110 protein-coding genes, 1 pseudogene and 1 other annotated feature (2 of these 112 cut by a window edge) are annotated in these 115343 nt (G+C 36.0%); of the genes and pseudogenes, 31 read left to right on the top strand and 80 right to left on the bottom strand.

What is annotated here, in order from left to right; all coding sequences use genetic code 11:
- The 20 genes from alsE to ACVWNY_RS00745 form a co-directional block, all read right to left on the bottom strand.
- Positions 1-374 carry the 5' portion of a D-allulose 6-phosphate 3-epimerase gene (alsE, locus tag ACVWNY_RS00840; protein WP_454071540.1) on the bottom strand. It extends 316 nt beyond the left edge of the window, so 374 of the gene's 690 nt are visible here — the first part of the coding sequence; its start codon is at positions 372-374; its stop codon lies beyond the left edge, outside the window.
- 21 nt (positions 375-395) lie between these two features.
- A complete protein-coding gene (locus ACVWNY_RS00835) occupies positions 396-1496 on the bottom strand; it encodes a PTS fructose transporter subunit IIC (protein WP_218327025.1) in 1101 nt (366 codons plus the stop codon).
- Between the two features lie 22 nt (positions 1497-1518).
- Positions 1519-1833 (bottom strand): PTS fructose transporter subunit IIB, encoded by a 315-nt coding sequence (locus tag ACVWNY_RS00830; RefSeq protein ID WP_218327026.1) that lies wholly within the window; start codon positions 1831-1833, stop codon positions 1519-1521.
- An 18-nt stretch (positions 1834-1851) separates the two neighbouring features.
- Positions 1852-2301 (bottom strand): fructose PTS transporter subunit IIA, encoded by a 450-nt coding sequence (locus ACVWNY_RS00825; protein ID WP_438718996.1) that lies wholly within the window; start codon positions 2299-2301, stop codon positions 1852-1854.
- Between the two features lie 19 nt (positions 2302-2320).
- A complete protein-coding gene (locus ACVWNY_RS00820) occupies positions 2321-2632 on the bottom strand; it encodes a PTS fructose transporter subunit IIB (RefSeq protein ID WP_218327028.1) in 312 nt (103 codons plus the stop codon).
- Positions 2633-2644: 12 nt separating this feature from the next.
- The gene (locus tag ACVWNY_RS00815; protein ID WP_454071539.1) at positions 2645-3067 is read right to left on the bottom strand and encodes a PTS sugar transporter subunit IIA; all 423 of its coding nucleotides are present in this window, start codon (positions 3065-3067) and stop codon (positions 2645-2647) included.
- Positions 3054-4526, bottom strand: coding sequence for a BglG family transcription antiterminator (locus ACVWNY_RS00810; protein WP_454071538.1), 1473 nt, complete (start codon positions 4524-4526; stop codon positions 3054-3056). The genes ACVWNY_RS00815 and ACVWNY_RS00810 overlap by 14 nt, the downstream gene beginning before the upstream one ends.
- A gap of 149 nt (positions 4527-4675) precedes the next feature.
- Positions 4676-5383 carry a purine-nucleoside phosphorylase gene (gene deoD, locus ACVWNY_RS00805; protein WP_218327031.1) on the bottom strand — a complete coding sequence of 236 codons (708 nt, stop codon included), beginning with the start codon at positions 5381-5383 and terminating at the stop codon, positions 4676-4678.
- A 49-nt stretch (positions 5384-5432) separates the two neighbouring features.
- The gene (locus ACVWNY_RS00800; protein ID WP_438718999.1) at positions 5433-6251 is read right to left on the bottom strand and encodes a purine-nucleoside phosphorylase; all 819 of its coding nucleotides are present in this window, start codon (positions 6249-6251) and stop codon (positions 5433-5435) included.
- Positions 6252-6269: 18 nt separating this feature from the next.
- Positions 6270-7442 carry a phosphopentomutase gene (deoB, locus tag ACVWNY_RS00795; protein WP_218327033.1) on the bottom strand — a complete coding sequence of 391 codons (1173 nt, stop codon included), beginning with the start codon at positions 7440-7442 and terminating at the stop codon, positions 6270-6272.
- An 84-nt stretch (positions 7443-7526) separates the two neighbouring features.
- The gene (locus ACVWNY_RS00790; RefSeq protein ID WP_218327034.1) at positions 7527-8480 is read right to left on the bottom strand and encodes an ABC transporter permease; all 954 of its coding nucleotides are present in this window, start codon (positions 8478-8480) and stop codon (positions 7527-7529) included.
- The gene (locus ACVWNY_RS00785; protein WP_218327035.1) at positions 8480-9622 is read right to left on the bottom strand and encodes an ABC transporter permease; all 1143 of its coding nucleotides are present in this window, start codon (positions 9620-9622) and stop codon (positions 8480-8482) included. The genes ACVWNY_RS00790 and ACVWNY_RS00785 overlap by 1 nt, the downstream gene beginning before the upstream one ends.
- Positions 9615-11147: an ABC transporter ATP-binding protein gene (locus tag ACVWNY_RS00780; RefSeq protein ID WP_454071845.1), complete on the bottom strand. Its 1533-nt coding sequence runs from the start codon at positions 11145-11147 to the stop codon at positions 9615-9617. The genes ACVWNY_RS00785 and ACVWNY_RS00780 overlap by 8 nt, the downstream gene beginning before the upstream one ends.
- Positions 11148-11339: 192 nt before the next feature.
- Positions 11340-12440 (bottom strand): BMP family lipoprotein, encoded by a 1101-nt coding sequence (locus tag ACVWNY_RS00775; RefSeq protein ID WP_454071537.1) that lies wholly within the window; start codon positions 12438-12440, stop codon positions 11340-11342.
- Positions 12441-12504: 64 nt separating this feature from the next.
- The gene (locus tag ACVWNY_RS00770) at positions 12505-12900 is read right to left on the bottom strand and encodes a cytidine deaminase (RefSeq protein WP_454071536.1); all 396 of its coding nucleotides are present in this window, start codon (positions 12898-12900) and stop codon (positions 12505-12507) included.
- A 10-nt stretch (positions 12901-12910) separates the two neighbouring features.
- The gene (gene deoC / locus ACVWNY_RS00765; protein WP_218327039.1) at positions 12911-13573 is read right to left on the bottom strand and encodes a deoxyribose-phosphate aldolase; all 663 of its coding nucleotides are present in this window, start codon (positions 13571-13573) and stop codon (positions 12911-12913) included.
- Between the two features lie 12 nt (positions 13574-13585).
- A complete protein-coding gene (locus tag ACVWNY_RS00760; RefSeq protein WP_454071535.1) occupies positions 13586-14887 on the bottom strand; it encodes a pyrimidine-nucleoside phosphorylase in 1302 nt (433 codons plus the stop codon).
- A 139-nt stretch (positions 14888-15026) separates the two neighbouring features.
- Positions 15027-16043, bottom strand: a complete 1017-nt coding sequence (locus tag ACVWNY_RS00755) for a LacI family DNA-binding transcriptional regulator (protein WP_218327041.1) — start codon at positions 16041-16043, stop codon at positions 15027-15029.
- A gap of 95 nt (positions 16044-16138) precedes the next feature.
- The gene (locus ACVWNY_RS00750) at positions 16139-16738 is read right to left on the bottom strand and encodes a class I SAM-dependent methyltransferase (protein WP_218327042.1); all 600 of its coding nucleotides are present in this window, start codon (positions 16736-16738) and stop codon (positions 16139-16141) included.
- A 7-nt stretch (positions 16739-16745) separates the two neighbouring features.
- Positions 16746-17318: an SGNH/GDSL hydrolase family protein gene (locus ACVWNY_RS00745; protein ID WP_454071534.1), complete on the bottom strand. Its 573-nt coding sequence runs from the start codon at positions 17316-17318 to the stop codon at positions 16746-16748.
- A 148-nt stretch (positions 17319-17466) separates the two neighbouring features.
- On the opposite strand from ACVWNY_RS00745, the gene coaA reads away from it, so the two are divergent.
- Positions 17467-18387, top strand: coding sequence for a type I pantothenate kinase (coaA, locus tag ACVWNY_RS00740; RefSeq protein ID WP_454071533.1), 921 nt, complete (start codon positions 17467-17469; stop codon positions 18385-18387).
- 60 nt (positions 18388-18447) lie between these two features.
- Complete coding sequence (guaA, locus tag ACVWNY_RS00735) at positions 18448-20013, top strand: glutamine-hydrolyzing GMP synthase (RefSeq protein ID WP_438719005.1); 1566 nt, start codon at positions 18448-18450, stop codon at positions 20011-20013.
- Positions 20014-20080: 67 nt separating this feature from the next.
- On the opposite strand, the gene ACVWNY_RS00730 is transcribed toward guaA, so the two are convergent.
- The 4 genes from ACVWNY_RS00730 to ACVWNY_RS00715 all read right to left on the bottom strand — a co-directional run bounded on the left by ACVWNY_RS00730 (position 20081) and on the right by ACVWNY_RS00715 (position 22648).
- Positions 20081-21274, bottom strand: coding sequence for a site-specific integrase (locus ACVWNY_RS00730; RefSeq protein ID WP_000237797.1), 1194 nt, complete (start codon positions 21272-21274; stop codon positions 20081-20083).
- Between the two features lie 26 nt (positions 21275-21300).
- Positions 21301-21501: a DUF3173 family protein gene (locus tag ACVWNY_RS00725; protein ID WP_000633907.1), complete on the bottom strand. Its 201-nt coding sequence runs from the start codon at positions 21499-21501 to the stop codon at positions 21301-21303.
- A 497-nt stretch (positions 21502-21998) separates the two neighbouring features.
- Positions 21999-22229: a helix-turn-helix domain-containing protein gene (locus ACVWNY_RS00720; protein WP_002317542.1), complete on the bottom strand. Its 231-nt coding sequence runs from the start codon at positions 22227-22229 to the stop codon at positions 21999-22001.
- Positions 22226-22648, bottom strand: coding sequence for an RNA polymerase sigma factor (locus tag ACVWNY_RS00715; RefSeq protein ID WP_000804879.1), 423 nt, complete (start codon positions 22646-22648; stop codon positions 22226-22228). The genes ACVWNY_RS00720 and ACVWNY_RS00715 overlap by 4 nt, the downstream gene beginning before the upstream one ends.
- A 530-nt stretch (positions 22649-23178) precedes the next feature.
- Between ACVWNY_RS00715 and ACVWNY_RS00710 the strand changes: the two genes are divergently transcribed.
- Positions 23179-23532 (top strand): helix-turn-helix domain-containing protein, encoded by a 354-nt coding sequence (locus ACVWNY_RS00710; RefSeq protein WP_001227350.1) that lies wholly within the window; start codon positions 23179-23181, stop codon positions 23530-23532.
- Between the two features lie 57 nt (positions 23533-23589).
- Here ACVWNY_RS00710 and ACVWNY_RS00705 read toward each other — a convergent pair whose 3' ends face one another.
- The 20 genes and pseudogenes from ACVWNY_RS00705 to ACVWNY_RS00610 all read right to left on the bottom strand — a co-directional run bounded on the left by ACVWNY_RS00705 (position 23590) and on the right by ACVWNY_RS00610 (position 44111).
- Positions 23590-23757 (bottom strand): cysteine-rich KTR domain-containing protein, encoded by a 168-nt coding sequence (locus ACVWNY_RS00705; protein ID WP_001803271.1) that lies wholly within the window; start codon positions 23755-23757, stop codon positions 23590-23592.
- Positions 23758-23875: 118 nt separating this feature from the next.
- Positions 23876-25795: a tetracycline resistance ribosomal protection protein Tet(M) gene (gene tet(M), locus ACVWNY_RS00700; RefSeq protein WP_000691737.1), complete on the bottom strand. Its 1920-nt coding sequence runs from the start codon at positions 25793-25795 to the stop codon at positions 23876-23878.
- Positions 25796-25810: 15 nt separating this feature from the next.
- Positions 25811-25858, bottom strand: a pseudogene (locus ACVWNY_RS00695) (hypothetical protein); the annotation flags it as partial.
- 313 nt (positions 25859-26171) lie between these two features.
- Positions 26172-27101, bottom strand: coding sequence for a conjugal transfer protein (locus tag ACVWNY_RS00690; RefSeq protein ID WP_000584387.1), 930 nt, complete (start codon positions 27099-27101; stop codon positions 26172-26174).
- Positions 27102-27117: 16 nt separating this feature from the next.
- On the bottom strand, positions 27118-28140 hold the full coding sequence (locus ACVWNY_RS00685) for a bifunctional lytic transglycosylase/C40 family peptidase (protein ID WP_000768374.1): 1023 nt from the start codon (positions 28138-28140) through the stop codon (positions 27118-27120).
- Positions 28137-30164 carry a CD3337/EF1877 family mobilome membrane protein gene (locus ACVWNY_RS00680; RefSeq protein ID WP_002317539.1) on the bottom strand — a complete coding sequence of 676 codons (2028 nt, stop codon included), beginning with the start codon at positions 30162-30164 and terminating at the stop codon, positions 28137-28139. The genes ACVWNY_RS00685 and ACVWNY_RS00680 overlap by 4 nt, the downstream gene beginning before the upstream one ends.
- Positions 30161-32614 (bottom strand): conjugal transfer ATPase TcpF, encoded by a 2454-nt coding sequence (gene tcpF, locus ACVWNY_RS00675; protein WP_000331165.1) that lies wholly within the window; start codon positions 32612-32614, stop codon positions 30161-30163. Before tcpF ends, ACVWNY_RS00680 begins: the two co-directional genes overlap by 4 nt.
- Complete coding sequence (locus ACVWNY_RS00670) at positions 32598-32993, bottom strand: conjugal transfer protein (protein ID WP_000723887.1); 396 nt, start codon at positions 32991-32993, stop codon at positions 32598-32600. The genes tcpF and ACVWNY_RS00670 overlap by 17 nt, the downstream gene beginning before the upstream one ends.
- Before the next feature lie 71 nt (positions 32994-33064).
- The gene (locus tag ACVWNY_RS00665; RefSeq protein WP_000248477.1) at positions 33065-33703 is read right to left on the bottom strand and encodes a DUF6037 family protein; all 639 of its coding nucleotides are present in this window, start codon (positions 33701-33703) and stop codon (positions 33065-33067) included.
- Between the two features lie 55 nt (positions 33704-33758).
- On the bottom strand, positions 33759-34253 hold the full coding sequence (locus tag ACVWNY_RS00660) for an antirestriction protein ArdA (protein WP_000870467.1): 495 nt from the start codon (positions 34251-34253) through the stop codon (positions 33759-33761).
- 66 nt (positions 34254-34319) lie between these two features.
- The gene (locus tag ACVWNY_RS00655) at positions 34320-35081 is read right to left on the bottom strand and encodes an abortive infection family protein (RefSeq protein ID WP_001565981.1); all 762 of its coding nucleotides are present in this window, start codon (positions 35079-35081) and stop codon (positions 34320-34322) included.
- A gap of 59 nt (positions 35082-35140) precedes the next feature.
- Positions 35141-35362 carry a hypothetical protein gene (locus ACVWNY_RS00650; protein WP_001009054.1) on the bottom strand — a complete coding sequence of 74 codons (222 nt, stop codon included), beginning with the start codon at positions 35360-35362 and terminating at the stop codon, positions 35141-35143.
- Positions 35359-35649 (bottom strand): hypothetical protein, encoded by a 291-nt coding sequence (locus ACVWNY_RS00645; protein WP_192942779.1) that lies wholly within the window; start codon positions 35647-35649, stop codon positions 35359-35361. The genes ACVWNY_RS00650 and ACVWNY_RS00645 overlap by 4 nt, the downstream gene beginning before the upstream one ends.
- Positions 35646-36830: a MobT family relaxase gene (gene mobT, locus ACVWNY_RS00640; RefSeq protein ID WP_000426689.1), complete on the bottom strand. Its 1185-nt coding sequence runs from the start codon at positions 36828-36830 to the stop codon at positions 35646-35648. Before mobT ends, ACVWNY_RS00645 begins: the two co-directional genes overlap by 4 nt.
- A 181-nt stretch (positions 36831-37011) precedes the next feature.
- Positions 37012-38415: an FtsK/SpoIIIE domain-containing protein gene (locus tag ACVWNY_RS00635; protein ID WP_001130244.1), complete on the bottom strand. Its 1404-nt coding sequence runs from the start codon at positions 38413-38415 to the stop codon at positions 37012-37014.
- A gap of 21 nt (positions 38416-38436) precedes the next feature.
- On the bottom strand, positions 38437-39210 hold the full coding sequence (locus ACVWNY_RS00630) for a Mom family adenine methylcarbamoylation protein (RefSeq protein WP_454071532.1): 774 nt from the start codon (positions 39208-39210) through the stop codon (positions 38437-38439).
- 9 nt (positions 39211-39219) lie between these two features.
- Positions 39220-39597, bottom strand: a complete 378-nt coding sequence (locus tag ACVWNY_RS00625) for a YdcP family protein (RefSeq protein ID WP_001234191.1) — start codon at positions 39595-39597, stop codon at positions 39220-39222.
- Between the two features lie 20 nt (positions 39598-39617).
- Positions 39618-39932 (bottom strand): YdcP family protein, encoded by a 315-nt coding sequence (locus ACVWNY_RS00620; protein WP_000421279.1) that lies wholly within the window; start codon positions 39930-39932, stop codon positions 39618-39620.
- 199 nt (positions 39933-40131) lie between these two features.
- Positions 40132-41925 (bottom strand): ATP-dependent helicase, encoded by a 1794-nt coding sequence (locus ACVWNY_RS00615; protein WP_000181735.1) that lies wholly within the window; start codon positions 41923-41925, stop codon positions 40132-40134.
- The gene (locus ACVWNY_RS00610; protein WP_000470931.1) at positions 41922-44111 is read right to left on the bottom strand and encodes an ATP-dependent nuclease; all 2190 of its coding nucleotides are present in this window, start codon (positions 44109-44111) and stop codon (positions 41922-41924) included. Before ACVWNY_RS00610 ends, ACVWNY_RS00615 begins: the two co-directional genes overlap by 4 nt.
- A gap of 1051 nt (positions 44112-45162) precedes the next feature.
- Between ACVWNY_RS00610 and ACVWNY_RS00605 the strand changes: the two genes are divergently transcribed.
- Together ACVWNY_RS00605 and ACVWNY_RS00600 are read left to right on the top strand one after the other, a co-directional pair.
- Positions 45163-46521 (top strand): DNA cytosine methyltransferase, encoded by a 1359-nt coding sequence (locus ACVWNY_RS00605; protein WP_454071530.1) that lies wholly within the window; start codon positions 45163-45165, stop codon positions 46519-46521.
- 17 nt (positions 46522-46538) lie between these two features.
- Positions 46539-47324 carry an Eco47II family restriction endonuclease gene (locus ACVWNY_RS00600; RefSeq protein WP_454071529.1) on the top strand — a complete coding sequence of 262 codons (786 nt, stop codon included), beginning with the start codon at positions 46539-46541 and terminating at the stop codon, positions 47322-47324.
- 123 nt (positions 47325-47447) lie between these two features.
- Here the strand turns inward: ACVWNY_RS00600 and ACVWNY_RS00595 are convergent, their stop codons facing one another.
- The 6 genes from ACVWNY_RS00595 to ACVWNY_RS00570 all read right to left on the bottom strand — a co-directional run bounded on the left by ACVWNY_RS00595 (position 47448) and on the right by ACVWNY_RS00570 (position 56004).
- Positions 47448-48053 (bottom strand): helix-turn-helix domain-containing protein, encoded by a 606-nt coding sequence (locus tag ACVWNY_RS00595; RefSeq protein ID WP_454071528.1) that lies wholly within the window; start codon positions 48051-48053, stop codon positions 47448-47450.
- 70 nt (positions 48054-48123) lie between these two features.
- On the bottom strand, positions 48124-49407 hold the full coding sequence (locus ACVWNY_RS00590) for a 5-methylcytosine restriction system specificity protein McrC (RefSeq protein WP_454071527.1): 1284 nt from the start codon (positions 49405-49407) through the stop codon (positions 48124-48126).
- Positions 49388-51331 carry an McrB family protein gene (locus ACVWNY_RS00585; RefSeq protein WP_454071526.1) on the bottom strand — a complete coding sequence of 648 codons (1944 nt, stop codon included), beginning with the start codon at positions 51329-51331 and terminating at the stop codon, positions 49388-49390. Before ACVWNY_RS00585 ends, ACVWNY_RS00590 begins: the two co-directional genes overlap by 20 nt.
- Positions 51332-51495: 164 nt before the next feature.
- Positions 51496-52254, bottom strand: a complete 759-nt coding sequence (locus ACVWNY_RS00580; protein ID WP_454071525.1) for an ABC transporter ATP-binding protein — start codon at positions 52252-52254, stop codon at positions 51496-51498.
- 12 nt (positions 52255-52266) lie between these two features.
- Positions 52267-54615, bottom strand: coding sequence for an ABC transporter permease (locus ACVWNY_RS00575; protein ID WP_454071524.1), 2349 nt, complete (start codon positions 54613-54615; stop codon positions 52267-52269).
- A gap of 132 nt (positions 54616-54747) precedes the next feature.
- A complete protein-coding gene (locus tag ACVWNY_RS00570; protein ID WP_454071523.1) occupies positions 54748-56004 on the bottom strand; it encodes an MFS transporter in 1257 nt (418 codons plus the stop codon).
- A gap of 382 nt (positions 56005-56386) precedes the next feature.
- On the opposite strand from ACVWNY_RS00570, the gene ACVWNY_RS00565 reads away from it, so the two are divergent.
- The 3 genes from ACVWNY_RS00565 to ACVWNY_RS00555 all read left to right on the top strand — a co-directional run bounded on the left by ACVWNY_RS00565 (position 56387) and on the right by ACVWNY_RS00555 (position 60218).
- Positions 56387-56905: a GNAT family N-acetyltransferase gene (locus ACVWNY_RS00565; protein WP_454071522.1), complete on the top strand. Its 519-nt coding sequence runs from the start codon at positions 56387-56389 to the stop codon at positions 56903-56905.
- A gap of 313 nt (positions 56906-57218) precedes the next feature.
- Entirely contained in the window at positions 57219-58604 is a 1386-nt protein-coding gene (locus ACVWNY_RS00560) for an APC family permease (protein WP_218327076.1), read from the top strand.
- Positions 58605-58607: 3 nt separating this feature from the next.
- Entirely contained in the window at positions 58608-60218 is a 1611-nt protein-coding gene (locus ACVWNY_RS00555; protein ID WP_454071521.1) for an amidohydrolase, read from the top strand.
- Between the two features lie 178 nt (positions 60219-60396).
- Here the strand turns inward: ACVWNY_RS00555 and ACVWNY_RS00550 are convergent, their stop codons facing one another.
- Both ACVWNY_RS00550 and ACVWNY_RS00545 read right to left on the bottom strand, forming a co-directional pair.
- Positions 60397-60873: a VOC family protein gene (locus ACVWNY_RS00550; RefSeq protein ID WP_454071844.1), complete on the bottom strand. Its 477-nt coding sequence runs from the start codon at positions 60871-60873 to the stop codon at positions 60397-60399.
- 21 nt (positions 60874-60894) lie between these two features.
- Positions 60895-61734 carry an aldo/keto reductase gene (locus ACVWNY_RS00545; protein WP_454071520.1) on the bottom strand — a complete coding sequence of 280 codons (840 nt, stop codon included), beginning with the start codon at positions 61732-61734 and terminating at the stop codon, positions 60895-60897.
- A gap of 127 nt (positions 61735-61861) precedes the next feature.
- Here ACVWNY_RS00545 and ACVWNY_RS00540 point away from each other — a divergent pair, with 127 nt between their 5' ends.
- From ACVWNY_RS00540 to ACVWNY_RS00530, 3 genes are all read left to right on the top strand, one after another.
- Positions 61862-62218, top strand: coding sequence for a winged helix-turn-helix transcriptional regulator (locus ACVWNY_RS00540; protein WP_218327161.1), 357 nt, complete (start codon positions 61862-61864; stop codon positions 62216-62218).
- A 137-nt stretch (positions 62219-62355) separates the two neighbouring features.
- Positions 62356-63375 carry an LLM class flavin-dependent oxidoreductase gene (locus ACVWNY_RS00535; RefSeq protein ID WP_454071519.1) on the top strand — a complete coding sequence of 340 codons (1020 nt, stop codon included), beginning with the start codon at positions 62356-62358 and terminating at the stop codon, positions 63373-63375.
- Positions 63376-63536: 161 nt separating this feature from the next.
- On the top strand, positions 63537-64805 hold the full coding sequence (locus ACVWNY_RS00530; protein ID WP_454071518.1) for a Rid family hydrolase: 1269 nt from the start codon (positions 63537-63539) through the stop codon (positions 64803-64805).
- 70 nt (positions 64806-64875) lie between these two features.
- Here ACVWNY_RS00530 and ACVWNY_RS00525 read toward each other — a convergent pair whose 3' ends face one another.
- Positions 64876-65634 carry a MerR family transcriptional regulator gene (locus tag ACVWNY_RS00525; protein ID WP_454071517.1) on the bottom strand — a complete coding sequence of 253 codons (759 nt, stop codon included), beginning with the start codon at positions 65632-65634 and terminating at the stop codon, positions 64876-64878.
- 68 nt (positions 65635-65702) lie between these two features.
- Here ACVWNY_RS00525 and ACVWNY_RS00520 point away from each other — a divergent pair, with 68 nt between their 5' ends.
- On the top strand, positions 65703-67622 hold the full coding sequence (locus ACVWNY_RS00520) for a HelD family protein (protein ID WP_454071516.1): 1920 nt from the start codon (positions 65703-65705) through the stop codon (positions 67620-67622).
- 72 nt (positions 67623-67694) lie between these two features.
- On the opposite strand, the gene ACVWNY_RS00515 is transcribed toward ACVWNY_RS00520, so the two are convergent.
- The 9 genes from ACVWNY_RS00515 to ACVWNY_RS00475 form a co-directional block, all read right to left on the bottom strand.
- Positions 67695-68363 (bottom strand): bifunctional 4-hydroxy-2-oxoglutarate aldolase/2-dehydro-3-deoxy-phosphogluconate aldolase, encoded by a 669-nt coding sequence (locus ACVWNY_RS00515; RefSeq protein ID WP_454071515.1) that lies wholly within the window; start codon positions 68361-68363, stop codon positions 67695-67697.
- Entirely contained in the window at positions 68360-69457 is a 1098-nt protein-coding gene (locus tag ACVWNY_RS00510) for a PTS fructose transporter subunit IIC (RefSeq protein WP_454071514.1), read from the bottom strand. Before ACVWNY_RS00510 ends, ACVWNY_RS00515 begins: the two co-directional genes overlap by 4 nt.
- A gap of 15 nt (positions 69458-69472) precedes the next feature.
- Positions 69473-69790: a PTS fructose transporter subunit IIB gene (locus tag ACVWNY_RS00505; protein ID WP_454071513.1), complete on the bottom strand. Its 318-nt coding sequence runs from the start codon at positions 69788-69790 to the stop codon at positions 69473-69475.
- A gap of 12 nt (positions 69791-69802) precedes the next feature.
- Complete coding sequence (locus ACVWNY_RS00500) at positions 69803-70252, bottom strand: PTS sugar transporter subunit IIA (protein WP_454071512.1); 450 nt, start codon at positions 70250-70252, stop codon at positions 69803-69805.
- On the bottom strand, positions 70245-72203 hold the full coding sequence (locus ACVWNY_RS00495) for a BglG family transcription antiterminator (RefSeq protein WP_454071511.1): 1959 nt from the start codon (positions 72201-72203) through the stop codon (positions 70245-70247). The genes ACVWNY_RS00500 and ACVWNY_RS00495 overlap by 8 nt, the downstream gene beginning before the upstream one ends.
- Positions 72204-72395: 192 nt before the next feature.
- Entirely contained in the window at positions 72396-72647 is a 252-nt protein-coding gene (locus ACVWNY_RS00490; protein ID WP_454071510.1) for a TfoX/Sxy family DNA transformation protein, read from the bottom strand.
- The gene (locus ACVWNY_RS00485; RefSeq protein ID WP_218327095.1) at positions 72648-73655 is read right to left on the bottom strand and encodes an acyltransferase family protein; all 1008 of its coding nucleotides are present in this window, start codon (positions 73653-73655) and stop codon (positions 72648-72650) included.
- 98 nt (positions 73656-73753) lie between these two features.
- Positions 73754-74611, bottom strand: coding sequence for an arginase family protein (locus ACVWNY_RS00480; RefSeq protein WP_454071509.1), 858 nt, complete (start codon positions 74609-74611; stop codon positions 73754-73756).
- Between the two features lie 13 nt (positions 74612-74624).
- Positions 74625-75854, bottom strand: a complete 1230-nt coding sequence (locus ACVWNY_RS00475) for a PucR family transcriptional regulator (RefSeq protein WP_454071508.1) — start codon at positions 75852-75854, stop codon at positions 74625-74627.
- A gap of 207 nt (positions 75855-76061) precedes the next feature.
- On the opposite strand from ACVWNY_RS00475, the gene ACVWNY_RS00470 reads away from it, so the two are divergent.
- Both ACVWNY_RS00470 and ACVWNY_RS00465 read left to right on the top strand, forming a co-directional pair.
- Positions 76062-76514 (top strand): DUF3237 domain-containing protein, encoded by a 453-nt coding sequence (locus ACVWNY_RS00470; RefSeq protein WP_454071843.1) that lies wholly within the window; start codon positions 76062-76064, stop codon positions 76512-76514.
- Positions 76515-76532: 18 nt separating this feature from the next.
- Complete coding sequence (locus ACVWNY_RS00465; protein ID WP_454071507.1) at positions 76533-78473, top strand: NAD(P)/FAD-dependent oxidoreductase; 1941 nt, start codon at positions 76533-76535, stop codon at positions 78471-78473.
- Between the two features lie 72 nt (positions 78474-78545).
- Here ACVWNY_RS00465 and ACVWNY_RS00460 read toward each other — a convergent pair whose 3' ends face one another.
- On the bottom strand, positions 78546-79190 hold the full coding sequence (locus ACVWNY_RS00460) for a winged helix-turn-helix domain-containing protein (protein ID WP_218327100.1): 645 nt from the start codon (positions 79188-79190) through the stop codon (positions 78546-78548).
- A 536-nt stretch (positions 79191-79726) separates the two neighbouring features.
- Between ACVWNY_RS00460 and ACVWNY_RS00455 the strand changes: the two genes are divergently transcribed.
- Together ACVWNY_RS00455 and ACVWNY_RS00450 are read left to right on the top strand one after the other, a co-directional pair.
- Positions 79727-81424: an adhesive domain-containing protein gene (locus ACVWNY_RS00455; protein WP_218327101.1), complete on the top strand. Its 1698-nt coding sequence runs from the start codon at positions 79727-79729 to the stop codon at positions 81422-81424.
- A 548-nt stretch (positions 81425-81972) separates the two neighbouring features.
- Entirely contained in the window at positions 81973-82671 is a 699-nt protein-coding gene (locus ACVWNY_RS00450; RefSeq protein ID WP_218327102.1) for a helix-turn-helix domain-containing protein, read from the top strand.
- Between the two features lie 65 nt (positions 82672-82736).
- Here ACVWNY_RS00450 and tsaA read toward each other — a convergent pair whose 3' ends face one another.
- Positions 82737-83213 carry a tRNA (N6-threonylcarbamoyladenosine(37)-N6)-methyltransferase TrmO gene (gene tsaA / locus ACVWNY_RS00445; RefSeq protein ID WP_454071506.1) on the bottom strand — a complete coding sequence of 159 codons (477 nt, stop codon included), beginning with the start codon at positions 83211-83213 and terminating at the stop codon, positions 82737-82739.
- Between the two features lie 74 nt (positions 83214-83287).
- Entirely contained in the window at positions 83288-84118 is an 831-nt protein-coding gene (locus tag ACVWNY_RS00440) for a MerR family transcriptional regulator (RefSeq protein WP_454071505.1), read from the bottom strand.
- A gap of 126 nt (positions 84119-84244) precedes the next feature.
- Here ACVWNY_RS00440 and ACVWNY_RS00435 point away from each other — a divergent pair, with 126 nt between their 5' ends.
- Entirely contained in the window at positions 84245-84916 is a 672-nt protein-coding gene (locus tag ACVWNY_RS00435) for a CPBP family intramembrane glutamic endopeptidase (RefSeq protein WP_454071504.1), read from the top strand.
- Positions 84917-84981: 65 nt separating this feature from the next.
- On the opposite strand, the gene ACVWNY_RS00430 is transcribed toward ACVWNY_RS00435, so the two are convergent.
- The gene (locus tag ACVWNY_RS00430; protein ID WP_454071503.1) at positions 84982-85737 is read right to left on the bottom strand and encodes a DeoR/GlpR family DNA-binding transcription regulator; all 756 of its coding nucleotides are present in this window, start codon (positions 85735-85737) and stop codon (positions 84982-84984) included.
- Between the two features lie 153 nt (positions 85738-85890).
- On the opposite strand from ACVWNY_RS00430, the gene ACVWNY_RS00425 reads away from it, so the two are divergent.
- The 3 genes from ACVWNY_RS00425 to hxlA are packed head-to-tail and all read left to right on the top strand — an operon-like array spanning position 85891 to position 88050.
- Positions 85891-86847, top strand: a complete 957-nt coding sequence (locus ACVWNY_RS00425) for a class I mannose-6-phosphate isomerase (protein WP_454071502.1) — start codon at positions 85891-85893, stop codon at positions 86845-86847.
- Between the two features lie 3 nt (positions 86848-86850).
- Positions 86851-87414, top strand: coding sequence for a 6-phospho-3-hexuloisomerase (gene hxlB, locus ACVWNY_RS00420; protein WP_454071501.1), 564 nt, complete (start codon positions 86851-86853; stop codon positions 87412-87414).
- A gap of 9 nt (positions 87415-87423) precedes the next feature.
- Positions 87424-88050, top strand: a complete 627-nt coding sequence (gene hxlA, locus ACVWNY_RS00415; RefSeq protein WP_454071500.1) for a 3-hexulose-6-phosphate synthase — start codon at positions 87424-87426, stop codon at positions 88048-88050.
- A 45-nt stretch (positions 88051-88095) separates the two neighbouring features.
- On the opposite strand, the gene ACVWNY_RS00410 is transcribed toward hxlA, so the two are convergent.
- Genes ACVWNY_RS00410 through ACVWNY_RS00400 form a run of 3 tightly spaced genes read right to left on the bottom strand, consistent with a single transcriptional unit; the run spans position 88096 to position 90701 of the window.
- Positions 88096-88989, bottom strand: a complete 894-nt coding sequence (locus tag ACVWNY_RS00410; protein ID WP_454071499.1) for an SDR family oxidoreductase — start codon at positions 88987-88989, stop codon at positions 88096-88098.
- The gene (locus tag ACVWNY_RS00405) at positions 88982-89851 is read right to left on the bottom strand and encodes a glycosyltransferase family 8 protein (RefSeq protein ID WP_454071498.1); all 870 of its coding nucleotides are present in this window, start codon (positions 89849-89851) and stop codon (positions 88982-88984) included. Before ACVWNY_RS00405 ends, ACVWNY_RS00410 begins: the two co-directional genes overlap by 8 nt.
- A complete protein-coding gene (locus ACVWNY_RS00400; RefSeq protein WP_454071497.1) occupies positions 89844-90701 on the bottom strand; it encodes a glycosyltransferase family 8 protein in 858 nt (285 codons plus the stop codon). The genes ACVWNY_RS00405 and ACVWNY_RS00400 overlap by 8 nt, the downstream gene beginning before the upstream one ends.
- A gap of 282 nt (positions 90702-90983) precedes the next feature.
- On the opposite strand from ACVWNY_RS00400, the gene ACVWNY_RS00395 reads away from it, so the two are divergent.
- Both ACVWNY_RS00395 and ACVWNY_RS00390 read left to right on the top strand, forming a co-directional pair.
- Positions 90984-92165 carry a DUF3114 domain-containing protein gene (locus tag ACVWNY_RS00395; RefSeq protein WP_454071496.1) on the top strand — a complete coding sequence of 394 codons (1182 nt, stop codon included), beginning with the start codon at positions 90984-90986 and terminating at the stop codon, positions 92163-92165.
- Positions 92166-92169: 4 nt separating this feature from the next.
- Entirely contained in the window at positions 92170-92547 is a 378-nt protein-coding gene (locus tag ACVWNY_RS00390) for a GNAT family N-acetyltransferase (RefSeq protein WP_454071495.1), read from the top strand.
- Here the strand turns inward: ACVWNY_RS00390 and ACVWNY_RS00385 are convergent.
- From ACVWNY_RS00385 to ACVWNY_RS00370, 4 genes are all read right to left on the bottom strand, one after another.
- On the bottom strand, positions 92536-93738 hold the full coding sequence (locus tag ACVWNY_RS00385) for a glycosyltransferase family 4 protein (protein ID WP_454071494.1): 1203 nt from the start codon (positions 93736-93738) through the stop codon (positions 92536-92538). The two genes, ACVWNY_RS00390 and ACVWNY_RS00385, sit on opposite strands and share 12 nt — an antisense overlap.
- On the bottom strand, positions 93739-94686 hold the full coding sequence (locus tag ACVWNY_RS00380) for an ABC transporter ATP-binding protein (protein WP_454071493.1): 948 nt from the start codon (positions 94684-94686) through the stop codon (positions 93739-93741).
- Positions 94658-96301, bottom strand: coding sequence for an ABC transporter permease (locus ACVWNY_RS00375; protein WP_454071492.1), 1644 nt, complete (start codon positions 96299-96301; stop codon positions 94658-94660). The genes ACVWNY_RS00380 and ACVWNY_RS00375 overlap by 29 nt, the downstream gene beginning before the upstream one ends.
- 71 nt (positions 96302-96372) lie before the next feature.
- Entirely contained in the window at positions 96373-97434 is a 1062-nt protein-coding gene (locus ACVWNY_RS00370; protein ID WP_454071491.1) for an ABC transporter substrate-binding protein, read from the bottom strand.
- A 205-nt stretch (positions 97435-97639) separates the two neighbouring features.
- Here ACVWNY_RS00370 and ACVWNY_RS00365 point away from each other — a divergent pair, with 205 nt between their 5' ends.
- The 4 genes from ACVWNY_RS00365 (at position 97640) to ACVWNY_RS00350 (ending at position 99868) form a co-directional block, all read left to right on the top strand.
- Entirely contained in the window at positions 97640-98194 is a 555-nt protein-coding gene (locus ACVWNY_RS00365) for an NADPH-dependent FMN reductase (RefSeq protein WP_218327118.1), read from the top strand.
- Positions 98195-98350: 156 nt separating this feature from the next.
- Positions 98351-99058 carry an AzlC family ABC transporter permease gene (locus ACVWNY_RS00360; RefSeq protein ID WP_218327119.1) on the top strand — a complete coding sequence of 236 codons (708 nt, stop codon included), beginning with the start codon at positions 98351-98353 and terminating at the stop codon, positions 99056-99058.
- On the top strand, positions 99045-99374 hold the full coding sequence (locus tag ACVWNY_RS00355; RefSeq protein ID WP_454071490.1) for an AzlD domain-containing protein: 330 nt from the start codon (positions 99045-99047) through the stop codon (positions 99372-99374). The genes ACVWNY_RS00360 and ACVWNY_RS00355 overlap by 14 nt, the downstream gene beginning before the upstream one ends.
- A gap of 2 nt (positions 99375-99376) precedes the next feature.
- The gene (locus ACVWNY_RS00350) at positions 99377-99868 is read left to right on the top strand and encodes a GNAT family N-acetyltransferase (protein WP_454071489.1); all 492 of its coding nucleotides are present in this window, start codon (positions 99377-99379) and stop codon (positions 99866-99868) included.
- A gap of 31 nt (positions 99869-99899) precedes the next feature.
- Here the strand turns inward: ACVWNY_RS00350 and ACVWNY_RS00345 are convergent, their stop codons facing one another.
- From ACVWNY_RS00345 to ACVWNY_RS00330, 4 genes are all read right to left on the bottom strand, one after another.
- The gene (locus tag ACVWNY_RS00345) at positions 99900-100247 is read right to left on the bottom strand and encodes a hypothetical protein (RefSeq protein ID WP_218327122.1); all 348 of its coding nucleotides are present in this window, start codon (positions 100245-100247) and stop codon (positions 99900-99902) included.
- Between the two features lie 74 nt (positions 100248-100321).
- Entirely contained in the window at positions 100322-103969 is a 3648-nt protein-coding gene (gene rpoC / locus ACVWNY_RS00340) for a DNA-directed RNA polymerase subunit beta' (RefSeq protein ID WP_281419043.1), read from the bottom strand.
- A gap of 105 nt (positions 103970-104074) precedes the next feature.
- Positions 104075-107689 carry a DNA-directed RNA polymerase subunit beta gene (gene rpoB, locus ACVWNY_RS00335; RefSeq protein WP_218327124.1) on the bottom strand — a complete coding sequence of 1205 codons (3615 nt, stop codon included), beginning with the start codon at positions 107687-107689 and terminating at the stop codon, positions 104075-104077.
- Between the two features lie 308 nt (positions 107690-107997).
- Positions 107998-108351 carry a hypothetical protein gene (locus ACVWNY_RS00330; protein WP_218327125.1) on the bottom strand — a complete coding sequence of 118 codons (354 nt, stop codon included), beginning with the start codon at positions 108349-108351 and terminating at the stop codon, positions 107998-108000.
- Between the two features lie 117 nt (positions 108352-108468).
- On the opposite strand from ACVWNY_RS00330, the gene ACVWNY_RS00325 reads away from it, so the two are divergent.
- From ACVWNY_RS00325 to gloA2, 4 genes are all read left to right on the top strand, one after another.
- Entirely contained in the window at positions 108469-109197 is a 729-nt protein-coding gene (locus ACVWNY_RS00325; RefSeq protein WP_218327126.1) for a glycosyltransferase family 2 protein, read from the top strand.
- A 150-nt stretch (positions 109198-109347) separates the two neighbouring features.
- A complete protein-coding gene (locus tag ACVWNY_RS00320; RefSeq protein ID WP_218327127.1) occupies positions 109348-110712 on the top strand; it encodes an MFS transporter in 1365 nt (454 codons plus the stop codon).
- A 76-nt stretch (positions 110713-110788) separates the two neighbouring features.
- Positions 110789-111193, top strand: a complete 405-nt coding sequence (locus ACVWNY_RS00315; protein WP_218327128.1) for a pyridoxamine 5'-phosphate oxidase family protein — start codon at positions 110789-110791, stop codon at positions 111191-111193.
- Positions 111194-111265: 72 nt separating this feature from the next.
- A complete protein-coding gene (gene gloA2, locus ACVWNY_RS00310; protein WP_218327129.1) occupies positions 111266-111652 on the top strand; it encodes an SMU1112c/YaeR family gloxylase I-like metalloprotein in 387 nt (128 codons plus the stop codon).
- Between the two features lie 141 nt (positions 111653-111793).
- On the opposite strand, the gene ACVWNY_RS00305 is transcribed toward gloA2, so the two are convergent.
- The gene (locus tag ACVWNY_RS00305; protein ID WP_218327130.1) at positions 111794-112183 is read right to left on the bottom strand and encodes a hypothetical protein; all 390 of its coding nucleotides are present in this window, start codon (positions 112181-112183) and stop codon (positions 111794-111796) included.
- A 322-nt stretch (positions 112184-112505) separates the two neighbouring features.
- Positions 112506-112726 (top strand) — a binding site (T-box leader).
- Between the two features lie 54 nt (positions 112727-112780).
- Between ACVWNY_RS00305 and ACVWNY_RS00300 the strand changes: the two genes are divergently transcribed.
- On the top strand, positions 112781-113911 hold the full coding sequence (locus ACVWNY_RS00300) for a 5-methyltetrahydropteroyltriglutamate--homocysteine S-methyltransferase (RefSeq protein WP_218327131.1): 1131 nt from the start codon (positions 112781-112783) through the stop codon (positions 113909-113911).
- 37 nt (positions 113912-113948) lie between these two features.
- On the opposite strand, the gene ACVWNY_RS00295 is transcribed toward ACVWNY_RS00300, so the two are convergent.
- Positions 113949-114749, bottom strand: coding sequence for a TraX family protein (locus tag ACVWNY_RS00295; RefSeq protein WP_218327132.1), 801 nt, complete (start codon positions 114747-114749; stop codon positions 113949-113951).
- A 129-nt stretch (positions 114750-114878) separates the two neighbouring features.
- Positions 114879-115343, bottom strand: partial view of an HAD-IC family P-type ATPase gene (locus ACVWNY_RS00290; protein WP_218327133.1) — the 3' portion only. Its footprint extends 2184 nt past the window's final position; only the last 465 of its 2649 coding nucleotides appear in the window; the start codon falls outside the window, past its right edge — the gene reads right to left on this strand; the stop codon is at positions 114879-114881.

Below are 115343 nucleotides of genomic sequence, written 5' to 3'. Positions count from 1 at the left end.
ATTGTTTCAATCGGTGTTTCTGGATTTAAAACAATTCCTGCTTTTAAACCTGCATCATGAATTTGATCGATTAAACGAAATGCCATGCCATCTAAAACTTCAGCATGCATACAAATCCATTCACATTTTTGAGCAACTAATTGATCTACCCAAAAACTTGGATTTGTCACCATCAAGTGTGCTGACATTGGTAAACTACTGATTTTGCGTACTTCATCAATAAACCACGGTGATAAAGTAATATTTGGCACATAATGACCGTCCATAATATCAATGTGATAAGAATCTACCTTATCATTTAGAAAAGTAATTTGTTCTTTAAATTTATCTAAGTCCATCGTCATTAATGATGGTGAAAATTCTACTTTGTTCATACTTAACCTCGCTTCATTTTTTTAGAAAATTTGAATATCGTCTAAACTAATTTCATCTTCTTCCACTTCTACCGCTGTATCTAATTCTTCTAACGGTACATTTTTCTTAATCACCGCTAATGCTACAGCGGTCACTACAATATTTACTAAGAGCGCCATCACGCCAGCCATTGGACGCGACATGGTTGGAATCATCAAGACACCACCAAATGGAACTGTTGCATCGGCACCTAAGACCATTGATACGGCACCACCTGCTGCACCACCGATTGCAGTTGCGACAACACTACGAACAATATCATTCATTACTAAAGGAATAACACCTTCGACAATATTGATTACACCCATCGGTACGGCAGATTTTAAAGTTTCAACTTCCACTGAAGAATAAATATTTTTTCTAAATAATTTCGCAATAAAATAAGCTAAACCGAAACCGATTGGTGTGGCAGTATTGACTAGTTGTAATGCAGTAATTGGTCCATTCAACCCTTCTGCTTGCATCGTTAATACAAAAGCGAAAACTGTTTTGTTGATTGGTCCACCGTAATCGACACCACTTAAAATCCCGACAACTGCACCAAAAATTAATAATGACGAAGAACCTAAACCATTTAATAAGTCCGTTAATAAATTAGTAAATGCGGCAATTGGAATCCCGATAATGTATACCATGATTAATCCGCCGACAATTGATGTTAAAAATGGTACTACTAAAGTTGGCATCAAACCTTTTGCCCAGTTTGGTAATTTTACATATTTTAAGACGGCCAATACTAACCAACCCGCCATGTAACCACCAATGATACCGCCGATAAATCCAGCGCTGATTGCGTTTGCTGTCAAACCGATGATAAAACCTGGTGCAATCCCTGGTTTCGCTGCAATCGAATAAGAAATTCCGGTAGCAATCACGACTGGTAATAATCCTAAACCAGCTGCTCCCATCGTTGCTAAAGCATCCCAGATTGAAAATTCTCCTTGTACTAAAGCTGATTGGTTACTTCCGCCAAAAGCCATCCCAATGGCAATTAGAAAACCTGCGCCACAGACAATCGGGATTAAATAAGAGATCGCCGTCAGCAAGTGTCCTTTTAAATTTAACCGTTTGATAAGTTCCATTTTTGTTTCCCCCTAGAGTATATTATGCTTGTGCCACCACTTCGGCCGCCTTTTCAATAAGTTTGTTAGGTGATTTCACGGCAATTTCTGTTGGAACTTGGATAATGCGTTTGCCCTCGAAACGTTCCCGACCAGAAATTTTTACATCTACCGCTAAAATAACCACGTCTGCTTCATTGATTTGTTCTGGTGATAATTCATTTTCCACACCAATTGTTCCTTGCGTTTCCACTTGAATCTCATAACCGGCTTTTTTTCCGGCATTTTCTAATTTTTCTTGCGCAATATAAGTATGGGCAATTCCCACTGTACATGCTGCTACTCCGACAATTTTCATCAATGATTCCTCCAATTTTTAGACAAAGGCCGTAACGATTGCGTCTTGATCTTTGGCTTGTAATAAGTTTGCTACGACTTCATCATTACCTAATTTGCGGGCAAACATTGCTAATAATTTTAAGTGATCTTTAGCGGCTTCAACGTCATCTCCAACAGCAAATAAAATAATTCCTTTAACGCCTTTGCCATCTAAAGTTTCCCATGGAATTTCTTCGTTGTTAATACCGATTGCAACACCAACGTCTTTTACAAAAGCACTTTTTCCATGAGGAATTGCGACATAATTTCCGATTCCTGTTTGGCCTTCTGCTTCTCGTGCGTAAATATCTTTGATAAAACCTTCGATGTCGGTAATGTTGCCATTGGCCAACAATAGTTCTGCTAATTCATGTAAAACTTCATCTTTAGATTTTGCATTCATATTAGTTTTCATCAAATTTTTGTTTAATATTTCGGTCATTTCCATTTTGTTCTCCTCCTAATAATTATCCCGCAACAACTTCAGCGGCTTTCTCAATTAATTTATTTGGTGATTTTACTGCTACTTCAGTTGGTACTTGGATGATGCGTTTGCCTTCAAAACGTTCGCGACCAGAAATTTTTACATCCACTGCTAAAATCACGACGTCTGCTTCTTTAATTTGTTCATCTGACAATTCGTTTTCCACACCGATGGTTCCTTGTGTTTCTACTTGAATATCATATCCGGCTTTTTTACCAGCGTTTTCTAATTTTTCTTGTGCGATATATGTATGGGCAATTCCCACCGTACATGCTGCTACTCCGACGATTTTCATAAATGATTCCTCCTAAATTTCTCCAACTATTTCAGTTATTTGTTTGATAGTATTGGCTGCCAACAAATTTTCGACAAATTCATCATCAGCTAATTTTCGAATAAATAAGGCAATTCTTTTTTTGATTTCCACCGCTTCATTTTCTTTTAGCAAGATGGCAATCACAAATGCTACGTCTCCTTGTTTCTCCCAGTCAAAAGTTCGCTGCAACTTCACTAATAAAACTTGGCTCGTTAAAATATCAGGACTTTCAATATGAGGCAAGGCAACTTTTTCCGCTACCATAATACTGCCTAAATCCACCCGCTCTTTTAACTGCTGGCTGACTTTTTCAGGCGCATTGCTAACGGCTTTCTGACTTAAAAACTGATAGATTTCTTGAACATTGCTAAACGTATCAACAATTTCGACATGATATAATTTATTTTCGCTCATGATAAATCTCCTCAATTTTATTTTTAAGCCGTTCTTCATCTTCTTTTGAAAACATCGCACTAACTAATAAATTATTGATGGACACTTGCTGGTTCAAATCAATCGTGGATAAAATCAATTCCACCCCTGCATAATCTTGCGAACTTTGATCATAATCTCTCGTGGCCAAAACATCGACAATTTCCAACTCAGGAAACTTCTTAGCAATTTTGACTCGTAATAATTCCGAAGTTCCAATCCCAGTAGTACACATAATCAAAGTTGGAATCGGTCGCCGATCAGTTTCTAACACTCGAGCAAAGTACAACGTGATAAAACCATTTTCATCATCATTAATGGTTGCCAGTTGAAATTTCTGACTCGCCAACGCTGAGACTTCTGTGACTTGCTGAAAGATATTGTCGTAGACACTTTTAATTTGGTCTAACAAACCATTTTTCACTCGGATTTGATTTTCTAAACGATTCAACATCGGTTTAATATGGTTAGCAAAATCATTGAAAAATATTTCATTCACCATCGCAATTCCTAACCGTTTGGTCATCTCTTCCAAATAGAAGTAAGTCACGTCGTTCACTTTGTCAGAAAAATGATTGTTTTTCTTATTATTCCCTTCAATTCTCGAAGAAACCAAGTATTGATAGAGATGATAAATTTCATTTTCCGGTAACGGCTCATTTATATATTTGCTGATGTTATCAATCACCGTTTCAGCAATTTTCTTTAACTCAGGATCTTTTACCATCTCTTGTTCTTCTTCAGCCGTCACTTCTCGTTTAACAATTTGCGAAGATTTACGAGAACGACTGACTAAAATATACAAGTGAGAAAAAATATTCACGTTATAAGGATAAGGAATTTGCAGTTTCATCTTGCGCAGTTGATCCAAGATATACAAAACATCATAACTATTGAAGTTTAAACTTTGATTGTTGCGCAATTCTTCAATATCAACAATGTTCATGTTTTGAATCACATCGCCAATCGCTTTGCGGATATTTTTCTCTTCTCCGACGATCGCCAACTGCCGATTTTTTCGCTCCAAAACTAAATCATACTGCGCCAACTCATTCGTCAAAATCTGTTCATCACTGGCCACCACTGAATCACCGACATAATACTCATCGAATAACTCATAAATTTTTTTCGGATGCGGTGCCGCTAATAACAAAGCTTCTAGCACGCGTTCTCTCCGTTGTTTCGGCGTGAAGTCTATTTGCTTTTCACTTTTTGCCACTGGATTGCCTAAATATTTTTCATAGTTTAGTTTAAATCCGCGACCTTTCTCAGAAAAAATCATGATGTCATCAGTGACTTCATCATTAATTTTTTTGACTAAGCGATAGACCGTTTTAGGTGAAATATTAAAATGTTTGGCAATCTCTTCCCCCGTCACAAAATCTGACTTGTTAGAAAGATACAATAATAGCTGCTTTTCGCGATTTCCTTTTTTACTCATAACTATTACTCCTTCGATGTCTTTATAATAAAGCACTTTCAAGAAAGCGTTTCACTTATAAATGTCCAATGCACTGGACATTTTTTTAGCGGACAAAAAAATACTAAGAGTAATAGGTTTGTCCCCTACTACTCTTAGTATAGTTTTTTTTATTCACCAATCAATGTTTCTAAACCAACATGCATCATATCTTTAAAGGTATTCTGGCGTTCTTCTGAAGTAGTTTCCTCACCAGTCAGCATATGATCACTAACCGTCATGATGGCTAAGGCTTGTACATCAAACTTAGCAGCTAAGTAATATAAAATTGCTGCTTCCATTTCCACACCTTTGATACCGTAATTCGCTAAATCAAAAGTTGGTTTCAAATCATCTTTGTAGAAAGTATCTTCTGATAAAACATTTCCCACATGAGTTGTAAAACCTTGCTCTTTAGCAATATTATAAGCTCTTACCATCAAATCAAAATCAGCAATCGGGGTAAAATGGAAACCTGGAAAATGCTTAGCTACCATTGATGAACTCGTTACCGCGCCTTCAGCAATAATCAAGTCTCGCACATGAACATCTTTTGATAAAGCACCACAAGTACCTACGCGAATTAATTTTTTCACGCCATAAGATTCAATTAGTTCCTGTGCATAAATTCCTGCAGAAGGCATCCCCATACCTGTTCCTTGAACAGAAACTCGTTCGCCTTTATAGGTACCAGTATAACCTAACATCCCTCGCACATTATTATAAATTTTTGCATCTTCTAAAAAGTTCTCTGCAATAAATTTTGCTCGTAATGGATCTCCCGGCAATAAAATTTTATCTGCTACTTCTCCAGCTTTCGCCTCAATATGAACGCTCATCGTATTCCTCCTAAAACTATTTTTAATCATGATTTAGCTACATGATTTTTTAAAGTTCCTGCAATGTTTCTTTCACTAAGAATTTGAAATCTTCTTTTACTCTTTCAGTTGTTTCGACAACTTCTGCATGATTTAAATTAGCTTGCATTCCTGCAGCCAAGTTCGTAATACAAGAAATCCCCAAAACTTTCAAACCACTGTGAACTGCAACAATCACTTCAGCCACGGTAGACATACCCACAGCATCAGCACCCATCGTGCGAGCCATATGAATTTCAGCTGGTGTTTCATAAGTTGGCCCACTAAAACCCATATAAACCCCTTCACGTAAATTTAAGCCCACTTTTTTGGCAGCTGCTCTAGCTACGTCTTGGTATTCTACTGTGTAAGCATGGCTCATATCAGGGAAACGAGGACCCATTTCATTATCGTTGGGACCAATTAAAGGATTGGTTCCGGTGAAATTAATATGATCATTAATCAACATTAAATTCCCTGGCTCAAAGTTTTTATTTACCCCGCCAGCTGCATTGGTTACGATTAATGAGTGAATTCCTAACGCTGCCATCACTCGCACAGGATAAGTCACACTTTCCATTGGATAACCTTCATAAAAATGGAAACGTCCTTGCATCGCTAAAACTTTTCTGCCTGCTAAGGTTCCATAAACCAACTGCCCTGCATGTCCTTCAACCGTTGAAATTGGGAAATACGGAATATCGCTATAGGCAATCTTCACCGCATCTTCAATTTCATCAGCTAATTCCCCTAAGCCAGAACCTAAAATTAAACCAAATTCAATTTCATTAACGCCTTTTTCTTGGATATAACTGGCTGTTTGCTGCAGTTTTTCTTGTAAACTTGTCATATAAGTCAGTCTCCTTTTTTATTTTAATAGTTTTAAGAAGCTTTCGCCATTTTCAGTTGCCGGTACATCAAAGTTTTCAGCAATTGTTGCTGCAATATCAGAATAATAACCTTGTGGTAATTGGCCCTTTTCTTGCATTTTTTTGCTGTAAACTAACAATGGTACATATTCACGAGTATGATCTGTTCCGGGGAAGGTTGGATCATTCCCATGGTCAGCTGTAATTAATAATAAATCATCCTCTTCTAGTGCATCCAAAATTTCTGGAATTCTTAAATCAAAATCTTCAATCGCATGTGCATAGCCGACAACATCCCGACGATGACCATATAGAGCATCAAAATCTACTAAGTTGGTAAAACTTAAGCCTGTAAAATCTTCCTTCATGACCTTCAATAATTGATCTACTCCGTCCATATTACTTTTCGTACGGACAGAATCCGTGATTCCTTGACCATTGAAGATATCATTAATTTTTCCTACAGCAATTACATCTTTACCATTGTCTTTCAATGAATCTAAAACTGTTTTACCAAATGGATCTAAAGCATAATCATGACGATTACTTGTTCGAGTAAAATTACCAGGTTCACCTAAGTAAGGACGGGCAATAATCCGACCGATCATATAAGGATCATCCTTTGTGATATCTCTAGTATATTGGCAAATCCGATACAGTTCTTCTAACGGAATAATTTCTTCATGAGCAGCTATTTGCAACACTGGATCAGCAGAAGTATAAATAATTAAATCCCCAGTTTTCATTTGTTCTTCACCATAATCAGCAATTACTTCTGTTCCACTATAAGGCTTATTAGCGCCCATAATAATGCCTCGACCGGAAAACTCAGAAATCTTGTCTAATAATTCTTGCGGAAAACCTTCAGGAAATACGCGGAATGGTGTTTGAATATTTAAACCCGCAATTTCCCAGTGACCAGTCATGGTATCTTTACCAACCGAAACTTCTTCTAATTTAGTCGCATAACCGTCGTGATCAGTAATATTTTTTACGCCATCTAATGGTCGGATTGAACCTAATCCAAGTTGTTCTAAATGAGGAATGTTTAGCCCCGCTTCTTTGGCAATATGACCTAAAGTATCACTACCAACATCATTAAATTTATCAGCATCTGGTGCTTCACCAATTCCAACAGAATCCATAACTACTAAGTGCATACGCTTAAACATATTCTTCCTTCTTTCTCATTTTTATTTACAAAAAGGGCGACACTAAGCAACGCTGTCCCTTAGTCCCACCCTTAAAAACAAAACTTATTTTGATTTGATATAGTTCACACCGTCTGCTTTTGGTGCAGCGGCTTTACCTAAGAATAATACTAAAACGATAATCGTCAAAACATAAGGGGCTGATTGTAAATACACATCTGGAATTTGTGAAATCACTGGTAAATTTGATCCAGCAATACTCAAGTTTTGGGCAAAGCCGAAGAAAACAGCGGCTCCCATCGCACCTAACGGATTCCATTTACCGAAGATCATCGCAGCTAGTGAAATGAATCCTTGGCCGGCGATCGTTGTTGCGGCAAAACGTCCAGCGATTGATTGAGCGAAAACAGCACCACCCATACCACCTAAGAAACCAGAAATTAACACACCTGAATAACGCAAGGCGTAAACATTCATCCCTAAAGTATCTGCTGCTTGTGGATTTTCACCAACTGAACGTAAGCGTAAACCAAAACGTGTCTTGAAGATGACAAACCAAGCTAAAACAGAAATAGCAATTGCAAAGTAAGCCGGTAAACTAGTTGAAGCAAAGAATAAATCTCCGATTACTGGAATCTTACTTAACACAGGAATATTTGTATATCCAAATTGATGTGAAATTGTATCAGTTTGACCTTTATTATAAAGTACTTTAATAAAGAATATTGTTAAAGGTGGCGCCAATAGATTCATTACTGTCCCACTAATGATGTGATCTGCTCGGAATGAGACGGTTGCTACTGCATGTAGTAGCGAGAATAACATCCCTGCCAAACCGCCGACTAATACTCCTAGCCAAGGGGTCCAGGCTCCAAACTGACCAGCAAAACTTAAGTTAAAGACAATCGAACTAAAGGCACCAAAAACCATAATCCCCTCTAGACCAACGTTAACGATCCCGCTCCGTTCAGAGAAAACACCACCGAGGGCTGTTAAAATTAACGGTGCAGAATAAACCAATGTTTGCGTAATTAATGAACTAAGCATTTGTAAATTCATTATAATTCGCCCCCTTCTTTATTCTCATGTTCTTTCGCGGTCTCGTCCTCATTTAGAATTTCCTTAACAACGGCTTCTTCTTTTTTACCGCCAGAAACTCTAGCTAAACCTACTTGAACGATATATTTAATTGCAACGAAGAAGATAATAATTGGAATAACACTATTTGCTAATTCACTTGGTACACCAGCGAACTGCATTCCTTGACCACCCAGTTTTAAGACACTGAATAGTAAAGCTGATAACAAGATTCCGATGGAGCTACCGTTACCCAACAGCGATACGGCCATCCCGTCAAAACCAATACTAATCGAAGAACCTTGGACAAAGTAATTCATAAAGGTTCCTAACCCTTGAACCACGCCACCTAAACCAGCTAAAGTACCAGAGATAACCATCGAAATAACGATTGTCCGTTTGCTACTCATACCAGCATACTCAGAAGCAAATGGGTTCAAACCAACGGAACGAATTTCAAAACCTAAAGTTGTTCGTTTCATCAAGAACCAAACCAATACTAAGAATACTAAAGCTAAAATGAAACCTGTATTTACCCGTGAACCACCAAAAATATTTGTTAACCACTGTGCTCGAAGCGAGCCGTTGGCACCGATAATTTTGGTTACCCCTTTATTAGAAATAATATCAGGATTCATGACATTATTAACAATGTGATTGGCTACATATAAAATCACATAGTTCATCATGATGGTAACGATAACTTCACTCGTGCCAAAGAAAGCACGTAAAACACCAGGAATTGCTGCAGCTAGCGCACCCGCTAAAGCACCAGCAATAATTGCTAATGGTAATACAATAGCTTTTGAGGTATCTGGCATGCTTAAAGCGACCCAGATACTAGCAACCCAGCCACACAATGCTTGACCTGATAGCCCGACGTTAAAGAATCCCGCTGAATTCGCTACTGAGAAGCCTAACGCTGTAAAAATCAAGGGACCTGCGCCAACAAGAATTTCCCCAATGGACATCTTGCTCTGGAAAGCAGAGTTAAACATTGCTTGATAACCCGTTACCGGATTAAAGCCAAAGATTAACATCAATACTGCACCTAAAGCAAAACCTAAAATAACTGAAATGACTGGTACTAAAATATTTCTAATTCGCTCTTGGCGATCATTCATTTGACTCACCCGCCTTTAATTCTTTCCGTGCTTCTTCTAAACTATAACCAGCCATTAATAAACCAAGTTCGTTTTCAGAAGTCTCTTTCGGATCAACAATCCCGACAATTTCACCGGCATGAATTACAGCGATACGGTCAGATACGTTTAAAATTTCATCTAGTTCAAAACTGACTAACAGCACACCTTTATTTTTATCCCGTTGTTCGACTAATCGATTATGAATATATTCAATCGCTCCGACATCTAATCCACGAGTTGGCTGTGCCACAATTAATAAATCTGGGTCACGATCAACTTCTCGAGCGATAATCGCTTTTTGCTGATTCCCACCTGATAATGAACCGGCAGGCGCTTTTTCACTTGTTGTACGGACGTCGTATTCTTCGATTAACCGTTTTGCATATTTGTCAATTTCACCGTGATTTAAAACACCCATTTTACTAAATGGTGCATGATAATATGATTGCAATGTAAGATTTTCAGATAATGGCAATGGTAAAATTAATCCGTATTTGTGTCGATCTTCTGGCACGTGTCCTACACCTGTTTCGGTGATTTTACGAGGACGTTTATTAGTAATGTCTTCGCTACCTAAAGTAACTGTGCCGCTTTCTACTTTTCTCAATCCTGTGATTGCTTGAATCAGTTCGCTTTGACCATTTCCATCGATACCAGCGATTCCGACCACTTCACCACGACGAACATCTAAGCTTAGGTTTTTTACCGCTTCTAAACCACGACTTTCTTTCACTGATAAATTCTTAATCGAAAGAATAACGTCACCTGGTGTTGCAGGTATTTTATCTGTTTTAAAGGAAACTGAACGACCAACCATCATATCAGCCAGTTGTTGTGAAGAAACATCTTTCACATCTACCGTCCCGATTGATTGCCCACGACGGATAACAGAACAGCGATCTGCCACTTTTTTGATTTCATCTAACTTATGGGTAATCAAGATAATTGATTTGCCTTCTTTTACTAGGCTACCCATAATCTCGATTAATTCATCAATTTCTTGCGGTGTTAATACAGCTGTCGGTTCATCAAAAATCAAGACATTGGCTCCCCGATATAAAGTTTTCAAAATCTCAACCCGTTGCTGCATCCCAACTGAAATATCACGAATATAAGCATCAGGGTCTACTTGTAAACCATACTCTTCAGATAAACGTAAAATCTCCTGACGGGCTTTTTTCTTATCTAAAATGCCCAAATGCGTCAGTTCACTACCTAAAATAATATTTTCTGTTACTGTAAAAGCTTCTACTAACATGAAATGTTGGTGAACCATTCCAATTCCTAACTGGTTCGCCTTGGTTGGACTAGAGATATCAACTTTTTGTCCATCCATCAAAATCTCACCTGAAGTTGGTTGCAATAAGCCTGACAATACGTTCATTAAGGTTGATTTCCCGGCACCATTTTCTCCTAACAGTGCATGAATTTCGCCTTTGCGAACTTTTAGATTGATATTGTCATTGGCTTTAAACGTGCCAAATTGCTTGGTGATATTGCGCATTTCAATGACATACTGTTCTTCTGTCACTATTTTTCACATCCTATCACTTTTTAGACCTGAGCAAACAGATTTACCTAAAGGGATTCTTCCCTTAGTCAAACAGTAATTACTTTACTGCTTGACTAAATAAAGAATAAGGAAAGGAGACAAAAACTGGTAAAGCTTTTGTCTCTTTTTCCAAAAGTACATAAATTATTTTCCTGGTGTTTCTGGTACTTTTACTTCACCATCAGAAACTCGTTTTTCAGCTGCGTCAACTGCAGTTTTAACATCGTCAGTTAAGAAACCATCAGTAAGTGATACCCCACCGTCTTTTAGACCATAGTTTAAGTGTTCGCCGCCAGGGAATTTATCGTTTAATGCGCGAGTAGAAATATCTTGTACTGAAGTACCTACACCTTTAAGTGTTGAAGTTAAAGTGAAGTTACTTTCTGTACCTTCTGAATCTGTGTATTTACCATCATCTTGTTGGTCACTATCAACACCGATAACCCAAACTTTTTCAGCTTCTGGCACTTTTTCGTTACGTGCTTTTGCTTCTGAGAAGACACCCGCACCAGTACCACCTGAAGCATGATAAATAATGTCAGCGCCATTGTCGTACATGTTAGCAGCTAGAGCTTTACCTTTTGAAGGATCTCCAAATGATGCTGCGTATTGTACATCAACAGAAATATCTTTACCTAATTCTTTAGCTGCATCAGCAACACCTTTTTCAAAACCAGCTTGGAAACGGTCGATTACTTGACCTTCTTCACCACCGACAAAACCTAGTTTATCAGTTTTAGTTGTATATGCTGCTGCAACACCCGCTAAGTAAGCTGCTTCGTTGTCTTTAAATGTTACAGAAACAACGTTGTCTTTGTCTTCGATAACTGAATCGATAATCGCAAAGTTTGTGTTTGGATTAGCGTCAGCTGCTTGAGTGATTGGATCTGCTAATAGATAACCTACACCAAAGATTGTATGGAAGCCGTTTGAAACAGCTGAATCAATATTTGTTGTATATTGAGAAGCATCATTTGATTGGATATAGTCATATCCGCCAGTACCGCGACTAATGTCATGTTCTTTACCCCAAGCTTGTAGACCTTCCCACGCGCTTTGGTTAAATGATTTGTCATCTACACCACCGATATCAGTAACAATTGCCACACTGTGTTCTGCATCTGCACTGCCTGAACCGCCACCTGATGAATCAGTTCCACTGTCGTTACCTCCACCACAAGCTCCTAGTACCAATAAAGATGCTAGTGCCACAGCGCCTAGACCAAATAATTTTGCTTTTTTCATTCCTGTAAAGCCTCCTAAATAAATTATGGTTTTTTCAACAGTCAAAAGACTGAATGAACAATGTTTATAAATCCTTTTCAGTAAACATGTATGGTAAAAGTTGTTCTACGGTCATTTCTTTTTTTACCCCCTGATCACCGATTAAAGTTACGGGCATCTCTGGTGCACAAAATTCTGCCATCACTTGTCGACAGGCACCACAAGGAGAAATCGCTTCTGGTGTATGTCCTGCTACTACTAAATGTGAAAACTCTCTTTCGCCTTCAGAAACAGCTTTGAAAAAAGCGGTTCTTTCAGCACAATTACTCAATCCATATGAAGCATTTTCGATATTTAGCCCTTGATATATTTTGCCATCTTTTGTTACTAAACATGCGCCTACCGGAAAATGCGAATAAGGTACATAAGCTTTATCCAGTGCTTCAACGGCTACGTCAATCCATTCTTGTTTCGCTGTCATCTTTTATCTCCTAATAACCTGAACCAGATAATCCGTTCATGATCGCAACTCCGGAGCTAGCACCTAAGCGTGTTGCACCAGCTTCGATCATTGCCAAAGCTTCTTCTGCATTATGGATACCACCAGAAGCTTTCACACCCATTTCAGGGCCAACAGTCGCTCTCATTAATTTTACATCATCAATTGTTGCACCACCAGTTGAGAAGCCTGTTGAAGTCTTAACAAAGTCAGCACCAGCTACTTTAGCTAATTGACTTGCTTTGATTTTTTCTTCATGATTTAACAAACTAGTTTCAATAATAACTTTTACTAAAGCTTTATCTTTAGCTACCGCCACCACCGCTTCAATATCTTTTTGAACTTTATCATAATCTTGATCTTTTAAAGCACCGATATTGATTACCATGTCAACTTCATCTGCGCCATTTTCAATGGCATCGTTGGCTTCAAACGCTTTTGTTGCAGTTGTGTTGGCACCTAAAGGAAAGCCGATTACTGTACATACAGCCACTGGTTCACCTTTTAATTCTTTGGCTGCTAGTTCAACCCATGTTGGATTTAAACAAACAGAATAAAAACGGTATTTCTTTGCTTCTTCGATAATTTTTAACACTTCAGCTTTGGTTGCATCTGCCTTTAACAACGTGTGGTCAATCATGCGATTTAATTCCATAAAAACGATCCCCTATTCTGTAATAATTGCATGAATCAATGTTGGCTCAGTGAACTGGTCGCTAATTTTAATGTTGTCATATAGCAATTCTTTCACGTTCTCGACATTTTCTTCATTTGCATAAATTGTCAGCAAGCTTTCTCCTGCTGCAACTTTGTCACCAATTTTTTTGTGAAGCTTAATACCCACAGCATGATCAATCGCATCTTCTTTGGTTTTACGACCAGCACCCAGTAACATAGCTGCGATCCCAATTTCATTTGCGACTAACTCTTCTACATAGCCAGACATTTTTGCTGGCAAGGCAATTTCATATTTTGCTGTTAATAGTTTTTCTGGTTGATCGATTACAGTTACGTCTCCACCTTGATCTATCACCATTTCACGGAATTTTTCTAAAGCTTTACCTGACGCTAAAGCTTCTTCCAACATTTTTCTAGCATCTTCTAAGCTGCTTGCTTGCTTGGCCAGTACGACCATCTGACTGCCTAAGACGTAGCACATCTCAGTTAAATCTTCTGGACCTTGACCTTTCAAAGTATCGATTGCTTCAACAATCTCAAGACTATTTCCAATCGCTTCACCCAAAGGCTCTGACATATCAGAAATTACCGCCATTGTTTGACGGCCAGCTAGATGACCAATTCTTACCATGGTTTTGGCTAAGCGTTTGGCATCATCAATGTTTTTCATAAAGGCACCTTCACCAGTTGTCACATCTAAGACAATTGCATCCGCACCCGCCGCAATTTTTTTACTCATGATTGAGCTGGCAATAAGTGGAATTGAATCCACAGTCGCAGTCACATCTCTTAAAGCATATAATTTTTTGTCTGCCGGTGCGAGATTCCCAGACTGACCAATGACTGCTACCTTACTTTTATTTACAATATCAATAAATTCTTGTTCAGATAATTCAATCTTGAATCCTGGAATCGATTCAAACTTATCTAAAGTTCCTCCGGTAAAACCTAACCCACGACCTGACATCTTAGCAACTGGGACACCGACACTAGCAACGAGTGGCGCTAAAACTAAAGTCGTCGTATCGCCTACACCACCTGTTGAATGTTTATCTACTTTGATTCCTTCAATTGAGGACAAGTCAATAATTTCTCCAGAATTTGCCATTGCCATTGTTAATGAAGTAATCTCTTCATCAGTCATATCTTGATAAAATATTGCCATCAACAAGGCACTCATTTGATAATCAGGAATTGATTCCTCGGTATAACCCGAAATAATAAAATCAATTTCTTCTTTGGTTAAGGTCTGTCCGTCACGTTTTTTTTCGATCAAGTCAACCATTCTCATTTTATAAATCCTCCAAACTTAGTGACATTATACAACAAAAACGCAAAAGGTAAACCACTTTAGTAAAACAGTTTACTAAAGAACAAAGCGCTTTCGGAAAACGCTAACAACGTTATTGTATAGAGGGCTAGGTGATTTGTCAAGCCTCATCTAATTTTTTTACACTCTCACGAATAATTAATTTAGTTCGAAAGATTTTATTCGGAATTCGCTGTGAAGGAAAATTAATTGCGTCTACTAAAAACTTTGCAGCTGAAAAACCAATTTCGAAACTTGGTTGAAAAACCGTTGTCAAAGGTGGAACCATATATTCACTAATTTCTAATCCATCGAAACCAACCACTGAAATATCTTCAGGAATTTTCAAACCAGCTTCATAAATTGCTTGATAAGCACCAATCGCCATTTCATCATTGCCGCAAAAAATAGCAGTAATTTCTTTATTTTTTAAAACTTCTCTGGCAGCGTGATAACCACCTTCAATAGTTAAATTGCCTGTCGCAACATAACTTTTCTTGAAGGGTAATTGATTTTCAAAAATTACTTGCTTATATGCATTTTCTCGTTCAGAAAGCTGGTAATAGCCTTCATTTTCTTTTAGCATACCGATATGGCGATGTCCTTGTTTAACTAACATACGAACCACTTCTTGTGCTCCGGCATATTCTTCCACCAACAGTTGTCCCCAATCACGGTCATTAAAACCACGGTCAATTAAAACCACTGGATGATTACGATAAAATTCACTATCTAAAGCTTGCTCCGGTGACAATTTATGCGGCGTTGCAATTAAAATACCGTCCACCGAACGATGAGATAATTCGTTCAATAACAATCTTTCTTGTTCACGATCATGACGGGAATTGCACAAAATGATCATGTAGCCTAAAGGATTTAAATAACTTTCCACCCCTTCAATCACTTTCGAGAAAAAAAAGTCAGTCACATCTGGAACAATCATGCCAATTGTCTTAGAATGACGGTTAATTAAATTAGCCGCAAAAAAATCGGGTTTGTAATCATATTCTTCAACGATATCCAAAACTTTCCGGCGTGTCTTCTCGCTAAAGCGATTACCTTTATTATTTAAAATTTGCGAAACAGTGGTGACAGAGACGCCTGCCAATTCAGCAATTTTTTTAATTGTGATTTTCATAGGGGACCTCCTTTGCTTTTCGTCATCAGTTTAGCAAAGCTATCTACGATTTGAAAGCCTTTTTTTACACAAAAATAAGGGCAGCTAAGCTACCCTCATTCCTTGATACTTTTTAAAATAAAATAACCCTTATCTTTAGCAATTGTTTCGACATTTCCAAATACTTCAGCCATTTTATTTTTGGCGCTAGGCGCCCCTTGTTTTTTTTGAATCACAATAGTCAAGCTGCCTTGCGGTTTTAATAAATCAAAGGCCCCGCTTAAAATTTCGTGGACTACTTTTTTTCCGGCACGAATTGGTGGATTGCTAATAATTGCAGCATATTCTTTTTGGTGTAAATCGGCATAGATATTGGATTGATGAATATCTGCAGTCAGTTGATTTTTTTCAGCATTTTGTTTTGCTAGTTCGATTGCTCGATTATTTACATCAATCATTTCTACCGGAAGTTTTGTATCATAGACCAAAGCTAAACCGATTGGACCATAACCGCAACCAACATCTAAAATAGTACCTGCTGGTAATTCGTTAGCATCAAAAGATTCAATCAATAAACGTGAACCAAAATCGACAGTTTCGCGGGAAAAAACACCACTATCCGTTACAAATTGAAATTCTTTTCCTAATAATGGAAATGACCAATACTTTAATTGATGCTCTGTTTCGGGATTTTCTGAATAATAATGATTTGTCATAAAATTTTTATCCTAATAATTTATTTTTTATATCACGGGCAATTAAGGCACCGATAAAATCATAGCCTTCTTCTGATGGATGCAAGCCATCACTCCCTAAAAATTCAGTTGGCACCGGATAAACGGTCATATGATGATATAAATCAATCATATTCACACCCATTTCTCCAGCAGCCTCTTTAAGCGCAGCAACATATTCTTGTTGTCGCTGATTATTGCCATCGGCACAAACTTGCTCATCGACATAACTTGGTGAAAGTACAATAACTTTTTCTGCTGGAAATTTCCCAATAATTTGTTTCATCGTCTTAGCATATTCTTCAGGCGTGGCACTTTGATTTAATGAATCATTTGAACCCAACATGATAGCAACAAAATCTGGGTTTTCTGCCACTGCTTGATCTACTCGATTCAAACCTTCTGCTGAAGTTTCTCCTGGAACACCTAAATTAACGATTTGATAGCCAGGAAAGCCCATGCCAGTTAATTCTTTAATAGTAATTTCGTCTAGCATACTGGTACTGGCACCTTCATAATAGCCTGCTGCCAAACTGTCACCGAATAACACAATCTTTTTCATCGTTACGCCTCCTAGAAATTTACTTTAATGATACCATGAAATGAAAAAAATCAAAGCGTCGACTCTCTCAGTATTTTTTCTGAATCAGTCGGCAAAGTTCGGCGTTTTATGATAAAATAAGCCCAGTATTCGAAGTTAGGAGAAGCAAATGAATGGAAAAGGTAATTACTATCAAATTCCCCGTGAAAAATGGCAAGATTTTTATTCTGGCGACACGCCTTTAACACAAGAAGAACTAGATAGTATCAAAAGTTTAAATGACCGGATTTCTATGCAAGATGTAGCGGATGTGTACATTCCTTTATGTCATCTGATTCATCTATACATGAAAGATTTTGAGTCGTTGACTTTAAGTAAAGGTTTATTTTTACATCGTTACGTAAAAGTTCCACCATTTATTATTGGGATTGCCGGTAGTGTGGCAGTCGGAAAAAGTACAACAGCACGCTTGCTGCAAACTTTGTTAGACCGACTCTTTCCCCACAGTTCTGTCCAGTTGATTACAACGGACGGCTTCTTGTATCCTAATGCAGAGCTGGAAAAAAAAGGCATCATGGATCGTAAAGGATTTCCTGAAAGTTATGATATGGAAAAACTAATCGATTTCTTGAATGCAGTAAAATCTGGCGAAAAGAATATCGAAATTCCGAAATATTCCCATAACGTCTATGACATTATTGAAGACGAAGTGGAAATCATTGACCAACCGGATATTTTAATTGTTGAAGGGATCAATACTTTACAATTGCCAGCTAACCAACAAATCTATGTTAGTGACTTTTTTGATTTTTCAATTTTTGTAGACGCAAAACCTTCATTAATTGAAAAATGGTATTTGGAACGCTTTGAATCATTGTTGGATACAGCTTTTCAAGACCCTACCAATTACTATTATGACTATGCGATTGGTGACCGCAAAGAAGCCTTAGCTATGGCTGAAAATGTTTGGCAAAATGTCAATTTGAAAAATCTGATGGAATACATCCTACCGACACGTGGTCGAGCAGACGTGATTCTCCATAAGACGATTCATCATAATATTGATGAGATTTTTATTCGGAAGTACTAAACTTTGCAAAAGAGCATCTGCTTTTTTAGATAAAATAATGAAAGAATAGAGGTAATAACTGTGACGAACGTTTCCGCAGAAATGACAGACGTTGAAAAAATTATTGTACTAGATTACGGTAGCCAATATAACCAATTGATTACGCGCCGCATCCGTGAATTTGGCGTTTTTTCTGAACTACTAAGCCATCGGATTACTGCAGCTGAAGTCAAAGCTATGAATCCTAAAGGTATCATCTTATCTGGTGGTCCTAATAGTGTTTATGACGAAGGAGCTTTTTCAATTGATCCAGAAATCTTTGAACTAGGCATTCCTGTTTTAGGTATTTGTTACGGCATGCAACTGATTACTTATCAATTAGGTGGAAAAGTTGAACCCGCTAAAAACCGTGAATACGGAAAAGCAACTTTAGAAGTATTAGACCAAGAAGCTATTTTGTTTGCCGGCACACCAAAAGAACAAACTGTTTGGATGAGCCACGGTGATTTAGTCACAGAAGTCCCAACTGGATTTGAGACAGTCGCAACTTCTATTGATTGCCCAATCGCTTCAATTCAAGATACTAAACGCAACTTTTATGGTATCCAATACCACGCTGAAGTTCGTCATTCAGAATATGGAAATGAATTATTACGCCATTTTGCTTTTGACGTTTGTCACTGTAAAGGCGACTGGAGTATGGATAACTTTATCGACATGCAAATCGCAAAAATCCGTGAACAAGTCGGCGATAAAAAAGTCTTATTAGGCTTATCTGGCGGCGTTGATTCAAGTGTTGTCGGTGTTCTTTTACAAAAAGCCATTGGTGATCAATTAACTTCTATTTTCGTTGACCATGGTTTATTACGTAAAAATGAAGGCGACCAAGTAATGGAAAGTCTAGGCGGAAAATTCGGCTTAAACATCATTAAAGTCGACGCGAAAAAACGCTTTATGGACAAACTTGCTGGCGTTTCTGATCCAGAAACTAAACGCAAAATTATCGGTAACGAATTTGTTTATGTCTTTGATGATGAAGCAACAAAATTAGCTAAAGATGGCGTTGGCTTCTTAGCACAAGGAACTCTTTATACCGATGTCATTGAATCTGGGACTGAAACTGCCCAAACCATTAAATCTCACCATAACGTTGGTGGATTACCAGAAGATATGCAATTTGAATTAATCGAACCTTTAAATACTTTGTTCAAAGATGAAGTCCGCGAGCTAGGAACACAACTTGGCATGCCTGACGAAATCGTTTGGCGCCAACCTTTCCCCGGCCCTGGCTTAGGTATTCGAGTAATCGGTGATCTAACTGAAGAAAAACTAGAAATCGTTCGTGAATCAGATTGGATTTTACGAGAAGAAATTGCTAAAGCTGGACTTGACCGTGACATCTGGCAGTACTTTACTGTCTTACCAGGCATTCGTTCTGTAGGTGTTATGGGCGATGGCCGAACTTATGATTATACAATCGGTATCCGCGCAGTCACTTCAATCGATGGGATGACAGCTGACTTTGCAAGAATCCCTTGGGACGTCTTACAAAAAATTTCCGTACGCATCGTTAATGAAGTCGATCATGTGAATCGGATTGTGTATGATATTACGAGTAAGCCACCAGCTACTGTGGAGTGGGAGTAGTTGTAGGAGAGCTAGAAATCCTCTTATACCAAGGGTTTCTGGCTCTTCTTATCTTTTTACTGCACTTTTATTGCACTTTTTTCATTTCTTTGTTTCGCAAGTAGTCTACAGTAAATTGATTCTTTGGTGAAGTATCATAATTTTGTTTTGCTTCTTTAAAGGAAATGGCTCCATTTAATTTGTTAGCTACCTCGAAATTACTGTTAGGATAAAGATGTCCATACGTTCCTAAAGTCGTCTCAATATCTTCGTGTCCTAGACGATCTTTAATGATAAGTGGATTTTCTCCCATACTGATTAACAAGGAAGCATGAGAATGCCGTAACCCATGGATTCTGATTCGATGGATACCAGCCAGCTTAGCATAGCGTTCAATAGCATATGATAGTGTATGTTTTTGGGTAGGAATACCGTTATAGCTCATTACAAAGTCTGTCTGAATTAGATTTTGTTGTACTTCCTTCCATTCGGATAAATAAGTTAATGTGCATTTATCTAATACAATATGACGAACGCTCGCCTTTGTTTTTGGTTCAACAAATCTATAATTCGATTGATTCTTGTAATAGAGTGTTTTGTTGATGGTTAGTACTCCTGAGTCAAAATCAATATCTTCCCATTGAATGGCAGTAGCTTCACCAATTCGCATTCCAGTCATAAATAAAAACCACAGAGAGATAAATAAAAAGTGTTGATAGTAATCTTCTTTGTAAATTAGAGAGATTACTTTTTCAAATTCTTCTTTTGTCCAAAATTCAATTTTAGACTTTTGCTTTTTCACATTGCCAATAATCTTAGATGGATTTGTGGTGGTTATCCCAAGGACAATTGCTCGATCCATAGCAACTGAAAATAGTCCTTGAACAGCTCTTACATAAGAAGACTTACACTTCTTTGATAATTTTAGTTGCCAATTTTGCACATCAATAGGCTCAATATCGGAAACAGCCATTTTATCAAAATAAGAGAAATGCTTCTTAATAGTTGGTAAGCGATTTTCATATGTTCTGAGCTTTACCTGTGTCTTATACCATGGAAGGAAAATTTCAAAGATATAATGTTTAAACGTCATTTTATCCTTATTCTCACTTAATTCTTCTGGTTTCATCAATAGCAGTTTCGAATATTCTTCTCTTGCTTCTTTTTTAGTAGTGAATCCACTACGATATTTTTGAATTTTTTTCCCTTTAGAATCATAACCTAGATTTGCACGAAAATAATAGGTTCCATTCTTTGCTTTTTTTATTGGGTCTTTAACCATAGTTTTTACTCCTTACTGTGCAAAAACTACTCAGACCTGTTTTCATTTGAAAACCGAATTCCTAGAATTTCTTCAACAGCTTCACGAGGGACTCTATCTAGCTTTCGAGATTGATAGTAGATATGCCCTTTTGTAATCATCAATTCTTTTGCTTTTTTTATGATGTCTGCTGAAAAAGAAGTTCCATATCCTAGCTCAACTAAATCCTTTTTTGTGACCGTTATCATTATTACTCCTTTCCCAATTATAGGCTAGGAAAACTCCAATATTCACCTATAATTATATCAAATAGTTTTATAATAATACACTGACAAGAGAAGAATATCTTAGCAATCGAACAGCTCTAGCAAAGCTCACAGGAATTTCACTTCTGCATGGTTCTCATGTAGCCGTACCCATTGCCTGTGACGCTTCTAACGCTCGGACTATGGCTATACGGGAGTATCATTATCACGATAAGAAAGTCATGGCAGCAATCCTGCTAAAGATTACTTTCGAATTACTAACATGAATCGCTCACTAATTTTGTAGGTCATGGCGTGTTAGTTCATCAGCTCTTTTCTTACCGAAACGTATTCGATTGCCTTTATTTGGTTGTCAAAGAACGTTTGGCTTGTTAGCCTATCAAAACCTACTGAACACACAATATGCTTTGATGGAATAACAAACCTCCCAAATTGGGAAGCGTGGATACGATTCGACACGCTTCCACGAAAAAATGGGACTATTTAATTTCGAACGATAAAATCTTAGAGATGAGTTTCGTTTCCATTCTGCCACGTAGGGTTTCATCAATAACCATATGAGAATTTCCATATTCGTCTGTCATGCGACGTAATGAACGTTTTGAGGTATACCCTCGATAATGTTTAACAATCTGATTAATTGCTTCCACGTCGCCATCTGTCGCCTTTACAATGAGGGGGAAGGGAACCCTTGGATAGGTTGTTTTCATTCTTTACACTCCTTCATGAATTCTTTAATCATGGCTAGTCCACTTATTCGATGACGATAAACAGTCGAACGATTCAAATTTAGTAACTCCGCAATCTCCACATCACTCATATCCATAAAGTAATGAAGTAAAATAATGTTCCGTTTTTTCTCTGAAAGATGACGCAGGGCTTCACTTAATAAATCACTTTCAACATTGATTCTTAATCCAAATAATTTAAATAGTTGGAAATCAGTGACGTACGTATCAACAGTAGAAAAAGAGTTGACAAGGTAGTTATCTATATCAGAAAACGAGACTTCTTTTGCTGATAGTCTGTCTAGATGTTTGAAGTAATCTTTTCGTTCATCTTCAATAACTTGTTTGCAGATATAGTCAAACTGATTTTCTATGGTTTCTTGAAAAGAAGATGGTTTCATGCTTTTCACCCCCTTTCTGTCGTGAAAGGGAGTGGCATGTGCTTCTTTATCTCCCTTCATACTAAGCCCCGACACGAAAGGGGGATTTGTTGCATAAATGAAGAGAAATCCTAAAAGATATTTATTAAGTGACCAAAAAAGCACATAAACAGATTGTTTTCTCTGTTCATATGCTTTGATTTTTCTATCTATGTAATCTGCAAAACCACATTGATGGTCATATCTATCCAGTACAGGTGGATAAGTTTTTTTGATAAGAACTTAATTAAGAGAACTAGATGACAGATTATCTTTCTCATGGCGACTTTTCCCTCCATTAAGTCGCCAATTTTATCTACTTTCTAGGAGTATGACTAAATTTTATAAAGTTGTATAGGTAAATAAAATCAGCGACCTTTCTATTTGAAATTGGATTCATCGCATTAATAAATTCCACAGTGTTCTATAGGAACTCATAAACTATATAACATGTTTTTCTATACCTGTTTATGGTTATATAGGAACAGTAAAATGTATAGAGGTGATTTAGTATGCGTAAAAAAGAAGATAAATACGATTTTAGAGCCGTTGGTTTAGCGATTAAAGAGGCTCGAATGAAACGGGGTCTCACTCGTGAACAAGTGGGAACAATGATTGAAATTGACCCACGTTATTTAACAAATATAGAAAACAAAGGACAACACCCAAGTACACAAGTGCTGTATGATCTTGTATCATTACTCCATGTATCTATTGATGAATTTTTCTTACCTACAGATAATTTGATTAAAAGCACTCGAAGGTTACAGGTAGAAAAATACATGGATAGCTTTACAGACAAAGAACTATCCTTAATGGAAGCACTAGCAAAAGGTATCAATGAAGCAAGAAATATTGAAGGCTAGTCAGTAAAATTCAGATAAACAAAAAGAGCCGATAAGATGAGAGTTTCATTTCTCAAATTATCGGCTCTGCGTCTTGGCGTCTGGCTCTTTGATTGTTATTATATTCATTTTTTGAACATTAATTAAAGTTTCGTTCTTACATTTGGGGCAGTATAAAGGGAAATTTTTAAGTATAGTATCCACTCGTATTCGTAGTCTTGTTTTATTTCCACAAATAGGACACAATATCCACTTGTAGTTTATAATAACAATCTCCTCCTTTCCACTTTAATTCAAATCTATATTAAAGAATATTTCATCTTATTTAATAAGAAACCATATTTATATAACAACATAAAACGCACTAAGTTATTTTATTGAACATATATCTTACTTTATCTATCCGACTATTTAGACGACGGGTCTGGCAAACAGGTTCGCCAGTGGTAACCTGATATCCTTTTAGCTCTGCTAAACAAACACTAAGCCCATTTGTAAAAAAAGTTAAATCATTGCGATAATCTTGAATACATCGAGCAGGAATTTCTCCAATAATAATGACCTCATTATTTTTCAGTTGAGTATTTACGATATTTGCACAATATTTGGGAGCATCGTTATATGCCCGTGAAAGATATTCCTGTGGTGCATAAACTTTAAAACTAAGATATGGCTCTAACAATTCTGTTCCAGCTTTTCTAAAGGCTTGCTCCAGTACAATAGGAGTAAGCATCCGAAAATCTGCTGGAGTACTAACAGGGCTATAGTATAAACCGTACTTAAAACAGATTTTACAATCCGTCACATTCCAACCATATAATCCTTGTTCGCAACCATAGCGTATCCCTTCCATAACTGCATTTTGAAATGATTGATTTAAGTATCCAAGAGAAACCGAGCTCTCATACTGCATTCCACTTCCCAACGGAAGCGGTGATACAGATAAACCAATGGAAGCCCAGAAAGGATTTGGCGGCACTTCGATGTGAATGGTATATTCTGCATTTTTTAACGGTCTCTCCATATAAATGACTGTAGGCTCTTTTAGTTCTATCTCCACATGATACTTTTCTTGCAACAGTGCACTAATCACTTCCATTTGTACTTTCCCTAAGAAAGAAAGTATAATTTCATGTGTCGTAGAATCCACGTAATATCGTAGAAGCGGATCACTATCTGAGATTTCCAAAAGGGCATCAAGCAACATTTCTCTCTGTTCAGGTTTACTCGGTTCAACAGTTGTTTGTAGTAGAGGGTGCGGATTTTCAATCTTTTTTCTCTGTGGCAATAGTTTTGTATCTCCAAGAACACTATTTAACTTCAAAAACTCATTTTGCAAAATAACAATTTCTCCAGAATAAGCTCTATCAATCTTACATAATTCACCATTTATTGAAGTATACATTTCTGTAACTTTTATTTTTTCTTTTTCTGATACTCTAACCGAATCTCGTAAATGTAGTACTCCACTATAAAGGCGTATATATGCAAGACGTTGTCTTTTTTTTGTATATTCAATTTTGAAAACATTTCCGCAAAGTTCAGACGGACCTCGATGTGTTGATGAATAAAATTTATTAGTAATAACTTCTATAAGGTTATCAATCCCTATATTACTTTTTGCACTTCCATGATAAAGAGGGAACAGAGAACAATTCTGAAATCTTATGCTTTCCTCTTGTTCGAGTTCCAATGCTTCTAATGATTTACCGGACATATATTTCTCTAAAAGGTCATCGTTTCCCTCTATTACCGTATCCCATTGTTCAGATTCGGTAAAGTTCGTCACACACATATTAGGATACAGTTCTACCTTCTGTTTGATTACAATTTCGGCAGAAAGTTTCTCTTTAATATCCTGATAAACCGTTGATAAATCAATTCCATTTTGGTCAATCTTATTGATAAAAAAGATTGTGGGAATCCCCATTTTCCTAAGTGCATGAAATAATATACGAGTTTGTGCTTGTACGCCATCTTTTGCAGAAATCAGTAGAATTGCCCCATCTAAAACTGATAATGAACGATATACTTCTGCTAAGAAATCCATATGTCCTGGCGTGTCTATGATGTTCACCTTCGTATTTTCCCACTGAAAAGAGGTTATTCCTGTCTGAATTGTAATTCCTCTCTGACGTTCTAAAAGCGTATTATCCGTCCTCGTTGTACCTTTGTCCACGCTTCCTAATTCTGTAATCGCTCCACTGTTATATAATAAGCTTTCTGTTAAGGTAGTTTTTCCTGCATCAACATGAGCTAAAACTCCAATATTAATAATTTTCATGTGATTTTCCTCCATTCAAAAACCCAAAAGGGCATAAAAATCCCAGTGATAAATACTTTTATCACTGGGATTTTTATGCATAACCATAGGTATACAAAGCATACAGATATTCTCTGGATACTTTAGAATCACATGATAAAGGTATTCTTAAACTGGGTACAAAAAACTAAGCCCTCCTAAAAAAGGACATCTAATTATTTGTTCCCGCTATCAAATTGACAGTTTATTTAAGAATACCTTGCCGCATATTTATTAACTCCTTTTAAATAGTCACTTAAATAATAGCACGTAAGAGCATATTTGTAAAGGAATCTCCAATTTTTTATCAAAAAGAGTACATGATTACAAAGTATCTGTAATCATGTACCAATATTTGTTATTTTACAATCTTCCAATTATCTTGTTTTTCTAATATCAACTCAAATTGCGAGATTTGGGTTGCCTTTGTTTCTTGATCTAAATATTTCACAGCGACATTCACGATTACTTGGTTATCTTTTCTGGTAAAGATAGGATTCACCAATTCCTCGAAAACATATTCCTTGTTAATCATAGGTAACACATGATTACTTACATAGTAAGTCAATTCTTTTTCTGTGGCGGTAGGATAGAGCTGGAAGAACGTTTCTAAAAAGCTAGTGATTTCGTCCATCGTTTCTGTATCTACTGTATGGTCACTTTCTAGCTGTTTGGGTTGGTAGTCCGATTTTTGAGGTTTCTTACTCATTGTCGGATTTTTGATAATAACCATATTATCTGATTCATCTATATGGACAACCACATGAAAGCTAGACGATATAGTTTCCTTGTCTTTGTCTTCGGTAATAACTTGTTCAACAGAAAACAGTACCTCAAAGGTGTTCTCATTCACTTGAGAAACCTGCCACACCTGTATATCGTTCACACTAGAACTAGTAGGAATATCCTTACGAATCATTTCTTCATTTAATACCTGCAATTCTTCCGTCAAATAATGGGTCAATTTTTCATTTCGTTTATCAATGGCTTCTTGGGATTGTTGCCACGAAAAGTAGTCTTTCGCAAAGGATTTCACAAAACTTTCTACTTGGTTGGTATCGACAATCTGCTGTTTAATGATTTCTGTTTCACGGACAGTATGAGTGTCAATGGCAGTAAAATTTTTATAGATTCCAAATCCGACACTACCAATCAATAAAACCCATAAAACAAAGGTTAATTTCTTATGCGTGCCAACTTTAATCATCGGAACTTTTCTTTGCTTGCTCGGTTTTTTAGATTTCTTTGGTTTCTCCTTCTTTTCTTTTCGCTCGATTTTTATAATCATTTGATTCATTCCTTTCTTAGTTATGAATAACACGTCTAGCCCCAATCAGATGGTCTTGCCAATAACGACTGCTTAAGTCGCCATAACCGATTGGGTCGCCTGCATGATAAAAGCGATTTCCCTCTAAATATATCGCCACATGAGTCACATATGTGCCTGCATTATAGGTTGAATGAAAGAAGATAAGGTCGCCTGCTTGGGCTTCTTCCATAGAGATTTCTTGCGTAGCGTCATACTGATCTTGGGCGACACGAGGGAGAGAAATGCCAGCTTTGTCATACACCCATTGTATTAAGCCACTACAATCAAAAGAGGTGGTAGGCGACGCCCCTCCAAAGACATAGGGAAACCCTTCGTATTTCAAGGCTTCGTCCATAATGACTTGCACGGTTTCATCATCAAATTCTGTTGGGGAAGTGTCGGTTAGGTATTGTGAAACCAACTGAACATAAAACTGATTTCCATAGTTATATCGCCAACCACCATTCACAGGTATGGCTATGGGATTGGGATAGTCTGCTTTTTGACCACCCGACTTCTCTTTAGAAAACTGTTCGGCTAATTCATAGGTATATTTTTTCCCATGACTCCTCACATAATTTAAAAAGCCACCGCCATAATTATAAGATTGGATAACAGAATCTATATCCACTCCTTGTTGTTCTGCACTGGTTAATAATTCACTGAAATATTTAACCCCTTGTTTGATGGACTCTTCGGTACTCAAACTGTTGGGCGGTAAACCCAAAGATTCGGAACTTTGCATAACATCTTCTGCTGTACCGCCCGATTCCACTTGCATAATGGCTAAGATATAAGAAACATAGTCTTCAATCCCATATTCCTTACCATATTTTTCAATCAACGGACGGTGTGCCAACACTTCTGGTGAAACGGTCACACCGCCTTGTGAAATAGAAGAATCCTTGTTGTTTTCGCCACTGTCCGTATCATCTGCAAAGAAAATGACTAGGAATAATAAGAGAAAAAAGAAGAGAGAGAAGACCACACTACAAATCACTGTTATTTTTAGCTTCATGTTTGTTGTCCTCGCTTATCCGTTCTTTTATTTAGCTTCCTCTGATTGAATTGCTTCGGTGGTGTCTTTTGTTTTTGCTCTTTTTTCAATGGTCGCTGATGATTTTCACGTTTAGTGTTTTGTGACAAAACAGGCGTGACGGTTTGCTGACGCTTGCGAACATGCTGCTGGTTATTCTGAACAGGAGATGATGGGTTTTCTTTTCGTCTTTTTTCTTTTGCTTTATCCAGCTCCAAACGCTTTTGAGCAATGTTCTTTCGTTTTTGCTCCTGCTGGTTCATACGCTGTTGTTTGCGTTGAGCTTTGGTATCTGCCATAGATTGTTTAAAGTCTGTTACATTATGAGTGACATTCTCTTTTCCTTGATGAAGGGCATATTTGACATGGGTTGGTGTCGCCTGTATCTGTTGTTTAGCCTGCTTTCTTTTATTGACTAGACGATTTTTCGTGTCCAATACATGGGCTGTCTTTTCACCTAATCGTTGCCCGATACCGCCTTGTTGCTTTTTCACATTGGAAAGTGCTGTTTCTTTCTTTGGTGTAGTCCGTTCATTTTGACGAGTATGGTTAGCTTTATTGGTTTGATTCTGCTTTGTTGTCATTGTCTTTTGCTTCGTTGACCCTGCTTTTCCACGAAAAATCTTACTCATACTGCGTTGAAATCTTCTGGTTTGTCGATTCATCATTTGACGAGGTCTGCGAAACACTTGTCTGCCCATGTTTTGAGAGTCGTTGCTTTGTAAAGAGAATAGGCTCATTAAATCGCCCAGTTTAAAATAAATCCCTGCAAAGGTCACAATTTGTAAAAACATAATCATGAAAAAGGGAGAACTTGCTGACAGCGAATAAAGCATAGTGGAAATACTAAAGGCAACGGTAATAATCAAGGTAATACCAGCCCTTGTCATAATCACATTAAATAACTTGGTAATGGCATGCCTGCCCATGCCATCAAAACTCGGCAACATACTTAATAGGAAACTGATTGGCAAAAACATAGCGAAAATAATAAATAGCACTTGCGAAAAAATCATGATTCCTGTTAGAAGGAAAACAAAAATCGAGATACCAATATTGAATACAAACAAAAAGAAGACTGTTCCTAATCTGGAAATCGTCTTCGGTAGGGTTAAATAGGTATTGTCATGATCTTCAATTTCTTCAATCACTACATTTTCTCTATCTTCACCATTGTTTGTATCTGGACTGGTAGACAATAAACTTTCCACACGTTCTTCCCCTAACGCTTCTACATCAGTGGAGCCATATTGAAGCAATAGCCATGGTTGCTTTACTTGAACAGAGAATAAGCTGTCACGTATCATGTCCACACTGTCTTTCCCTTGACTATCCGTGTTAGGAAGAACAATTTTTGTCCCAATATTCAGACTGGCGGTACTGACATCTTTGGAAAAATCATTGATTTTCGCAATATAATCGGGTGCATACGCAATAAAGGAAGCCGATAGAATAAACACCACGACAAAGTTTAAAACAGCTCGTATCACTTTCGTCGTTTCTCGCTTAACCAATCCTGTATAGGCAACATAGATTCCAACAATGAGAATAAAAAGAAGGAGGAAACCGACATAAAACCCTGAACTGGAAAAGCCATTCGGTGTAATGCCTGCAATCGTCTGCATGTTTTCGCCAATTGCTTGGGATGTTTGACTAATGAAATCTAAGGTATAGGCTTCTTTCACCAAATAACCTGTGGCGTTCGATAGATAAAGAGAAATTGTCCAAATAAAATTAGTAATGGCATACAATCCATACATCACCGATTGTCCTATGCCATCACTCCAATTCCATGGAAGCCAGCCCCAGCTATTGTCCACATAATAATCAAGCTGATATTGATTCAAACCATACTTGGAGTATTCATTGCTTGTATCAATGGTTTCATCAACTAAGCCTGTCGCTTGTACTGCATTGCCCAGCGTGCCTAATAAAAGTAAAATAACGCCCACACAAAGGAGCGTTATCCAACTATAGTGAAGAAATTTCTTTTGTTTTTGTGTCATTCTTCCACCTCATTTCGCACAGGCGGTCTGGTATCAAAGGCATGAAGCAACTCTTCAAAAATCGGGTGAAACTGCATAACCCCTACACGACCATAGATGTCTGAAACTAAACATTGTCCATTTTCTAATTCACGTAAGCGTTTCTGATTGTTTTCATCTTCCTTGTCCACACCAAAAAATTCTAAGGTCTTTTTGATTTCCACTAGGTCAGTGGAACGAAAGGCAAATTTCAAGCCAATATTATTCTTCATCTTTTCATCTAGTAAATCGTCCGCGTTTTGAGTAACGAAATAGACCCCTGCATTCATGGCACGTCCTGCTCGAACCAATCGCATAGATAGAGCTTTTCCTTGTGCCACTTGTAAAAAACTCCAAGCCTCATCAAGGTCAACAATTTTAAAAATGGAACGGTCAGAGTGGATAAAGTCTAAAGCAAAGGTACTAATGACAATCAGCATTGCCACACTTAATAATTCCATGGTAGTGTATTCTTCAAAAGAGCTATTGGAATCGGGTAAGACCAAATCTGCCACTTGAATAATATTGAGTTGTTTTTCCAAGCTAATGGATTGGGTGACACTGCCATCACTGAATAACAGATGGGCAAAATCATAATCGACAAAGCTTTCGATATGGTCAGCAATACTATTGCTGATGGGCGTATCTTCTTTTCGCAATTCATCAATCACCAATAACAACCCTCGTTGTTTGCTTTGAGTTACACTCCGAATAGCTTTACGCAGGACAGGAAACTTCTCGCTATCTCGGCTGGAAATACCTGTTAAGAACGTGAGAATATCAATGGCAAGGCTTTCTGAATCTTTCGGGAGTTTTAAAATCACATAAGGGTCAAGTAACCCTTTATTGTCGTTCTCACTCGTGAGATTAACAATATTGATTTCATGGGCAATATCAGGTAAGGTTTCTTTCCATTCACCACGTTCAGCTTTTGGGTCAACAATGGTTGCCTGTCCGCCAAAGAGTACTGAATAATAGACCAGCATATTGTTAGAGAATGATTTTCCGCCACCTAATGAACCAATAAAAGCGGACGCTAATGCATTTGTTACAGAGCCTTTAATTCCTTGACTTGCAAGGCTAGGTTGGAGATAAATATTTCTGCCTGTATCGAGATTGTAACCGACGTAAATACCAGAATTTTCACCAATCATTTGTGTAGCACCGAAACCAAGACCAGCCAAAAAATCCGACGTGACATATTGAATATAGTCATTGATATATCGCTTGCTTGAGGGAATAAATTCATTATGCAAGCCTAGCATATCGCCAAAAGGTCGTACTAATTTGATAGACAGATCATCATAAAAATCTTTTACTTCATCACAACGTTGTTTCAGCTCGTCCAAATTCTTTGCCGATACCCGTACCACATAGCTTAGTTTGTACATAGATTCTTTGGTTTGGTCTAAATTACTTTCTAATTCATCGACAGATTCTAAAGCGTCCACCACATTAGTACTGGTTTCGTTGTCGCTTTCCCATGCGTGGCTATCTAAATCTTTCAGTTCTTTCTTTTTATTGCGAACGGTAGATAAGGCTTTTTTATTGGCGACAATTTCAACATTCATACTGGTATCAACGGGGAAAGTAAACTGCTGTTGCTGGTAATAAAAAATTTCACTATTAGGGAAATCCAATTCACCAACAATACTATTAATTGTAAAATACGCCACATAAGTAGTGGTATCTTCCTGTTCAATCCGTAAATAGCGTTGATTTTCTTCGATTAAACAGCGAGTGGGTTTGAGAATATCGTATTTCTTTACCAACACTTTTTTATCTTCGTATCGTTTCGGTAAATGGTAGTCGTAGTCATCAAAAGGGACACCTGTTTGCCCGTAAAGATGTTCAATAATATAACCAAAATCATCTTTCTCCAATTTACGAATCTGAAAGCGTCTGGATAATTTACTTTCTAACAACTGTTCCATCTTAGAAAAGCGTTCGATTTCCGCCATAGGCATAGAAACAAAATCGCCCATTAATTTGTGATTCACACCATGAAAGAATTCCGCAAATGCTTTTTGAATTTCTTTCCCAACATTTTTTACGGATACTTCCTGTTCATTGAGGTAGAGTTTAAAACCAATAAAAAAGCGATAGTCTACTTGATTGTCACCAATCATAGAAATTAACGCTTCGGTCTGTTCATCTATTTTTTCGTAAGCTATCTCTTTTAATCGTCCAGTGATTTCTTTTTTCGATTGTTCCTGTGTGGCTCGAATACTTGATTCGGTTGCTAGTTGCAGAGCATGAATCTTGCCATCACGATTTTGGGCAATCAATTGACAGAAATTATCATGAACTTGAATTTTTTCATCGGAACTTAAAAAACTGTAATTATAGGGAATTAATTCATAATAAGCGAATACTTCGCCATCATGATTAAATACGAGATTATCTTCCATATATTTAATCGGATATGCCATCTAGTTGTTCACTCCTTACAATCGTAATCGATTCATTCATTGTTTCTTTTTTTAATCGTATTTGTTTGCCAGCGTAGGTTACTTTAGGGCGTAGAGCATAGGTAATGATAGACTTTAGAAATCCATAGGGTTTCTTTCCGTCAAAGGTCTTTTGGCACATGAACCCAGTGAGAACAATGGGAATCCCTAAGTATTTGAGTAGTGCTCCGTCAATCAGAGAAAGTGGTGGTAAACTGCCAAAGAGTATGACGACAAACAAAGAAACAATAAACCATGTCATTTGCGTAAAGGTAATTGGGAAAGGGAGTTGTAAATCATTAATCGCATAAATCACTTTTTCTACTGACCAAATACTGGTGTAACTTCTTATTTTTTTCATGTCTTCACGTCCTTTCCGTAAAAATAGAAAAAGAACAATCAAAATAGGTGATTGCTCTTTCAATGCTTTAACTATTCAATTTTATTTTTTGTCCATTTTGCAATAATACCTTCATCAGTTTCTTCATCATCTGGATTCATTGAATATCTGAAACTTAAATTGGTATCTGACCCTAATCGTTCATATAAGCTGGGTCTATACAATCTCGTTTTATTGTCATTAAAAGGACTTCGTTTTCCCAGCTCACCATTTCCCTTTAAAGGATTTCTTCTAACTGAAAAACAATATTTTTTTCTGGGATCTTCTGAATCACTTTGACTTAATGAGAAACACATGGCTTCTTTTTGGTCTTCATTTTTCTTCTCACTAACTTCTGTCGGAATAAATCGAGCAAGAGTTTGGCTAAATTGAAATAAAACATCTCCCAAGTTACTACTGTATTCGATACCAAAATATTCTCTTATTGTTTTCGTGTCTGTATATAATTTTACCGAATTAGCATAGACAGCTAGCATATCTGAAAAATCGTTTTCCTTTAAAAATTCTAGTTTTAACAGAGCATATTCTGGAACTTTTTCCTCTTTTTCAAATAGCTTAACAAGTACAATATAATTTTGCTGTTTGTAACGAAAGTAAAAGGAATCTATCACCCAGCCTTTATCTTTCATGTCTAGTTTTAATAGTTTAAGATTTTCAAATACATTTACCATAATTTATACCTCTCCGTGCTATTTATTAATTTAATTATAACACGGATTGTTAAACTTACTGACAATATTCAAATACCCCATGAGAGGTAACTAGGTAATTACCCTCTATTTCCATATCACGTCCCAAAGATTGGTAGTCAATATAATTTTGTAAATTGGAAGGGACTTCACCAAGCTGTCCTGTTTCTTCCACGTAATAACGGGCGACATCTTCCATCGAATCACAATCACTATAACAATGAATATCCTCTTTGTTTTCCAGTAATTCTTCCAAGCTACTAAACCACATGCCTTGAATTTCTTTGAGTTCATTATAAATAGGTGTACCTTCGATTTCTTGAATGGCTTCACATAGACGGTTGATTTCACTAATCGGCGTGTATTCGTCCACATCAAAAGGAAGCTCAAAATCATGTATTGCATATTCTTCGTAGTCCTCATTTAAACCGATTCTTTCTGCCATTTCTTCCTCATCAATTGGTGGAGTAAACCATGCTCCGACTAATTCACCTTCATTATACCGTCCTAAATTTGCCACATAGACTTTCATTTCCAATTCTTATCACATCCTTTTTATAAAAATAGTCATAAAAAAAGTAGCAATCAGTTAATGACGCTACTTATCAAGGTATCCGCTAATATAATCTGTAACTGTACTTGAAATACCTATTATTAGTTTTGCTTCTCTCTTTCCAATAATATTTGTATTAGGGTGTGCAAGTGAATGCCTATTTCTTGCTTCATTAAGAGAGCTAATCATTCCATTTGATGACCTTATCGTTGTCTTCACTATATCAGCAAGTTCAGTAGGTTGAATTTCTTTTTCAATTAATTGTTGTATCCTACTATATAATTTAGATAGATTTTCGTCTCTAGGAACTGTAATTTCATATTTTTTTAGTATTTCAATTAAATATCCATGAAAAGCAGTGTGAACTCTGTCAAAGGCACGTTGATATTCACCATTACTCATAAAAGACTCAGCGTCTTCAATAGCTTGTGAAACCACATCACTAATTTTCAACTGACTAAAGTTAATTACTTCGTAATTCTCTGGAAGTGGTACTAAAATAGTATCCACTAATACATTATCACCTTGTTTATCATATATGGAGCTTGCTGTCTGGGTAATCAAATCTTTATGACTTTCAAAAAAGTCTAAATCATCAAAAGGAACTCTTATTTTAAGATATGTGCAAAGCGTATTCCAGCCCTTTTTATATCCTTTATAATAAGTAAAATCGTCAGTCTCATCTAAAGTTACCTCTGATATTTTCATTTTAGAAACAATCTCGTTACCTCCTTCATAATAATTTGAAGAGCTCTTTCTTTCTAATGTTTTAATTAAAAGAGATTTAAATTGATCATTTGTAAACATATTCATAAATCCTTTCATAACAAAATATATACTTCCTATTTTATCATGAAAAATATCTGTTAAGCACCAATGATTCGGTTAAATAAGTTTAATAACACATCTTTCACGCCAGCTGCATTGAACACAAGTCCGACGGCGATTAGAGCAATAATCAAGAAGCCAATGAGTTTTGAAAATTCTCGTTTAAAACCTAAAAACAGTCCAATGACAACAATCGCTAACAATACCAATGACTGTGCATTATCCAAGAACCAGTTGTACAAATTCTGCCCAAAATTCATGTGATTGTCCTCCTTTCCTTAAGATATTTTTCTCGATAATAGATATAGCTTTTTACACGCCTTAATAATTGAAAAGGGGTTAAATGCTCTCCATAGACGGTTACTCGATTGGTATAATTATTATAAAATCTCACCTTGTAAAAATCATAGGTATAGATGGTATCACCAGCTTGCCGTTTTCCCTCAATAATGAGAGACGTATATTTCCCTGTATTTTGTATATACGCTTGAAACTCACTGCCACACTGAAACCCTAACTTCTTTAATTCTTTTGTTAAAAGGCTCATGTAATCAAATCCTCCATGGCTAGATGTTGTTGTTCAATTAATTTCTCATGTTTTTCTGTCAGTTTGGCTTCCTGAATCATGGTGGAGATAATGGTTGTACCGTTGAGAACATCTAAAATGCTTGCGATTTTTAATGTAGGGGCGACTTGATGATGTAACCAGTTCAATGTTCGTTCAAAAGAATAAGGCTCTGGCTGTGTGGTTAGGCGTAATGCTCCACGATTTTTACCGATAAACCATTCCCAACGTTCATTAGTTTTCCAATCACTCCGACGTTTAGTGTCGTCTTTATCTGCAAAGCGGATATAGCGATTGATAATTTCAAAGGCTGTTTTTTCCGCCTGTTGATGTGCCAATAAATCTTTCATGGCTTGGGTGGCTCGGTCATTTTTTAACCGAATTTCAAACCGATTCTTTACTTCTGCGTCTTCTAAGGGAACATCATTTTTCACGTATTGCTCATAATCTTTCTCATATATACAGAAATAGACTTCACTTTTTAATGAGCCAATATAAAGTGTGTTTCCCATGTATGGTTTTTCATCACGGTGAACCAATTCACCACTGCGATAATTTTTAAAGCTTCGAAAGACGGAAATGCATTCTTCCTGTTTACATTTCTTTGCCAAATCTGGAATATTCAAAATCCCTGTTTTATCGTTGATAGCTAAATCCAAGCGTTTGAAAATACCTTTATGTTCCATGCAATCTTGAAAGAAATCATACCAGCTCCGATGTTGAGCCAATAGAAAGTTTTCAAATTGCCGACAGCCTTTTCCTTTCAGTTCTAATAAAACACCTTTACTTACATCATGAGAGACTAGGACAACAATATCACCGAAACGATAGTGTTCGGGATAAGAATAATAGCCAAAGTCTTCGTGTAGCATATAATCCATATTCAAACGTAAAACCTCACCGATAATTTGAGCCACATCATTGGTAGGGAATCGAATCCGTACATAGTCGAATAACATCTCCAATGGGTTATCGGGATTGAAGCGTTCCAAAGCGTTCAGTAAATCTTCTTTCACCTGTTGAGTAGGGACTGCCTTGCCTGTTTCAATATCCGATAGGTAAGGTCTGGTAATATGAGAAGCAACCGCCAGTTTATTTTGAGAAACGCCATAAGCCAGTCGCTTTTCTTTCAATTCCTTAATCCAAATTTTTTCGTTTTCCATTCGCAAACCTCCAATCTAAAAAAGATGTAAACTATGACCCTTGAGTTTACACCTTTCATATTTTCCGCAATCCTTTGTACCATCAACATTGGTTGATGAGAATTGCCTGTTTTCAGTTGTATTTGTGCCCCCCTGTTAGATAGAGGGGGCTAAAGGATTGGCGTGGCTAACGCCACACCAATCAAAGCAAGTCTGAACCTGTACCTTTCACTTCGTGCGGTACAGGCTCAGATTGCTTTTTTTGAATGACTTTTCCTATTTCTCCTAAGAAATCGTACCTTTTTGGTACAAGGGGTGTATAAAACTCACTAATCACACTTTTTCCTGTATCCACGTAACCTCTTCCCTTGATGGGTTTTAAGAAAAATTGTTTTTGTGTATCGCTTCCGAACATCATACCAAAGCCCATTTCAGACATACGACCCAAAGCCACACGGAAGTTAAAGTTGTCCCGAATCCCATCACTAAAATATTTTGCGTCTGGACGTTGACAGGCAAGAATTAAAAAGAAGCCTGCTTGTCGTCCTAACATTACAATTTGTTTGAGTTTATGAATAACGGTGGTACTTTCACGACCTAGCATATCCATCATTGCCACATATTCATCAAAAATAAGAAAATTGGCAGACAAACCAAGATAAGCATAATTTTCTCCTGTTTTATAGTTAGGGTGTTGTTTCATGGTTTCACTGCGATCAATCATATCTTCGTAAAATTGATTGATACATGCCAACATATCTTCTTTACGGTAATAGACATTATTCATGACCGCCCCTAAGTCTGCCAAATCAGCATTTTTAGGGTCAAGAATATAAAGCTTTGCATTTGTATGCAGGAGAGATTCAATCAATGTGAGAATAAAATAGGATTTTCCACTACCAGTGCCCCCAGCAATTAACATGTGAGGGAGAGAATCGAACTCCCAATAGACCGATTCCATCAATTTGACACGTCCATCTTGAGCTACCACGTCTTCAATGCCAATTCGATTGCCAATAGTATCATAAAGTAGGACATACTCTACATAAGAATCTTTCAACGTTTTTTCCACTAATTCACAATACAATCCTGTTTCTAGTTTGTTTTCTAGGTGCAAAAGCTGATCTTGATATTTCCCTAAGGTGATTTCTACATGAATATGGATTAGTCCATCTTTCATTCGATAATATATTTTAGGAAAATGGCGGATTCGTTGTTTGGTTTTCTTGCTGGGTAAATCTTTAAAGAATCCCTCTGATTGAGTTTCTTCGGCTTCATACCAATGATTTTCTAAAATCATACGAGCTAACTTTTGACGGTGCTCTAACTGTTTTATAGAATCTATACGATAGTGATAATAAAGCCAGCTGATAAGTCCGCATACAAAAAGAGCAGTGAGAATACTGCTCCAAAAGTATGGCGTATGAAGTTGATAGAAAAATGTATCTAACTGAACTGCTTGCCAGTTCACCGATTGTAACGCTCTCCAATGAAAAGGGAGTAGGACGACTAGAAAAACTACCAGCAATGAAATTAGTACAAAATGATAGACCAAGTGCTTATCGTTGGCTTTGATTCGCTCTCCTCTGTCATGAAGCAATGGCATAAAAATCCTCCTTTCCACCTATCAAAATAATTGTGTATTGTAGATACGAGCCTGTTTATCAAAAGTTGGTTGAGAAATGGCTTCATATTTCTGATAAGCGATTCGCTTTTCAAAGCGTAAATTTTTTTCTTTCGGATAATAATGACGTCGATAGAGAGTGTGTCCTAACAGTTTTTTCGCTTCTTTTGTCAACGGATAGAGATAGCGAAACATGCGTCCATTGATTTTCTCAATCCCTTTGTATTCGCAAAATGCCTGGGAAAGCCAATGCTTTTTCTCTACCTGTTCAAAGCGAGCATTTTCCTCTAATAAAAGGCGAGCACTTCGAGGGTGTATCTTTTCCCATGACTGCTTATCACGATAGACACTTGTCTTGAAATACCCGCAGTAAAAGAAGTTGGACGCTTGATAGACATAGCCACATTTTCCCTCAATTCCATCTGCCAGTGTATATAAAAAATGACAGTCCGCATGTTCTTTCAACCACTTAATTAGAGCTGAAAGAGCTTGACTGCCAAAATAATTGGTTTGATTCATTTCTGGAAGAAAACACATCTTTCCAATTTCTAAATAATCTGTGGTTTGAAGGGAACTGTCGGGAAAGAGTTTGCGTATGGTTTGTAGGGGTTGCGTACCCCAGCCTAATTCCACAACGCCTAATAATTTTTCTTCTGAAAAAATCCCTAGAAAGTATTTACACAATCTAGGGAGTATCTTTGAATAATGGTATTGCCGAATAAAAGAAATGGCTTCATCTTTCGGAATTTCTTTCAAAATCAATGGTGTGTTTGTCATAAGCAACACCTATTTTTCACTTTCGGACGCTTCTTTTTTATATTTCTGATGAGGTTTTGTCTGTCCTTTTAATACAAGATCGTCTGCTTTCACGTACCAATCAACGTCTGCCCCTCGAAAAGTAGCCGTCGCTACGGTATCTGCCACAGGATTGATTAATTCCACTTCTGCGTTGTAGTCAAATTCTTTCAAAGGAACAGAAGCGGGGATACTGACTTGTATCATGCGTCCTTGTCCTTTTGATTTTAAGTCATAGGTACGTTCTTTAATTTCTTCGGAAACCGTACCATCTTCATTCTGGATACGAACCTCACGACGCAAGGCGGAAAATTTCAATGTGCCAAATGTCTGGTCTTTTTCAATCACAATACCTTCTGCTAATCTCATATTTTTTCACCTTTCCTTTCTTATGCTTTCACCATATCGTCTGCGTGCATAATGTAATTGGTAAATCCTCGATTGCCAATTTTATAACCTTCTGCGGTAATATGTGGGTTGATGAGTTTGACTTTTTCGTCGGATTCAAAATGTTTCTCGCCAGCTTCGGAGGGAAGAATGACAACAATATCATCTGCTCGTTGAATCGTTGAGTATAAATTGTAACTACGAGAGAGAATGGTTGGTCTGCCATTTATTCGACGTTGTTCAATGTTCCCTTCACCAGCATATTCTAATTGTCCAAATGTTTTTTCCATATTGGGAATGACATATTTAAGTTCCATATTTTTACCTATCCTTTCTGTTTTTATGTTTGAATGAATCTTATTTGTGTGATGGTTTTAAAGGGGGGAGAGCGACCTTTTGATTCTTGATTTTTTATTTTCATAAGTTCACTTCCTTTCAAAATTGGGTAAAAAAATAGACGCTCCGTACTGAGCGTCCGATTCCTACTATATTTAAAACAACGACTACCTAGGTATTTTAAATATTATAATCAAATTCTATTTTATCTAATAATTGAGTGGGATAAAGCAAGTCTCCTTTACTCGTAAAATAACCCACCTCTGAGAAAAGAAATAAATTATTTTTTGCTCTTGAACAAATTACGTATAGTAGTTTTCTCGCTGAACTAATTCCTTTATCAGAAACATTAAAAATTTCATTCCAATGAGGAATTTTCCCGTTTAGAAGATTAATAGCGATAACAGTATCATACTCATTTCCTTTAACTTTATGTGCTGTAGTAAGTGTGATACCATCTCGAGATTTAAACATCTTCTTAAAACTAGATACACTACTAGATAATGAATTATTTTTTATCCGATCTTCTACTTCGTTAATAAAAAATAGATAGTGCTTAAAAATAGACGGGTAATTTTTCTCGTCAATATTAAGATTAACAAATATATGTTTGGTAACAAATTTGTATAAATCAACACCGTTGTCGTCTCCACTATACATTCTTTTCACACTGTTTATTAGCTGTAATAAATCTAAGTCAATAAAATAATCTTTAACTTCTATTCCAAATTCATTTTTTAATATAATTAAAATATCGTTTGCAATTAGCTTTCTTCTTCGAACCTTTTCACCTGATTCAGTAAAGTACAAAATTGCTAACTTGAAAAATAAACTATGATTATTTACCTTAATTGGTGATATATTTATAGCATCAAAATTGCAATACGGTAATTCTTTCTTTAAATACTCACCCAGTGAAAACAGAGGATAGTGTTGAGGAGCAAGTACACAAATATCTTTTTCATGAATGCCGCTTTCAATCTTTTCCTTTATTATATTTTTTATTATGTTGGGTAAATCCTCCTTAGTAACTTTGCAATCATAACTTATAAAACCACGGTCGTTTTTATTATTCCCTCTGCTTTCAATCTCGTAAGGACAACTCTGAAAATTAGAGTAGAAGTCTACTAATCTCTGATTAGACCTGTAACAGCCATGTAGCGTCTTTGATTGAAAAGTGTGACTAGTTAGCATTTCTAGTTCTTCAACTGATTTAGCTATACCATCTAATGATCCATAAATTGCTTGGTCAATATCTCCAACAAACATTGACTGAATTTGAGGGTTGTTTTGAAGTAATTTAGCTATTACATTGTATTGTAATTCTCTAGTATCTTGAAATTCATCCACATAAATCGCCCTTATATTACTAGCAATATTACGTGCAACGTTACTGTTTACAGTTAAAATTTTATACGCTACTAGTAAAATCATATCAAAATCAATTTCTTTATTTTTTTCCAACATAGTGTGATACATTTCAGAAACTTGAGTATACTGAACTTCATTAATTTTAAAATCATGAGAAAGTGACAAATCAATTTTGTTCAGTTCATACGTTTTGAGATTTAAATTCAGCATATTATTAATTTGGCTGACGTAAGCTCTTTGAGTATAATCATCAATAATTGTAAATCCTTTTGATACTCTTGAGAGATTCATTTTAAAAGGATAAATAATAAATTCAAGACAAAACTGATGTATTGTCCCCACCCAAATATTAATATCATCATCTATACTAAGTAAACTTAGGCGTTCCTTAATTTCTTCAGCAGCTCTATTAGTGTATGTGATAGCAATTATTCTTTTTAGTGATCCATCGTGTTTAATTGCTTGGTAAGCAATTTTCCTTGTAAGTACCCTTGTTTTCCCACTCCCAGGACATGCATTTACATAAAGGTTATCTTCACTTTCTACAACATCTTTTTGTTCTAAATTTAAATCATTTACGATTTTTTCGAAGATATTTGTCATTTTGAAACCTCAGCATAAAGTATTTTTGTGTAATTTTCTATCTGATTGATTAGATACACAACATCCTCATCTTTACCAAAGTACTCTAATAAAGAAATTATTGCTATATTCAAATCAGCTGTATCACTTGTTTTTAAACTAGCTGATAAAGCTGACAATTCTGTAGTTTCCTCGTACAAGTCGATTGTATGGAGTAGAATTTTTTTATAAATTGAGAGATCTACTATTTCCTGACATGCAAAAGCAATAGCATTAAGAATATACTTAGGAATTTTGATTAAAAAGTCAATTTTTTCACCTAACTCAATTGCAAACCACCCCTTACCAACATGATTGGCTAGTTTTAACATCGCTAAATTTCTTTCTAAATATTGTTCACTTTGTATTTCTTCTTTATAAGCAGTTATTGTTTTTTTATCTTTGAATGCGTCATCTATAATTGGACTGACATAAGTTAGAATATTTTCTTTATTCACATCTAAAAACTCAATTTCAAATGTTGTATTAGCATAAAAACAATTAACCCAATTGTTTTCATTAAAAAGGGAGGATAATTTTTCTTTTCTTGCTTGACCTTTCTCTTGTGCAGTGCTTTTATACAATCGATGTTCTGATGGGATTGCCTGTTCATCTAAATCAGTTACAATAGCACACTTTCTCTGTATTCTATCATCGTCAAACAAGCTAGCGATATATTCAAACGAAGTACTACCAACATTAATCAAACCTATTCCAAGTTCGTCTAAGTTTATACCAAATAATTTTTTTACTATTTGAGGAATAAGTATTTCTTCAGCATCTCCTTCAACTAAGATAACACCTTTAGAAAAAAGCAATCCATTTCTTTTAACATCTAAATATCTCTCTACTGCGTTTATTAGATTTAGATTGTTCTTTTTTAACTTTTCTTTAGCAAATGAGTTCAGATTATTTGCTGGATTCATAACGATAGATTTGCCATTAAACGATTTTAATACATTCATCCGAGATATTTCAGACACTTCAGCTAAATGTACAGAATGTGTGGTCATGAGAATCTGAGTATAGTTTTTTTGAAGATTTAATCCTTCGAACAGAGTTTTTTGAATATGATGATGAATATGAGCTTCTGGTTCTTCAATCAACATAATATTAAGTAGTTCTCTTGAACGACACGCTTCAAATTCGACTATTTTCAAAGCTAAATAAATCATATTTAGATGTCCTAACCCTAGTAAGTCTAAGTCGATATTTTGTTCTGGCTTCATTGAAAGAAATTTTGCTAAAGAACCCATATCATCTGACATAGTTGAGGAAAGAAGAAGATTAGGAGAATACACTGAACCAATTATGCTATTTAGTTGCCGATTAATATTTTCGCCAATTTTCCTAATTTCAGGAACACTGGTAATAGTCTCATTTAATTGCTGTATAATTGTTTTTAATGACTCAACATTATCTGATGATATTTTTGATTCAATTGTTTCCATGATTCTTTTGACAGGGTTTCGATTGTTTTTCATTTCTCTAAGAACATCTCGAAGAGCGTCAACATAAACAACCGAAATATGCTTGAAAATATCTGACATGTCAATTCTTGAGCCCAAAAGAGCTTCATCGTCTTCTTCAGGATTACTAGCTATATTGTCATTGAGTCTTCCTACCAATTTATCATAATTTTCATTGATACAGAAATTTAGATTTGATTTAGATGTGTAGTAAAATTCATAGTCGGATAGACGAATAGAATTTCTAAATTCGTTAAATTGATGAGAGTCTAATTCAGTGGAAATATCAAATAATTGCTTTCTAATAGCTTTGTTAGGTCTAATAAATAGAGAAATACTACCTACACCTTTATCTGCATTTGAAATCAATTCTTCTAAGATTGTTTGACTTTCAGAATTTAAAGAAATGGAAGCACAAATCTCATTGTCAAATTCTTCTTCGCTGATTCCTTCAAATGTCGCAGAGATAATAATCCAATGCCCTTGCCACCCATTTTGAATTCCATGAAAAAAATCTGATTCTTTCAGTGTTTTACTACTATAGTAATAACTATCATCTAATAAGATTCTCAATGCAGTAAGAGCATTGGTTTTCCCTGAATCATTCTCACCTATAATAGTATTTGTCTCATTATCGAATCGAAAGATTTCGGATTCATAATTTCTAAAATTTCGAATTTGAAGAGTAGATATAAACATAAGCAGATCTCCTAACTATTTAATTAATATGATTATATAGTAAGTTTATCATAAATTATGTTAGTAAAAGTTCTCATTATAACAATTGGGTTAAAAAGAAAATAGATAGTATTCTACCTCATATTTATTTGAAAGTAATATATAAAAGACGTTCAAATTCGAACGCCTCTCGTTAACCAAATATTGGATTCAGAATCTAGTTTTCATATATAAACAGAGTATGATTAGGTGCAAAAATTGCACTTTTATTTTTATTTATAGTGTTTTACTGTTCTGTATATTGTTTTAACTCCCTTGATAGTATCGCATTCTGTTTTATACACTTTACGTTGAAAACAGAGTGGGAATAAAAGAGTAAGTGAAGTTGACGCCATAACGTTGATTTAACAGCATTTGTATTGTTGTAAAATGGATAAAACAAAGGGAAATAAAGTACGTTCCCCACCAATACAAGAAAGTCGGAATGCTTAGACGTTTCGGCTTTTTTTGTGTTCATCAATTGTACTTGGATTTTTTGAAGAATTTGTTGCACAATTCCTTTTTCAATTGAATTTCGAATTTCATCCAACTCTTCGTTGCCGAAAAAGACTATATCCATTTATGGTTAATATATAAGAATCATCACCACTAATAAATCAGTTCTAAAAATAATTTTGACTCCATATACTTCTCATCAACAACAAAATTTAACTTCCATGAACTAAACGATAAGTTCTACATATATTTCTTCCTTCTTATCACATGTTTTCATTCTTGTTTCCGTTCCCTCTACAAATTTTTTTCTATTTTCAGACTGACCTAAAAATAGATATAAGCAAATGAGAAAATTCACCAGTAAATACACGATATCCTTTTTCTTTATTAATCCACATTAGGTAGGTTTAAGTCAGATTCCTAATGTTGAATCATATGTAACCCCATCTGGAATGGCAGAAATATGAACGTGATAAGTTAGTTAAGTTTAGAAGAAAAAATTATTGACCACTTAGTTAATTAAAGATATACTGCATGGGGTAGTTAAAAATATTTTAAACTAAAATGAGGCGGTACTATGCTAATTAATAAACCAGCTGTCTTAGCTGCTATGAGGCGAAAAAATATTGCTACGCAAACAGAGTTAGCTGAAAGATTGGGCATGAATAAAAGTCAGCTATCTCAAATGCTTTCTGATGATTTTTGTCCTCTTAAAACGAATGTCATTAAAATGATGGCAGAGTTAGAACTTCCATATAACCAAATACTTTTTGAAAAAGATGGTGATACAATGCAAGGAAATGCTATGATTATCGAAGACCCCAGCGTACAATTATCCCTTTTCCCTAGTTCTGCAATTGATCGTTTTTCTTATCGTTTAGATGAATTTGTTGATGTCGAACAAATTAGCCCTGAAAAAAATTATTCATTAGTTGAAACTTTTGCGGGAGCAGGAGGTTTGTCTTTAGGATTAGAAAAATCCGGACTACATTCAATTGCTGATGTCGAAATAGACGCCACAGCTTGTACAACGCTCCGCAAAAATCGTCCAAGTTGGAATGTAATTGAAGCAGATATTACTGAACTAGCACATGCTGGTATTAAGCAGCATAAACAATTTGATTTTACTGGTGATTTGGATGTTCTTTCCGGTGGCTACCCATGTCAAAGTTTCAGTTACGCTGGTCTACGTCATGGTTTAGATGATATTCGTGGAACATTATTTTATCCTTATTCACAGTTACTTAAAGAATTAAAGCCCAAAATGTTCATCGCTGAAAATGTTAAGGGTTTGGTAAATCATGACAATGGCAGAACTCTAGAAACCATGATCCAAGTCTTTGAAGAAGCCGGTTATCAGGTTGTCTGGAATGTATTAAATGCTTGGGATTATAACGTTGCACAAAAAAGAGAACGTATAGTGATTGTTGGTATAAGACATGATTTGTATAAAAAACAATCATATTCTTTTAAATTTCCACAAGCTCGTCAATACAAACCTGTGTTAAAAGATGTATTAAAAGATGTTCCTGAAAGTTCAGGAGCTACCTATCCTGAGAGCAAAGTCAAAGTTTTAGATTTGGTTCCACCAGGTGGATGCTGGATTAATTTACCTGATAATGTAGCTAAAGAATATATGGGTGCATCTTATCATTCAGGCGGTGGTCGTCGTGGAATGGCACGACGATTATCTTGGGATGAACCTTCATTGACTTTAACCACCTCTCCCGCGCAGAAACAAACTGAACGTTGTCATCCATCTGAAACACGCCCATTTACAGTCAGGGAATATGCACGTATTCAAAGTTTTCCTGATGATTGGCAATTTGCTGGTAGCATGGGAAATCAATACAAGCAAATCGGTAATGCCGTACCAGTTAATCTTGCCGAATATATTGGCAAAGCAGTAGTTCATTACTTAAATCAATTTGATTAATTATGGAGGTTATTCATGTGTGGAATCTGTCATTTATCACGGAAGAACAATTGACTAAGCATATCAAAGAGACTATCAAAAAATATGGTGAAAAATTAAAACCTTATGACTTAAAAAAATTTAACAGTAATATTGTCGATCCTATCAAACTGATTTTCGATAAAAATGTCTATCAAACAACTTGGGATGAAATCATAAAGAACGAAATTTTTCGTCAACGTGATAAATCAAGTAGCAATGATATTGGTTATTTCCATCAGAATATCTTCCAATATTTTAAAAACTGTACTGTTCCCAAAGAAGGTTGGGATGTGATTTATAAAAATCCTGATGGAATTTCTATAACTGAGGGGAGCATTGTCCACACTATCTATGTAGAAATGAAGAATAAGCATAACACAATGAACTCAGCTTCATCCGCAAAAACTTACATTAAAATGCAAAATCAAGTTCTTAATGATGATGATAGTGCCTGCTTTTTGGTAGAAGCGATTGCCAAAAAATCACAAAATATCAAATGGGCTACTACTGTCGATAAACAAAAAGTTCAACATAAATTGATTAGACGAGTCAGTATGGATCAATTTTATGCCTTATTAACAGGTGAAAAAGACGCTTTTTATCAATTATGCCTCCATTTACCAAATATTATTAAAAACGTCTTAGCTACATCGGAAGAAAATTTAGTACCAAAAGATACTGTCTTTGATGAACTGAACACCATTGCTGAAAAAGACGATATTCCTTTCGCACTTGCTATTTATATATTGGGCTTCTCCGATTATGTTGGGTTCAAAAAATAGGTAACTACACATTAAATAAAACCTTCGTTTAGAAAATAAAAAAACACTAGAAGACAATTAATATTACACGCCTGTCTTCTGGTGTTTTTTAAATTATTTAATTAAGCAGTTTTAATAAAATATTTATTTTGAATGCATGAATCGTTTATAAGATTCAATTGCTGCATTTGGAAACCTATTTTCATTTAAGTTGTAACGTATAAAGTCGTGACTTTTCTGTAATTCTTCCAATTTCGAAACTGTACTTTTATTAAAAGGATTTAGAATTTCACCAAAGTTATCATAATAGTTTTGAAGTAAGTATTCCATATAGTTTGCATATGAGTTCGGTTTTCCTGATTTTGATTTATTTTTATCGAAATTGAAATTCGTAAAATCTGTTCTAAACTTACCTAAGCTAGGAATATTAATATTAACATTCCTCACTTTGCTGGTCTTGCCATATTTCGTAAATACAATTTCATCAGGAGCTGTATAATCATCTGCAAGTGGCTCTTTAATTATTGCTTCATTAATTTTCTCATCAGAAAGTAAATCAACTGTTGAAACATCTAGTGCATCAGCAATTTTATCCATCAATGATAAAGTAGGTTCTGTTTTACCATTTAATACATAGGATATTCGCTCTTGAGAAACGTCTGCCTTTCCACCTAACGTTCCTTGTGACCATCCCTTTTGCCAAAGCTTCTCTTTTATATTTTTGATAAGAATGTCATAGGATTTATTCATAAATATTATTTTATGATAGACCCCGAACTGGTTCTATCGTATATTTTTATATTTACAGCAAAAGCAGACACTAACATTGAATTTCAGAAAGAAACTTTTCTTCGGAATCTTTCATATCTTTTTCAAAATCAGCGTATTTTCCACTAACTTGCGGAATTGTAAATCCTACTTTGAATATTTCTCCACCAAATCCTGCCAATGTACCAACTGATTTTCGTTCATTATCTTTTTGTGATGGATAAATCACCCCTGCTGAACTAGCTTTCAACACATGAAGATAGCTTGTCATTTGGTATAAATCTTCCCGTGATATACCTTTATTATTTTTATCAAGTTGTTTATATTTCGCATCAAGGATGACAGAATCTGAATAGAAGTCTGGATATCTGGGATTCTTATTATCAGTATAAAAATAAATTGGATTTTTTCGAGTTTTATTTTCTGCATGAGTAAATTTTGGTTTTAACAATGTAGCGAGATATTCTTCCCAAAGCCATGCAACATCAATGATGATCCCGTGAGCTTCATCCTCTTCATCTCCGAAGCCAATATGTTCTTCATTGAGAATTTGAATACATAATTTCTGTAAAAGAGAATATTCCTCAAAATATCCATGTTTTACTGGATTAAGGACGTTTCCTTTAATAATTTCATCTCTATCTAATCTCGAGTAACTAGGTGTTATATTAATGACTTCTCTAACATTTTCTTTGAAATCAGTTGTTACTAAACTATCAAAGCTAAATTTCAATTGTAATTTTTCAATAGTATGACGAATAAGTTGAGTCAAATTATTATCGTAACTGAATTCACGAGTATCATATGCAATTTTACCCATAAATGGTGTATTGCATTTAATGTGTCTTGCAATAGATATTTGGCCTTTGATGTTTGAGTCATTGTATTTTTTACTGACATATTCTTTGTAATTTCCCTTGCGCATTGCTTCATCTAAATACATTGGAAATAAATATGCAAGTAAATCATAATAAGAAAGCTGACTATCGATATTTATTTTTGTTCGGTTAACATTAATATTCATTACTTTTTGCAACAGATATCTTAAAAAAAAATCTCTATTGCCTTCTTCTGAATCGTAAAATCTCGAATTTATCTGAAGTTCATCACTACCTTTTTTGAAAACTCCAATCAAATTACTTGTCCAAATGTGTTGATTGCTTCTTCTAAATAAATAATTCTCTTTTTCGAGGTCGACTGAATCATTGATAGTTGGTGGAAAGATAATAAAACCGTCACGTTCCAAGTTTGATAAATCTCTATCAACTAACTCTTCAATTATTGGATTATCTGTAAACTCTTCTTTTACTTTACTATTATCTTCCAGCTGAATCATCAATTTCACCTTTATAAGCATTCTCTAAAATTTTCAATTTATGATTTGCCGCTCTTTCACCACGAAAGTAATCCTTTAGCAACGGCTTCAATTTGCTATTCCACAGCTCATTTCCATCAATTTCTCCCTTATCTAGAGCTTTGAAATAACTTCCACCGATTTGATAATCAACAGTCAAGCCTATTTCACTAGAGATAATCATATCGTTAACTTTATCCATTAATTTAATTACTGACGAACTGGATAACATACCTTGCGATTCTTTTGCAGTAACTTCTTCGAACATAAATCTGCGACGCATTGCAAAATCAAAAGTATCCACTGAACGGTCGATATCATTCATCGTTCCTATAATATAAACATTTTCAGGAATATAGAATTTTTCTTCATTTTCAAAAAGATTAGCATATTGAGTAGATACTGCACCATCTGTACCACGATATTCTGGATCAATCGAGAAAAAGAGCTCCCCAAATATTTTACTTATTTCTCCACGATTGATTTCATCAATGACAAATACATACTTCTTCTCTTCAATAGTTGATTTTTCATATTCAGGCAAGTTGTAATCATCTTTTAAATATTTAAGAACCGCTCTCATTCTTGGTTGATGGCTACCACTCTTTCGTCCTCTATTACCTTGCCATACTCTAAAAATATTTTCCTTCGTAAGGCTATAGTTTTGACTAGACGTAGATTCATCTTTAAGATTTCCATTACTATTAACTGAATAAATAATAGCAGATTCATTTTTTTTCACCCTAGGAACAGCTACCGTTTCATTTTCTCGGACATTCTCAATAAATTTCCCCCAAATATCTTCAAATATTTTAAAGCTAGGCTCTTGCTGCATTTTTGCTTTATTACAGAATTCTTTAAATATTCCATTTTTTGGTTCAAAACCAATCTGATTATTTATTTGAATAGGACGTAAGCCTTCTACAAAATCAGTATAATCATAGCTAGGATGGAACTGAACAAATTCAAATTGTTCGCTATCAGCTAACTCATCCCTAGAAATATCAATTAACTCTGCTGCAAGTTCTTTAGCAAGATATGTTTTACCTGTTCCGGGTGCCCCACGGAGAATTATGTTATATGACTTTTCTAATTTTTTTGACATTTCGTGTACCTTCATTTTTTCTTTACCTCCATCACCTTTGATAAAATTACTTTCCTTCAGCAACTGAACATAATTCTTATAAAATTCTATAATCGTTTGATTTGGTTTCTTCCTATCATTCAGATTAAATTGATCTAGCGGCACTGGATTACCAACCCATATCCCTTTGTCAATTTCGTTATTAAATAGTTGCAGAGCATCTATGTTATTTTTTTCTTCGTTCCATTTAACACGCACGTTCATCCCTGTAGAATTCCAATTTATATAACATGATTTAGTAAACAATTGATATCCCGTGGTAATATTTACATCCATCGGAACCTCAGGAGAATAATTTCGCCATTCTATATAGCTACCTTGAATACGCTGTCCTGCATAACCTTGTCCCGATTTTGGTTCACTATCATAAAATTTTTCTTCATTATTGTTGTTGTTCGCTAACATTATGTGCACAAAATACTCAAGTAATTTCTTAAATTTATAGTAATCATTTTTATCAGAATCATTTTGAGTTGAGTAAAGAAATTCTAAATAATAGTGTAAACCTCCCTTAAGATTATCGAATTGGAGATTATCTTCTTTAACGATAAATATATTTCTAGCATCCTCTTCAGAGATTCTATCCAAATTTAGTAGTGATCTCACTCGTTGAGAAAAATCTTTTGGATCAACTATCTCATCAATTGTTTTTTTATCATCAGAAAACTTTACTTGGCTCAATACATCTAAATATTGAGTAACCGGAATACTTGTCATAATTTTTACATCTGTATACCATTTTTTGAATGAATCATAACTCATCAAAAAAACTCCTTTACAAAAAATTATTAACATCATTATACCACTCAAAGTACCTGTCTTAAGCTTCCTTAAAATTTTGATCATACTGAAAACTAATACAGATATTTCAGCATGATTATTCTTTATAATCACCCTCCCCCGAAAAAACACCCAACTCATCCAATCTAAAACCCTAACTCATTCAACCATTCGGCGACTTGCTCTTCGCGATCTTTTAGTTCAGATTCAGCAGCCATTTTTCCTAAATATTTTTCAGAGATGATTTCGCCATCAGACATAAAGAAGATCTGTTCTGTTTTTGAAGCAACTTTTGCGTCATGGGTTACTAATAAAATCGTCGTGCCGGTTTGATTGATTTCATTAAACAAGTTCATAATTTCAGCAGCAGACTTTGAATTCAGGGCACCGGTAGGCTCATCGCCAAAAATAATTTCTGGATTGTTAATGAGCGCTCGACAGATGGCAACTCTTTGTAATTGTCCACCGGAAGCTTGCGTAATATCTTTTAAGGCTAGTTGATTAACACCCGTCTGTTGCATCAGCTTGTCTGCACGTTCATCAATTTGTTGCTGGGGTTCTTTTTTGCCTAAATAGGCGGAGAGTACGATGTTATCTCTCAGGTTGAAATTCTTTAGTAAGTTGGCTTGTTGGAAAACAAAACCCATTTTGGTTAGTCGTAGATTGGTTAATTGTTCTTCAGATAAATTGGCGAGTTTTTCTCCAGAAAATTCTATCGTTCCTGAAGTTGGTTGTGTCATGCCACTGATAGTATAAAGGAGCGTAGATTTTCCCGAACCACTGGCCCCCATAATTGAAACGAATTCGCCTTTATTAATAGTTAGTTGAATATTTTTTAGTACTTGTTGCGGTTCCATATTTTCAATCGGAAAACTTTTTGATAGATCGGTTGCTTTTAAAATCATTTTATTTCCTCCTTATTCAGCGACTAAGATTAATTTTATTTTTTTTATGGATAGGCTAACTATATAGACACTTACACTCACCACCAGTGCTAAGGATAAAGGAATCACTAGATAATTGATTAGTGGATTGGTGATAAAAGTTAGATTCGACACACCAGAAAGCAGTAGGCTAGCAACTTTGGTTCCGATTAAATTAGTTGCAACTACTCCGATCACGACACCGATTACTAAGGTAAAGATGGCACGGGTAATATATTGGTATTGCAATGTTTTTGAGGAAATACCAATGCTCTTCATGATGGCAATACTTTTTGCTTCTTTCGCTAGAATCATTTTGAAAAACATGGTGGTAATTAAGATTGCAATGAATAATGCTAGTCCAAAAGCTACAAGACTGATACTAGATACTTGATTAATAATTCCACCTAAAGTTTGTTTAATATATTCATCCGTATCGGTTACTTTGATATGCTTAAATCTTTTTTCTAAATTTGCTTTGACTTGATTAATTTTTGAGGAATCTGCTAAATTAAAATTATACGTAGCCCACAAAACATCCTCACTTGCCAACATACCTTTAGCTGTTTTCCCTCCGTTGGTCACATCTTGATAGATTCCACTAACTGTAACCGCCTCTTCTTGGCCTTGTAGCATGATCGTAAGTTGATCGCCAACGGCTGCTCCTAATTCTTGTGAATTCATATTGGACAAAGCAATTTCTTTTTCATTTTGTGGTGCTTTTCCAGTTGTATAACTCAGTGGAAATGAATCGTAATCATCCGTATTTTCGATTTTAATCGTTACAAATTCATTATCAGCATTTTTTACTTGGTACGCACTGGTTTCATAGCGAACGACATTATTTATACCCAGTTCTTTACTGGCAGTATTTTTTTTTAAGTAGTTGGAGACTTGCTGAGACTCTTCTTGATATTTATCCAGTTGATGAATATCAATCCGTAAATCACTTTTTCCAGCCCCCATATAAGAAATAAAACTAGGATCTTCAATCGTTTGCAAAAAGTTTAGCGGCACACTCATTAAGAATAAGCTGATAGAAAAAACTAACATTAACAATAGATACACTCTTATTTGGGTCAATACTTCGCGAATACCTATAAAAATACTTTGGTTTCGAATCCAATGTTTCTTGCCACTTAAGCGCATGCGATGTGCAATTTTGCGATTTCCTGATACTTCTCCTACTTGCAAGGCTTGATAGGCGGATATTTTCTTAAAACGACGGAAAACAATTTTACAAAACAGATAAACAAATAAGAAAACAATCATCGAACCCAAAAGTGGCAGTAAGTAACTAAGAATTGTCTTAGGCACCGTTCCCATATAAGCCGACATCGACTGGGTAAATATTTGTGTGACAAATAGTGAGGCCAGATAACCACCTACACAAGCCGTGGCAGCAATCACAACGTATTTGGTTAAATACATTTTTCTGGTATTTTTATTGCTGATGCCAATAGCCTTCATAATACCAATTTCTCGATAGTCTTCTTCAATTGCTGTAAGAATGGTAAATCTTAAACATAGAGAAGCAATTAATAATAGCAACAGACTGATTAACGTAATGATCGCAATTACAATGCCATCAGTTAATGAATTTAATACTTGATACAAAGAACGTGTAAGCGCCGTTCCACTTTGGGGCAGATTAGATGCTGCATATTGTTTCTCAAATTCAGAAATTGTGCGGTCGTCTTTTAATGCAAATTCAATCAAATACTCTTGATTGCTGATTTTATTTTCTAGCTCTTGCCAATCATGATCACTTACTAAAAAACGTTTTGAAGTTACTAAGGAAGGATTCATCTGTGCGTCACGGATAAATGATGTGATGGTATACGTTTTTTTGAAATCACCGATCTGGACTTGTACTTTAGAACCTAATTTTAAATTGTATTGCTGTTGATGATAGACGGGAACGCCGATCTCACCATCCGCAATTTGTGCAACCTGATTACTTGTGTCTAATAAAAAATCAAAGGTATCATTTTGTTTTACAAAACTGTTTTCAATAATGCTGTTAACCTCAGATTCATCATTTTTTTGTAAGAATAAATTCTCCCCCGAAATATTTAACAAAGTTACTGTTTGTTGATTTTTTACTAGGTCATTTTTTTCACTAAATGTATCGATTTCTTTTTGTTGCAGATCACCAGCATACATTTGAACATAGCTAGGTACTTTTGCTTCTTTAAATAAGTGATTCAAAGAACCATTTAATTCTGTCACAATGATCAACGTACTGGATACCAACATTGCAGACAACAAGATAAACATGAAGAGAGTAAAAGTAATAACTTTATTCTTTTTAAAATCTTTCTTTATTAGTCGGCGTATCATACACATTTCCCCTTTTTTTATTGTTATACTGCAAAACTAAATCATTTCTTCCGTGCTGTTTCTGCAGCTAAAAAATGAACTAGTAAAGCCCCCAAAATTTTATTCATTTCAATCATAAAAATCCTACATTTATTAAATGTCCACTTCATTGCGGTAAAGCAGCTTGCTTATAACAGATAGTAATAGCGTCGCAATCAACGTAATGATAATCGGAACATAAACAGTTGTTTGAAAAATTTCAAAGCCGATGCCATATAAAATTTGACCGATAGGCGCAGCACATTGAGCAGTAGCCATAATAATAGACATCACTTTTCCTAAATTTTTGGTTGGCGTGATCTTCTGAACTTTACTGATCGCAAAAATCGAAATAATTGATAAGCAAGCTGAAAGCGGAACGCCACTAAGCAAAAAGATCAGAAATGACGGTAAAGTTCCGTACTGCAGCATAAACGGCGTGCAGGCAAAAATAATTGGAATAAGTAATAGTGAAATAAATAAAATCCAAAGATAAAAATTAGATACTTTTAATTTTTTTGATACAAGACCAACAATCAAGGCCCCTAAAATTGTCGCAAATTCAATGACCCCCACACCGATTCCATATAAACTGGTATTCAAATTCATTGTTATTCTCAAAATATAAGGAACACCCACAATAAATAATGGTGTAAGGGCAAAATTTAAGCCCACGCTTATGAACATCGTTTTGCGAATAAAACTGTGCTGTAGAGTATAGTGAAATCCTTCTTTCAAATCACTTATCAACACTTTAATAATATTTCCAGAATAATCTGACTTATTTTTCGGCACTAAAATACGTGTCTCTAACAATGCTGTCAAAAAGAATGCGGCTGTCGTGATAATAAGAATATTTTCCATGCCAATCATGGCATAAAGCAAACCACCTAAAACCGGTGCAACAATTCCTGATAATGATTGAACTCCTTGCAAAATTCCGTTGGCTGATTCTAATTTATCCCCTGAAGCAATACTAGGTATAATCGCTGTGATAACTGGTGTATCCATCGCGCCAACAAATCCAAAAAGAATCATTGCAATCGCAATAATTACTAGTGCTGATTGATTTAGTAGAAAAGCTGCAAGTAACAATAAACTAAACAAGCCATTCGCCAGATCAAGCGCAACCATAATTGATTTGCGATTGAATCTATCTGCTAGAGCCCCTCCAATGGGAGATAACAAGATTGGCAGGCTTGAGACTGCAAATAATGTCGCATAAATATCTGAGCGGCCAGTAATATCTAAAACATACAGCGATAAAGTAAAACGCAATAATGAAGTGCCAAAAACAGAAACAGCCTGTCCTGTTACAAGTTTAATAAAATTGAATGTTGTCTGATACTTCGAAGTTTCCATCGTTACCATAAATACCTCTCCTTTTGTAAATCTAAAAATGAATATTGATACATTTAACAATATGACTTTTATCCGCTATGTTTGAAGTCTGCTTTTTTAGATGAAATAGTAATATTACCTTACATTTAATGCAGATAAATATTTTTGAAAAAAATGATTCCATCTTTTTTGATTTAGAAACCAGTTAAAATAAAAATAGTTTTTTATTAGACCGTCAGTCTATAAATATATATTAATAGACTGACGGTCTACTGTCAATTAAAATTTTGGAAAAGCTTATTTTTTCGATTTTTTAGAAGGGAATTATCTTCATTTTTTAGCATATACCTTATTTTTAAGTTATCTGCTAAACTAAAACAGACCCTATTTAAAAAAATATCAGGAGCAAACTATGAATATCCATAAAATATCCAACAATAAAGAACTACTTGCCTTCCAAAACCTTTACTTAAAATCTTTCCCTGAAGAAGAACGTTTAGACTTCGAACTACTAAAGTCAAAGGCAGATGAAGGTAGAGGGAACTTTTTAGGGCTGTTTGATCAGCAAAACTTAGTGGGCATGATTTATTATTCTGAGTATCAAGGAACCATTTATATTTTCTATTTTGCAATTGATCAACAGCTCCAGTCTCACGGATATGGAAAAATCATGCTAGATTATATGTTTGAAACCTTTCAGCAGCACAAAATTATCTTACTTGTTGAAAAAATTGATTCAAAGGCTGAAAACAATGAACAGCGAATTAGAAGAAAAAAGTTCTATCTTAAAAATGGCTTTACCAGCAATCAGCAATTCTTACAAACTTTGGGACTTAATTTTGAGTTAATCCATCGCGAAGGAAATACCGCATATGTGGCTGACTATCAAAAAATTCGAGAATATTTTTACAGTGCTGCAAAAAATGATTAAAACATTAGCTAAATTTTATTAAATTTCCCTCAAAAAAATGACTCTCACATAGTCAATACTAAACGATTCATTTAGTAATTTTTTTCACAAAATTACCACTCTTGAATTAACCTTTTTGAATTGACTAAACTTCGTAAAATTATCTCAAAACATCTTATTGAATTGATCAATAAATCTGATATAATTCCTATTGTATAAATAAAAATACAAAATAAAATAGTTACAAAATTAAGAAGTAGGCCATTTTATGACCTACTTTAAATTTATATACATTTGTCAGAATTATTTGACATTAAAAAAGGGGGAAGTTTTATTGGAGAAGGAAAAGCATTTAGAAAGTCTCGCTACAACAGAGACTAAGTTCAATCGGGAATTAGGCATTTTTGGTGGTGTTAGTATCATCGGAGGAATCATGATTGGTTCCGGTATTTTTTATTTGGGTTCGTATGTTTTACAACGGACAGGTATGAGTTTAGGTCTAGCTTTGCTTGCTTGGATTGTCGGTGGGTTAGTTACTTTATTGGCTGGTTTGTGTTATGCAGAATTAGGCGTAAGTATGCCTCGTGCGGGAGGTTCAACCGTTTACTTAACAGAAGCTTTTCATCCAGCTGTTGGATTTTTGAGAGGTTTTACTGATTGGTTGATTGGTGGTCCAGGTTCTATTGCGGCGATGGCAATTGCATTACCGACAGCCATGAGAAGTTTTTGGACTATCTCTGATATGCAAATTAAACTGATTGCAACCGCTCTAATCATTATACTGACTGTTTATAATTTATTTGGAATTAAACAAGGCGCTTTCTTACAAAATATTTCAATGGTCGCTAAATTAATTCCAATTTTGGTTATTTTGTTTGCTGCCTTATTCTTAGGTAGAGAAAGTCCAGATTTATCACTAACTCCTGTCACAAATCCTGATGCTTCTTTTTCTAGCATTATCGGCATGATTGCTTTTGCAACAGTTGCCAGTCTATGGGCATACGAAGGTTGGACCAATCTGAATTCCATGACTGAAGAAATGAAAAATCCTAAGAAAAATTTGCCAAAATCATTAATTATCGGCATTGGTGGCATAACTGTTTTGTATACCTTATTTAATTTTGCTATTTATAAAGTGTTACCTTACGATGTGATTGTCAATAATATTGCTGATGGAAACCTATATTTAGGCACAGAAGCTGCCATTAGTGTTTTAGGAAACTGGGGCGGTATTATTGTATCTTTAGGGATGGTTTTAGCTATGTTTGGTGGCTTGAATGGCTTAACAATTGCCCAACCTCGAATGTATTATGCAATGGCTGTTGAAGGACATTTTTTCAAGTCCTTTGCGAAGTTACATCCAAAATATAAAGTACCTACTGCTGCTATGTTGGCACAAATGGTCCTATCGATAGTACTAGTTTTTTCACGTAATTTAGATCAATTAACCTCTTTGGTTGTATTTACAGCAATGCTATATAACTTATTAACAATTATTGCTGTATGGGTAATGAGAAAAAGATTCCCAGAGTTACAAAGACCTTATCGAGTCGCTGGTTATCCATGGACCGTCTTGATCACAGCTATTTTATTTATTGGATTATTAATCAACACTTTTACAGAAGATATCCAAAATGCTCTTTTAGGCATGATTGTTCAAGTAATTGGGATTTTAGTTTATTGGTATTTCGATCGACAACTTAAAAGAAAGAAGGCTTAAGCTATGCGTAAATTACTAGTCGGCGGCAAATTTTATATTAATAGAGATCAATTTGCTGAAGCAGTATACATTGAAAATGATAAAATTATGGCTGTGGGCACCACCAATCATTTAAAAACATTGCCTTATGATGAAATAATTGATTTAACTGGAAAGACAATTTTACCTGGTTTGAATGATTCACATTGTCACATTTCCAGCGTCGGTGCAGCTTACTTACAAGTTGACTTATCTGATTGTCATTCAATTGATGAAATCATAGCCTTGACTAAATCTTTTATCGCTGATAATCCTGAGCTCACTAAGCACGGTGTAAGAACTATGGGTTGGAATCAAGATTTATTCACTTCAGGTGAGAAAAGATTACTAAATCTTCAGGACGTTAATCAAATCTCAACTGAAATCCCTGTTATTCTAGAGCGTGTTTGTGGTCATATTTGTGCTGTTAATTCTAAAGCATTAGCTCTGAAAAACATTACAAAAGATACACCGGCACCTCGTGGTGGAACGATCGAATTAGATGAGAATGGCCAACCAAATGGTATTTTAACTGAAAATGCTGTTCAGTGGATTGAAGAAGTCATTCCAAATTATACCCCTGAAGAAAAAGTGAGCTTCATGGCTCAAGCATTAAATTATGCTGCCAGTGTTGGTCTCACCAGCGTCCAATCAAACGATGTCGCTGCTCCAAACACTTACGGAGACTTTCAATCAATCCGTGCTATTTATGAACAACAATTAACTAAAGTACGTTATCGCCATCAAATTTGTGCCTATTCTCCAGAAGAAATGGATTTCATCCTAAATAAAGAAGCATTAGAGCCAATTTATCAGGGAGGATTTTTAGCATTAGGTCCAATTAAAATGTTTAAGGATGGTAGTCTTGGAGCTAAAACCGCTATGATGCGTGACGGTTACATTGACGAACCGGATAATCATGGCGTTTGTGCTTTAGAATATGATTTACAAGTTGATTTGGTTAAGGCAGCTAGTCAACGCGGATTGCAGGTGGTTACACATGTTATTGGTGATGGAGCCATTGCTGAAACTATCTCAGCTTATCAAACCGGATTTATCAATGGAAAAAATAAATTGCGCCATGCTTTGATTCATTGTCAAATTACTGATCGAGCATTGTTAAATGAAATCGCCCAGCAAGATATTGCTGTCTTTTTCCAACCCATATTTTTGGATTATGACATGCAAATTCTTGAAGATCGTGTTGGGCAAGAGCTGGCCAGTACTTCCTATGCTTTTAAAACCTTGGAAAATCTTGGTGTCCATATTGGTTATGGCACAGATGCTCCTGTTGAAGATTTAAATCCGTTTCCTAATATTTATGCCGCAGTCGCCCGCAAAAATAAAAATAATGAACCCGTTGACGGATTTTATCCAAAAGAATGTGTTGATCTTTATACTGCCATTGATGCATATACTATTGGCTCCAGCTATCTGGAATTTAAAGAGGATGAAAAAGGACGAATTGCAGAGAACTATTTAGCAGATTTTACGGTTTTAGATGAAGATATATTCAATATTCCGCTGGAAAAAATAAAAGATATTCAACCAAGAATGACTATTATTGGTGGAGACATTGTTTTTGAGCGTGAGTAATTTCTAAGCTTTACAACGATAAAAACATCATTAAGAGGGAACGGAAACTTTTTTAAAAGAGTTTCCGTTCCCTCTTATAATACTTATTTACTCACTTCCAAAATCTCATTTTACTGATAGTTAAAAACATACAACCATAAAAAAATTGTTTCTTGAATAGAAGTCCGGTTTGTATCTTTTATTTTGCTCTTGTAAAGGGCCCTTTTGGTGCAATTAATTCCAAATTTGTACCATCTGGGTCAGTAAAATAAGCAACTCCTGTTCCAAAACCAGCTTTCAACCCATCATGTGCTTCAAAATAAATCGGCTCACCTTCTGGCTCAATACCAATTTCTTTTAAGCGAGCCATTGCAGCTGGTAAATCCTCTACTTCAAAACACATATGCATAGCGCTAATTTGATCATTTGAATAGTTGGCGCGACTAGATTGAGGTGTGACATATTCTAAAAGATCGATGTTCACATTTCCTAATTGCAAATTCGCATACTTAATTAACGTATCTTTTAGTCCTTGTGACTGAGCCATCCGCTCGCCGCCAATTTGATCTTGATTGGCAATTTTTTTCCCCGTTAAAGCTTCATAAAATATAATTGATTGTTCTAAATTACTGACGGTGATCCCGATGTGATTCACCAGTGAAAAACCTTGATTCATCATTTTATTCTCTCCTTTTTATTAAAAATCAAATGTCATTGGATCAGGACCACTACGTAATCCTTCATCTAACTGATTTAGCTTTTCGATATCTTCAAGTTCTATATTAAAATCAAAGATTGCTGCATTATTTTTCATACGCTCTTGGTGAATTGATTTCACTACAAGTAAAATTTCCTGTTGTACATCCCAACGCAAGATAATCTGTGCTGGTGATTGACCATATTTTTGAGCCAATTCAACGATTAGCGGATGATCAAGTAACTGACCTTGCATCAATGGTGACCACGCTTGAATTTTAATCTTGTTTTCTGCAGCAAAATCACGTAGTTCTGTCTGTGCCAATTTAGGATGCAATTCAATTTGATTAATCACCGGCACAACTTTTGCGAAAGATAACAAATTCTTTAAATGGGAAATTTCAAAGTTACTCACACCAATGGCCTTAATTTCCCCTTCAGCATATAAATCTTCCAACGCTAACCAAGATTCTTTATATGCATCCTTTCCTGGCCAATGTATCAGAAATAAATCTAAATAATCTAACTGTAATTTTTCCAAAGACTCTACAAAAGATTGCTTCGTTTCTTCATAAGTTAAACGCGCATTCCAGACTTTCGAAGTTACAAATAAGTCTTCGCGTTTTAAACCAGTGGCCGCTAGTCCAGCTTTAATTCCTGCTCCTGTGCCTTTTTCATTGCCATAAATTTGTGCGGTATCAATCAGACGATAGCCATTTACTATTCCGTTTTTTACTACTTCCGCCGTTTCTTGATCAGAAATTTGAAAAACACCTAAACCCAATCCTGGAATTTTAATACCATTATTTAATTCAACTGTATCTGATAATTTTTGAATCATGTCATTTCCTCCTTGCTGAATACAGGAATTAATATATAATGAGAGTATATTTTTGTATAGTACGCACTTTAAAGTGATATACGCACTAAAAAGTTCCTATTGTGAAATGAAAGGATTTAAATAGATGATGACCAGCGAAAAAATTTACAATATAGGTGTAGAAGCCACTATGGAAGCCATTGGTGGAAAATGGAAACCTATTATTTTGTGTAACTTGCGCCACGGTGCTTTGCGAACGAGTGAATTAAAAAAGAAAATTCCCGGCATTAGCCAAAAAATGCTGACCCAACAATTAAGAGAATTAGAAGAAGTTGAGATCATAAACCGTAAAGTCTATAACCAAGTGCCTCCAAAAGTAGAATATTCATTAAGTGAATACGGCGAAACTTTGGGCACTGTATTAGACAATTTGTGTAATTGGGGAGAAATGCACATCAATACTTTACAAAATCAAGGTAAAGCTGTTCGCTTAATTTGTGACTAGTTAAACCTGTCTAAATTGGCAGGTTTTTTTAGTTTATATTATCTGCGAGAACAATCATTCGCCAATAATTTCAATCCATAGTAAGATAACAATTGTTATACATAATAAAAATTTCGAATAAAAAGGAGGAAATACATATGAAAAAAATTGGATTTTTGAGTTTTGGCCATTGGATGGATCGTGGTTCGTTGGTTAAAACGGCTAGCGAAGCTTATCTACAATCGATTGATTTAGCAGTTGAAGCTGAAAAAATTGGTGTGGATGGTGCTTGGTTCCGGGTGCATCATTTTGCACCGCAAATTGGGTCACCTTTTCCATTACTTTCTGCAATTGGCGCTAAAACCAGTACAATTGAAATTGGTACTGGCTTGATTGATATGCGTTATGAAAATCCTTATTACATGGCAGAAAATGCTGGTTTGACGGATATTATTACAGAAGGTAGAGTACAATTGGGTGTCGGTCGTGGGTCACCTGAGCAAGTTTTAGATGGCTGGAATTATTTTGGTTATGATTACAGTGAAGAGGAAATTAAAGATATTGCACGTCAACGTACTTTAGACTTTTTGAAAATTATTGAGGGTAAACCCTTTGCTGAACCAAATCCGATGCCGATGTTTCCCCAAGATCCGGGAAAATTACGAATTGAACCTTATTCAGAAGGATTAGACAAACGCATTTGGTGGGGTGCTGGTTCACAAGAAACCGCCATTTGGGCAGCGCAGCATGGAATGAATTTGCAATCTTCTACTTTAGTCAATCATGAATCTAATGAACCTTTCCACATTCAACAAGCCAAACAATTACGGGCTTATAAAGAGGCCTGGAAAAAAGCGGGACATGATTTTGAACCACGTACTCTGGTGACTCGTTCAATCCAACCGATTACGACTGATTTAGATCTCAAATTATTTGGCCGTGACAGTGAACAAGAAGATCAAGTTGGCTTCTTAGCTTATCATCAAAATCCATCCATTTTCGGACGCACATTTTCTGGTGAGCCGGAAAAAATTGTAAAAGATTTGGCTGAAGATGAAGCAATTAAAGAAGCTGATACTGTATTAGTAACTATTCCTAATACATTAGGCGTCGAATATAATCTTCATTTATTAAATACTATTGTAAAAGACATCGCCCCTGATTTAGGTTGGCGCTAAACAATGATAAATCTCACTCAATTTTGGGTGAGATTTTTAATTTTACATTTATTTTTAGTTTAAATAAAAATAATTTTATGAAAGCGTTGACATTAACGGCTATATACCTTAAACTTTTTTTAAATACCAAAAAATATTTTAGCTAGAGAAAGGAATTATTTATGACCAAAGACAACGTAGTATTAGCAAGAAACACTCAAGAGGCACCAATCGACAAATTTGCTTCACAGTCAGTAGCTTTTTCTCATTACAACAATCTTTCCGCTCAATTACCGATTGATCCTCAATCTGGCAAATTAGTAGCTGGTGGTGTCACGGAACAAGCTGAACAAGCATTTAAAAATGTTGCTGCCATTGTTCAAAGTATCGATCATGTGATGAGCGATGTCGTTCGTTTAACTATTTTTGTTAAAGATTTAAGAGATTTAGATGCAGTTGATGCAGTCTATAAAAAATATTTCGCTAATTACTTACCTACTCGAACTGTTGTAGCAGTTGACGCATTACCGTTAGATGCCTTAGTTCAAGTAGAGGCGCTACTTTCAAATGGCGAAGGCACTATTCCAAACGCACCACAAGCAGGTGATTTAATTAAATTAACGAATCACACTGAAAATGCCCCAGCTGATGTATTGTCTAGTCAAATTGTTGCTTTTTCTCATTACACAAATCTCTCTGCACAATTACCAATTGATCCAGAAACAGGTCGGATAGTAGCTGGTGATATCAAAGTTCAGACAGCTCAAAGTTTGAAAAATATTAAATCAATTTTAACTAGCGTAGATGTTCCGGTAGACGATATTGTTAAAATTACAATTTTCGTAAAAGACTTAAGCCAAATGCCAGCAGTTGATGAAGTGTATAAAACTTTCTTCCCAGATTCTGCTATTGCTAGAACGGTTGCTTATGTACCAGCACGGACAGTTGCTGTAGTCAGTGATCTACGGATGGGTGCAGATGTTCAAATTGAAGCGGTGGTTTCTTACGGTGATGGCACACCGCCACAAGCAATTGAAGATCGCCATGGTTTAATTTTAGAAGCCAACAATACAAATGACGCTTGGAAATGTCCATTGGCTACGCAATCAGTTGCTTTTTCTCATTACAATAATATTGCTGCTCAATTGCCAATTGCACCAAATACAGACGATGTTGTCTCTGGCGGTATCAAAGCACAAACTGAACAGTGTCTGAAAAATATTAAAGCTGTCATCGAAAGCGTCGACCACGTGATAGCTGATACTGTGAAAATCAATATTTTCGTAAAAAATCTTGCAGATATGGATGCTGTTAATGAAGTGTATCAAAACTTCTTCCCAGAAGGCACACCTGCTCGCCGAGTAGTCGGTGTTAGTGAATTACCAAAAGGTGCTTTGATTCAGATGGATGCAATTGTTGGAAATGCTGAAGGCACACCGCCATTGGTTTAGATAATCAAATAAAAAGTTTTCTACAAAAAGTCAGCCAAATCGGCTGACTTTTTATTATTGTATTAATTGATTAGTTATCATCAATAAACTTTTCCAACACCCTCATCTTCTCTGCTATCAAAATAGCATTGTTTTCTGCATTTTCCAATGAAATTAATAGCGTATCACAAACTGAATGAAGATAGTCATTTTCACTTAACTGATTTAAAGTCAGTTGAATTTCTTGTTGGGTTAACATGTGTTTCTGCTCTAACGCTTGCATAAATCGTAGAATGGCACTTAAAGAGTAATTTGCGTTACGTAGTGTTCGGATGATTTTCAGCAACGCGATGGTTTGTTCATCGTAACTACGATAATGATTTTTCTGACGGGGCACAGTGATTAAACCATTCAATTCCCAATTTCTCAGTGTATCAATAGTAATGTCTAAATAATCGGCCGCTTGTTTACGCGTAAAGGTTTGCTTTTTATTATTTTTCAATTTTTGCAAATCAACTGAGGTGAGTCGAATGGCTTCTTCTGCTTTAGATTGCTCTGTTTCAATGAGCTGAAAATATTCTGTCAATAATTTTCTAGCTTGCTGAAAATCATAGCTAGCCAAGCTGTGAATCACTTCGGTAATTTTCTTTCGCAAATTGCCGTGAATAATTTCTACTGAAAAACCAATTCGCGCAATTTGAATAAGTTGAATGTGATACTCCGTATAAATCCGATAACCATTTTTTTGTCGCAACGGTGCTGGAATGAGTTGCCACTCTTCATATTTCCGTATTGTATTAGGATGAAGTTTGACTGCTCTTGCGACTTCACTTGTTGAATATTTTTTCAAATCAATTAACCCTCCACTAAACCACCAGAGTTCTCTTGTCATGATAGCATGAAAAAGGAGGGATGCGTATGACTTTATTAACTGAGAAAAAATATTTAAATAAAGTAATTCAAACGGTGCAAGAGAAAATAATGCAGCTAGAATTGTCTTTAGATCAAAGTGAACAAGAATATCGGGCGGTAAAAAAATACACGGTTGATTACAGCCACGAACTGGATAAATATGAGGTTTATAATCATCATCAAAACCTAAAATTCATTGATTCGCGTAATATTTTAGAAAGCCAACAAATCGGCAAATTAACTTACCAAGAAAATAGTCCCTACTTTGCCAAAGTGGTTTTTCAATTTGACGATGATCCAGTCCCTGAGGATTTTTATATTGGTCGTTATGGTTTATCCGATGAACTGGGAAATCAATATGTTTATGATTGGCGGGCGCCTATTGCAACTTTGTATTATGACTTTGGTTTGGGCAAAAGTGGTTATCAAGTTGGGAAGCATTATTTTAGCGGTGAAAATTTAAAAAAATTACAATTTGATATTCAGTCTGGTGGGTTAGTGAATCTATTTAATGTTGCAGAAGGAATTAGTGATGTGTTTTTGACTGAAACATTAAGCAAAACCAGTAGTCAGCAAATGAAAAATATCATTCAAACGATTCAAAAAGAACAAAATACTATTATTCGTCAACCAAAAGATGTTGATATTATCATGCAAGGTGTGGCTGGCTCAGGAAAAACTTCGATTGCTCTGCATCGCTTGGCTTATTTACTCTACCAAGAGCGAGAAACCTTACAAGCTGAAAATATCCTGATTTTATCTCCAAATAAAGTTTTTTCTAACTATATCGCTAATGTCTTACCTGAACTTGGAGAAAATGATTTGCGGCAATTAACTTTTGAAGAATTGGCGCAAAATATCCTACAATTACCAGTCCAACTAAGTTATCAGCAAGAATTGGCGACTGTTCTAGCGGAACCTGATTCAGCTTTTTCACAAGCATATTATTACAAACAATCGACTGACTTTGAAAAAGATTTAACTGCTTTTTTAAATGCCGAAAAAGCCAAACTTTGGCAGACAGATTTAAAAGTTGGAACTAACGCTATTTCAGCCGAAGAACTAGAGACTCTTTTTGCTGAATCCCTACCTTTAATGTCACTAATTTCAAAAATAAGTCGTTCCTTTACACAAGGTCAAAAAAAGCTACAAACCAATCTGGAAAAAAGCTTAACAAAACGTTTAGCTTATCAAAATGAAGTAGCCACCTATTTGAAATTCACTCAAAAAACTGCGGAACAATTAAATGCTAGTGATTTATATCCAATTCTCTACATCAAAGATTTTTTTGAAGGCTTAACCGTCGATACCTCGGTAGACTATTTAGTCGTTGATGAGATGCAAGACTACAATCTTTTACAATTTAAGGTTCTACAAAAACTTTTTTTAGCTAAAAAAATCTATTGCGGCGATATTTATCAGACTCTTATTCCAAAAGACGCTGGCTTTTTAACTGATTTATCGCAGTTGTTAACCCAACCAAAAACCTTTTTCTTGAAGAAAAGCTATCGTTCTTCCTTTGAAATTATCCAGTTCGCGCAACAATTCGTTCCAAAAGATACTTTGGAAGCTATTCATCGTCACGGAGAATCAGTAATCATTGAAAACAGAACCGATTCTTTTAACCAGCAAATAAAATCCCAATTAAATAGATTTCTTAAAGGTAAGCTACAAACTTGCGGAATCATTTGCCAGAGTACAGCCGACATAGAGCATTTACAATCTGTTTTAGTCGATTACAAAGTTCAGACAATTTCTGCTGAATCTACCGCCGTTACACAACCAATCGCCATAACTTCGCTACAATTTGCTAAAGGTTTAGAATTTGATTCGGTGATTTTACTTGTTTCTGATAAACAACAACAACCTGCTTTTATGTATATCGGGGCCACGAGAGCTTTGCATGAATTAATCATTTATAAATAACTCTTGCATCATTTAATTTACAATACAAAAAGACAAACAAGCAGCAAAATCAAGCTGCTTGTTTATCTTTTCTTATTTATTTTCAGCTTTAAATTCTGCGACAATTTGCATCAATTCTTTGGCATGTTCCGTTAAAACATCGAATTGTTTAGATTGGATAAATTTCTTATTTGTTAAGTAGCCACTGATTCCAGAGCCAGAAAAGCCAGCTGTTAAATAGTCCTTCAAATTATCCGGCGTAACTCCTGCTGTAGCAATTAATTTAACATGATTAATCGGCCCTCTAATGTCTTTGACATAACCTAAACCTAATGCCCCCACAGGGAATACTTTGACAAAATCTGCGCCAGCTTCATGAGCAGCCAAGATTTCAGTCGGCGTCATTGCCCCTGGCATAGAAACCATCCCTAACTCTTTCGTTCTTTTAATAATAGCTGGATTTGTATTAGGAGAAATGATGTATTTGGCTCCTGCTTGATGGGCTGTTTCGACTTGCTCTAAAGTAACCACCGTACCTGCACCAATCACCATAGAATCATTAAATTTTTGAGACAATTCAGCAATTGCTGTACTGGTTTTACTTAGACAATCAGGATCTCCTTGATCAAAGGTGACTTCTACTAGCTTTACGCCTCCTTTTTCCAATGCTGAAACAAGTTGGAATAACTCTTCACCGTAAGTTCCTCTACAAATGGCTATAATTTTATTTTCTTCAATTACATTTATGATATTTTCTGTCATTTTACTTTCTCTCCAGTGAGCTTCATAGATTTTTTAACTACTTCTTTAGTTTCGGCTTCGAGACTCGGTTTCAAAAATCCTAAAATCCCAGCTGTTACTAATGAACCAATTACGATAGCTGCAACAAACCAGATTTTATTTTCAACAACTGGTAAAACAATAAAACCACCATGAGGAACAAAACATCTCACATTACCAATCGCACCGATCACACAACCCACTGCTGTTCCAATCATCGTTGAAGGTAAGATTCGTTTGATGTCACTTACTACAAAGGGAATGGCTCCTTCAGTTATTCCGATACAACCCATAATTCCCGCTGCCACAGCAGCGTCACGATCGCCTTCAGTAAATTTCTTTTTAAAGAATAACGTTGCTAGGAAAATGCCAATTGGTGGAATAGCTACAGCAATTCTAAACATGCCATTTGGTTCGTAGACGCCTTCATTCATTAAAGCTAGGGTAAACATCGAGACTGATTTGGTAATTGGACCGCCCATATCTACTTCTCCAAACAATCCGATAAAAACTGCTAATAAGATGGCACTACTACCATTTAAACTACTCATAATATTTGTTAAGCTGTTCATTAAAAATGCTAACGGACTAGCAATTACGTAGATATACAGCATACCCAGAACCAGTACGGTGATTGTAGGAATAATTAAAATTGGTAAAATGGTTTTAATAGTTTTGTTGACTTTCCATGTCTTAATCCATTTAACAAAATAACCGGCTGCAACACCTAAAAGCATCGCTCCTAAGAAACCAGATTTCACTTCAACTTCATTGATCATCACTGGATTATTGGCTAGAAATCCTAAAATCATCCCTGGTGCCAGACCGGGTTTACCAGCGATAGAATAAGCAATGTATCCTCCTAAAATAGGAATCATCATGGCAAAAGCTGCTTTTCCAAGAATATTAATATTTTGCATCAATTCACTAGTTACTACAACACCAGTCTCACTTTTTTCTCCCGTTGCTAAAGATATTGCCAGCATGATACCACCAGCTACAACTGCCGGCATCATAAACGATACACCACTTAAAAATGATTTCTGAATTTCTTTTAATACTGGTTTTATATTCATCTGCCTAACTCCAGTCTATACTTGATTATTTACTAACGCTTCAGCTGCATCTAATACTTTTTCTGGATGAGAAATGGCTTCGTTGACATCGGCATTTAAAACTAAGCGGTCTTCAAAACGTTCTTCATTTTCAATAAACACGGAAACTGCCAAGATGATAACATCCGCTTCTTCTACTTCTTCTTCGCTCACTTCATTTTCAATCCCAATACTTCCTTGGGTTTCGATTTTGATATCGTACCCTCTTTTTTTACCTTCTTTTTCTAAAGCTTCTTGTGCCATATATGTGTGGGCAACTCCCGTTGGACATGCTGATACGCCTACAATTTTCATTTTATTTTCCTCCTATTTGATAATGTTATTTTCTATATTATTTAGTAATGCCAAAATAGATCGCTTGTCACCATTGATTAATTCTGCTCGAAATTGTTCATCCATTAATCTTCGACTAATTTCAGCCAAAATTTTTAAATGTAATTTGCTTTTTTGTTCTTCTGGAACACCTAGTAAGAAAACCAAGCGAACCGAATTACCATCTTCATCCCACTGGATTTGGTCCTTTGTTCGCATAAAACAAACAAATGGAGTCCGAACTTCAACTGATTTTCCATGGGGAATACTGACGTCGAAGCCAACTGCTGTCGAAAATTCATCTTCCCGATGATTTACAGCTTCTAGGTAATTATCCTTATTTTCTAAGTAATTCAAGCGCTTGGCTTTTTCAGATAAGAACTCGATAATGGATGCCTTATTGTCTAATGGCGAATCCAGCACGACTAAACTTTCATCAATCAAAAATTTTTCCTCCTAATTCAATAAATACTGCTTTTTTACTTTTATTAAAGAAAAGCAGCTCAATCGTTTTTTTAGATTCGACGATACTGTATAGTTCTGACAACATACTTTTGACTGATTTCAAATCTTCCTCAGCAATACAGATCATCAAGATGGTATTAATCATTCGGGTATGCCAACGAATTGATTTTTCTAAGGTCATCACAACTAGTCGACTTTCTTTTACTACTTCTGGCGGTGGATGGGGAATTGCGGCTCCCGTAGGCAAATCAGTCACACCTAACTTTTCCCTTTCCCAAATTGATTTTTCAAAATCAGCTGTCACCAGATCAAATTTCAATAAATCGTGTGATATGCGCGCAATGCATTCTTCCTTTGAAGAGAAGTTTTTATTTAAATAAATGAGACGAGCATCGATTATTTTTCCTAATGAGACAAACTTTTTCACAGGTTGCGGTTCGATTTGATCATAAAACAAATCTAAATACATAGAAGAAACTTTCTTTAAATCTTCTTTACTCATCAAAGCCGAAACATAGACAACCGGCACACTACTTTGATTAATTTTGACCGGTGAGATAACTAAATCAACATTTGATAAGTCTCGTTGATAAAAAGTTCTTAAGGAAACAACTTCTAATATATCTTGCGGAAAAAGAATTCTTCTCATTCGATTAGCAATCAATTCTGAAGTCCCAATACCTGTTGGGCAAACAATCAAGATTTTTTTGTTTTTTGACGCTCGATCAATCGCTCCTTGAAAATGAATCATGATAAAAGCAATTTCATCTTCTGGGATTTGAATAGCTAATTCAGTTTCGACTTTGGTTAAAATTAGCCAAGTTGTGCTATAAAGGACCGAATATTCTGATTTTATTTCAACTAAAAGTGGATTTTTAACTGGAATATTCATCTTCAAACGATAAATCATTGAAATCAGATGGTACATTAAATTACTGTATAACTGCTGATCGTTCGTTAAATCAATTTTTACTGAAATGCTCATATCGGCAATAATTTTTTTAACTAAGGCATCATACTGTTCCTTCAAAATAAAATCTTTTAACTTCGGTTCAAAGCCGTGAGCAATTAATTGTTTATTCAAATAGTCAAAGTCATTTTCAGTCATCTTAAAATCGGTTTCGCTTTGCAGTTGATCCACCAGCTCTTTAGTGAGCAGATATGTTTTCAGAGATTCAACATCTTCAAACAAAAAATAGTCTTGTTTTTCCAAATGGAAACCATTTTTTATGCGAATCAATAAGATACTTGTCGATAGAATCAAGGATTGAAAATAGTTATCCGATAATTTCTCAATGTTAAAATTTTGGTTGTGTTGTAATAAAAATGTGATTTTTTCGACCATTTCCCTTGCTAAAAATTGATAACATAATTCAGGAAATTTTAGCCTAAAATCATTGGCTTGATCCGCTTGTTCAATAATTGAATAGGCAAAGTTTTTAATCGCTTTTTGAATATTAGATTCTTTACCGACAATCCTTGTTCCTAAATTATCAGAAACTAAAGTCACATCTGAACTCTTAATCATCCGCTCAATTTGTAAAAAATCATTGGCAATTGACGTCTTGCTAACTAAAAATTTTTCTGAAAGTAATTGGTAAGACAAAGTTTCGCTGTGAATCAATAAATCTTTAGCAATCAATATTTGTCGTTCAAAAGGTGAATGATTCCACTCATTGATTTGATATTCCGATTGATTGCTGACTGCCTCTTCCAAATAGTCTTTATTAGTCAAAAAAATTCCTTTACGGGGAACTTTTTCAATTACTGCCTTTTTTGAAAGGACAAAAATTTCTAGTTGCTTTAAATCTTTATGGGCGGTTCGTTCGGAAATACCAAGAATCGCCGCATAATCTTTAATTGGTACAAATGATTCATTTTTTAATAATAAGTTTAAAAACTTACTTTGGCGTTGTGTTAATCCATGCATGATTAGCCTCCCGGAGTAAGCGTTTTCTCTATATTTGTATCCTAGCATTTCTTTTTAAAATCGGATATGACAGAATGATGCAACATTATTATTGAACCTTACTGAACACCTCTCAAACCAATTTAAGAAAAATTGATAACAAAAAAAGAGTGGATTGCTCCACTCTTGATAGATTGGCTAGTATTGTTAAATTTATTTCAAGCCATCACTAAAACCTTTCAATTCCGCTTTCAGCTCTTCTGACAATTGATTGTAGTCGGTCCCGTCAATCGCACCTTGCAAAGTATATAAATGAACTAAACAAACTTCTGGAAAGGCCATCTTCAGTCGGACAAAGGCTTCTTTACTACCCATCTGTTGTAGATCTTCGGCTGTTTGAACACCGATTTGTTGCAACTTACGAGACATTTCTTTCCCAATATTATTTAATGCTGTCAACTCCATTTAATTCCCTCTTCCCCTTTGATATCTCTGATAAACATTTCGCGGCACTTGACGAATATAATCCATTCCTTCAGCAACTGGCTGACTTCCCAGCAACAAGGTAATGCCAAAACTAAAAATTAAAATAAACAACAAGCCAATAAAATTAATTTGCAGCCCTCCAAAATCAAAAGAACGAAAAATTCTAACGATAAAACCATGTAATAAATAAACATTAAAGGTATGACGTCCTAAATCTGTGAAAAATGTTTTTTTCGTTGGAACAAAACTTAGAAAACTAAAAATGCCAATCACTCCCAGCAGTAAAACTATTCCGCGAACAAGCGCGCCTAACTCTGGAAAAGAAAGAAAATCTTCATAAGGTTTTGAACCGAAGAGCCAATATTTATTGATACTTTCATTAACATAAATAAAGCAAAAAACGAAGACAAGCCCAATCGCAGCTTTTATCCTGGCTGAGTTATTTTGTACCTTCTTAAAGGCTTTTGGTGAAAGATAATAGCCTAATAAAAAGAAAGGAAAAAATACCAATGTCCGCTGCATAGTTAACTCGCGGTTAATAAATGGCAAGTAACCAGCAATCAATGCGATTAAAAAGCTCAAACTAAGTCCAATCGGCGGTTTTAAACGACCAAATAAAAATAATAAAGCATTCCAAAAGAACATCGAAACTAAAAACCACAATGACCAGTGAGGAACGGTGAAATTAACATTAAAGGAACCGGCATTGCCAAAGAGCCAGTAATATAACGAGTAAATTATTTGAAAAACCAAATAAGTGACAATAAAAGTTTTAAAGCTTTTCCATAAATAACCTGGGCGGCGATAATTTTTCGAAAAGAAACCAGAGATCAAAATAAAAGCCGGCATATGAAAAGTAAACATTGTATAGTACATGTCGTGAACAAATCCGTCGTCTCCAATAAACGGTTGAATCAAATGCCCAAAGACAACTAGTACCATTAACATAAACTTTGCATTATCAAAATAACTGTCCCGTTCTTTCATTCGCTTTCTCCAATCAATAGTCTTCTATTTTATTATAATACATGAGCAAAAAAGCCGCGACTAACATTTATAGATAGTTGCGACTTATTTATAATTATTTACGAAAAAATGTCAAAGCTTTGTAAAAGTTTTTTTAAGTTCTCCGCATCCCATGGCAAATATTCTGCAATAGTTAATCCGACAATCTCGCTTTCTTGTTGGATGGCTGCCATCGTCTCGCCAACTTCTTTTAAACTCATTTTTCCTGACTCAGAAGGAAATTCACTAACACCCGGCTCAGTAAAATACAATGATTTAAAGATTGCTGGATCCAACACATCTAAATCAAAGTGGACCACTGTTTTGGTGAAATTATTCTGTTTAATCCATTCGCGAATTTTTTCAGGCTGTAGACACTGCTCTTTTTGAACCTGATAAGGCAAATTCAATTCTGCCAAAATGACTTTTTCATCCGCTGTCGGTTCTTGTAAACCAACAAATAAAATATCTTTTATTCCATATGGATGTTGAACTTTTTCCGCGAACAACTGATCTCCATGACCTAATAAATTTCCTAAAACCATCGCATGTTCGTGATAATAAATTTCTGGTGTCGAAATATCTGGATGAGAATCTATCCAAATAATACCTAATTTTTCTCCATGTTTTCCATGCAAATAATCAAAAGGTGCCTGCGAAACTAAGCAATCACCGCCTAGAGTAATAATTTTATCAGGTTTTTCAGTTATGATTTTTTCAGTAACAGTCGCTAAATTTTTCAATAAAGTAGGTTGTGCTACAACACCATTCTTTTTTTCTAATTCAGTATCGTCACTAGCGGTCGGGATTGCAATTGTGAATTCTTCCTGCTCTAAATTTTTCGGTGCCAACCAAGCAAGTAATTGTGAACCGAAAGCATAAGTAGGCTTGTTGCCACCTTGCCATTGAGGAATCTTCAATCTGATCGTTTTTTTCATTTTTAAGGCTCCTTTATTTTTTAGTCTGAAACATTTTCTGGGCTTGCAATACTAATTGAAAAACCCAAGCCATTTCTGAATCATCAATTTCAGTTTGCGTAATGTCACGAATTTTATTTAAACGATAAATTAATGTATTACGATGAATATGTAGCTCTTTAGCAGTTTGATTAATATCATTTCGCTGGTATAAATAAATTTCTAGTGTTTTAACTAATTCTGTTTCATGGGCATGATCATAAGAAAAAAGCTTCCTTAACGAAGTGGGAACGATACCTTCCCAGGAATATTTCTCCAAAGGCTGTAATAATAAAATTTCTGGCAATGATTTTGAAAAATAAGTACATTCTCGATTCCTGTTTAAAATTGCTGCCGTTTCAAAAGCCAATTCCGCTTGTTGAATATATTTCCTCCGTTGATTCAAATCTGTGAAAACATCACTGGTCCCGCAATAAAGATTGTACTGGTGGACAATACTCAATAAATTTTCTTCAAATTCTACTAGTTGCAAATGGTGAAAAAGTATATATAAACGATGTTTTTTCACTAAAAATAAAACATTGCTACCGTCTTTGACAATCCTGCTTTTAATATGAGACAGAATCTGTTCTTCCTGATTTTTTTCTGCTAAAACTACAATACAATATTGCGGTGTTAAGCGTAACGTATCGACATATTCTGTTAGTTTGTTAATTTGCGGATAATTGGCTGTATCAAAAAATTTTTGCGCCAATAATTCTTTCACAGGATTGATAGCATGTTTTAGACGAAAGTTTTTAGAACGCATCAAAATCGTACAAAACCGACACAATAAATCATTCAATCGCAAAGAAAATCTTAGCAATTTTTCTTCCATAAACAACACACTAACAAAACCTTCTAAGTTGTCATCAATATAAATTGGTCCGCTAGTTTGCGGATAGTCTTTACAGACACCCCAATTAATATTGATTGCCTGTCGCGAACCAGTAATCGCTTGCATCAAACCCTCTTCAATATAATAAGCCATAATAGTGTGGTCGGTAGGTTCTCCATGCTCAATAATTTGTTGCCAAAAAGGATCTGTGACTTTTTGGTCTCCTGCTGAAGTAATCCAACGATAGCCTGGATCCGCAACAATCAACGGCAGGCGAAAAGTTTGATACGTATAATCAATCAATTCTTCAATTGTCGAACCTTTGGCAATATTTTCAATCATTTGATTGGTATACTGCGTTAAACTTTTTTCACTGTATCGCGCCATCTTGCTCTCTCCTGAAATTTTATTTAATTAATTTTATCATCTATTGGCATTTTTGACGATAAAGTACCGGAAAAATCATTTATTTTGCCGATGGTTTTAGTTCGTCTGCATGTTATCATTTTCACAATAATTAAATAAAAGGAGTCGACACTTATGGAAAACTTTGAATTAAACAAATTTAAGATTGAGCATTTATTCACTTAATCAATTGATGTAAATGCAGACATGTTTATCCAAAAATTGCCAACAGGCGGTACCCGTGTCACTGGAACAATCGCTGGTGGAAAAGTTTGGGGACCGAAAATCCAAGGGAAAATTTTACCAGTCGGTGCAGATTGGTCAACCGTTTATCCCAATGGCATTGTTGATGTAGATTGTCGCACCATGATTGAAACAGATGATGGTGCCCATATCAACATGTTTTACAAAGGACGGATTGATTTAGGGTCAGAAGAAGCAGCGGCAGATTATGCTAACGGAAAATTCCCTGCTGTGATGGGCACACAACCGATGCCGGTTTTAGATACTGATGATGAACGCTATGATTGGTGTAATCATTATGCTTGTTTTGGCATCGGTCGGGTAGATTTCACGAATGACCCGATTGTGATTCAATATGATGTTTACCGTTACTATGCAACACCATTTGCTGAAAATTAGTTTGAAAGGATGAAAAAAATGAACTATGATGCATTATTTACCCCATTTAAAATTGGAAATATGGAAGTTAAAAATCGCATTGTCATGTCACCGATGGGAACCAACTCCGCATTTATTAACGGACGAAAAGATGAACAAGAAATTGATTACTTTGTAGAAAGAGCAAAAGGTGGCGCCGGCATGATTATTTTAGGTTGCCAGCCTTTGAATGAAGAAATTGCCCAAGGTTCAATGGAAGGAACGCTGGATTCTTTTAGCGTGTTACCGGCTTTAACATCTTTAGTTGATTCAGTTCATCGCTATGGAACCAAAGTGGTCTGTCAAATTACTTGTGGAACTGGACGGAATGCCTTTCCTGATACTTTAGGTCGCCCGCCAATGTCCGCTTCAGCAATTCCCTCTGCTTTTGACCCGAATGTTCCTTGTCGCGCGATGACAAAACAGGATATTCAAGATGTGATGGACGGTTTTACTTTTGCGGCTGGTTTAGCAAAAGATGCTGGTTTTGATGCGATTGAAATTCATGCCCATGCTGGTTATTTAGTTGATCAATTCATGTCACCTGTTTGGAACAAACGAACCGATGAATATGGTGGTTCACCAGAAAACTTTGCCCGTTTCCCAAGAGAAATTGTGCAAGCGATTCGTAAAGCTGTGGGTAATCAACTACCGATTTTATTCCGTATTTCACTGGACCATCGTTTTGAAGGTGGCCGGACGTTGGAAGATTCGATTCCATTGATTCAACTTTTAGAAGAAGAAGGCGTTGATGCGTTTGACATTGATGCTGGTTGCTATGAAACACTAGATTATATTTTCCCACCATCTTATCTAGGGGAATCTTGTATGTCTTATGTTAACGAAGCAACACGCCAAGCCGTTAATGTTCCACTATTAAATGCCGGTACTCATAATCCTGAATCAGCAGTTGAAATCATTGAATCAGGAAATATTGATTTTGCTATGATTGGTCGTGGCTTGATTGCTGATCCAGATTTACCTAATAAATTATTAGCTGGACATAGAGAAGATGTTCGACCGTGTATTCGTTGTAACGAAAATTGCATCGGAAGAATTTGGAACAACCATACGAAATTAAGTTGTTCTGTGAATATTCAAGCGATGGAAGAAAGACGTTTCAAACTAGAACAAGCCAATGAAGTCAAAAATATCGTGGTTATCGGTGGCGGGGCTTCTGGTATGGAAGCAGCTCGTGTGGCTGCCACTCGTGGTCATAAAGTGACTTTATATGAAGCAAGTCATCGCCTTGGGGGTATTATGCGGGATGTTGCTACTGCGAAATTTAAAAATAATATCCAATTATTAAGTGATTGGTATGAAACACAATTAACTAAATTAGGCGTCGATGTGCAATTAAATACTTTTGTTTCATCAGACGATGCTATTTTAGCTGAATGCGATCAAATTTTTGTTGGTTGTGGTGCCGAACCAATCGTGCCAAACATTCCTGGAATTGATTTACCCATCGTTGAAACTATGGTTGCGGCTCATCGTGACGAATCATTAATCAAAGGTGATAATATTATCGTTTGTGGTGGTGGTTCAACTGGTTGTGACGGCGCATTGGAAATGGCAAATGAAATGGGTAAAAATGTTACCATCATCGAAATGAAAGATGAAGTCACTCAAGATGCGATGTTTATCAACCGCATTTCATTGCTGAACGCTTTAAATGCTAACAATGTTACCATGCTAACAAAAACTGTCGTTCAATCAATTGAAGAAGATGGTGTCATTGTTGAAAAAGCAGATGGCTCAACTGAAAAAATTTATGCCGACACCGTCTTAAATGCTTTCGGGATGAGACCTTTGTTAAATACCGTTAATGGTATCAAAGAAAAATACCACACGAAAACTCGCGTGGTTGGTGACAGTCAAAAAATCGGAAAAATCGGTGATGCGATTCGTGCAGGCTTCTACGCCGGTAGTGCTGTCTAATTAAAAAAAGCAATTAGTACCTTTTCGATACTAATTGCTTTTTTTCTTCGTCATTTTATATAAATAACATAATTAATCATCAGAATTCTTCCATAAATAACCTTTTCCCCATACAGTTTGCAAGTGTATATTCTCACCAAACTTATTTTTTAATTTATATTTAATTCGAGTTGTAATATTTGATAATTCGGACAAACGAGAAGCACTGACTTCATTCCACAAGACTGTACATAGTAATTTTCTTTCTACTACTACTCCTTCATTTTCGATTAAATAGTCTAGTGTTTTTCTTTCCGTTTTGCTTAAATTCAAGTCAGAAATAATATCAGTGCTCACTTCACTACTCATTTCTTTTGATTTAACAACTTCTTCTAACAATAGTCGGAGTCCTTCCAATGTAAAGTTAGTTTGAATATTTAAAATTTCTCTACCATGAATTTGTTGCTTAATCATTTGGTCGGATTTACGCATAAAATACTTACGTTGGAAAGCTGTTTTTTGAATCGCATAAGCCACTTCATCATCTGATAAAGTTTCACTAAAAATAACTATTGGAAAATATTTTAAAAAATCACTACCTGATTGTTCTAGAAACTTTTCATAATTGTTCAATGTTAATGAAACAGAACAAAAAACCTCATGCCCCAACAATTGTAATGCTTGCTCCATCGGTCTCTCAGTCTCAAAATTTTTACTTAAAATCAAAATATTAGCCATCATTTTCTCTCCTATTTTATAAATGTATTATCATAATATATATTAATCATATTTATTAACAAATTTCAATAAATATTATCGAAAAAAATATATTAGTTAGTTTCCTTTTTTTTGATATTTTTTCAAGATAAGATAATTTCGATTTGATAAAGAAGCATTAATAATAATTTATTCCTCTTTAATTTAGTGAATAATTATGGTTTCTCAATAAACCCTCCAGACAGTTCTCTTTACATATTAATATCACAAATTATGTATTTATAATTTTTATAACTCTATCCTTTCAAATTCGTATAGTTATCTACTAAAAATTATTTTTTTACACTGTTTAATATATTCATAATTCATACATTTCTAGTTTTTTTTCTTTTTTCATAAAAAATATAGACAAAAAAACTCCTTAATGTTAACATATATTTGCAAAGATTAATTTAATATATCTTTAAAGATTATATTGAGTTATCTTATTGGCTGTATTTTGCTTAAACTAAGTTAACGAATAACAGCTTGCACATTAAAGATTACGGAGGTATAGAATGAATATCAAAGAAAAAAAGGCGTTTAAGTTAGGTGTAGTGGCGGTTGCCAGTTTAACTTTCGGCGTTGCTACTGCCGTGCCTGTCTTGAGTACCCATACAATTATGGCAGAGGCAGCAGTAATTAATGGGAACATTAACGAGAAAACAGATTTCTCAACTGATTTCCCAACCATTGCTAGTTTTGGTTCACACACTGGTAACTTCACAGTGCAAAACTCATCATTAGCAGAGTTCCAATTAATTTTGAAAGGGAACAAAACAGCAAAAATTCAAGTTCCTTCTCAATTAGCAGGTTTAGTAAGTGCAACAGGTGATGCAGGAGTTACAGTACAAATGGGGCTGGATTTGTCTGAAAATATCCCGTTAATCGACCAATTCTTGAATACAACTGATGAAAAATTAAGAGCCCTTATGCAATTAATTGACGATCAAAGTATTCTTGGTTGGAGTGTAAATGCTGAAGAAGTTTACAATGCAATGGACGCAATTGGTCAATTACGTAACCTTGATGTTGCTGCAACATCATCAGCTATTGGTGTTTCTCAAGATGGCAGAGTATTATCTGCACAATTTGATGATGCAACAGTTCGCTTTATTGCAAACAAAATCAATGATCTTGTTACTGCATTACAAAATGCAATTAATGCATTCCAAGTGAACAATCCTAGTTTCCCAATTATGACAATTATTATTAACACTATCTTTGAACCAATTAAGAAACTTGCAAATGGTGTGTTAGGTTTATTACCTACTGGTGCTAACGCAGTTGCTGATTTCGTTAAATTGATTGGTGATGCAGCAGTCTTGAAATCATCAAGCGTAACTTTCCCAGTTGCAATGAATACTGATGAAAATTGGTTTAAAACAAACGCTCCTAATGGTTTAACTGTTGATTTCACTGGTGCTGTTGACGAACCAGAAATTATTTCATTTGATATCTTTGAAAAACAAGGCAATAACACTGTGCCAATTACTTTCGCTGATATTGTTGCTCCAAATGCACCAATCGTTGGCACTGTTACTGGTACTGAAAAAGCTGGCTATTCATTTGACGTAACTGCTGAATCTGGTTCAATCGTTACAGTTACTGATAAAGATAATAAAACTGTTGCAACTTCAAGCGCTGTTCCTGGAACTGTTGACGGTAAAACAACTGGTCGCGTTTCATTCAAAGACTTAAAAGTTGATGCAGGTAGTGTATTAACAGTAAAAGCAACAGATAAAGCTGGTAACATCAGCGATGCTGCTACAGCAACAATGCCTGGTACTAAAATTACTAAAGTACCATTATACCGTGCTTACAACCCTAACTCTGGTGAACATTTATACACCATAGATAAAGGCGAGTTTGATGGCGTAATCGCTGCTGGATGGAACGATGAAGGTATTGCTTGGGTATCTCCTTCTCAAGGTGATACAGTTTACCGTGCTTACAACCCTAACTCTGGCGAACATTTCTATACGAAAGACGCTACTGAATTTGCAGGAGTTGTTGCTGCAGGTTGGAACGATGAAGGAATCGGCTTCTACTCTAGTACAGAAAAAGATGCTAAATACTCTATCTACCGTGTATTCAATCCAAATGCTACCGGACCAGGTTCTCACCATTATACAAAATCTGAATCTGAAAAGAATGGTCTTGTCCGTGAAGGCTGGGCTGATGAAGCTGTTGGTTTCTACGGTATCGCAGAATAATAAACGCTTTAACAACCTTTGTATTCATTAGAATTCTAAAAAACACTTCAACGCTCTTTGTTGAAGTGTTTTTTTGTCCTTTAATTTTATTGTTTTAATCATTTTCTCTTCTACTATTTCACTCCTATCTTCCTGCAACATAATAATTAGACGAAAAAATACATCATGTAATAAAAATATTAATTAATTAAATATAAAAATATATGAACAAAGATTGATAAACGTTCAATCACGTCATTTAGCATTGATGGTAAAATATTTTTACGGTATCCATTAGAGAAATATTAATTAATTCTTATACTCCGGTATTATTCACTGATATGGTTTGCCAATTTTATTCTTTCCATATAGCATATAGAAGCCCCAAAAAAATCTCATTCTAATAAAAAAATGTTTATTTTGAATCCCAATAACCAATAACGATGGTTATTGAAACCAAAAATCAATACTAATCATTTATAATAAATGCTAAAATACAGTATAATCTAATAATAAAGTTACAAAACTCGACTATTATGGTTGATTGTACTTACGAAAGGAAATTTTTTATGAATATTTTATTACTTACAAAAAGCGTGTCGTTTGAACAATCTTTCTCCCAACAGCTTAATTTCATGGGCCATGAAGTTTTTAGTAGTAACCAATTGTTAAAGAGTCTAGAAGAAAGTTGGCCAGTCAAAAGTATTTTTGATTACTTTGATGCGATTATTTTTAGCGAAACAGTCTCAAATGAAGAGGTCCGTAGTATTCTATCGGAGCAGAAAGAAATATTTAAGGATGCACTAGTTTTTAGAAAGACAAGTCAAACCCTGAACGACGAAGAGCAACAGTTATGGAAACACATTGGTATTTTTGGCTTTATTTCTAAGGATACCTCATTTGAAACGATTCGTGATTTATTATTTTTAAAAGAAAAAAACAATTTAATAATGGGTTCTTTTCAACAAGAATCGTCAGCAACATTACAAGATGATGACCCAAATAAATTTCTAGAATTTACTTATACGAGTTTGTCTTCGCAAGAGCGAACGGTCTTCAATATTTTATGGCAATCAAAAGATGAATACGTGACTCGGGAAGAACTTGCTCAAAGTATTTGGGGTGGTGAGTTAACAAAATCTAAGGAAAGTCGGTTATCAGGAATCATTAAAAACGTAAATAAAAAATTGGTTGAAGCTGGATTTTTTGAATATCAAATCACTACTTCTTGGGGTAAAGGGTACAAATTAGGCAATTCTTATCGCTAATTTTTTATGCAACCTTCCAAAAAAACTGCTGACTCGCTATTTTAAACGAGTCAGCAGTTTTTTTGCTAAAACATGAATTCATTTTCCCAATCAAAATCGCCTGAGCTTTCATAATTTTCTGGCCAGTGAGCACTCCATTTTGGGACACCAGGCTGCTCCACTTTATCGGCACTTGGCGTATAAGGCTTTAAATCTAAAACTGGCGTACCATCAAACGCATCAATATAGGGCACGATAATCCGTCCAGTTGTTTCATCGATAGATAAAATATCGACAACCGTCATCGCAATCGGATTCGGACGAACTGGTGAACGTGTAGCAAAAATCCCCATCGTATCTGGTGCATTCTTATATGGTTTAGGAACTTCTAACATGCTACGCGCCTCGTCAGAATCCATCTGATTGGGCCACCAAAGTACCACTAAATGACTAAAGCCGTTTAATCCACTTAATCCTGCTGCATATTCTGCCGACAATTGAATGGCTATCTCTTCTTGATCGTTAACCACCTGACCAATTGATTTTACTGAAAAATTCTTCATTCAAATTCCCCCTTCTTATTAATTTCAGTTTAGGGTCTGACACCATGTGAGGGTCAATAATAAATCCAACAATTTTAATTGCTGGATTTTTCTAGAATCGGTATTTGAATTTCAATTAAATAATTGTCGGGGTTTTCTTCATTCCAAGGACCGCGATGAACGATTTGACGGCTATGATTTCCCATTTGATATTGTTGATGCTCCGTCAGCCAACCGGCAAAAGCCAAATAAAGATCATTTATTTTTTCGAAAGAACCATACACCATTGAGGAAGCCATTAAAGGGACTGCTTTTATTTGGTGACAACTAAACGGTGCGGGGCATGCGATTAGTTGATCAGTAACGAGACAAATTTCCATATCAACATCTTGATTTTTATATTCCGGGTCATGATAAATCGTTAACGATTCCTCACCGCTAGACAGTGAAATTTTTTGTTCTTCGACAAACATACCCAATTCTTTCCAGAGTAATCCTTCCTGAAAATAATCTTTGACTATTTTCCTTAAAGACAAGACTTGATAGCTAGGAACAGATTTAATTGTAATATTGGAATGAAGCTCGATTTTTTCTTTCACTAAGTCTTGTTTGGCGATGGCTAGTTTAGTTAGTCGTTTTTGCTCTAGTGATAGTTGTTTTTCAAGCATTAGTTGTTTTTGATCGAGAAGTTTAGCAATATTTTCCGGCTGCCATTTTTTTACGGCTGTACTAATTTCTTTTACATTAAACCCTAAATCCCGCAAAAATATAATTTGATTCAGCATGGGTATTTGCTCAGTAGCATATAAGCGATAGTTATTTATTGGATCAATTGCGGCAGGTTTTAATAATCCCACCTCATCATAATAACGTAACATTCGAATCGATACTTGCGTTAATTTAGAGAACTCACCAATTCTAAACAACTTTACCCCTCCTTCGCCTATTATTTCCTTTAAATTTTATCAAAGAGCAGTTAAAACTACCAATCAGATTTTTTAATATAATCAGCTGATAGTGTTAAAATGAAGGAAAAACTAGGAGACTTTCAGATGAACAGGCCCTTATCAAAAAGAGAATTAGCGACACTACTAATTATTCCACTAGAGTTATTTATTGGCTGGTTACTTAGTTTAACCGACTTGATCAAACTACCAGTAGCTGGTCCACTTTTTGTTTTTGGTATATTCTTTTTAGGCTTTTTAGCCGCGATTTTATTGAATCGGACGTTTTTGAAAAGCAGCTGGCAGCAATACAAAGAAAAACTATTCAAGAATTTTATGTTGAGTGTCTTATTTGCAGTTATTTTTGGTGTGATTCAGCAAGTCGATCGAGGACTAGTGCAGCCAGCAAGTATCCATGGCAACTTACTCACCATGACTGTTTTGCCAACTTTGATTGGTGCATTAATCCCTATGATGGCACCTTTTACTGAAGAATTGGTCTTTCGCCACATCTTGTTTTTCAAATGGACAACTTCAAAAACTATGACGATTCTCATGTTGTTTGTTTCTTCCATTTTATTTGGACTAGCGCACTTTAACAACTTTCAAGGTCAGCTTATTTATACTTTACCTTTAATGGCTGGCGGTTTCTTGTTTGCCCTTTTCTACTATTGGAAGAAAAATATTTGGTTTAGTTTGATGGCGCATTTTATTTACAATGCAGCATTTTCATTTATACCAGCCGTTGTTATTTTATTTTTCCAATTTTTTACTCACTAAATAATGATTAAGATCAGCTGGAACAATCAACAACACTTGATTATTCCAGCTGGTCTATTTTTATCTTAATTCGTATAAAAAAATAATTCCTCAGGAAATGCCTGTCTTTCTACTTCAGTCAAGTTTCTTTCCACAATGACAACATCTAAATTCTGATAATCGACATAAGAATATAATCCAGTATTCTTTAGTTTTGCTGAATCTGCTAAAACGATATTTTTTTTGCTTTGCTCCACCATTATTTTTTTGATTTCCAATTCTTGATAAGAACGAATGGTTGGACCTGTCGCTGAGAATCCATCACAGCCAAGAAAAGCCACATCTAAATTCATTTCTTTAATAGCTTGGATTGCCCAATCTCCTACATACGAATTGCTTTTCTTTCGATACAATCCGCCAGTTAGTAAAATTTGATTGTCAGAATTCGCTAGTACTTGACTGATTTGAAGTGAGTTAGTAACGATTGTCAAATCATCTCTCATCACTAATAATTTAGCCAGCTGTAATACGGTGGTGCTGGTATCTAGTAATATTGCCGCATTCTCTGGAATAAAATTTAAAGCCATTTCGGCCACTTTAATTTTTTCTGGCAGTTGGGTATTTTCTTTAACAGAAAATTCATTTTCAAAAAAAGTATTGGCCTTTGTTACTAAACCGTGCTTCTTCTCAATTAAATTTTTTTCATCTAAAAAACTAACATCTTTACGAATGGTCTCCGTCGTTACCCCCAATTCATCCGCTAGCTGATTGATACTAATTTCTCCTTTGGTAATTACTTCATGTAAAATTTTATTTTTACGCTCTTCACTGGTTAACTTCATTTGTTTTCTCCTTGAAATCATTTTGTTTATTATAGCATATCCAACTTATCAATTGGTATTTATCGATAAAACCAAATTTTTGCTTGAATTTTTTCTTGTCAGCGTTTATAATTTGTTTAATCACATAAAACAAACTAAAGGAGTTGGTTTTAATTGGAAAAACAAATTTATAAAATCTCACCATTCTTCGAACCAAGAATTTGGGGTGGCGATCGCATCTTAAAAAACTTCAATTATCAAACGGATTTATATCCTATTGGTGAAGTTTATAATGTGGTGGCTCTTCCTGGTGAGGCCGATTGTAAAGTTGAAGGAACAGATCTCACTTTGTCAGAGCTTTATCGAGCTTATCCAGATTGGTTCAAATGCGATACTGAACAATTGCCGATTCGCGTAAATTTATTGGATCCACTGGCTGACTTATCTGTTCAGCTGCATCCTGATGATGCTTACGCATTGATTCATGATCATTCTCGTGGCAAACCAGAAGCTTGGGTCATTTTAGATACGCCAGAAGATGGAAAAATAGAATTTGGTCACCACGCTCATACTAGAGAAGAATTTAAAACTTTAGCAGATGCTCATGATTGGGGTAAATTATTAAAATATCTTCCAGCTAAAAAAGATTATTTTATTGATATTCCAGCTGGGACATTACACGCTATTGGTCGAGATGTACTAACTTACAATATTTCCCGCAATGCTGATTTAACTTATCGTTTATTTGATTATGATCGGATTGATCCTAATACAAAAGAACATCGTGAATTACACATCGATAAAGTTGTAGACAATGTCTTAGTTCCTGATACATCAAAAGGTTTTGTTTGGTATGAACCTTATTTAAAATCTAATTGTGAAGTGACTGATTATTGGGATGAACCTGGTTTATATGGTTTAAGTCGTGTAAAAGTAAAAGATTTTGGTTTTTATGATCTAGCTCGTTTTGCTTTTATTACTGTTGTTGACGGTGAAGGAACAATTAACAATACACCAGTGATAAAAGGTGAAACCGTCTTGATTCCAGATGGTATTTCACAGTTAAAACTTACTGGTTCATTAGATATGTTTATTGCTAGTTATAAAAATTTAACGGAAACGAGGGAATAAAAAATGGAAAGCTTTCAAATAGCTGTACAAGCAGCCAAAGAATTAAGCGAAACTTTAAGTAAGGTTGATAAAACTGAAGTTACTAAACTAGTGCAAGCCATTCGCCACAGTAAGCGTATCTTTTTAACTGGAGCAGGTCGTTCTCGCTTGATGTTACAAGCCTTTGCTATGCGTTTAATGCATATCGGATTTCAAGTTTATATTGTTGGGGAAGTTACTACACCCGCCTTTTTAGCAGGAGATTTATTAATCGCAGCAAGTGCTTCCGGCGAAACCAAGTCTATTTTACAGACAGCTCGAAAAGCCAAAGAATATCAAGGGCAGGTTGCTGTCTTCTCGATTTTCCCTGAATCTAGTTTGGGGGAAACAGCTGATATATTAGTAAAAATTCCGGCATATACTGATAAATTACCATCTTCGGCAGAAAACAAAATGGGTATTTTACCTGGTGGCAGTATGTTTGAAGAAGCCGTTTTGCTTTTAGGAGATGCCCTCATTGTTGAACTTGCTAGCGAGCAGCACGTCGACACTTCAAAAGCTTTTGCCAATCATGCCAATTTAGAATAGGAGAAAAAAATGAAATTACAACTTGCGATTGATGAATTAAACTTAAACGAAACCTTGGAACAACTAGAATCGTTAGCCCCATATATTGATATTGTTGAGGTAGGTACGCCCTTCTTAATTGATGCAGGTCGTGAAGCCGTTCGTCAAATCAAACAAAAATTTCCGCAATTAGAAGTTTTATGTGATGCAAAAATTATGGATGCCGGCGCTTATGAAGCCGAACTGGCTTATGATGCCGGGGCTGAATATGTCACTGTGCTAGGTATTACTGATGATTTAACTATCCAAGGTTGTGTGGAGCAAGCTAAGAAACAAAAACGGAAAGTCATGGTAGATATGATTTGCGTCACTGGTTTTGCCAAACGAATTCCAACATTAGAAAAAATCGGCGTCGATATCATTGCCGTTCACACCGGTGCAGATCAACAACACGCTGGTCGAACACCATTAGAAGATTTAATCGAAATGAAAAAATATACTAAACATACAAAAATTGCTGTCGCTGGTGGGATTAATAGTCAAACCATTGCTGAATATGTTGCTTTAAAACCAGATATCGTCATTGTCGGCAGTGGCATCTTAAATGCAGAAAACCCTGTCAAAGAAGCAAAGTTAATTAAAACTGCTTTAAAATAAAAAAGGCTGTCCATCTGAAAAATAGATGAGACAGCTTCTTTTTTACTATAAATTAATCGCCTCGCCACCAGTTACACCGTAAATCTGAGCGGTGACATAGCTGGCTTTATTGGAAGCTAAAAATACATATACGGGAGCCAGCTCAACTGGTTGTCCTGCGCGTTCTAATAAACTAGATTGACCGAACTCAGGCAAGGCGCCTGCTGGTTGTCCTTGATCTAATTGTAATGGTGTCCAAATTGGACCGGGAGCAACGCCGTTCACGCGAATTCCTTTAGGTGCCAATTGTTTGGCTAAACCAACCGTAAAGTTAGCAATCGCACCTTTAGTTGAAGCATAATCCAATAGGTTTTCACTAGGATTAAAAGCTTGAACAGAAGTCGTTGTCACAATTGCACCACCCGCTGGAATATAGGCTTCCGCCGCTTTAACAATCGCAAACATCGCAATAATATTAACTTGATAAGTATCTTTGACCTGTTGCATTGGTAGGTCTTTTATTTCCATCCGAGAAATTTGTTGGCCAGCGTTTAGCACTAAAGTATCTAATCCGCCTAGCTCATTAACAGCTTGACTGACGATTTCTTCTGGCGCTTGTTCATTTCTTAAGTCTGCAGGTAATAAAACCATTTTACGACCGGCAGCTTCAACATATTGTGCTACTTCTGCAGCATCTTTTTCTTCACCTGGTAAAAATTGTAAAGCAATATCTGCACCTTCTCTTGCAAAAGCAATCGCTGCTGCCCTACCGATACCAGAATCGCCACCAGTAATTAATACCCGTCGATTTTCTAATTCATGATTGCCTTGATAGCTTTCTTCACCACAATCTGGTTTTGGTTGCATCTTTTCACCTAAAGCGGGTGTATCTTGTTCTTGATCGGTAAATTTATCAGTATAATATCGTTTTCTTGGATCAATTAAATTTGGTTCAGTCATTTGGTAAGCTCCTTTGGGTTTCTAAATATTGAAAAGCTGTTTCTTTAGCGTATTTTTTATAGTATTTTTGCGTAAAGCAATCGAAATCTTGGTCCCATGGTTTTACATGTCCAGAATAATGAATGATGGATGGATGCTTTCTTGTTTCTTCATATTCCCGCTCACCTTGCGCCAACGGATGAACCACGTCTTGATTCATAATATAACCTTGGGCGTTCCATCTAGGATGTAAGATTAACCATTGATCATGTAAGATAGCATTTAAAGCATCTTGGTCGTGGAACCGTAATTTTTCAGGATTTTCACTAATGAAATTCAAGACTTTACTTGTCACCTCGTTTTTCAACCATTGTTTGATATTAATAAACATAAAGCCAGAATTAAAATAACGATCTGACAAAGTTGGAATTTGCATTTTTGCCAAACGGTTATGAAATCCAGCATCCTCTACTGCCGCTAAAATCGTATCATCTAATTTTAGCTGCCATAATTTCGTAATATCATCTAAAACGATCATGTCACAATCTAGATAAAGGATAAGTTCGATGCCCGTTCCACGAAATAATTCGGGAATAGCAATCCGGTAATAAGCTGTTTTCGGTATTCGCTCACTCACAACTACGTTTTCGAAAAACTTAGGATCAATTTTCATGAAATCCACAGTTGCATGGTTGCAATAATTTTTTACAGATAGTCGTAGCAACTGACGACTGTTAAAATCAAGTTCATCATCAATCACGTAAAAATGAAAAAAATCCTTCGATGACTGAACTTGGTCTAAAATTGAAACAAATAATGCCGCTAAGTGAGGGGCAAAATCTGAATTAGTACTAGCTACAATAACTCGCTCATGCTTATCCATTTACCTTTCCTACTTTCTTTATCTGGTTGTCAGCCAACTGGGTTAAATATTGTTGCGTGTAAGGATGACCAACCAGGGTATTCCATGGCTTATCGTGTCCAGTAAAGTGAACAATGGCCGGCTGCAGGTGACATTCTTGATACCAAGTTTGATAATGGCTATCAGGGGCAGGAAATTTGTTAAAAATTAAAGCTGTTTGGGCATTCCATCTAGGATGAAGCGGTTGCCAATTGCCGTGTAAAACAGCATTCAGTGCATCTTGATCATGATAGACAATCCGATCATTAAAAATTGTTAAAAAATCAATGGTCTTTTCGGTAATCGCCTGAGCATTCCATTGGATAACATCAATCAATAAAACACCCGAATTAAAATAGTACCCATCGACATCGCCGATTAAACGTTTTAAACCGTTTACTTCACCTACATCAATTACTGCACCGACGATATTACCATTTAAGGGCTGATCATATAATTCAGCGACATCTGCCAAACATAATACATCTGCATCTAAATATAAAATTTTATCGTATGGTCCTCCGGCTAAAAGTTTCGGTAACGAAATGCGTAAATATGCTGTTGTTGTAATGTGATCACTAACTAAAAAGTCTTGATAGATATTTCTATCAATCGTTAAAAATTGAATGGTTGCGTGATTTGTCTTACGGCTAATCACCGTTTCCAAATGACGCTTACTTGTTTTAGAAAGCCCATCGTCGATAACATAAAAACAAAGCGGACGGTTTTCTGGATTATTTTCAACAACTGAAGTAAGCATGACACTAAGGTATGGCGCATAATTTTCATCAGCTGCAGTGACTATCGGAATAACACTATTTTGATTTTCCATTTCAACCTCTCCTTTCATTTCAATGAACTTTTCACATTTAACTAGCTCATATGCCTCACCCTAGTCTCGTTATGAGAACTTTACAAAAATTGTTTACTTTCATTTTTTTTTACGATTGAAAAAAGTGATTTCTATCGAGAAATAATCCTTATTTAATAAGGATAAAATCAGCTTTCAGGAACTATTTATCAAAAAAAGTAAATTTTTTCGCAAAAATGATTCTATTCAATTATTACTAAAAACCTTCATAGAGATGTTAAAATAATTGATGAGGTGATTGTTATGTCATACATACTTGATTTGGAAGAAAAAATTGCCGTATTACCATTTTTCTTGAAACATTACCCTGCTAAAAACCGATCCTTTCTATTAGAAGCGCAAAAAATAATTCAGCAACAGATACAAGCAAAAATTTGGCTACAGCAAAAAAAGCCTGTCTTAAAACAAGAAAAATTGGTACCTATATTCTCTTTACAGCCTGAAATAGCAGCCTTGAATAATTTAGTTAACGAAAACATCCCTGCACTTAAAAATTATTTGCTCCACGCAGAAGATTATTTTTTGACTCTCGGTGTTCTGCCTTGTTTAAAACAATTAGGATGGCCAGCTATTAGCCAAGCCGCTTATCTGACAACAAACCAAGAAAATCCCAGTTTGTTAGTTGGTTCAGAAACTTTTTTATCCATGTGGAATGCCTGGAATACGCAACAGCAAACGAAAAATGCTCGAAACAAACTAACGGTCTTACTAAAATGCTTAGACTTTCCCTCTGAGTTAACGCAGGAATCTTCGGTCATTCAGCATTTACTAAGCCATTTTAGTTCTGAATTGGCACCAGATAATCCTTTTTGGCATAGTTTAGCATCGGAAGTCCAGATTGCATTTCCTGCACCTCTGACGTTGACCGATTCGTTAGGAAAACAAATCCATCAATTACGCTATCTCATTTCATTACAACAAACTGAATTTATTCGCCGACAAAAATTTGGTTTTAGTGATCACACCAAGTTGGCCTATTTTTTAAAAAATCGAAACTTCTCACTTTCAGACTCTGATCGTTTGCATCAAAAAAAGGCTCACGCCGGTTTAGGAGCCTATCCTAGTGGGTATGATGGAGGGAATTTTAAGTTGTTAATCGATTTTCATAGTGAATTTATTATCAACCGTGCTGGAAAATTTCAAAATATTTTAGATCTCAATAATTTAAATGGTGTAGTCAACGGGGCTAGTTTCAATTATGCTAATAAAAACGATAGGACTCATACTAGATTAGACGTAAAATTTGGCAAGAGTGATCCGCAATTTCGCAAAAAAATTTTGAAAAAGAATCAATACAAAGCCCCAACAAAAACCAGTGGGAATTTTTCTTATACTAATAAAACAGGTACTTACGCCATCAATGGCCGTTCCTCCAAAGAAAATAGCCAGCTATTAAAAGAACATTTCAAAAAATTTATGAGGTGATATGATGATTATCAGAAAATATCAAACCAATGATTTAGACGAGCTTTTTGCTTTAATGACTCGTGAAGGACCGGAATGGACCTACAATACGCCAGAAAACCAACAAAAATACGCCCACGCTTTAGACCGGTCAATATCTTTTGTCTTAACAGATCAACAAAAAATTTACGGCTATATTCGTGGACGTAATGATGATGGATTTGGTTTATATATTTTAGATTTGTTAGTTGATCCAGCTTATCGCGGTAATAGCTACGGCCAACAATTAATCAAACATTTCCAGCAAGAATTTCCAGAAGAATCTTTGTATGTGACTAGTGATGCCGATCCTTATTATTTAAAGTTAGGCTTTAAAATTGTCGGCTCTGTTTTAGAAAAGTAAATACTCTTCCACCCTACTGATTAGTTGCGGCCAACTGCTTTTTAAAATTTCCGTCGCTATTTCAGTCGGGATTTTTTTGTTTTCTTTGACCGCTAAGATTTGCTGCTCCAAGGCTGCACCTAAGGCTTGATAAAATTGCGGTAAATCTTCAGCTACTGGTTCATCCTGATTGTGCATCTGAGGTAACGGTACATAACTAATAATCCCGCTATCATTCACTGTTTTACCTAATTGTTCCTGCAAAGCCGGAATCTCTGTCACAACTACCCGCAAGTCGCAAGCCAGTGCTTCAATCGCTACTAAGCCCAAACCTTCAAAAAAAGAAGGTAAGACAAAAATATCGCCTTTACGAAATTCGTCAGCCAATAACTTTTGGTTGGCGACATTATATAAATGCAACTGTGGATTTCCGATATAAGGTGCTAAATGCTCCTGCGCATCTTCAGCCGCATGACCAATTAAATGCAAATGAACTTCGGAATGCTGTTGACTGATTTTTTCAAAGGCTTGTGCCAAAGCAAAGGTGCCTTTTGCTGCGGAAATTTTACCAGCATATATTAAATCAATGGTTTCTTTATGTGTCTTTTCTATTGGATAGAAAATTTCTGGATCAAATCCGCCACCTAGTACGGTAATTTTGTCTTTTGGTATTTGATAAACCGTTTGAATATCTTGAATTTGCAGATGACTCAGTGCAAAGACACGGTCCAATTGATCTAAATTAGTGACGTACCTTTCTAACAAATGGGGATGTTGGCGCGCTTGGCGAATGTCGGTTCCATGACAAAAAGCAAAAATTGGTAATTCAGGAAATTCTGCTCGTACCAACGATGTTAAAAACCATAAATGATGGCAAAAAATCACATCGGGTTGAAATTCAGCAACAGCTTGTTTGACAATTTTTCGAAAAGCCTTTTGCCAAGCAGCAATCATCTCTTCTGTCATCTCTCCATAAATCGTACTTTCATACGGCATGATATCGCTCATTCCAGGTAATGAAAAAGCCAGATCTTGATTAGGGAATTTGACTGTATATTGTTTCTCTTGTGGAATTAAATCATAGCTAAAATCACCAAAAGTGCCATATACACAAGCTTGATCATATTTTTTTAACCCTTTAATCAAGTTTGAAAAATAAACGCCACTCCCCGTTTTAGCCGGCAATTGGGCTTGAACATGTAATATTTTCATTTATTTACTCCTGTCTGTTGCTATTTTTTGACTTTGATAATTCACACGTACCCTTTGTCCAATAGAATAATAGCTGCCATTATTTAAAGTAGTGACTATTAATTTATTTCCTTGAACCAGGACCTCGTAATCAATGGTTGCTCCTTGAAAACGCTGCTGAATAATTTCCCCTTCACCTTCTTTATCAGCTACTAATTGAATCTGTTCAGGTCGCACATATTGCTGCTGACTCAATAAGTTATTCTCTCCAATAAAGGTCAAGGCAAAGGGATTTTGTGGATGATTATATAATTCTTCTCCAGCAGCAATTTGTTGAATTTCTCCTTGATTCATCAACAATATTTGATCAGCAATAGCAAAAGCTTCTTGTTGATCATGAGTGACAAACACCATTGTCATGCCCAATTCCTTTTGTAATCGACGAATCTCTGCCCGTAAAGATATCCGTAATTTTTCATCTAAATTAGATAAGGGTTCATCTAGTAATAATAATTTGGGTTCAACAATTAAGCTACGACCTAATGCTACCCGTTGTTGTTGCCCGCCACTTAAATCTTGAATCTTACTTTCAGCATAATCACTTAAGCGTAGCAATGCCAACATTTCTTTAGCCTTTTTTCGAGCCTCTACTTTTTTTATTTTTTTGAATTTTAGCCCATACATCAAGTTTTCAAGTACATTTAGATGAGGAAACAGACTGTAAGATTGGAAGACCGTTGTGATGTCTCGTTCTTCTGGTGAAACTTCAGTAATATCTTCTTCCGCTAATAAAATCTTCCCACTATTTACTTTTTCAAAGCCATTTAAACAACTAAGTAAAGTACTTTTCCCACAACCACTGGGACCTAACACTACCAGCATCTCCCCTTGTGATAAGGTAAAAGAGATATCTTTTAGAATTTTTTTATCACCATAAGATTTATTTAGTTGTTGTACGGAAAGAAACATGCCGTTTCCTCCTTCCATTTAAATTAAAAATAAGAGCTATCAAACCTGCTACCACTAAACAAATAATGATAATCAGGCATGCAATCACTGATGCCACACCATACAGTCCTCTTTGCACGACATCAAACATCACTAAAGTTAAGACTTTTTGCCCCGGTCGAATCAAAAAAATAATCGACCCGATCGTTGTCATAGTGGCAATAAATCCATTGATAAAGGTTAAGGCAAACCCTTGTTTAGTCATTGGAAAAAAGACATCTTTCCATTCATTTAACGTATGTCCGCCTAAATCATGAACTGTTTTATAATAAGTCGGATCAACTTGGCTAACACTAGCACTAGCAGCTTTTGTAGCAAAAGCCAATTGTTTAAAAATCACATTAATAATGACAATCATGCTTGAACCCGTCCATGAAAAAGGTTCGCCGGAAAAAGCATAAAGATAGCCTAATCCAAAAAAAGTACCCGGCAATAAATAAGGTAAAGTGCCGATCATTTCAATGCCTTTCATTAGTTTACTATGGCGGACCTGACTATAATAAATAATCAAAAAACTCAGTAGACTGCCAATAAAACCCGCCAACAGCGAATACACAATCGTCCGAATAATCGTGTCACTAATATAGATTCGCGTATCTAAAATCGGTTGTAAAGACCAATAAAAGTTTCCCATTCGTTTAACCGTTACGGCATTCACCACAATCGTTACATACTGTAAAATAAGCAATAAATAAAAGACACCTGAAACCAAACTACTCCCATAAAAAAACAGCCCTTTGCGCGGCAAAGCCAAACTGCCTTGTTCTTGACCATGGCTTTGACTTGCCACATTCTTTTCAAAATGATTATAAATAAAAAAGACAATTAATGCTGGCAAACACAATGTTAAGTTAATCAACGCCGCTTTATGAATATCTCCTTGGCTAATGACAGCAAAGTACCCTTCACTTGCCAATACCCGAAAGCCACCACCGATAATTGTCGGTGTCTGAAAATCCGCCAAACTGCGAATAAAACTAATTAGTGCCACTACAATAATTCCCGGTCGCAACAAAGGAATAATCATATCCTTCACCACTGCATCCGATTTTGCTCCTAACGAACGGGCACTTTTAATCATCGAAATATCTATATTTTTTAACATCCCAATCAAAACTAAGGCATTCAATGAAGCAAAACTAATTGTCTGCATCATAATAATCCCTTGAGGACCGTAAGGATTATAGCTTAATTGCAGCAAGTCATGTGTAATAAATCCCCGTCGGCCAAATAAAGTAATATAAGCCAAAGAAGTCACAAAAGGCGGGGAAACCATCGTTGCCAACAAACCGATGCGAAAAATCTTCTGCATTTTCTCACTCAGAAATAAAAAGCAAATCGTCAAGCTTAGCACAAAAAATAATGACGCCACTGTTGTTAAAATTGCCACAAACAAAGAATTTTTTAACAACATCATATTTTCGCTTAAATATTCAGTAATTCCAAAAGAGCCACTCGTAAAAGCTTCAGCAAAAATTTTTATGTAAGGATATAAAATAAATAAAAGGACACCCGCGACAATCAATAGATAAATGATCCCTTCACTGATGCGGTTAATCATTTTATTCAACTTCATCTGGCATCCCTCCTAGTATAGTATGTAAATAGTCTGTGACATCATTCAATCATGCCACAGACTATTTTTAATTATTTATTTGCAGCCATTTCAGCCCATTGGTTTAAGATAGCTTCTCGATCAGAACCAAAAGTAGTCAAATCTTCATCGATTAAATCCTTAGATTCCAATCCTAAATCATAGCCATCAACCCCTGGCATAATAATTTGGTCGGTATCTTTACCATCTAGTTCAGCCAATTCTTTCATATTTTCTGGTTGCAACATGAAATCAATAAAGGCTTCAGCCATGTCTTTTCCAGGGGCATCTTTGAAGACTGCTACACCTTCTGGGACCCAAGGAATACCATCTGATGGATAAACCACTGAAAGATCATTTTCTTCTGCCGCATCAAAGGCAGATTTATCAACTGGAATTAAACCAATCCCAAATTCACCAGCAGTAACTTTTTCTTGTGGATCTTTACCCCGCTGACCATAATAAGGAATATTTTCATTAACACTTTCCCAATATTGCCAGCCAGCATCATTACCATCTTTATCTAAGATACCTTTAACAATCGCATACATTGTTCCTGAAACAGCTGGATCACTCATAATGATTTCATCTTTATATTTTTCATCGGCTAAATCTGCCCAAGTCTCTGGTATCTCTAAGCCTTTTTCTTCCAACACATCATTATTGATCAATAATCCACCCACAGTTAAACCTTTAGACAACCAATAACCTTCTGGATCACGGTATTTTTCATCGATTGATTCAACAGCATCTGATTGATATTGTTCCAACAAACCATCTGTCTTCGCTTGCATGAAAGCATCTAAGCCGCCGCCAAACCACAAATCAGCCATTGGCTCACTACTTTGATCCGCTTGCATCCGTGACAACACTTCGCCACTAGACATCGATAAAAATTCTACTTTGGCACCAGTTTCGTCTGAAAACTTATCAAATAATTCTTTGTAAGCATCAGAAGTTGTTACAACATTTAGCGTTTGACCTTCAAATTGTTTTTCACTTTTGGCAGTTGACGAGCCGGTTGTATCTGTACCACTAGAATCATCACTAGCACCACAAGCTGACAAAGCAAACAAACTAAATAATACGGTAACTAACACACTTAATTTCTTCAAATTTTTTCCTCCTTTAAATTTAGCAAAAATGCACGTAAGCGCTCTTATTTGCATTTTTATGAATAAATAAATTATAACGTACTTCAGTTTCTTAAACAATCGTAAAAAATAACGGTTTCAAAAGATAATAAGCAAAATCTCTTAGTAATAAAATGAGAAATGTTATACTGATTGTCAGTTACTCAAAAGAAAGTTAGGAAAAATAATGAAAATAACACTACTATCCGCCTCAATTACCGGTAGTAAAAGCCGGTTAGCCTTAGAAGATGCTAAAAAATATTTACTCAAACACGCTCCCGTTGCTGAAATTACTTTGCTGGATTTAAAAGAAATGACGATTCTCTTTGCCGATGGTCGTAATTATGTTGACTATCCTGCAGATACGGGGATTTTAACAAAAAATTTAATGGATGCAGATATTATCGTAATTGCAACGCCAACATTTCAAGCTTCAATTCCTGGTACTTTGAAGAATGTTTTCGACTTATTACCACAACAAGCTTTCTTTCATAAAATTGTTAGTCTAATTATCAGTGCCGGCTCACCAAAACATTTTTTAATGGCTGAAAATCAATTAAAACCGATTTTACACTATATGAAGGCTAATACGTTACCAAATTATTTATTTATTGAAGAACAAGATTTTGCTAATGGAACCATCATCAATTCTGAGGTTCATCGTCGTTTAAATAACTTGATGGAAGAAACAATTGTCCTATTCGATGCTTACCAGACGATCTGGCAAAAACAAAAAAAATAATATAAAATTTGACCTGCGTTCGCCGCAAGTCTTTTTTTTCATTCTAAATGACAAATAACACAGAATTATTTAATTTTTTATTCATTTTTTGATATTCATTTCCACATTTTTCTGATAGAATGCTATTCAATAGCTCATTTTTTAGGGGGAGAAATGATGGATGCAAGTTTAGATATAAGAACCGGTGTTAAAGAGACGATGCCTACGGTTTTTGGATACATCGGGATTGCTCTTGCTTTTGGGATTGTTGGCAAAGCAGCTGGACTCAGTCCGCTAATTGTCTTATTGATGTCGATGTTTATTTATTCAGGAACTGCTCAATTTGTTGTGGTTAGTATGTTCATTAGTCATAGTCCATTGCTATCGATTGTATTATCCACACTGTTGATTAGTTCTCGAATGATTTTAATTAGCGTAACTGTCGCTCCATATTTTAAAAATGACAGCCTGTGGAAAAACATTTTATTAGGAACTTTTTTAACTGATGAGAGTTTTGCACTGGGGATGAATAAATTAAATTTCACCAATCATACTTTGAGTTTTCAGTGGTTGAACACAGCTAATGTCATTTCATTTTTAACTTGGTGTTTTTGGAGTTTTGTTGGTGCCATTATGGGAAATTTTGTTGGTAATCCAGAAGCTTTGGGCTTGGATTTTGCGATTGTGGGGATGTTTATTGGCTTATTGTACATGCAAGTCATTGCCGATCGCTCATTGAATCGTAAATTACAGCTAATTGTAATTGCCTTTACTTTATTTTTAACCTATGTTGGCTTTATTTTTATTCCTAGTAGCTTATTGATCTTAGTAGTGACCTTAATTGGTTGCGGATTTGGGGTGGTGATTAAACGTGCCTACTTTTAGCTTTACTCTACTCACTATTTTCAGCTGTGGCATTGTCACTTGGCTTTCACGGGTATTACCTTTTATTTTGTTAAAGAAGTTTACTTTGTCTAAAGGCGTTGCCGAATACCTTAGTTTTGTGCCGATTGTCATTATGTCATCTTTGTGGTTTAGCAGTCTATTTGTTCAAAACTTAGGCCACTTACCCACAGTCAATGTGGAAAACTTATTGGCCTCCCTCCCCACCTTAATTGGCGCCGTAATTTCTAAAAATCTACTGGTGATTGTGATCGTCGGTGTCGTTTCACTTGCAATTATTCGTTTAGGAGGATTTTAAAAATGACGGAATTAATATTCAAATCTTATGACCCAAAAAATCTAAGCCAAATGACCGATATTTGGAATGAAGTACTGTTAGCAGGAGATGCTTTTCCTGGTGAAGAGCTCTATTATGAAATAGATTTCCACGAATTTTTGCTGGAACAAACCGCCACCACTTGTCTATTTATTGATGACAAATTAACTGGCTATTATATCCTGCATCCCAATAATATCGGGCGGTGTAGCCATATTGCTAATGCCAGTTATTGTATAGTACCAGAGTTTCGAGGACAAAAATTAGCTGATCCTTTAGTCAAATACTCCTTAAAAGAAGCTCGTGAATTAGGCTTTGCCGGTATCCAATTTAATGCTGTTGTAGTTTCCAATCAAGCCGCCTTAAAAACTTACACCAAAAATGATTTTAAGTTGATTGGTACGATTCCCGCCGGATTTTTATTGAAAGACGGCACTTATTCAGACATCCAAATTCTTTATCATCAATTCAAATAGTTATCCACTGTGGAAAAAGGAAGTTGAGGAATTATTCAGCTTCCTTTTTCAAGTTATCCACAATCTTTCGAATCGATCGCCGACTCGGATAAAAGCTTCGTTCACCATGTGAATTTCTCCTAGTAGCTTCTAGATCAAACAACCCTAAATCGGAATAGTTTTTTAAATCCTCTGATGTTTTTCCCAATCGATCAGCCAATGTCCACATCTCATCCAAGTCTTGATTTTGTTTTTTATTATAAGCACGTGTTGTAAAAATAAGTATAAACCAATAAAAGATTTGTACGACCCAAGATATTTTTCCAATCCCTATTCGTAGCAAAATTGCACCTAAGACAAAAAGTCCGACAATCAGCCAAATGTACGTACTTTTTTTCATTTGCTTTACCTCCTGTTAAGAAAATCATAACACAAAAAAACTCTTCTGAATTTTCATTCAGAAGAGTTAATTTTTTATAGATTGTTTAAAGCATCTTCAGCAGCCATTTGTGCTTCAATGTCAGAAATTGAATAGACATTTTCGCTAGCAACAACGACTTCTTTTGGCTCCATGTTACGGTATGTTGCCATACCAGTACCGGCAGGAATAATCTTACCGATGATAACATTTTCTTTCAATCCAAGTAATGGGTCTTTCTTACCGCGAATTGCAGCATCGGTTAATACCCGAGTTGTTTCTTGGAATGATGCAGCTGACAAGAAGCTGTTTGTTTCTAATGATGCTTTAGTGATACCTAATAAGACTGGGCGACTTGTTGCTGGTACGCCACCAGTAATAATGGTTTTGTAGTTTTGATCTTTGAAATCAGCAATATCTAGTAAAGTACCTGGCAAGATGTCAGTATCACCTGGATCCATGATCCGGACTTTACGTAACATTTGACGAACCATTACTTCGATATGTTTGTCGCCGATTTCTACCCCTTGCATCCGGTATACACGTTGTACTTCACGTAGCAAGTAAGTCTCAACTGAGATAACATCCCGCACTTGTAATAAGTGTTTAGGATCAATTGAACCTTCAGTTAGGCGAGCGCCACGATGGATCATATCGCCTTCTGCCACTTTCATACGAGCAGTATATGGAACTGTGTAAGTCCGAGTATCAGTTTCACCTTTGACAGTAACTTCTTTTGTCCGCGTTGAGGCTTCTTCAACGATTTCAGTTACTACACCAGTAACTTCAGTAATCACAGCAAGACCTTTTGGATTACGCGCTTCAAAAATTTCTTGAACCCGAGGAAGACCTTGAGTGATATCGTCTCCGGCAACCCCGCCGGTATGGAAAGTACGCATGGTTAACTGAGTACCTGGTTCACCGATTGATTGGGCAGCGATTGTACCAACTGCTTCACCAACTTCAACATCATCACCAGTTGCCAAGTTACGACCGTAACAATGTTTACATACACCGTGTTTCGTATTACATGTAAAGACTGAACGAATCGTCACAGTTTCAACACCGGCATCAAGCACAAGCTTAGCATCTGCTTCGCTAATCAAAGCATCTGCGCCTAGCAATACTTCGCCAGTTTCTGGATGACGAACAGTTTTTTGAGTATAACGACCCACTAAACGTTCTTCTAACGCTTCGATAATTTCGTTACCTTCACGAATTGTTGAGATTTCTAGACCACGGTCAGTACCACAATCTTCTTCTCGTACGATTACATCTTGGGCAACGTCAACTAAACGACGTGTTAAGTAACCTGAATCGGCAGTCTTCAAGGCAGTATCGGTCATCCCTTTACGCGCCCCGTGAGTAGAGATAAACATTTCCAAGACTGAAAGTCCTTCTCGGAAGTTTGAGATAATTGGTAATTCCATGATTTGTCCATTCGGAGCGGCCATCAATCCACGCATCCCAGCAAGCTGAGTAAAGTTGGAGATGTTACCACGGGCTCCAGAATCTGACATCATGAAGATTGGGTTTTTCGCATCTAATGATTCCATCAGTTTTTGTTGGATTTCATCTTTTGCAGCATTCCAAACGCCAATTACTCGTTCATAACGCTCATCATCAGTAATTAAACCACGACGGAATTGTTTCGTGATAGTACCCACTTGTCCGTGAGCATCATCAATGATTTGATGTTTTTCAGCCAAGGCAGAAATATCGGCAATCCCTACGGTCATCCCAGCCATTGTTGAATGTTTGTAGCCTAAATCTTTCATGCGGTCAAGCATCATTGAAGTGTCGGTTACTTTGAAACGTTTGAAGACTTCAGCAATGATATTACCTAGATTTTTCTTCTTGAATGGTAAGATGACCTCTTGTTCAGCAATTGCTGCTGGAATATCACTACCACGTTCAACAAAATATTTATCTGGTGTTGCTTGCGTTAAGTTTGCATCAGTTGGTTCATTTAGATAAGGGAATTCTTGTGGCATAATATCATTAAAGATAATTTTACCAACGGTTGTAATTAATAACCGTTCTTTTTGCCATTCTGTAAATGGTTTGTCCCCTAAAGTATTTGGATCAACAGCTACACGTGAGTGTAAATGGACATAACCATTGCGCCATGCTAAAACAGCTTCATTCATGTCGCGGAAGATCATGCCTTCGCCTTCACGGCCTTCTTCTTCCATTGTTAGGTAGTAGTTCCCTAAGACCATATCTTGAGATGGTGTAACGACTGGTTTACCATCTTTTGGATTCAGAATGTGGGTAGCAGCTAGCATTAACATCCGAGCTTCGGCTTGCGCTTCTTCACCTAAAGGTAAATGCACCGCCATTTGGTCTCCATCGAAATCGGCATTGTAGGCTTCACACACTAGTGGATGCAAGCGAATGGCGCGACCTTCAACCAAGATTGGTTCGAATGCTTGGATACCTAGTCTGTGTAGCGTAGGTGCCCGGTTAAGTAAAACTGGATGTTCTTGAATTACTTCTTCTAATACATCCCAAACGACATCTTCTTGACGTTCGATTTTACGTTTTGCATTTTTGATATTTGAAGCAATTTCTCGTTGGACTAATTCTTTCATTACGAAAGGCTTGAACAATTCGATTGCCATTTCTTTTGGTAAACCACATTGGTACATTTGTAAAGTTGGTCCTACAACGATTACTGAACGTGCTGAGTAGTCAACCCGTTTACCCAGTAAGTTCTGACGGAAACGACCTTGTTTCCCTTTCAACATATGAGAAAGAGATTTCAATGGGCGGTTACCTGGACCAGTAACTGGACGACCACGACGACCGTTATCGATTAAAGCATCAACGGCTTCTTGTAGCATCCGTTTTTCATTTTGAACAATGATATTTGGTGCATTTAAATCTAATAGACGTTTCAAACGGTTATTCCGGTTAATTACCCGACGGTACAAATCATTTAAGTCAGAAGTCGCAAAACGACCCCCTTCTAATTGCACCATTGGACGTAAATCTGGCGGGATAACAGGAATGACATCCATAACCATCCAGCTTGGACGATTACCAGAAGAACGGAAAGCTTCTAACACATCTAGACGACGAATTGCTCGAGTCCGTTTTTGTCCTTGAGCTGTTTTAAGCTCTTCTTTTAATTCAGCAGATTCGCCTTCTAAATCAACTTGATCTAACAATTGTTTGATTGCTTCGGCACCCATTGCTGCGTGGAATTCTTGACCGTATTGGTCACGTTTTTCGCGGTATTCGCGTTCAGTTAGTAATTGTTTCTTTTCTAAACTAGTATTACCAGCGTCAATAACTACATATGAGGCAAAATAGATAATTTCTTCTAAAGCACGAGGACTCATATCTAAAATAAGACCCATTCTTGAAGGAATTCCTTTAAAGTACCAAATGTGTGTTACAGGTGCAGCTAACTCGATATGACCCATCCGTTCACGACGAACTTTTGAACGCGTAACTTCTACACCACAACGGTCACAAACAATACCTTTATAACGAATTCTCTTATATTTACCACAGGCGCATTCCCAGTCTTTGGTTGGCCCAAAAATTCTTTCATCGAATAAACCTTCACGTTCAGGTTTTAAAGTACGATAGTTAATGGTTTCAGGTTTTTTAACCTCACCATATGACCAGCTTCTGATTTTTTCAGGAGAAGCCAAACCTATTTGCATACTCTCGAATTTATTTACATCGATCAAAAGGGTTTCCCTCCATTTCATTTTAAGGCAGGACTAAATCTTTTGGTTTAGTTCTAACGGTTAAGTGGCAGCCGGCTTCACAAGGAAACCGACTGACCGGCTATTTTATAAGTCTTCTGCAGTTTCGATTTCTTGGACTAAGTCAGATTTTTCTTCAGCCACCTGTGCTTTTGCTTGTTGTTCTAAATCTTTTGCTGTTTGTTGTTGCTCAGCAAATTTAGTCAAAGCATCGACAGTGATTAAATCATCGTCATCATCATCCATGTCACGAAGTTCGATTTCTTTGTCTTCGATATCTAAAACTTGCATATCTAAACCAAGGGCTTGTAACTCTTTCACTAATACGCGGAAAGATTCAGGTACACCTGGTTTTGGAATTGGTTCACCTTTGACGATGGCTTCGTATGTTTTCACCCGACCAACTACATCATCTGATTTGTAAGTCAAGATTTCTTGCAAGGTATATGCAGCACCGTAAGCTTCTAGAGCCCATACTTCCATTTCACCAAAACGTTGTCCACCAAACTGTGCTTTACCACCCAATGGTTGTTGGGTAACAAGTGAGTAAGGTCCAATTGAACGAGCATGCAATTTATCATCAACCATATGGGCCAATTTAATCATGTACATAACACCGACAGAAATTCGGTTATCAAAGGCTTCACCAGTCCGACCATCATATAAAACAGTCTTGGCATCGCCAGCTAGACTTGCTTCACGAACCGTTTCCCAAACATCTTTATCCTGCGCGCCATCAAATACTGGTGTCGCAACATGGATACCTAATGAACGAGCAGCCATTCCTAAATGCAATTCTAATACTTGTCCGATATTCATCCGAGAAGGAACCCCTAATGGATTTAACATGACATCGACTGGTGTACCATCTGGTAGGTAAGGCATGTCTTCTTCCGGCATAATCCGAGAAACGACCCCTTTGTTACCATGACGTCCGGCCATTTTGTCACCTTCATGGATTTTACGTTTTTGTACGATATAAACCCGAACTAACATATTTACACCTGGAGATAATTCATCGCCAGCTTCACGAGTAAAGATTTTCACATCGTGAACGATCCCGCCGCCGCCATGAGGCACACGTAATGAAGTATCACGAACTTCACGGGCTTTTTCACCGAAGATTGCATGCAATAGACGTTCTTCAGCAGATAATTCCGTAACCCCTTTAGGCGTCACTTTACCAACTAATAAATCACCATCATAAACTTCAGCACCAATGCGAATAACGCCCATTTCGTCTAAGTTTTTCAATGCGTCTTCCCCAACGTTCGGGATTTCGCGAGTGATTTCTTCAGGTCCTAATTTTGTATCTCTGGCTTCTGATTCATATTCTTCAATATGGACAGAAGTATAAACATCATCTTTTACTAAACGACGGCTCATAATAATCGCATCTTCATAGTTGTAACCTTCCCAAGTCATGAAGGCTACGACAACGTTTTGACCTAAAGCCAATTCGCCATTTTCCATTGAAGGGCCATCAGCTAAGATATCACCAGCTTCAACTTCTTCACCAAGGCCAACTAAAGCACGTTGGTTATAGTTAGTACCTGAGTTTGAACGACGGAATTTAGTAATGTCATATTTATCTAATGCATCGTTTGCGCGACGCACACGAACTTCACTCGCATCAACGAATTCAACGACACCATCGTGTTTACAAATTAAAGCAGCGCCTGAGTCATGAGCTGCTTTATATTCCATACCAGTCCCAACCCAAGGAGAACGAGGGTTAATCAATGGCACAGCTTGCCGCTGCATGTTGGCACCCATTAAGGCACGGTTTGAGTCATCGTTTTCTAAGAAAGGAATACACGCTGTCGCTACCGCAACTACTTGTTTTGGTGACACATCCATGTAATCGATCTTATCTACGGTTACTTCTAAGTTTTCTGAAGTGGCACGGGCCATTACGATATCATCCACAAAAGTACCATCATCATTTAATTTACTGTTTGCTTGAGCCACTACGTAGTGATCTTCAATGTCAGCAGTTAAATAATCAATTTTATCGGTTACGCGACCAGTTGAACGATCTACGCGACGATATGGTGTTTCAATAAAACCAAATTTATTTACTTTAGCGTATGAAGCTAGTGAGTTGATCAACCCAATGTTTGGACCTTCGGGTGTTTCAATTGGACACATCCGGCCATAGTGGGAATAGTGAACATCTCGTACTTCATAACCCGCACGGTCCCGAGTCAAACCACCAGGCCCTAAGGCTGATAGACGACGTTTATGGGTCAACTCACCTAATGGGTTCGTTTGATCCATGAACTGTGACAACTGAGAAGAACCAAAGAATTCTTTGATACTTGCGACAACTGGGCGAATATTAATTAATTGTTGCGGTGTCAAAGTTTCAGTATCTTGAATTGACATTCTTTCACGTACTACACGTTCCATCCGCGCCAAACCAATCCGAAATTGGTTTTGTAATAATTCCCCAACCGAACGAATACGACGGTTACCTAAATGGTCGATATCATCCACATTGCCGATACCTTCCATTAAGTTTAAGAAATAACTCATTGAAGCGATAATATCCGCTGGACGTACTGTCCGAACAGAAGAATCAGGATAGCCATTTCCGATAACTGTAATGACTCTTTCAGGATCTTTTGGAGAATAAACTTTAATTGGTTGAACCACCATATCGTCAGTTACAACAGCATCATCTGATGGGAAATAAGTTACTTTATTTAAACCATTTTCCAAATGTGGTCCTAATTCATCCATCACTTGGTGGGTTAAAACAGTATCTTTTGCAACGATTACTTCACCTGTTTCAGCATCTACTAAAGTTTCCGCTAAAGTTAAGTTTAATAAACGTGTTTTTAAATCTAATTTTTTATTTACTTTGTAACGACCAACATTCGCTAAGTCGTAACGCTTTGGATCGAAGAAACGGGCTGTTAACAAGCTTCTTGAGCTATCAGCTGTTTTAGGTTCACCTGGACGTAAACGTTCGTATACATCTTTCAAACCTTCTTCAGTTCTTGAATCACTAGGGTTTTTGTGTAAATCTTTTTCAATCGTATTGTGTAATGATTCGCTTTCGCCGAAGATTTCCATGATTGTATCATCAGAACCAAAACCTAAAGCACGAACCAAAGTTGTTAATGGAATTTTACGGGTACGGTCAATTCTTACATAAGAAATGTCTTTTGCATCAGTTTCCATTTCCAACCATGCACCACGGTTAGGAATGACAGTTGAACCAAAACCTTCTTTACCATTTTTATCCACTTTTCCATGGAAATAAACACCTGGTGAACGAACTAATTGTGATACGATTACCCGTTCTGCTCCGTTAATAATAAATGTGCCTTGTTCAGTCATTAATGGGAAATCACCAAAGAATACTTCTTGGGATTTGATTTCTCCAGTTTCACGATTGATTAATCGTAAAACAACATGTAATGGCGCTGAATAGTTTGCGTCATGTTGACGTGCTTCTGCAACAGTATATTTAGGCTCTTTCAAATCATAATCTACAAATTCAAGTGACAAGTTTCCGTTAAAGTCATCAATTGGCAAGATGTCTTCAAACATTTCTCGCAAACCCTCATCTAGGAACCATTGGTATGAATCTGATTGGATTTCAATCAAATTTGGTAATTCCAACACTTCACTGATTCGTGCGAAGCTTCTGCGTTCTCGGTGTTTCCCGTATTTTACTACGTGTCCAGCCAAGTTCTTCACCCCTCTTAAAAAGTCTGAAAACTAGCTCGAAAATTAAGTTACATTTTAATTACAAAAATTAAAATTATGTAACAACAGACATTTTTTGCGGCTTTTAGGCGAAAAAAAAACCAAAAATAGAACGTTCTTCGGTTGAAGCTTCTACTTTTGTTTTCCCTATAGAGCCGGAACGGACAATATTTCGCTCCTGCCTTAATCATTTCAAATAGTTTTTGCAACTTCAAATGATACAGCATACGAACAAAAAAGTCAAGGGCTGATGAAGGCCCTTGACTGACTTACATCGTCGCGGTTTCTTTTTATTTGATTTGTTGTAATTCTATTTCTAGTTCACTCACTTTTTCACTTAGTTCAAAGATTTTCCGATCTAACTCTTCGACTTTCTGTCTTTCGGAATAGAGATTAGGTAACCCGCTGTTTTCATACATTTTTACTAGTTGTGGGATCTGATTTTCTTCCAGTGCGACTTGTGTAATCGAAATAACTTTACCATCTTGTACTCTTTCGCTAACAATAGTATGCATCCCGTCCATTTTTTGGGGACCGACAACATAACCAGTTTCACTCTTTTCAATCATCTGATTGTCTCTAAGCCAAGAGTAAAAAGTTTTTTGGTTAAAAGCGTACTTAGTTTTGATACCGTATAATTTCATAAAATCACTCCTTTTATTTAAAATACGTGAAAGCCATTTATTTCATGGTTATTAGTTGTAAATAATGGACATTTCAAAAAGAGTAGTATATTTTCTTCCTATTAAGAAGGTGAAGAAATGAATCAACTAGTCAGTGTGATTGTTCCAGTTTACAATATTGACGCGTATTTAACGAAGAGCGTTGCAACTATTCTGTCACAAACTTATTCGAATATCGAAATTTTATTGATCGATGATCATTCAAAAGATAATAGTTTTCCAGTCATGGAAAATTTGGCTGCTCAAGATGATCGCGTAAAGATTTTTCGCTTGGATCATCATCGTGGTGTTTCTAGTGCTCGCAATTTTGGTATTAAAAAAGCAAAGGGTACGTTTATCAGCTTTGTTGATGGCGACGATTTATTGGCACCTCAGTTTATTGAAGCTTTAATTGAACAGATGAATGATGAGATTGCTTTGGCTACGGTGGGTTATCAATGGGGCTATCGTAATGCTGCTTCATCAGAAAAGGTCCAGTTACTTAGTCGAAAAGAAATCTTCGCTGCGGTGAACTCTTTTGGCAGTCCAATTGGTGGTTATATTTGGAATAAATTATTTCGCAGTGCTGTTTTATTAGATGAGAAAATTCTTTTTGATGAAAAAATAGCTTTGGCAGAAGATCTATGGTTTACTGCTGAATATATTGCTAAAGCGCCCCAAGCTACCTTTAGTTTTCTACCACAAATGCTTTATCAAAAGGTCAATCGACCTACAAGTACGATTCATCAGGCTAGTCGGGATATGCGTCAAATGGAACAGATTATTCGCCGCAAAATTGATACTCTGGGTAAACAAATCAAAAACTGATTTGGGTCTTGACTCTTTTAGTAAATTGTTTTACTTTAAATAGTGAATAAATCGTACAGATAACACAGCGATAAGTTGTGTCGAGAGAGAGGCGGTTTCTATTAATTTAGAAGCCGACTCTCTTTTTTTATGAAATTTTGAGGTGATTGAATGAAAGAGAAAAAAATCCATTTAACGATGGCGGTTTTGGCAACCGGAATAATGTCTTTTGCCGGGGTTTTGATTGAAACTGCTATGAATGTTACTTTCCCCACATTGATTAAACAATTTGGTATTTCTACTGGGACGGTGCAATGGGTAACCACTATTTATTTATTGGTGATTGCCATTATGGTGCCGTTGGCGAATTTTTTATTGAAAAACATGACCTTGCGTCGCTTATTTTTTATCGCTAATGTGATTTTTATTTTAGGTATCGTGACCGATTTCTTGGCCTTTAATTTTCCAATTTTATTGTTGGGACGGATTTTACAAGGAGTTAGTACGGGAATTGCTTTGCCGTTAATGTTTCATATTATTTTGAAATACTCTCCGCTAAAAATGCGCGGAACCATGATGGGTTTAGGGACACTAACAACCTCGATCGCCCCAGCGATTGGCCCAACCTATGGTGGTATTTTAACTTCGGCGTTATCTTGGCATTATATTTTTATTTTCCTAGTGCCGGTGCTGTTACTTTCTTTAGTTTTAGGCTTAATTGCCATTCCTGATTTACCAATTGAAAAAAGTGGAAAATTGGATTTGGTTAGCTTGTTAGGTTTGGCTTTATTGTTTAGCGGAAGCTTAATTTTCTTAAATCAAATTGGTAGCTGGTTGAGCATTATTCCTTTAGCTGTCGGTATCTTAGGCTTAGTAATCTTTTATCGCCAAGCAACTCACACAAAAGAACCTTTAGTTAGTTTGAAAATTTTAAAAAATTCAGCTTTTCGGACCTTTTTATTAGCCTTTTTAGTTTGTCAGTTTTTACTATTAGGTGTTTCTTTTGTTTTACCGAACTTTGTTCAAATCGTTTTAGGTAAAGATGCTTTTGTGGCTGGTTTAATGATGTTTCCTGGGGCAACCGTTGGGGCTTTATTAGCACCTATTTCAGGACGGATGCTCGATCAGTTTGGTCCAAAAAAACCAATCTTAATTGGTTTGGCGCTGGCTGCTATTGGCTGGACGGGGTTAACAATTATTTTACGGGCACCGATTTTGTTAGGATTAGTTGCAGGACATGTATTTTATATGATTGGTATAGGTTTTGCTTACAGTAATTTAATGACCAGCGGCATGAGTCAAATTGATGATGCTGATTTTGGCGATGGCAATACAATTTTTAATACTTTACAACAATTTGCTGGTGCTGTAGCGACAGCAATTGTGGCTACCATTATCAATTTTGTCCAAAATCATCAAGCTGATTTAATCAGTGGAACTATTTTAGGTTCTCAATTGGCATTAGCCTTTTTATTAGTCTTATTATTGTTAGTTTTTGTTGCTGTTTGGCGAGAATTTCAGCGTCAAAAAAAATAACTATTTTCGAGCCGCATTTTTTCCAAAAATTTCATGAAAGTGCTAGTATACAGTCATCATAAAGGAGACGATATTTTTGGCTACACTTACACAAGAAATGAAAGATATGATTGGCGCTCAATTAAGTTTTATTGCAACAACTGATGCAACAGGTTATCCTCAAATTGGTCCTAAAGGTACCTTACGTGTTTTAGATGACCATCATTTGATTTATAACGAACACACTGGCAAACAAGCTTGGCAAAATGTTCAAGTCAATCCGCGAGTAGTTGTTGCGACAGTTGATCATCCTAAATTTAAAGGCTTCCGTTTTGAAGGTCCGGTAGAAATTCATACAGATGATGAAATTTTTGCTGCCGCAAAAAAATTCGCAGCTGATTCAGGGCATTTACCTGAACCCAAAGCAGCGATTGTTGTCGACATTACCAAAATTTATTTGTTAGATGCTGGTCCACACGCCGGAGATTTGATTGAAGGCTAAATAGCGGTACACTAGACGTAGACGATCTTAATCGTTTGCGTCTTTTTATTTCATTTAGAAAAGAGGAATTTCATGAAAAATTTTACGACAATTCACCATGTGGCAATTATTGCTTCTGATTACAAAAAAACCAAACAATTTTACGGCGAAATATTATCGTTGCCACTGATTAGAGAACATTATCGAAAAGACCGCAACGACTACAAATTGGATTATCAACTAGACAACGGTGCAGAATTAGAAATATTTGTAGTCGAAAATCCGCCAAAACGTCCTAGTTTTCCTGAAGCTAGTGGTTTACGGCATTTGGCATTTAAAACTGAAAATATCGAAGCTGCCGTTGCATATTTAGAGGAAAAAGATGTTCGTTGTGAGCCTTTGAGAGTGGATGATTTTACTGAAGAGAAGATGACTTTCTTTTTTGATCCTGATGGCTTACCGCTGGAATTACACGAATAAAAAAAGGATGCCCGCCAGTCGGGGAACTGGTGGGCTAGGAGTTAAAAATGAAAAAAAGTGTTAGGGTTTGTTTGTTGGTATGCTTATATATTAATCACAAATTGTGAATATCTTATGAATAAAACTAGGAAATCTTGGGGTTTATTTATAAAGATAAGTTCCTGCTTGTTGCGGAACCACTTCCATATGCCAGCTGAAAATTTGTTGTCCACTATTTTGTGGTGTACCGCCGCCATTGACTGCCGCTGATATAATTTCACCTCTTTCAACGAATGGGTGCAGATAATGATTAAAAGCTTCTTCTAGGGGTGAATTTTTTGTCACACCGACACTCGATTGACTACCTTGACGGTGACTAGAAATATTAAATAGTGGTAGCTCTTTAGTCTCTTGATTTAAAAAATCTTGCATCGCCAGAACTGCTTGATCTAATTTTTGATTTAAGGCTGGTGAAAAATCTTCACTAATAAATTGGATCGTCAAGGGTAAATTGGTTTGCTGAATCACAGCTACTTTATATTTATATGTCATATACATCACCTTTCTTTGTTGTATTCTATTAAACACGAACTTCAAGAATAATTTTTAATCAAAGATAGGGGATTATATGAATGATTGTTTAAGAAAAGGTAAGCAAGTCAATTAAGACAAAAGGATGCCCGCCAGTCGGGGAACTGGCGGGCTAGGAGTTAAAAATGAAAAAATATAGGGTTGTTTGTTGGTATGCATTTATAATAGTCGGAAAATGTGACGAAGTGATGAATAAAATAGGTAAAAAATAGAAAGTTTATTCGACGAAAAATCGGAATTGACAATTTTTTATTTAAGAGTAGAATGATAAAAACATTAAAATTTATAACTGATGACGAGGAAAGTAAATTTTTGACTTGCTTAAGAGAAGCTCTGGTTGGTGCAAAGAGTCAGCAAAAAAAAGATTGAAAATGGCCTCTGAAGTTTTTTTGGCGATAAGTAGTCAAAAACGTCTGGTCTGCGCTAACAGACCGCTGATTGATTGATCAGGCAGAGGGGATTTTTCCCGAACAAAGGTGGTAACACGATATTTTCGTCCTTTTACTAGAAATAGTAAGAGGACTTTTTTTATTTTAAAAACAGAAAAGAGGAATTTATATGACAAAACAAACTATTCCATTCACCGTTGACCATGTAGGTAGTTTTTTACGTCCCCAAGCAATTCACGCGGCCCGTCGACAAGTAAAAGCTGGCGCCTTATCAAAAGAAGAGCTACGAGAAATTGAAGATGCTGCCATTTTAGAATTAGTCGCGCAACAAAAAGCCGCTGGCATAAAAGGGATTACTGATGGTGAATTTCGTCGTGGTTTTTGGCACATTGATTTTCTAGAAAATTTAAATGGTGTGACTGGTTACGTGCCAGAAACTGGCTACAATCAAACTTTTAAAGGCAAAGCAGCCCCTTCTTACAATATTCGGGTCACTGGACCGATTTCCTTTAACCAAGAGCATCCATTTTTAGCAGATTTTGTTTTCTTAAAAAAAGCAGTAGAAACAGATGGTGAACATTTGGCAAAAGCGACCATCCCTAGTCCGACAATGATTCTACGCCAAGAATTATTAGCCAATGATGGTTCCGGTAAAATCCATGAAATCTATCCGAATTTAACCGATTTTTACACTGATTTAGCCACAACTTACCAATCAGCTATCCAAGCTTTTTATGCTTTAGGTTGTCGTTATTTACAATTTGATGATACTAACTGGGCCTTTTTAGCTGATGCTAATAAGCGGAATGAGTTAACGGAAAAAGGCATCAATCCCGATGAAATTGCTGATATTTGTCGTGATATTATTAATCAAGCATTGGCGAATAAACCGGAAGATTTAACAATCACCACTCATATTTGTCGCGGCAATCACGCTTCCTCTTGGCTGTTTTCTGGTGGTTACGAACCAATTGCGGAAGCTTTATTTGCTACAAATTATGATGGCTTCTTTTTAGAATACGATAGCGATCGCTCTGGTGATTTTTCACCTTTACGCCATTGGCACAATCCCGACAGTAAAGTGGTTTTAGGCTTGGTGACTTCAAAATTCCCTGAACTAGAAGACCGACAAGCGATTGAAGCCCGAATTAATGAAGCAACTGAATTTATTCCATTGGAAAATTTAAGTATCAGCCCCCAATGCGGCTTTGCTTCGACTGAAGAAGGCAACCATTTAACAAATGAAGAACAATGGGCTAAAATTCAACTATTACAAGAAATTGCCAAAGATATTTGGTAAGCAAAAACAGCTTGAGGACAACACCTCAAGCTGTTTTTTATCTTTGAATAAAGTAACTGATCAAAGCAAAAATGAAAATGTGGGCAGGATAGAAAATGTAAAAGAAATTCCGCATACTTTTACCTTTTGTTCCGTCATATAAAATAATCGGAATTGCAGAAAGTAGCATCATCCATTGATAATTATCCGTAAAAGGATTGCCCCCGCCAGCAAAATATGAAATCGCCGCAATCACAACTAAACTCAAGACTTGCCAGATTTTCTTACCGTGGAATAAATAAAACAATACTGCTAATAAAACAAATAAAAAGCCGCCTTCAGCTAATAATAAGCTTGGTAAAAGAAATCCTGAAAGTAGTGCAATCCAGTTGACGATCGCTGAACTTCCACCAGTAAAAGCTCCTAATAACGGTAACACACTAGTTAAAATTGGTAATAAAAATAAACCAATGCCACTTAAAATATCTTTACTGGCTTTATTTTTAACACCTGATTTCAAAAATTCAATACTTTGCATATAAATTGTACCGACTAACAAGGTGCCAAAAATATTATTAATCACAATCGCATTACCTATTGCAAAATATGTATTTAAAATCCAATCACCAACACTCATAATCCAGAAGCCGATTAACAAACGAAACATATATTTTTTTCGATTACTAGTATGGATAAATCCTTCTGAGCTTTCAAATAAGAAAAGCGGTGCTGCGATTCGACCAATCCAATGAAACCACAATGGAATGCCTAAAAATGAGAAAAACTGTCCCAAATGATCGAAGACCATCGTAATAACACCGATGACTTTAATTTGAAACCCATTTACTTTTGTCTTCATATAAATCCCCTTTTATCTTTTTTTCTATCTTAAATGAAATTCTTTTTTACGACCATCGAGACAGCTAACAACCGTCTTACATTTTTGTTCGCAAAAAAGACTATCCAAAAATTCGGATAGTCCTATCTGTTATTTTCTTTTTAAACGAATCATTTTATCAATTTCAGTGATAACTAAAATAATCACACCAGAAGCAATCGCAATCCCCCAAGCAGTCCATGACATACTTGCTGTATGGAAAGCCTGCTGCATAAATGGCACGTAGGTTAACAACAGCTGCAAGATCAGCATAATCCCAATAATCAAAAATGCTTTCGGATTACTAAAAAAGGACTTCGATATCACTGGTTGACTGGTACGAATATTAAATAGATAGAAAATTTTACTCAAGACAACAATATTTACCATCATCGTGCTAGCCACGACTTGACTGACTCCTTGATCCAATAGCCAATCATGAGCGACTATACTGATTAAAGCCATAATCACTGAGACATAAGCCATCTGCCAAATATCATGACGATTCAACAAACTACTACCGGTTTTTCGTGGTTTACGTTTCATTAAGCCAGCTTCTGCCGGTTCGAAAATAAA

It is taken from the genome of Enterococcus sp. JNUCC 77 (assembly GCF_054819945.1).
The sequence above is the reverse complement of the archived record's forward strand: the minus strand, read 5'-3'. Positions and strand labels throughout refer to the sequence as shown.

Excerpts from the sequence above, each read along its gene's own strand:
- ACVWNY_RS00835 (WP_218327025.1), bottom strand. The coding sequence starts at position 1,496 with ATGGAACTTATCAAACGGTTAAATTTAAAAGGACACTTGCTGACGGCG.
- ACVWNY_RS00830 (WP_218327026.1), bottom strand. The coding sequence starts at position 1,833 with ATGAAAATTGTCGGAGTAGCAGCATGTACAGTGGGAATTGCCCATACT.
- ACVWNY_RS00825 (WP_438718996.1), bottom strand. The coding sequence starts at position 2,301 with ATGGAAATGACCGAAATATTAAACAAAAATTTGATGAAAACTAATATG.
- ACVWNY_RS00820 (WP_218327028.1), bottom strand. The coding sequence starts at position 2,632 with ATGAAAATCGTCGGAGTAGCAGCATGTACGGTGGGAATTGCCCATACA.
- ACVWNY_RS00815 (WP_454071539.1), bottom strand. The coding sequence starts at position 3,067 with ATGAGCGAAAATAAATTATATCATGTCGAAATTGTTGATACGTTTAGC.
- ACVWNY_RS00810 (WP_454071538.1), bottom strand. The coding sequence starts at position 4,526 with ATGAGTAAAAAAGGAAATCGCGAAAAGCAGCTATTATTGTATCTTTCT.
- deoD (WP_218327031.1), bottom strand. The coding sequence starts at position 5,383 with ATGAGCGTTCATATTGAGGCGAAAGCTGGAGAAGTAGCAGATAAAATT.
- ACVWNY_RS00800 (WP_438718999.1), bottom strand. The coding sequence starts at position 6,251 with ATGACAAGTTTACAAGAAAAACTGCAGCAAACAGCCAGTTATATCCAA.
- deoB (WP_218327033.1), bottom strand. The coding sequence starts at position 7,442 with ATGTTTAAGCGTATGCACTTAGTAGTTATGGATTCTGTTGGAATTGGT.
- ACVWNY_RS00790 (WP_218327034.1), bottom strand. The coding sequence starts at position 8,480 with ATGAATTTACAAATGCTTAGTTCATTAATTACGCAAACATTGGTTTAT.
- ACVWNY_RS00785 (WP_218327035.1), bottom strand. The coding sequence starts at position 9,622 with ATGAATGATCGCCAAGAGCGAATTAGAAATATTTTAGTACCAGTCATT.
- ACVWNY_RS00780 (WP_454071845.1), bottom strand. The coding sequence starts at position 11,147 with ATGCGCAATATCACCAAGCAATTTGGCACGTTTAAAGCCAATGACAAT.
- ACVWNY_RS00775 (WP_454071537.1), bottom strand. The coding sequence starts at position 12,440 with ATGAAAAAAGCAAAATTATTTGGTCTAGGCGCTGTGGCACTAGCATCT.
- ACVWNY_RS00770 (WP_454071536.1), bottom strand. The coding sequence starts at position 12,900 with ATGACAGCGAAACAAGAATGGATTGACGTAGCCGTTGAAGCACTGGAT.
- deoC (WP_218327039.1), bottom strand. The coding sequence starts at position 13,573 with ATGGAATTAAATCGCATGATTGACCACACGTTGTTAAAGGCAGATGCA.
- ACVWNY_RS00760 (WP_454071535.1), bottom strand. The coding sequence starts at position 14,887 with ATGAGAATGGTTGACTTGATCGAAAAAAAACGTGACGGACAGACCTTA.
- ACVWNY_RS00755 (WP_218327041.1), bottom strand. The coding sequence starts at position 16,043 with ATGAAAATCACAATTAAAAAAATTGCTGAATTGGCAGGCGTCTCTGTC.
- ACVWNY_RS00750 (WP_218327042.1), bottom strand. The coding sequence starts at position 16,738 with ATGACAAATCATTATTATTCAGAAAATCCCGAAACAGAGCATCAATTA.
- ACVWNY_RS00745 (WP_454071534.1), bottom strand. The coding sequence starts at position 17,318 with ATGAAAAAGATTGTGTTATTCGGTGACAGTTTGGCAGCAGGCTATTAT.
- coaA (WP_454071533.1), top strand. The coding sequence starts at position 17,467 with ATGAATGGAAAAGGTAATTACTATCAAATTCCCCGTGAAAAATGGCAA.
- ACVWNY_RS00730 (WP_000237797.1), bottom strand. The coding sequence starts at position 21,274 with ATGGTTAAAGACCCAATAAAAAAAGCAAAGAATGGAACCTATTATTTT.
- ACVWNY_RS00725 (WP_000633907.1), bottom strand. The coding sequence starts at position 21,501 with ATGATAACGGTCACAAAAAAGGATTTAGTTGAGCTAGGATATGGAACT.
- ACVWNY_RS00720 (WP_002317542.1), bottom strand. The coding sequence starts at position 22,229 with ATGAAAACAACCTATCCAAGGGTTCCCTTCCCCCTCATTGTAAAGGCG.
- ACVWNY_RS00715 (WP_000804879.1), bottom strand. The coding sequence starts at position 22,648 with ATGAAACCATCTTCTTTTCAAGAAACCATAGAAAATCAGTTTGACTAT.
- ACVWNY_RS00710 (WP_001227350.1), top strand. The coding sequence starts at position 23,179 with ATGCGTAAAAAAGAAGATAAATACGATTTTAGAGCCGTTGGTTTAGCG.
- ACVWNY_RS00690 (WP_000584387.1), bottom strand. The coding sequence starts at position 27,101 with ATGATTATAAAAATCGAGCGAAAAGAAAAGAAGGAGAAACCAAAGAAA.
- ACVWNY_RS00685 (WP_000768374.1), bottom strand. The coding sequence starts at position 28,140 with ATGAAGCTAAAAATAACAGTGATTTGTAGTGTGGTCTTCTCTCTCTTC.
- ACVWNY_RS00680 (WP_002317539.1), bottom strand. The coding sequence starts at position 30,164 with ATGACACAAAAACAAAAGAAATTTCTTCACTATAGTTGGATAACGCTC.
- tcpF (WP_000331165.1), bottom strand. The coding sequence starts at position 32,614 with ATGGCATATCCGATTAAATATATGGAAGATAATCTCGTATTTAATCAT.
- ACVWNY_RS00670 (WP_000723887.1), bottom strand. The coding sequence starts at position 32,993 with ATGAAAAAAATAAGAAGTTACACCAGTATTTGGTCAGTAGAAAAAGTG.
- ACVWNY_RS00665 (WP_000248477.1), bottom strand. The coding sequence starts at position 33,703 with ATGGTAAATGTATTTGAAAATCTTAAACTATTAAAACTAGACATGAAA.
- ACVWNY_RS00660 (WP_000870467.1), bottom strand. The coding sequence starts at position 34,253 with ATGAAAGTCTATGTGGCAAATTTAGGACGGTATAATGAAGGTGAATTA.
- ACVWNY_RS00655 (WP_001565981.1), bottom strand. The coding sequence starts at position 35,081 with ATGTTTACAAATGATCAATTTAAATCTCTTTTAATTAAAACATTAGAA.
- ACVWNY_RS00650 (WP_001009054.1), bottom strand. The coding sequence starts at position 35,362 with ATGAATTTTGGGCAGAATTTGTACAACTGGTTCTTGGATAATGCACAG.
- ACVWNY_RS00645 (WP_192942779.1), bottom strand. The coding sequence starts at position 35,649 with ATGAGCCTTTTAACAAAAGAATTAAAGAAGTTAGGGTTTCAGTGTGGC.
- mobT (WP_000426689.1), bottom strand. The coding sequence starts at position 36,830 with ATGGAAAACGAAAAAATTTGGATTAAGGAATTGAAAGAAAAGCGACTG.
- ACVWNY_RS00635 (WP_001130244.1), bottom strand. The coding sequence starts at position 38,415 with ATGCCATTGCTTCATGACAGAGGAGAGCGAATCAAAGCCAACGATAAG.
- ACVWNY_RS00630 (WP_454071532.1), bottom strand. The coding sequence starts at position 39,210 with ATGACAAACACACCATTGATTTTGAAAGAAATTCCGAAAGATGAAGCC.
- ACVWNY_RS00625 (WP_001234191.1), bottom strand. The coding sequence starts at position 39,597 with ATGAGATTAGCAGAAGGTATTGTGATTGAAAAAGACCAGACATTTGGC.
- ACVWNY_RS00620 (WP_000421279.1), bottom strand. The coding sequence starts at position 39,932 with ATGGAACTTAAATATGTCATTCCCAATATGGAAAAAACATTTGGACAA.
- ACVWNY_RS00615 (WP_000181735.1), bottom strand. The coding sequence starts at position 41,925 with ATGACAAATATCTTCGAAAAAATCGTAAATGATTTAAATTTAGAACAA.
- ACVWNY_RS00610 (WP_000470931.1), bottom strand. The coding sequence starts at position 44,111 with ATGTTTATATCTACTCTTCAAATTCGAAATTTTAGAAATTATGAATCC.
- ACVWNY_RS00605 (WP_454071530.1), top strand. The coding sequence starts at position 45,163 with ATGCTAATTAATAAACCAGCTGTCTTAGCTGCTATGAGGCGAAAAAAT.
- ACVWNY_RS00595 (WP_454071528.1), bottom strand. The coding sequence starts at position 48,053 with ATGAATAAATCCTATGACATTCTTATCAAAAATATAAAAGAGAAGCTT.
- ACVWNY_RS00590 (WP_454071527.1), bottom strand. The coding sequence starts at position 49,407 with ATGATTCAGCTGGAAGATAATAGTAAAGTAAAAGAAGAGTTTACAGAT.
- ACVWNY_RS00585 (WP_454071526.1), bottom strand. The coding sequence starts at position 51,331 with ATGAGTTATGATTCATTCAAAAAATGGTATACAGATGTAAAAATTATG.
- ACVWNY_RS00580 (WP_454071525.1), bottom strand. The coding sequence starts at position 52,254 with ATGATTTTAAAAGCAACCGATCTATCAAAAAGTTTTCCGATTGAAAAT.
- ACVWNY_RS00575 (WP_454071524.1), bottom strand. The coding sequence starts at position 54,615 with ATGATACGCCGACTAATAAAGAAAGATTTTAAAAAGAATAAAGTTATT.
- ACVWNY_RS00570 (WP_454071523.1), bottom strand. The coding sequence starts at position 56,004 with ATGGTAACGATGGAAACTTCGAAGTATCAGACAACATTCAATTTTATT.
- ACVWNY_RS00565 (WP_454071522.1), top strand. The coding sequence starts at position 56,387 with ATGAATATCCATAAAATATCCAACAATAAAGAACTACTTGCCTTCCAA.
- ACVWNY_RS00555 (WP_454071521.1), top strand. The coding sequence starts at position 58,608 with ATGCGTAAATTACTAGTCGGCGGCAAATTTTATATTAATAGAGATCAA.
- ACVWNY_RS00550 (WP_454071844.1), bottom strand. The coding sequence starts at position 60,873 with ATGAATCAAGGTTTTTCACTGGTGAATCACATCGGGATCACCGTCAGT.
- ACVWNY_RS00545 (WP_454071520.1), bottom strand. The coding sequence starts at position 61,734 with ATGATTCAAAAATTATCAGATACAGTTGAATTAAATAATGGTATTAAA.
- ACVWNY_RS00540 (WP_218327161.1), top strand. The coding sequence starts at position 61,862 with ATGACCAGCGAAAAAATTTACAATATAGGTGTAGAAGCCACTATGGAA.
- ACVWNY_RS00535 (WP_454071519.1), top strand. The coding sequence starts at position 62,356 with ATGAAAAAAATTGGATTTTTGAGTTTTGGCCATTGGATGGATCGTGGT.
- ACVWNY_RS00530 (WP_454071518.1), top strand. The coding sequence starts at position 63,537 with ATGACCAAAGACAACGTAGTATTAGCAAGAAACACTCAAGAGGCACCA.
- ACVWNY_RS00520 (WP_454071516.1), top strand. The coding sequence starts at position 65,703 with ATGACTTTATTAACTGAGAAAAAATATTTAAATAAAGTAATTCAAACG.
- ACVWNY_RS00515 (WP_454071515.1), bottom strand. The coding sequence starts at position 68,363 with ATGACAGAAAATATCATAAATGTAATTGAAGAAAATAAAATTATAGCC.
- ACVWNY_RS00510 (WP_454071514.1), bottom strand. The coding sequence starts at position 69,457 with ATGAATATAAAACCAGTATTAAAAGAAATTCAGAAATCATTTTTAAGT.
- ACVWNY_RS00505 (WP_454071513.1), bottom strand. The coding sequence starts at position 69,790 with ATGAAAATTGTAGGCGTATCAGCATGTCCAACGGGAGTTGCCCACACA.
- ACVWNY_RS00495 (WP_454071511.1), bottom strand. The coding sequence starts at position 72,203 with ATGCATGGATTAACACAACGCCAAAGTAAGTTTTTAAACTTATTATTA.
- ACVWNY_RS00490 (WP_454071510.1), bottom strand. The coding sequence starts at position 72,647 with ATGGAGTTGACAGCATTAAATAATATTGGGAAAGAAATGTCTCGTAAG.
- ACVWNY_RS00485 (WP_218327095.1), bottom strand. The coding sequence starts at position 73,655 with ATGAAAGAACGGGACAGTTATTTTGATAATGCAAAGTTTATGTTAATG.
- ACVWNY_RS00480 (WP_454071509.1), bottom strand. The coding sequence starts at position 74,611 with ATGAAAAAAACGATCAGATTGAAGATTCCTCAATGGCAAGGTGGCAAC.
- ACVWNY_RS00475 (WP_454071508.1), bottom strand. The coding sequence starts at position 75,854 with ATGGCGCGATACAGTGAAAAAAGTTTAACGCAGTATACCAATCAAATG.
- ACVWNY_RS00465 (WP_454071507.1), top strand. The coding sequence starts at position 76,533 with ATGAACTATGATGCATTATTTACCCCATTTAAAATTGGAAATATGGAA.
- ACVWNY_RS00460 (WP_218327100.1), bottom strand. The coding sequence starts at position 79,190 with ATGGCTAATATTTTGATTTTAAGTAAAAATTTTGAGACTGAGAGACCG.
- ACVWNY_RS00455 (WP_218327101.1), top strand. The coding sequence starts at position 79,727 with ATGAATATCAAAGAAAAAAAGGCGTTTAAGTTAGGTGTAGTGGCGGTT.
- ACVWNY_RS00450 (WP_218327102.1), top strand. The coding sequence starts at position 81,973 with ATGAATATTTTATTACTTACAAAAAGCGTGTCGTTTGAACAATCTTTC.
- tsaA (WP_454071506.1), bottom strand. The coding sequence starts at position 83,213 with ATGAAGAATTTTTCAGTAAAATCAATTGGTCAGGTGGTTAACGATCAA.
- ACVWNY_RS00435 (WP_454071504.1), top strand. The coding sequence starts at position 84,245 with ATGAACAGGCCCTTATCAAAAAGAGAATTAGCGACACTACTAATTATT.
- ACVWNY_RS00430 (WP_454071503.1), bottom strand. The coding sequence starts at position 85,737 with ATGAAGTTAACCAGTGAAGAGCGTAAAAATAAAATTTTACATGAAGTA.
- hxlB (WP_454071501.1), top strand. The coding sequence starts at position 86,851 with ATGGAAAGCTTTCAAATAGCTGTACAAGCAGCCAAAGAATTAAGCGAA.
- hxlA (WP_454071500.1), top strand. The coding sequence starts at position 87,424 with ATGAAATTACAACTTGCGATTGATGAATTAAACTTAAACGAAACCTTG.
- ACVWNY_RS00410 (WP_454071499.1), bottom strand. The coding sequence starts at position 88,989 with ATGACTGAACCAAATTTAATTGATCCAAGAAAACGATATTATACTGAT.
- ACVWNY_RS00405 (WP_454071498.1), bottom strand. The coding sequence starts at position 89,851 with ATGGATAAGCATGAGCGAGTTATTGTAGCTAGTACTAATTCAGATTTT.
- ACVWNY_RS00400 (WP_454071497.1), bottom strand. The coding sequence starts at position 90,701 with ATGGAAAATCAAAATAGTGTTATTCCGATAGTCACTGCAGCTGATGAA.
- ACVWNY_RS00395 (WP_454071496.1), top strand. The coding sequence starts at position 90,984 with ATGTCATACATACTTGATTTGGAAGAAAAAATTGCCGTATTACCATTT.
- ACVWNY_RS00390 (WP_454071495.1), top strand. The coding sequence starts at position 92,170 with ATGATTATCAGAAAATATCAAACCAATGATTTAGACGAGCTTTTTGCT.
- ACVWNY_RS00385 (WP_454071494.1), bottom strand. The coding sequence starts at position 93,738 with ATGAAAATATTACATGTTCAAGCCCAATTGCCGGCTAAAACGGGGAGT.
- ACVWNY_RS00380 (WP_454071493.1), bottom strand. The coding sequence starts at position 94,686 with ATGTTTCTTTCCGTACAACAACTAAATAAATCTTATGGTGATAAAAAA.
- ACVWNY_RS00375 (WP_454071492.1), bottom strand. The coding sequence starts at position 96,301 with ATGAAGTTGAATAAAATGATTAACCGCATCAGTGAAGGGATCATTTAT.
- ACVWNY_RS00365 (WP_218327118.1), top strand. The coding sequence starts at position 97,640 with ATGAAAATAACACTACTATCCGCCTCAATTACCGGTAGTAAAAGCCGG.
- ACVWNY_RS00360 (WP_218327119.1), top strand. The coding sequence starts at position 98,351 with ATGGATGCAAGTTTAGATATAAGAACCGGTGTTAAAGAGACGATGCCT.
- ACVWNY_RS00350 (WP_454071489.1), top strand. The coding sequence starts at position 99,377 with ATGACGGAATTAATATTCAAATCTTATGACCCAAAAAATCTAAGCCAA.
- ACVWNY_RS00345 (WP_218327122.1), bottom strand. The coding sequence starts at position 100,247 with ATGAAAAAAAGTACGTACATTTGGCTGATTGTCGGACTTTTTGTCTTA.
- ACVWNY_RS00330 (WP_218327125.1), bottom strand. The coding sequence starts at position 108,351 with ATGAAATTATACGGTATCAAAACTAAGTACGCTTTTAACCAAAAAACT.
- ACVWNY_RS00325 (WP_218327126.1), top strand. The coding sequence starts at position 108,469 with ATGAATCAACTAGTCAGTGTGATTGTTCCAGTTTACAATATTGACGCG.
- ACVWNY_RS00320 (WP_218327127.1), top strand. The coding sequence starts at position 109,348 with ATGAAAGAGAAAAAAATCCATTTAACGATGGCGGTTTTGGCAACCGGA.
- gloA2 (WP_218327129.1), top strand. The coding sequence starts at position 111,266 with ATGAAAAATTTTACGACAATTCACCATGTGGCAATTATTGCTTCTGAT.
- ACVWNY_RS00305 (WP_218327130.1), bottom strand. The coding sequence starts at position 112,183 with ATGACATATAAATATAAAGTAGCTGTGATTCAGCAAACCAATTTACCC.
- ACVWNY_RS00300 (WP_218327131.1), top strand. The coding sequence starts at position 112,781 with ATGACAAAACAAACTATTCCATTCACCGTTGACCATGTAGGTAGTTTT.
- ACVWNY_RS00295 (WP_218327132.1), bottom strand. The coding sequence starts at position 114,749 with ATGAAGACAAAAGTAAATGGGTTTCAAATTAAAGTCATCGGTGTTATT.